General features: G+C 51.7%; 75 protein-coding genes, 1 tRNA gene and 1 pseudogene. 31 read left to right on the top strand and 46 right to left on the bottom strand.

Annotated features, from left to right (window positions below):
- Positions 1-184 precede the first annotated feature (184 nt).
- From AC52PS_RS09180 to AC52PS_RS09150, 7 genes are all read left to right on the top strand, one after another.
- A complete protein-coding gene (locus AC52PS_RS09180) occupies positions 185-625 on the top strand; it encodes a putative signal transducing protein (protein ID WP_495562761.1) in 441 nt (146 codons plus the stop codon).
- 139 nt (positions 626-764) lie between these two features.
- Positions 765-1,199 carry a DUF2059 domain-containing protein gene (locus AC52PS_RS09175; RefSeq protein ID WP_495562760.1) on the top strand — a complete coding sequence of 145 codons (435 nt, stop codon included), beginning with the start codon at positions 765-767 and terminating at the stop codon, positions 1,197-1,199.
- A 3-nt stretch (positions 1,200-1,202) separates the two neighbouring features.
- The gene (locus AC52PS_RS09170) at positions 1,203-1,745 is read left to right on the top strand and encodes an NUDIX hydrolase (protein ID WP_495562759.1); all 543 of its coding nucleotides are present in this window, start codon (positions 1,203-1,205) and stop codon (positions 1,743-1,745) included.
- A 39-nt stretch (positions 1,746-1,784) separates the two neighbouring features.
- Positions 1,785-2,192, top strand: coding sequence for a hypothetical protein (locus AC52PS_RS09165; protein WP_495562758.1), 408 nt, complete (start codon positions 1,785-1,787; stop codon positions 2,190-2,192).
- 1 nt (position 2,193) lies between these two features.
- Complete coding sequence (locus AC52PS_RS09160) at positions 2,194-2,844, top strand: DUF1697 domain-containing protein (RefSeq protein WP_495562757.1); 651 nt, start codon at positions 2,194-2,196, stop codon at positions 2,842-2,844.
- Between the two features lie 114 nt (positions 2,845-2,958).
- Entirely contained in the window at positions 2,959-3,594 is a 636-nt protein-coding gene (locus tag AC52PS_RS09155) for an NAD(P)-dependent oxidoreductase (protein ID WP_495562756.1), read from the top strand.
- 25 nt (positions 3,595-3,619) lie between these two features.
- Positions 3,620-4,081, top strand: coding sequence for a MarR family winged helix-turn-helix transcriptional regulator (locus tag AC52PS_RS09150; RefSeq protein WP_495562755.1), 462 nt, complete (start codon positions 3,620-3,622; stop codon positions 4,079-4,081).
- A gap of 325 nt (positions 4,082-4,406) precedes the next feature.
- On the opposite strand, the gene groL is transcribed toward AC52PS_RS09150, so the two are convergent.
- The gene (gene groL / locus AC52PS_RS09145) at positions 4,407-6,053 is read right to left on the bottom strand and encodes a chaperonin GroEL (RefSeq protein WP_495562754.1); all 1,647 of its coding nucleotides are present in this window, start codon (positions 6,051-6,053) and stop codon (positions 4,407-4,409) included.
- A gap of 194 nt (positions 6,054-6,247) precedes the next feature.
- Between groL and AC52PS_RS09140 the strand changes: the two genes are divergently transcribed.
- Positions 6,248-7,993 (top strand): hypothetical protein, encoded by a 1,746-nt coding sequence (locus AC52PS_RS09140; protein ID WP_495562753.1) that lies wholly within the window; start codon positions 6,248-6,250, stop codon positions 7,991-7,993.
- A gap of 35 nt (positions 7,994-8,028) precedes the next feature.
- Here AC52PS_RS09140 and AC52PS_RS09135 read toward each other — a convergent pair whose 3' ends face one another.
- Positions 8,029-9,471 carry a flagellar assembly protein A gene (locus tag AC52PS_RS09135; RefSeq protein WP_495562752.1) on the bottom strand — a complete coding sequence of 481 codons (1,443 nt, stop codon included), beginning with the start codon at positions 9,469-9,471 and terminating at the stop codon, positions 8,029-8,031.
- A 213-nt stretch (positions 9,472-9,684) separates the two neighbouring features.
- On the opposite strand from AC52PS_RS09135, the gene argR reads away from it, so the two are divergent.
- The 6 genes from argR (at position 9,685) to AC52PS_RS09105 (ending at position 15,025) form a co-directional block, all read left to right on the top strand.
- Positions 9,685-10,155: an arginine repressor gene (argR, locus tag AC52PS_RS09130; protein ID WP_495562751.1), complete on the top strand. Its 471-nt coding sequence runs from the start codon at positions 9,685-9,687 to the stop codon at positions 10,153-10,155.
- A 1-nt stretch (position 10,156) separates the two neighbouring features.
- On the top strand, positions 10,157-11,203 hold the full coding sequence (gene argC, locus AC52PS_RS09125) for an N-acetyl-gamma-glutamyl-phosphate reductase (RefSeq protein WP_495562750.1): 1,047 nt from the start codon (positions 10,157-10,159) through the stop codon (positions 11,201-11,203).
- 6 nt (positions 11,204-11,209) lie between these two features.
- Positions 11,210-11,980, top strand: a complete 771-nt coding sequence (gene argB, locus AC52PS_RS09120; protein ID WP_495562749.1) for an acetylglutamate kinase — start codon at positions 11,210-11,212, stop codon at positions 11,978-11,980.
- Positions 11,977-13,245, top strand: a complete 1,269-nt coding sequence (locus AC52PS_RS09115) for an aspartate aminotransferase family protein (protein ID WP_495562748.1) — start codon at positions 11,977-11,979, stop codon at positions 13,243-13,245. Before argB ends, AC52PS_RS09115 begins: the two co-directional genes overlap by 4 nt.
- Positions 13,242-14,516 carry an argininosuccinate synthase gene (locus AC52PS_RS09110; protein ID WP_495562747.1) on the top strand — a complete coding sequence of 425 codons (1,275 nt, stop codon included), beginning with the start codon at positions 13,242-13,244 and terminating at the stop codon, positions 14,514-14,516. Before AC52PS_RS09115 ends, AC52PS_RS09110 begins: the two co-directional genes overlap by 4 nt.
- A 435-nt stretch (positions 14,517-14,951) precedes the next feature.
- A tRNA-Arg gene (locus AC52PS_RS09105) sits at positions 14,952-15,025 on the top strand.
- 44 nt (positions 15,026-15,069) lie between these two features.
- Here the strand turns inward: AC52PS_RS09105 and AC52PS_RS09100 are convergent.
- Complete coding sequence (locus AC52PS_RS09100; protein ID WP_495562746.1) at positions 15,070-15,360, bottom strand: hypothetical protein; 291 nt, start codon at positions 15,358-15,360, stop codon at positions 15,070-15,072.
- 130 nt (positions 15,361-15,490) lie between these two features.
- Complete coding sequence (locus AC52PS_RS09095) at positions 15,491-17,263, bottom strand: AMP-binding protein (protein WP_495562745.1); 1,773 nt, start codon at positions 17,261-17,263, stop codon at positions 15,491-15,493.
- A gap of 176 nt (positions 17,264-17,439) precedes the next feature.
- On the opposite strand from AC52PS_RS09095, the gene AC52PS_RS09090 reads away from it, so the two are divergent.
- Positions 17,440-18,843, top strand: a complete 1,404-nt coding sequence (locus tag AC52PS_RS09090; protein ID WP_495562744.1) for an aldehyde dehydrogenase family protein — start codon at positions 17,440-17,442, stop codon at positions 18,841-18,843.
- A 24-nt stretch (positions 18,844-18,867) separates the two neighbouring features.
- On the opposite strand, the gene AC52PS_RS09085 is transcribed toward AC52PS_RS09090, so the two are convergent.
- The 8 genes from AC52PS_RS09085 to AC52PS_RS09050 all read right to left on the bottom strand — a co-directional run bounded on the left by AC52PS_RS09085 (position 18,868) and on the right by AC52PS_RS09050 (position 26,754).
- Complete coding sequence (locus tag AC52PS_RS09085; protein WP_495562743.1) at positions 18,868-19,476, bottom strand: class I SAM-dependent methyltransferase; 609 nt, start codon at positions 19,474-19,476, stop codon at positions 18,868-18,870.
- Entirely contained in the window at positions 19,473-19,835 is a 363-nt protein-coding gene (locus AC52PS_RS09080; protein ID WP_495562742.1) for a DUF2834 domain-containing protein, read from the bottom strand. The genes AC52PS_RS09085 and AC52PS_RS09080 overlap by 4 nt, the downstream gene beginning before the upstream one ends.
- A 117-nt stretch (positions 19,836-19,952) precedes the next feature.
- Positions 19,953-20,570, bottom strand: coding sequence for a LiaF domain-containing protein (locus tag AC52PS_RS09075; RefSeq protein WP_495562741.1), 618 nt, complete (start codon positions 20,568-20,570; stop codon positions 19,953-19,955).
- 124 nt (positions 20,571-20,694) lie between these two features.
- Positions 20,695-22,128 carry a VWA domain-containing protein gene (locus AC52PS_RS09070; protein ID WP_495562740.1) on the bottom strand — a complete coding sequence of 478 codons (1,434 nt, stop codon included), beginning with the start codon at positions 22,126-22,128 and terminating at the stop codon, positions 20,695-20,697.
- A gap of 193 nt (positions 22,129-22,321) precedes the next feature.
- Positions 22,322-23,251, bottom strand: a complete 930-nt coding sequence (locus AC52PS_RS09065) for an FHA domain-containing protein (RefSeq protein WP_495562739.1) — start codon at positions 23,249-23,251, stop codon at positions 22,322-22,324.
- A gap of 67 nt (positions 23,252-23,318) precedes the next feature.
- Positions 23,319-25,181 carry a serine/threonine-protein kinase gene (locus AC52PS_RS09060; RefSeq protein WP_495562738.1) on the bottom strand — a complete coding sequence of 621 codons (1,863 nt, stop codon included), beginning with the start codon at positions 25,179-25,181 and terminating at the stop codon, positions 23,319-23,321.
- A gap of 5 nt (positions 25,182-25,186) precedes the next feature.
- Complete coding sequence (locus AC52PS_RS09055) at positions 25,187-26,212, bottom strand: metallophosphoesterase (protein ID WP_495562737.1); 1,026 nt, start codon at positions 26,210-26,212, stop codon at positions 25,187-25,189.
- 14 nt (positions 26,213-26,226) lie between these two features.
- A complete protein-coding gene (locus tag AC52PS_RS09050; RefSeq protein ID WP_495562736.1) occupies positions 26,227-26,754 on the bottom strand; it encodes a hypothetical protein in 528 nt (175 codons plus the stop codon).
- Between the two features lie 145 nt (positions 26,755-26,899).
- Here AC52PS_RS09050 and AC52PS_RS09045 point away from each other — a divergent pair, with 145 nt between their 5' ends.
- The gene (locus AC52PS_RS09045; protein WP_495562735.1) at positions 26,900-27,847 is read left to right on the top strand and encodes an HU family DNA-binding protein; all 948 of its coding nucleotides are present in this window, start codon (positions 26,900-26,902) and stop codon (positions 27,845-27,847) included.
- Positions 27,848-27,911: 64 nt separating this feature from the next.
- Here AC52PS_RS09045 and AC52PS_RS09040 read toward each other — a convergent pair whose 3' ends face one another.
- From AC52PS_RS09040 to AC52PS_RS09015, 6 genes are all read right to left on the bottom strand, one after another.
- On the bottom strand, positions 27,912-28,238 hold the full coding sequence (locus AC52PS_RS09040; protein ID WP_495562734.1) for a SpoIIAA family protein: 327 nt from the start codon (positions 28,236-28,238) through the stop codon (positions 27,912-27,914).
- 58 nt (positions 28,239-28,296) lie between these two features.
- The gene (locus AC52PS_RS09035) at positions 28,297-28,947 is read right to left on the bottom strand and encodes a hypothetical protein (protein ID WP_495562733.1); all 651 of its coding nucleotides are present in this window, start codon (positions 28,945-28,947) and stop codon (positions 28,297-28,299) included.
- A 28-nt stretch (positions 28,948-28,975) separates the two neighbouring features.
- Positions 28,976-30,298, bottom strand: a complete 1,323-nt coding sequence (locus AC52PS_RS09030; RefSeq protein WP_495562732.1) for a BaiN/RdsA family NAD(P)/FAD-dependent oxidoreductase — start codon at positions 30,296-30,298, stop codon at positions 28,976-28,978.
- A 5-nt stretch (positions 30,299-30,303) separates the two neighbouring features.
- Positions 30,304-30,762 carry a sterol desaturase family protein gene (locus AC52PS_RS09025; protein ID WP_495562731.1) on the bottom strand — a complete coding sequence of 153 codons (459 nt, stop codon included), beginning with the start codon at positions 30,760-30,762 and terminating at the stop codon, positions 30,304-30,306.
- Between the two features lie 81 nt (positions 30,763-30,843).
- Positions 30,844-32,001 carry a sulfotransferase family protein gene (locus AC52PS_RS09020; RefSeq protein WP_495562730.1) on the bottom strand — a complete coding sequence of 386 codons (1,158 nt, stop codon included), beginning with the start codon at positions 31,999-32,001 and terminating at the stop codon, positions 30,844-30,846.
- A 57-nt stretch (positions 32,002-32,058) separates the two neighbouring features.
- Positions 32,059-32,418, bottom strand: coding sequence for a response regulator (locus AC52PS_RS09015; protein WP_495562729.1), 360 nt, complete (start codon positions 32,416-32,418; stop codon positions 32,059-32,061).
- Between the two features lie 220 nt (positions 32,419-32,638).
- Here AC52PS_RS09015 and AC52PS_RS09010 point away from each other — a divergent pair, with 220 nt between their 5' ends.
- Positions 32,639-33,730: a hybrid sensor histidine kinase/response regulator gene (locus AC52PS_RS09010; protein WP_495562728.1), complete on the top strand. Its 1,092-nt coding sequence runs from the start codon at positions 32,639-32,641 to the stop codon at positions 33,728-33,730.
- Here AC52PS_RS09010 and AC52PS_RS09005 read toward each other — a convergent pair.
- The 7 genes from AC52PS_RS09005 to AC52PS_RS08975 all read right to left on the bottom strand — a co-directional run bounded on the left by AC52PS_RS09005 (position 33,705) and on the right by AC52PS_RS08975 (position 42,546).
- On the bottom strand, positions 33,705-34,262 hold the full coding sequence (locus AC52PS_RS09005; RefSeq protein ID WP_495562727.1) for a hypothetical protein: 558 nt from the start codon (positions 34,260-34,262) through the stop codon (positions 33,705-33,707). The two genes, AC52PS_RS09010 and AC52PS_RS09005, sit on opposite strands and share 26 nt — an antisense overlap.
- Before the next feature lie 99 nt (positions 34,263-34,361).
- Positions 34,362-35,519, bottom strand: a complete 1,158-nt coding sequence (locus tag AC52PS_RS09000) for an ABC transporter ATP-binding protein (protein WP_495562726.1) — start codon at positions 35,517-35,519, stop codon at positions 34,362-34,364.
- The gene (locus tag AC52PS_RS08995) at positions 35,516-36,628 is read right to left on the bottom strand and encodes an ABC transporter ATP-binding protein (protein ID WP_495562725.1); all 1,113 of its coding nucleotides are present in this window, start codon (positions 36,626-36,628) and stop codon (positions 35,516-35,518) included. The genes AC52PS_RS09000 and AC52PS_RS08995 overlap by 4 nt, the downstream gene beginning before the upstream one ends.
- A 12-nt stretch (positions 36,629-36,640) precedes the next feature.
- Positions 36,641-38,149, bottom strand: coding sequence for an ABC transporter permease (locus AC52PS_RS08990; protein ID WP_495562724.1), 1,509 nt, complete (start codon positions 38,147-38,149; stop codon positions 36,641-36,643).
- Positions 38,149-39,288, bottom strand: a complete 1,140-nt coding sequence (locus tag AC52PS_RS08985; protein ID WP_495562723.1) for an ABC transporter permease — start codon at positions 39,286-39,288, stop codon at positions 38,149-38,151. Before AC52PS_RS08985 ends, AC52PS_RS08990 begins: the two co-directional genes overlap by 1 nt.
- Before the next feature lie 107 nt (positions 39,289-39,395).
- Positions 39,396-41,210, bottom strand: coding sequence for an ABC transporter substrate-binding protein (locus AC52PS_RS08980; RefSeq protein WP_495562722.1), 1,815 nt, complete (start codon positions 41,208-41,210; stop codon positions 39,396-39,398).
- A 286-nt stretch (positions 41,211-41,496) separates the two neighbouring features.
- Entirely contained in the window at positions 41,497-42,546 is a 1,050-nt protein-coding gene (locus tag AC52PS_RS08975; RefSeq protein WP_495562721.1) for a hypothetical protein, read from the bottom strand.
- 203 nt (positions 42,547-42,749) lie between these two features.
- Here AC52PS_RS08975 and AC52PS_RS08970 point away from each other — a divergent pair, with 203 nt between their 5' ends.
- Positions 42,750-43,655 carry a prenyltransferase gene (locus tag AC52PS_RS08970; protein ID WP_495562720.1) on the top strand — a complete coding sequence of 302 codons (906 nt, stop codon included), beginning with the start codon at positions 42,750-42,752 and terminating at the stop codon, positions 43,653-43,655.
- Here the strand turns inward: AC52PS_RS08970 and AC52PS_RS08965 are convergent.
- Positions 43,608-44,501, bottom strand: coding sequence for an Hsp33 family molecular chaperone HslO (locus AC52PS_RS08965; protein ID WP_495562719.1), 894 nt, complete (start codon positions 44,499-44,501; stop codon positions 43,608-43,610). The genes AC52PS_RS08970 and AC52PS_RS08965 overlap by 48 nt on opposite strands.
- A gap of 131 nt (positions 44,502-44,632) precedes the next feature.
- Here AC52PS_RS08965 and AC52PS_RS08960 point away from each other — a divergent pair, with 131 nt between their 5' ends.
- A complete protein-coding gene (locus AC52PS_RS08960; protein ID WP_495562718.1) occupies positions 44,633-45,043 on the top strand; it encodes a hypothetical protein in 411 nt (136 codons plus the stop codon).
- Here AC52PS_RS08960 and AC52PS_RS08955 read toward each other — a convergent pair.
- Positions 45,021-46,487 (bottom strand): ATP-binding protein, encoded by a 1,467-nt coding sequence (locus AC52PS_RS08955; RefSeq protein WP_495562717.1) that lies wholly within the window; start codon positions 46,485-46,487, stop codon positions 45,021-45,023. The genes AC52PS_RS08960 and AC52PS_RS08955 overlap by 23 nt on opposite strands.
- A gap of 86 nt (positions 46,488-46,573) precedes the next feature.
- Between AC52PS_RS08955 and AC52PS_RS08950 the strand changes: the two genes are divergently transcribed.
- Both AC52PS_RS08950 and AC52PS_RS08945 read left to right on the top strand, forming a co-directional pair.
- Complete coding sequence (locus tag AC52PS_RS08950; RefSeq protein WP_495562716.1) at positions 46,574-48,667, top strand: adenylate/guanylate cyclase domain-containing protein; 2,094 nt, start codon at positions 46,574-46,576, stop codon at positions 48,665-48,667.
- A 117-nt stretch (positions 48,668-48,784) separates the two neighbouring features.
- The gene (locus AC52PS_RS08945) at positions 48,785-50,953 is read left to right on the top strand and encodes a methyl-accepting chemotaxis protein (protein ID WP_495562715.1); all 2,169 of its coding nucleotides are present in this window, start codon (positions 48,785-48,787) and stop codon (positions 50,951-50,953) included.
- Between the two features lie 78 nt (positions 50,954-51,031).
- Here the strand turns inward: AC52PS_RS08945 and AC52PS_RS08940 are convergent, their stop codons facing one another.
- Entirely contained in the window at positions 51,032-52,282 is a 1,251-nt protein-coding gene (locus AC52PS_RS08940; RefSeq protein WP_495562714.1) for an aminopeptidase, read from the bottom strand.
- 126 nt (positions 52,283-52,408) lie between these two features.
- Between AC52PS_RS08940 and AC52PS_RS08935 the strand changes: the two genes are divergently transcribed.
- A complete protein-coding gene (locus AC52PS_RS08935) occupies positions 52,409-53,206 on the top strand; it encodes a TSUP family transporter (protein WP_495562713.1) in 798 nt (265 codons plus the stop codon).
- A gap of 85 nt (positions 53,207-53,291) precedes the next feature.
- Here the strand turns inward: AC52PS_RS08935 and AC52PS_RS08930 are convergent, their stop codons facing one another.
- The 6 genes from AC52PS_RS08930 to AC52PS_RS08905 all read right to left on the bottom strand — a co-directional run bounded on the left by AC52PS_RS08930 (position 53,292) and on the right by AC52PS_RS08905 (position 59,379).
- Positions 53,292-53,999, bottom strand: coding sequence for an ABC transporter ATP-binding protein (locus tag AC52PS_RS08930; protein WP_495562712.1), 708 nt, complete (start codon positions 53,997-53,999; stop codon positions 53,292-53,294).
- On the bottom strand, positions 53,992-54,825 hold the full coding sequence (locus tag AC52PS_RS08925; RefSeq protein ID WP_495562711.1) for an ABC transporter ATP-binding protein: 834 nt from the start codon (positions 54,823-54,825) through the stop codon (positions 53,992-53,994). Before AC52PS_RS08925 ends, AC52PS_RS08930 begins: the two co-directional genes overlap by 8 nt.
- Positions 54,818-56,128 carry an ABC transporter permease subunit gene (locus tag AC52PS_RS08920; protein WP_495562710.1) on the bottom strand — a complete coding sequence of 437 codons (1,311 nt, stop codon included), beginning with the start codon at positions 56,126-56,128 and terminating at the stop codon, positions 54,818-54,820. Before AC52PS_RS08920 ends, AC52PS_RS08925 begins: the two co-directional genes overlap by 8 nt.
- Before the next feature lie 2 nt (positions 56,129-56,130).
- A complete protein-coding gene (locus AC52PS_RS08915) occupies positions 56,131-57,039 on the bottom strand; it encodes a branched-chain amino acid ABC transporter permease (protein ID WP_495562709.1) in 909 nt (302 codons plus the stop codon).
- A gap of 70 nt (positions 57,040-57,109) precedes the next feature.
- The gene (locus AC52PS_RS08910; RefSeq protein WP_495562708.1) at positions 57,110-58,225 is read right to left on the bottom strand and encodes a branched-chain amino acid ABC transporter substrate-binding protein; all 1,116 of its coding nucleotides are present in this window, start codon (positions 58,223-58,225) and stop codon (positions 57,110-57,112) included.
- A gap of 194 nt (positions 58,226-58,419) precedes the next feature.
- Positions 58,420-59,379, bottom strand: coding sequence for a CPBP family intramembrane glutamic endopeptidase (locus AC52PS_RS08905; RefSeq protein ID WP_495562707.1), 960 nt, complete (start codon positions 59,377-59,379; stop codon positions 58,420-58,422).
- Between the two features lie 118 nt (positions 59,380-59,497).
- Between AC52PS_RS08905 and AC52PS_RS08900 the strand changes: the two genes are divergently transcribed.
- From AC52PS_RS08900 to AC52PS_RS08890, 3 genes are read left to right on the top strand one after another with little or no spacing between them, the layout of a single operon-like run.
- Positions 59,498-60,613 carry an NAD-dependent epimerase/dehydratase family protein gene (locus AC52PS_RS08900; RefSeq protein ID WP_495562706.1) on the top strand — a complete coding sequence of 372 codons (1,116 nt, stop codon included), beginning with the start codon at positions 59,498-59,500 and terminating at the stop codon, positions 60,611-60,613.
- Positions 60,610-60,813, top strand: coding sequence for a hypothetical protein (locus tag AC52PS_RS08895; protein ID WP_495562705.1), 204 nt, complete (start codon positions 60,610-60,612; stop codon positions 60,811-60,813). The genes AC52PS_RS08900 and AC52PS_RS08895 overlap by 4 nt, the downstream gene beginning before the upstream one ends.
- On the top strand, positions 60,810-62,171 hold the full coding sequence (locus AC52PS_RS08890) for a coproporphyrinogen-III oxidase family protein (protein ID WP_495562704.1): 1,362 nt from the start codon (positions 60,810-60,812) through the stop codon (positions 62,169-62,171). The genes AC52PS_RS08895 and AC52PS_RS08890 overlap by 4 nt, the downstream gene beginning before the upstream one ends.
- A 135-nt stretch (positions 62,172-62,306) precedes the next feature.
- Here AC52PS_RS08890 and AC52PS_RS08885 read toward each other — a convergent pair whose 3' ends face one another.
- Both AC52PS_RS08885 and abc-f read right to left on the bottom strand, forming a co-directional pair.
- Positions 62,307-62,630 carry a hypothetical protein gene (locus tag AC52PS_RS08885; RefSeq protein WP_495562703.1) on the bottom strand — a complete coding sequence of 108 codons (324 nt, stop codon included), beginning with the start codon at positions 62,628-62,630 and terminating at the stop codon, positions 62,307-62,309.
- Between the two features lie 390 nt (positions 62,631-63,020).
- Complete coding sequence (gene abc-f, locus AC52PS_RS08880) at positions 63,021-64,931, bottom strand: ribosomal protection-like ABC-F family protein (protein WP_495562702.1); 1,911 nt, start codon at positions 64,929-64,931, stop codon at positions 63,021-63,023.
- A gap of 492 nt (positions 64,932-65,423) precedes the next feature.
- On the opposite strand from abc-f, the gene AC52PS_RS08875 reads away from it, so the two are divergent.
- A complete protein-coding gene (locus tag AC52PS_RS08875) occupies positions 65,424-65,921 on the top strand; it encodes a hypothetical protein (protein ID WP_495562701.1) in 498 nt (165 codons plus the stop codon).
- 95 nt (positions 65,922-66,016) lie between these two features.
- Here the strand turns inward: AC52PS_RS08875 and AC52PS_RS08870 are convergent, their stop codons facing one another.
- The 4 genes from AC52PS_RS08870 to AC52PS_RS08855 form a co-directional block, all read right to left on the bottom strand.
- The gene (locus tag AC52PS_RS08870) at positions 66,017-67,135 is read right to left on the bottom strand and encodes a carbohydrate ABC transporter permease (RefSeq protein ID WP_495562700.1); all 1,119 of its coding nucleotides are present in this window, start codon (positions 67,133-67,135) and stop codon (positions 66,017-66,019) included.
- Complete coding sequence (locus tag AC52PS_RS08865) at positions 67,136-68,050, bottom strand: carbohydrate ABC transporter permease (protein ID WP_495562699.1); 915 nt, start codon at positions 68,048-68,050, stop codon at positions 67,136-67,138.
- A gap of 74 nt (positions 68,051-68,124) precedes the next feature.
- Positions 68,125-69,408, bottom strand: a complete 1,284-nt coding sequence (locus tag AC52PS_RS08860; protein ID WP_495562698.1) for an ABC transporter substrate-binding protein — start codon at positions 69,406-69,408, stop codon at positions 68,125-68,127.
- A 92-nt stretch (positions 69,409-69,500) separates the two neighbouring features.
- On the bottom strand, positions 69,501-70,682 hold the full coding sequence (locus tag AC52PS_RS08855) for an ROK family transcriptional regulator (protein WP_495562697.1): 1,182 nt from the start codon (positions 70,680-70,682) through the stop codon (positions 69,501-69,503).
- 214 nt (positions 70,683-70,896) lie between these two features.
- On the opposite strand from AC52PS_RS08855, the gene AC52PS_RS08850 reads away from it, so the two are divergent.
- Positions 70,897-73,635, top strand: a complete 2,739-nt coding sequence (locus tag AC52PS_RS08850) for a glycoside hydrolase family 2 protein (protein ID WP_495562696.1) — start codon at positions 70,897-70,899, stop codon at positions 73,633-73,635.
- Between the two features lie 362 nt (positions 73,636-73,997).
- Here AC52PS_RS08850 and AC52PS_RS08845 read toward each other — a convergent pair whose 3' ends face one another.
- The 3 genes from AC52PS_RS08845 to AC52PS_RS08835 all read right to left on the bottom strand — a co-directional run bounded on the left by AC52PS_RS08845 (position 73,998) and on the right by AC52PS_RS08835 (position 79,460).
- Positions 73,998-76,538 carry a glycoside hydrolase family 94 protein gene (locus AC52PS_RS08845; RefSeq protein ID WP_495562695.1) on the bottom strand — a complete coding sequence of 847 codons (2,541 nt, stop codon included), beginning with the start codon at positions 76,536-76,538 and terminating at the stop codon, positions 73,998-74,000.
- 88 nt (positions 76,539-76,626) lie between these two features.
- A complete protein-coding gene (locus AC52PS_RS08840; protein ID WP_495562694.1) occupies positions 76,627-77,895 on the bottom strand; it encodes an ROK family transcriptional regulator in 1,269 nt (422 codons plus the stop codon).
- A 182-nt stretch (positions 77,896-78,077) separates the two neighbouring features.
- The gene (locus tag AC52PS_RS08835; protein WP_495562693.1) at positions 78,078-79,460 is read right to left on the bottom strand and encodes a GH1 family beta-glucosidase; all 1,383 of its coding nucleotides are present in this window, start codon (positions 79,458-79,460) and stop codon (positions 78,078-78,080) included.
- A 210-nt stretch (positions 79,461-79,670) separates the two neighbouring features.
- Between AC52PS_RS08835 and AC52PS_RS08830 the strand changes: the two genes are divergently transcribed.
- Entirely contained in the window at positions 79,671-79,925 is a 255-nt protein-coding gene (locus AC52PS_RS08830; protein ID WP_495562692.1) for a hypothetical protein, read from the top strand.
- Here AC52PS_RS08830 and AC52PS_RS08825 read toward each other — a convergent pair.
- Both AC52PS_RS08825 and AC52PS_RS08820 read right to left on the bottom strand, forming a co-directional pair.
- Positions 79,891-80,535, bottom strand: coding sequence for a deoxynucleoside kinase (locus AC52PS_RS08825; protein ID WP_495562691.1), 645 nt, complete (start codon positions 80,533-80,535; stop codon positions 79,891-79,893). The two genes, AC52PS_RS08830 and AC52PS_RS08825, sit on opposite strands and share 35 nt — an antisense overlap.
- 30 nt (positions 80,536-80,565) lie before the next feature.
- Entirely contained in the window at positions 80,566-81,549 is a 984-nt protein-coding gene (locus AC52PS_RS08820; RefSeq protein ID WP_495562690.1) for a cobalamin-dependent protein, read from the bottom strand.
- A gap of 187 nt (positions 81,550-81,736) precedes the next feature.
- Here AC52PS_RS08820 and AC52PS_RS08815 point away from each other — a divergent pair, with 187 nt between their 5' ends.
- Positions 81,737-83,566 carry a methyl-accepting chemotaxis protein gene (locus tag AC52PS_RS08815; protein ID WP_495562689.1) on the top strand — a complete coding sequence of 610 codons (1,830 nt, stop codon included), beginning with the start codon at positions 81,737-81,739 and terminating at the stop codon, positions 83,564-83,566.
- A 33-nt stretch (positions 83,567-83,599) separates the two neighbouring features.
- Here AC52PS_RS08815 and AC52PS_RS08810 read toward each other — a convergent pair whose 3' ends face one another.
- Positions 83,600-85,192, bottom strand: a complete 1,593-nt coding sequence (locus AC52PS_RS08810; protein WP_495562688.1) for a tetratricopeptide repeat-containing diguanylate cyclase — start codon at positions 85,190-85,192, stop codon at positions 83,600-83,602.
- 122 nt (positions 85,193-85,314) lie between these two features.
- On the opposite strand from AC52PS_RS08810, the pseudogene AC52PS_RS08805 reads away from it, so the two are divergent.
- Positions 85,315-86,124 (top strand): annotated as a pseudogene (locus AC52PS_RS08805) (DUF6531 domain-containing protein); the annotation flags it as partial.
- 2,133 nt (positions 86,125-88,257) lie between these two features.
- Positions 88,258-89,739: hypothetical protein (locus tag AC52PS_RS08800; RefSeq protein ID WP_495562762.1), on the top strand; the 1,482-nt coding region annotated here is incomplete at its 3' end.

The following is an 89,739-nucleotide window of genomic DNA, read 5'->3' as shown; positions in this document are numbered from 1 at the left end:
GGCTGAATTCTGCCAGCAGTTTAGTGATGTATGGTTGTAGTGTGTTCATAAATCATATACCGGAAAAGAATTACTGCTGCTTGAACTTGCGAATTTTTTTACAAGCTTTGGTGCACTCTAAATTCATCACTTGACGATCATTTTTTTGAAAGACGATACTTAAAGCAGGGGGGCTGAACATATCATGAAAACTGTTTGTGCTTTTGAAACACGGGATCATTTCACCGCACTCAGCGCAAAGGAGCTCCTTGAATCCAACGGCATTCAGTGTTTAATTCCAAATATGTTTCACGGTGGCCTGCAGCCCCATCTTAGTCTGTCGGCAGTCAGTTACCGGGTTCTGGTGGATCCCGAAGATCTGGAAGTTGCCAGGGACCTGATTCAGGGATTTTCCGTGAAGATGCAGGATGAGCACCCCGAATGGTCGGAATCCGAACAGCTGCATCGGCTATTCTACCACTGTCCCGAATGTAAAAGCACAGATATCGCTGAATCTCCGGCAATCCGGGGGTTTTCAGACCTGCTGAATATCATAATTCATATGTCCCCGGAGGCCAGCAAATATCTCAAGCTGCGCTGCCGCAGCTGTTCATTCAGCTGGGAAATTAAAAAATCCACAAAATAGCCTTTGATACACAGTTATTTCACATCATCAGATTAAAACACCGATGATTAGTGAGGATTTTCCTCATCATATGTAAATCTAAAAACCCTATTTTGTAACAAGTCTTGACCCGTACCTCCCCTACGGCAATAATATCAGAATGAAACGATACCTGATCCTTCTTTTTTTATTAATATTAGCGGCATCTGCCTCAGCTCAAAGCAAGGCGGATGATATTGCACGGTTACTGGAGCTCACCAATTCTGCAGACCTGAGCACCCAGGTGATTGAAATGCTCATTCCCCAGTACCAGGCTATGGTACCGGACGTTCCCATGGAATACTGGCAGGGTTTAATGGAAGAGTTCGATGGAGACGACTTGGTTGAACTCATAACTCCTATATATGACCGCCATTTTACCCAGCCGGAAATCCGAGACCTTATCCGCTTTTATGAAAGTGACACAGGCCGCCGCTTTGTGGAACTTCAACCCCAAATAATGCAGGAATCCATGGAAGCGGGACAGAAATGGGGCACGGAACTGGCTCAGCGGATTCAGCAGCGATTGGTTGACGACGGATATTTGAGCCTGTAAAACATGACTTTTTCCCACGTATTCATCCGCTGCCTGGGAACTGACTCCTGGGCACAGCCGGAGAACAGAACTGCAGTGCGCGGGATTATCCGCCACCCGGACGACGCCACCCTTCTCATGATTCACTCCGGATCTAACGGAGATTATAAGTTCCCCGGCGGCGGGGTGAAGCCTGGTGAATCCCCGGACGCTGCGCTGAATAGAGAGTGTCTGGAGGAAACCGGATTCGAACTCAGCTCTACTGGGGTACTGCTGGCAGGCATCCTGGAGAAAAGAGAATCAGCCCTGCCAGGAAGGGACAGTTTTCTCATGCGCTCCCTTTATTATGATGGCAGCGTGGATCCGCAAGCCCGGGGCAATCAAAACCTGGATAAGTATGAACAAAAGCTTACCTTTACGGCCTGTTGGGTCAGCCCTCAACAAGCTTTGGAGGCAAATATCAACGTCCTCGAATCCGCCCCGAGCTCACCGCCACCCTGGACACTTCGTGAAAATTGTATACTTTCTGCTATAATTGAAGGGAAGATCCCTTTCACTGGTAACTGAAAAATCCGCGGGAGTAAAATAACATCACAGGGAGGCGGCATGACCATCAACAATCCCAGAACTCTCAGGGCAGCCGGCGCAACTCTCGGCCCCTTCATTATCGCCCTGGGCTTGATGTTACGGGACGGAAGAGAGATCTGGTACGGCCTGATTCTGCTTATCATATCTCTTTTTGTGTTTCTCATTTTCCAGCGAAACCAACCCAAATACCTTTTCCGCTCCATAGAGGAAGGGATCATCGTCACCGGAGGAAAAACCGGCCTCTATGATCCTGATTTTGTTCCGTATTCTGATATTAACGACGTGGAATATAACTCAGGATTAATTATTGTGAAGCGCAAGACGGACTCACCCATCGAACTCCGCCTGCCCGGGAAGTACCGGGAAAAAGTGGTTCAGGATATCCGTTCCGGTATACGCAGCAAATCAACGAAAGGTGCAGAATAATATGCAGTGGGTCGCCCTCCTTCGGGGAATAAATGTTGGGGGAAAGAACAAGGTTCCCATGAAAGAATTGCGGCAGGCGCTTTCCGCCGCAGGCTTCCACAATGTGCACAGTTATATAGCCTCGGGCAATCTGGTTTTTGCTTCCGGCCGCTCTACCGGCTCAGATGAATCCAGCCCGACTGCATCTATCCCTTCCCAGGATGCCGGCGTCGATAGCGCCGTCGAAGAAAAACCCAATACGGCCCCCTCCGAAGACTACCGACCCCCCGGCAGCGCAGCGTCCATCGCCCGCAGCGTAGAAGACGTTCTCGAAGAAACATTCAGTATTGAAACCCGGGTGCTCGTCCTATCCCGGGAGAGCTTTCTGGAAATTGCAGCCGCAGTCCCAAGGGACTGGACCAACGATAAGGTACAGAAAAGCGATGTTCTATTTCTATTTCCCGAAGATGACTCCCCTGCCATCCTTAATGCTATCCCGCCCAGAGAGGGTGTAGACGATGCCCGCTACATCCCCGGTGCAGTGCTGTGGAACGTTTCCCGGGAAGCCCAGGGAAAGACAGGGCTGAAAAAGATTTTGGGCACCCCCCTGTATCAACATGTGACAATCAGGAACGTGAACAGCGTAAGAAAAATTGCAGAGATGCTCGGCTGATCCCCTCTACACCTCCCACCGCAATGACTGCTGCCAAGTAAAATCCTTGCCTAATTTGCATGACGGCAGTAGATTCATACATATAGTTGCGTACGCATCTTTTGAGGAGGATATATGACAGTTGCAGTTTTCGGATCTACGGGAAAAACCGGACAGATCCTGGTTAAAAAAGCCCTGGATGCAGGCCATGTGGTAAAAGCATTCGCCCGAAACCCGGATAAAATCTCGTTTCGCGATGGAAATCTTTTTATCATTCAGGGAGATGCACTGGATTACCAATCGGTGCATACTGCCGTAAAAGGCTGCGATGGGGTGATCAGCCTTCTGGGAGTGAATCCCAAGAGCGGGGAGTACAGCTTCTTCAACAGCATGAAACATGTGTTCGCCGCAATGAAAGAGGAGAACATCTCACGGATTGTGCTCTCAGCGGGAGCAGGCGTAGGTGACCCGGCGGACAAGCCGGATTTTATGGGCCGGATGATGGGCGGGATCATCAGACTGATAGCCCGGAACGCATACGAAGACGGTATTAAAACGGCGCAGTTCATCCGCAACTCACAGGATATCCAATGGAGCATGATACGGATCCCTATGCTCAGCGACAAGCCTCCAAAGCAGAAAGGAATCAGAGAAGGCTATCTTGGAGTGGGCACAGGCCACAGCCTGTACAGAGGAGACCTGGCGGCGATTATGCTGGATGAACTTGAGAATCCCAAGCGTGTCCACAGTGCGCCGGTGTTTTCCAATTAGAGGATAACTGTGCTAATCTTTCACTATGAACAGTAAAAACCCTGACAGCCGCCCCGGCCCCGCCCTGCCTGAGAACAGCAGAGGGAGCTTCGGATTATGGATCTCTATAATCAACAGAAGCGCACAAAGTTATTTTTATCATCAACTTGAACCCTACGGCCTGGGGACAGGCCAGCAGGCATATTTGCTTGCGCTCCTGCCCGGCGAGGAAATAGCCCAGGAAGCACTGGCCAAACGCCTTCAGGTAGACAGGGCAAATGTGACCCGGGCAGTCCATCAGCTGGTCGAATCAGGATATATAGTGCGAAAGCAATCGGAAAAAGACCGGCGCTCCCGGCTTATCTCCCTCAGCCGGGAAGGCGTCCGGGTACGCACTGAAGTGGAGCATATAGCCGCGAAGTGGATCGAAAAGCTTCGAAGCAGCGTTTCCCCGGAGGAATGGGAGCAGACAGAAAATACCCTCCGAAAAATCGCCCGCAGTCTTTAGTGAGCCGCAATTTCAATTGAGCCGCAGCCTTTATTAAGCCGCAGCATTTCATAAACCGCAGCCTTTATTGAGCCGTACCGGTTCATGAACAATACTCAGTTCCCACTAACATAACAGAGCACTGGACCAGCGCGACACCGGCTTCGTTCAGCCGGTCGGGTATGCCCCCGCTTCGCTGGGCATACAAAAAAACCCGGTCAACCAAATGGAAGACCGGGTTTCTTGCATGTATCTGTTTATGCAATGTGATATGGCGGCGTGATATACAATGTGAAACTATTATCCGGATGAGGCCGCCGTTTAAAGCGCTGCTCCGGAAAACAGCTTACATCATGGGCATTCCGCCCATTCCACCCATGCCGCCGCCGCCAGCAGGTGCGGGCTCTTCCTTCTCGGGAAGATCGGTGATTGCACATTCTGTTGTGAGAAGCAGGCTTGCAATGGAAGCAGCATTCTGCAGGGCAGAACGTGTTACCTTTGCAGGATCGATTATTCCGCTCTTCAGCATATCTACCCATTCCATGTTGTATGCATCGAAACCGACGCCCTTCTTCTCTGCCTTAGCCTGGTTGGCCACTACCGCACCGTCAAGACCTGCGTTAATGGCAATCTGACGGATCGGTTCTTCAAGAGAACGGGTAACGATCTTGAATCCGATTCTTTCATCTTCGGGAAGCTTGGAGATATCAATCTTTTCCATGGCAGGGACTACCTGAATCAGGCTTGCTCCACCGCCGGGGATAATCCCCTCTTCAATTGCGGCGCGAGTTGCGGAAAGAGCATCTTCAACACGGTGCTTTTTCTCTTTCAGTTCAACTTCGGTAGCCGCACCTACATTGATCACAGCTACACCGCCGGCCAGCTTGGCAAGTCGTTCCTGCAGCTTTTCCTGATCATAGTCCGAGGTGGTTTCGGCAATCTGTGCCTTTATCTGGGCAATCCGGTCTTTAATGTCAGCGGCCTTTCCTTCGCCGTTGATAACGGTGGTGTTTTCCTTATCAACCTTGATGCTCTTGGCTTGACCCAGCATGCTGATATCCGCATTTTCCAGCTTCATACCCAGCTCTTCGCTGATAACCGTACCACCGGTAAGGATGGCAATATCTTCCAGCATGGCTTTTCGGCGGTCGCCGAAACCGGGCGCTTTAACAGCACATACGTTGATGGTTCCCCGAATGCTGTTTACAACAAGGGTGGAAAGAGCTTCGCCGTCAACATCTTCTGCAATAATCAGAAGAGCTTTGCCCGACTGTGCAATTTTTTCAAGAATGGGAAGAAGATCTTTCATGCTGCTGATTTTCTTGTCATGGATAAGAATGTAGGGATTTTCCATAACGGTGGTCATGGTGTCCCGGTTGGTTGCAAAATATGCAGAGAGATATCCGCGGTCGAACTGCATACCTTCCACGAAATCAACAGTGGTATCGATGGTTTTACTTTCTTCAACGGTGATTACACCGTCTTTTCCAACCTTCTCCATTGCATTTGCAATTTCTTCACCGATAACGTGGTCGTTATTGGCGGAAATGGCTGCAACCTGTGCAATCTCTTCCTTGTCCTTGATGTCTTTCTTGAGCTTGCGGATTTCAGCAACTGCGCTTTCAACCGCAGAATCAATTCCCCGTTTCAGACCCATGGGATTAATTCCTGCAGCCACAGATTTCAGACCCTCGCGGATAATACTGTAGGCAAGTACTGTCGCCGTTGTTGTACCGTCACCGGCCACATCATTTGTTTTTGTAGCAACTTCTTTGAGAAGCTGAGCTCCCATGTTTTCATAGGGATCTTCCAGCTCAATTTCTTTTGCCACAGATACACCGTCTTTCGTTACGGTAGGTGCACCAAACTTTTTGTCCAACAGTACATTCCGACCCTTAGGACCCAGGGTTACCTTAACCGCATTGGAGAGTTTCTCCACACCACGAAGCAGACTTCTCCGTGCTTCTTCATTGAACTGTAGTTGTTTAGCCATACAATCCTTTCCTCACTTAGAGAGTGTTTTATAGAGACAATAATGAAAATGTCTTAGATTGATTGTAAAATACAGAAATTTAGCGGAAACATCAACAAAAAAAATCCTGACCATTCGTGATTTTTATGATACAAAGTGAGGAGTTCCGGTGTATATGAATGCAGCCGGCTATAATTTCTTCAAAAGGCCCTGGTATGACTGCTGAGATTCTACCTCTTATCTCAATCTACGGAGAAAGCGAACCACAGATCCATAAGCTTATTGACTTTCTCCATCAGGAAGGTAACGCCATACGTGTGGCCGTCCGCTGTCCCCTGAGAGGTTTGGAAACCCTCAATGAAGATACCTGGGATCAATTAAAGCCCTTTCTCAACTCGGGCAGCATCCATTTTTTCCCCGACAGCTTTTCAGGAAGCTATCACGGGCTTATGAACAAGCGACAGCTGAAAACCGAGTTGAAAGAGTCCCACAAACGTTCCTCGGCGCTTTTTCCCGGTAAGAAACTTGTGTTTATGCCAAAGTGGCATGATATTTTCCGTACAGAAGCCCGTGAGATGTACCACGATATTCTGGGTACGGTGCTTATTCCCCATCGCTATTACGGAAATTTCCATTGGTATTCCCTGCTGGGATCCGAGCAGCATCTGATCCCCGCCATCAATCCGGGAATCCAGGAGTATCAGGGCAAACTGGGGCTCTTCTTTTTACAGCATAGAGTGCATCATATTGAAAAACGGATTCAGGAGATGATTCAACACCGGGAACTGCAGCATAGCGGAACTTACCAGATTATCCTGGAGATCGGGGCGTCCGGTCATGCCTTCCCCGCCGAGATGCTTGAGCAAATCCTGGAACTCCGGGAGAAGGGGGTTCAGTTCACCTCCGGATCAGAAAACCTTACCTTTCTTTCCTATTCAGGAAGTCCCGATTCCCATAGCCGGAGCCTGCAGCCGGGAACCATTCTTCCCGCCCTTTTCGACCCGCCGATGCACACGCCGGGCTTCACCGCTCAGCTTTTCCCAGCCTCAAGGCTGCAGCAGGAAGAGAAGCATCGCCCGGTATACAGCAGCCTCTCCACCATTCCCCATCCTGAGCAGAGGGTTGAACCCCGGAGACCGGAGCGGGAGATCACCTCCAGCATGATAGGCCAGGCCAGGTTAAAGGAGCAGGAACTGGAAGCGGTTTTCCTCAACGGAAATATTCGATCAATAGTAAGCCGGGGAAAGGAGTTCTCCTTCAGCAAAGGAATATCTTCCCGGGTCGAGTTCCATGGACAGAACAGGAATTCCGCGGCATATTTCGAACTGGAAAGTGCCTTTGCAGTGGAGGATGAACACAGCAGGGGCCTGCGACAAACCCTGCACCTTAAGGACGATTCGGTACAGATAGCCGGAAGAATCATTAATGATTTCCTGCTGATCGGCGATAACCGCCAACTCTACATGGACAGCTACATCCAGCACCCCTGGCTGAAGGACGGTTCAGAGTTCGGAGAGTATGTTCCCCAAATGATCACCCTCTGGGATGCACTTGAAAGAGACCGAAGAATCGTTCTCCGTTCCATGAACTCGGATGCCAGCGAGAGAAGCATCAATATCGACCTCAACCTCATAGAGGGCCGGGAGCTCATACTTCTTCCAGGCAGCAGCTGGATTTTCAGCAGTGGAGATCAGCATCTGGGAATCGACCTGATCTACGGCAGCAAGAGCCGAATAAACCTGCCTGGGGCTTGCATTATCGAAGCGGGGAAGAAGGGCGTGTCCAGGATTTCATTCGCACCCGCAGGGATCTATATTCAACCCGATTCGGCACTGGTCAACGGCCTATTGGAACACTACAGCCTTAGGCTGATTCCGAATATCAGCAAGTTTGAAGACTTCGGAACCATTGAACGGAAAGTATACCGAAAAATTCACGATCCTTTTGTAATCTATTACTGATATTTCCAGGCCTTTCCCAATACCCCAAACGGGCCCTATATATCTTCGCTGATAATCCGGTCACCCTCTTCACTGAGTCTAAAACGCCTTTTCTGTACTTCCTCACGGATGCTCAATTCCACGTTTCCGAAACGGATAATAACCCCGGGATGAACCCTCCCCTGAACCTCAATAGCCGAGTCGGGCATCGTTGCACTGAGTTCAAGGGCCTGAGATATCTCTTCCTGGAGGGCGGCCTTCTCCTCAGCCAAACGCCGGATCAGTCCGGGTATGCGTTCATTGGGGATATTCCCGGAAACCTTCCCCTTCTTTTCATGAGCAGCTCGATCGCGAAGTTTCTGTTCCTTGAGTTCCAGTTCCTGGAAGCGGTTCCGGTTATACTCCAGCTTCCGTAATGCTACAAAATCCACACCCCCATGAACAACAGTACGCAATTCCGCATCGTTACCCAGCTCCTCAATCCGAAGAAGTCCGGAAAGGGTGGTGGACCCGCCGACAATTTTGCCTTTTTCACAGCTGATATTCCCAAGGCAGTTCACCCTGGACTGCACGATTGCCCTGGCGATGGTGATATCGCTAAACACATCCACCGTACAGTGTTCAATGAACTTAGCGCTCAGCATGCCTTTGACCCGGACAACCGCTTTCCCCCTGCCGATAATCCCTTCGGCACAGCTTATATTTCCCTTACAGAAGATTTCGAATGCATCGATGGTGGATTTGGAATCTAAATTCCCCCCCACCCATATTCGGAATCCATCCTGTACCTGCCCCTTCAAAATAATATTGCCGGGAAAGCGGATATTCCCTGTGGCGTAGCCCACATCTCCTGAGATTTCAATGTTGGTATCCACACCAAAGCGTTCCTTATCCCATACAAGGCGCCCTGAAACCGCTGCAAACACATTTCCCCCGTCATCAACCCGGGTATTCAGCCCCGGCTCCAGGGATTTCAACGCCACCTCTCCAAAAGGCAGGACTTCGCCTTTTACATTATGCCCCTCCTGACCGGGACGCACGGGAACGGGTTTTGCCAGGAGCTGATTTTCATGGATCACTTCAATGCTTTTCGTCTCCCGGTGATCCACCCGGCCCTGGACACTGTGACTGTCCTTATCATAAATTTCTTCATCATCACCTGGAGGATGATACAATCCCGCACCGTCCACCTGGCGGAATATTCTGCTCTGGCTTCGGAGCACGGGGCTGAAAAGGAGGGTGGGAGGTATCTGATCCTGTGGCGGAGCACCCCTGGCAATCACCACTCCGGTAATGCGTACATGCTCATGGTTGCATCGGTACAGGCTGCTGCGGATCTGCTCCCAGTCCAGGCCGTACGCAATTCCGCCGGCCTGGAGTTCATTTTCAATATCTTCTATATTTAAAGCACGCCCGCCCTTCGCCGGTGGTGTAAAATTTCCAAGGGCGGTGAGACCATCCTGCGAAACTGAGAAACTGAATTGTCCGTCCACAACCATGTCTGAGCTCCTGTTTTGGAAGTTTCTCAATCACAGTATCGACAAATTTACCGGAAAAATGGAGAGTAGAGGTCCATTATTCCAAATCAGCCTGCATTTTCTACAAATTTGTCGCTTTTTTTGTTCATTTTATTGAACAGAGCTGTTGCACAAAACACTCGATCCGCCATATATTTATGCATAAGAACGGTATATTTATTTACAGAGGTTGTAGTGAAAGAACGAACACAACGACTCAAAGCAATTAAGCGGATTATCCGCAGTCATCGGATTAACAGCCAGGAAACACTATTAAACCACCTGGTACGCGACGGTTTCAACGTCACCCAGGCTACCCTTTCCCGGGATTTGAAACTTCTGAAAGTGGGAAAAATTTCCGAAGGTGCCGACGGCTATTACTACAGCCTTCCCAGCGAAGAAGAGCGCAAGGAATCGGAACACAGTTATGTCCTGGATTTTCAACGGGGATTCGTTTCCATCGATTTCTCCCATAACATGGGGGTAATCAGGACGCTTCCCGGTCATGCAGGCTCAGTTGCCCTTGCTCTGGACAGCATAGCCTTTGAAGATGTGCTTGGGACCATTGCAGGGGATGACACCGTGGTCATAATCATCCGGGAAGGTGTCAGCAATGCTCAAATGATGGAAATTCTCAGGAGTAAATTCCCGGATCTGGACGAATGATATGAAAGCTGCCGTAATCGGGAGCACCGGCTACACGGGCCAGGTACTCCTGAGACTTCTCTCTCACCATCCCAATATCCACAGTATATATCCCGTTTCCCGGGGCAGGGCGGATACCTCTGTCTTCGACCAGGACCCCGGTCTTGATCCAGCCTGTGCACATAAATTCGCAGATGTTTCAGGGAAATACGTGGCCATGGAATCCTTTCACACAGTATCACATCAGGCAGATGTAATTTTTGCCGCACTGCCCCACCTGAAATCCGCTGAAACCCTTGAGGGGCTTTTCAGCGCTTCGGTAGTTATTGATCTCTCTGCGGATTTCCGGATTCCCGATCATGAAATTTTTCAATCCGCATACGGGGTGCAGCCGCCCCGGCCGGATCTGCTCAAGACAGCGGTGTACGGGCTCAGTGAAATTAACCGGGAGAAAATTGCCGCAGCGGATCTGATCGCCAATCCCGGGTGCTATCCCACCGCAAGCATGCTTCCCCTTTTGCCCCTTGCCCGGGAAGGACTGATCGGATCGGATGTGATCATTAACGCAATGAGTGGAATTTCCGGAGCCGGAAAAAAGGAACGGGAGAACCTCCTCTATACCAGCAGAACGGAAAACGCCGCAGCCTACGCTCCAGGGCGGAGCCACCGTCATTGGCAGGAAATTCAGTTTCATCTGAACCGCCTTTCAGGAACCACCGGGTATCAATGCTATTTTACTCCTCACATGGTTCCCATGCATCACGGAATGGCGGTTACCACCAGCTTCACCATCCCTTCCGGGCTGAAATCCTCAACGATTTCTGAAATTTTCCGGCAAAGTTACGGCGACTCAAGCTTTGTGCGGCTCCGCAGCGATATTCCTGAAACTAAGGATGTGCGGAGCACCAACCGCTGCGACATCCACTGGCATATGGAGGGGAACAGAATCTTTTTGATTTCTGTGATTGACAACCTCTATAAGGGTGCTTCAGGACAGGCCGTTCAGAACATGAATATCCGCTTCGGACTGGATGAACAGGCAGGCCTGAAGCTTCACGGTGAAGTGTAGGTATCCATGAAAAACCCGGGAATTATCAAGATAGGCGGAAGATGTGCCTCCCGAATGGATCTCATAGAAGACCTTCTTCGGGATATTCAGCAAAGGGAACGTGAACAGTCGTGGATAATTGTCCATGGCGGAGGCGATGTTGTGAGCTCAATTTCCCGTAGATACGGGTTTGAGCCCAGGTTCATCGATGGAATCCGGCAAACCAGTCCGGATGAAATGGAACTGATTGATATGGGTCTGGCGGGGATAGTAAACACATCAATTCTCAGAAGGGCGACTGCATTGGGAATTCCAGCTGTGGGGATCAGCGGTGTTGACGGAGGCCTCATTTCCGCAGAACCCCTCAGCCATGACAACCGTACCGGCAGGGTGAGAGCATGCAGACCGAACATCATTTTCGATCTGCTGAATGGGGGATACCTTCCGGTAATAAGCCCGGTGAGCAGCAGCAGCGACGGAAAAGGACTGAATATTAACGCAGACGATGCCGCCCTTGCCATAGCCGAAGCTATCCGGCCCCCACAGCTTGTCTTTATTTCAGATATCCCCGGAGTAATGAATGACGGTGAACGTATTCCTGTATTGGATAGCGTGGAGGCAAACCGGCTGATTCATGAAGGAATCATTCACGGCGGAATGATCCCCAAGGTAAGGAACGCACTCAATGCGGTTGAAACAGGATGCGCTGAAGCCATAATCGGCGATTTGAAATACGGACTCTCCGGATTACTCGAAAACCGCAGAGGAACCCGTTTCCCCGGAAGGAGTAGATTATGAAGCATACAGATCAAATTACCAACATGAAGGGTTACACCAGTTCACACAGAATGCCCAGGCAGTATGCAGACAGTCTGCTGATCATGGCAGAAGGGTCAGAGGTTCGTCTTACAGATGCCGGTGGCCGGGAGTACCTGGATTTCGCCTCGGGCATTGCAGTGAATGCATTAGGATACGGACGCAAAGAGCTTGCGGATATTATGGCCGCACAAGCTGAGAAGCTCATTCATATCAGCAATTTATTTACCACCGCCCCAGCACTTGAACTGGCGGAAAAGCTCTGCAGCTCGTCCCCGCGGCCTGAGGATCAGCCATGGAAAGCGGGAATGAATCCTGGGTACTTTAACGCCGTCCACTTCGGAAACAGCGGTACGGAGGCCAACGAAGCCGCCCTGAAGTATGCCCGGGCGTATCAGATACGAAGCGGGCGGAAACGGAGAAACAAATTTCTGGCATTCACCAACAGTTTTCACGGAAGAACCATGGGTGCTCTTTCGGTAACATCCACTGAGAAATACCGAAAACCTTTTTCTCCCCTGGTACCCGGAGCAATGTTTGCTGAGTACAATAATGTGAAAGACCTTGCACGGAAACTGAAATCTTCGGTTGGGGGAGTTATTGTGGAGGTAATCCAGGGCGAAGGGGGAATTATCTCCATGAACCGGGAATTTGCCGCAGAACTGAATCGTCTCTGCAGGAAAAAAGATATCATTCTCATTGCAGATGAGGTTCAGACCGGCCTGGGGCGAACCGGAACCCTTTTTGCCAGCGAGGCAGTGGGACTTGAACCGGATATCATCACCCTTTCCAAACCTCTTGCGGGAGGATTACCCCTTTCCGCCACCCTTATTACCGAACATGTGAACACCCGCCTCCACCCGGGAGATCATGCAAGCACCTTTGGAGGCGGTCCGGTGACAACCGCTGTGGGATCATTTATCTGGGATGAGATCAACCGCCCCGGATTCCTGTCATCGGTGCGCACCATGTCACAGTTTCTCCAGCAGCGCCTTGAAGCAGTGAGCCACGCATTTCCCGGGATTTTCCGGGAAGGGGAAGTGAGGGGCCGGGGAATGCTCCGGGGCCTGGTGGTCCGGGATCCTGAAATTCTTCCCCGAATCCTCGCCTCTGCAATGGATCAGGGTCTTCTCCTGCTGAGGGCGGGCACCGATGTTCTGCGCTTCGCCCCACCCCTGATTATCAAGAAAGATGACATAAACGAAATGGAAAACAAATTACGGACAGTATTAGGGAGTATTAAATGAGTGAGAAGCAGGATACAAAGAAAATTGTCCTTGCATATTCGGGAGGTCTGGATACCTCGATTATCATCCCCTGGCTGAAGGAGAACTACGATAATCCGGAAATTATCGGCGTTTGTGTGAATGTGGGACAGGAGGAAGACTGGGATGCAATGGAAGATAAGGCCAAGGCATCCGGGGCGAGCAAGCTGTACATTATAGATGCCCGTGAGGAATTCGCTCGGGATTATCTCTGGCCCATGCTCCGGGCCGGAGCCATTTACGAGGGGAAATACCTGCTGGGTACATCCATCGCCCGACCTCTGCAGGCCAAACACCAGGTTCAGGTGGCCCTTAAAGAAGGTGCCTGGGCATTGGCACACGGCTGTACCGGGAAGGGTAACGATCAGGTGCGTTTTGAGCTTACCTACAAGGCTCTTGCCCCTGAACTGGAAATCATTGCCCCATGGCGGCTTTGGGCCATCAGGAGCCGGGAACAGGCCATAGAGTACGCCCAGAAACACCGAATCCCCATCGGCAACATCAGTAAAAAAAATATCTACAGCAGGGACTGGAATATCTGGCACATGAGCCACGAAGGCGGCGACCTGGAAAATACATGGAACCGGGCTCAGAAAGAGATGTTTCAGCTTTCGGTGGATCCCAAAGATGCTCCGGATGAAGAAACCGAACTGATTATCGAGTTCGAGAAAGGCTTCCCGGTAGGAGTGAACGGCAAACATCAATCGCCTCTGGAAATCCTGGAACTTCTCAACCGTATCGGGGGAGCAAACGGAGTCGGCAGGGCCGACCTGGTGGAAACCCGGCTGGTGGGGATGAAAAGCCGGGGAGTATATGAAACCCCCGCAGGAACCATTCTCCACACAGCGCTCCGGGAACTTGAGATGATCACCCTGGACTTCGACACCCTCTCCATGAAAAATGTTCTGGCGCTCAAATATGCGGATATGGTATATGCCGGGAAATGGTTCGGCCACTTCCGGGAAAGCATGGATGCATACACGGAAGAATCCATGAAATACTGCAGCGGTGAGGTGCGTCTGGTTCTCTACAAAGGGAATATCAGCATTGTGGGCCGGAAAAGCCCCTACAGTCTCTATCTTGAGGATCTGGCGAGCTTCGGGGAAAGCAGCTATGACCACCGGGATGCCACAGGTTTTATTAACCTGTACGGTCTGTCCACCGGTGTACAGGCAATTGTACATGAGAAGCGAGGTGCCCTCAGCGGACCCGCTGCGGATATGCGGGCCATGGCAGGCTTCAGCGAAAAATAGCGCTGAAACAGTGCCGTCGAGGCAAAAAAAACTCCTGATGATGAAATCATCATCAGGAGTCTAATCCCATGGCGCCTAACAGGCGCTCAAAAACGGTAGCAGACGACCTTCGTCTTGTACCAAAGCGGGTTCTCCGGGAATCCTATTTGAATCCAGAGGGAATGGAGGAAAAGAAAACTTCCCGCAAAGTTTTCTATAATTCCTTCAATATCTTGCTAACCACCACAAGACCGGAAAACCCTAAAAGATTTTGTATCCCCCAATCCTGATGAAATTGTAACATGACCCCAAAGGCTTGCAAAGAAAAACTTGCATTTTTGTTGAACCAATTTCATCCCGTACTTTTTGAAAGATGTTGCGTTTCGTTGCAATTATTTACCGGGTCTGATATTGTTTCCAGCGCCGGGATTCACCGGCTTTCATCAATGAATTCCCGCTCCGGTAGCTCAGCTGGATAGAGCAGCTGCCTCCTAAGCAGCAGGTCGGACGTTCGAATCGTCTCCGGGGCATTTCGTTTCTTATAGCGTTCGCAAATACAAACGCCGAAGACAAATCAACTTTTTCGCCCCCGTGCAAGACCGAACAGTAACGCTCCTCCCACTGCACCCACAAGACCTGATATGAGTATATTCCGACGAATGGTTTCAATATCCAAAATAACGTTCTGAATGGATTTCCCCAGAGAGCGAATAGCCTCAGAGAGGTTTTCCGGGTCCTGGTCCGCATTGAATGCAATAATTGTTTTCACCGGAATATATTCATCTCCAATCTGTGCGAAGATCAAATAGCCCACCACAAGTCCTGCAGTTAATCCTATAACAATGAGTAGTAGTAATCTGGACATGACTCCTCCTTAATAATCAAAAATAAGCAGAGCAACAGGGCACACTCAAGCATCCGGAGAAATTCCAAAATCGCCGATTTTTGAAAATGCCTCTCCGGACAGAATATGCCGGGGACAGAATAAGCCGACATTACCGCCTTTTCTGATTATTTTGCCCCTTTTCTTTATTTTCGGCGTCCGTTTCCGCCCCTTGCGATCGCTCTTTCGAGTGCTTGTCCGGTTGGTCTTCTGCTTGGTCTTGTGGGTGGTCTTCTGGTTGGTCCCCGGTGTATAAAAACCGCCGTATCTTTTTGGTCGGCGTTTTTTCGAATTCGTCCTTCTGCTCAATAACCTTGTGCAGCCGTGAGAAATTGCTGAGCTGACGATTTACCTGCTCCTGTATATGTTTGAGGTACTCTCCGATATCTCTGGGTATATGGGAAGCATTCTCCGCAAGATTATCCACGTTCTCTGTCAGTTCCTGGTAGTTCAGATGAATCCGGGCAACCAGTGACTGCTCTTCCTGGTACACCAGGGATTCCTCAACAAAGTCCATGTTGTTCACCAAAGATTCTATTGCTTCTGGATAGATGTTCTCTCCGCTGGGGCCCAATATTACGTTTTTTTGCCGGCCTTTAATGTACAAATACCCTTTCTTGCCAAATGTTCCCAAATCTCCGGTATAGAACCATCCCTCTTCATCCAGGACCTCACGGGTCTTTTCCTCATCCCGATAGTAGCCCTGCATAATGCTGGGCCCCCGTACCACAATCTGCCCTACCCCATTCTCATTGGGCTCAACAAGCCGCACTTCAAGGCCCGGTACAACAGGACCGGTGGACCGGTAACGGGACTTCTTGGCATTTGCGCCGGCAATAAGCGGAGATGTTTCGGTAAGACCATAACCGATTGCATAGGGAAATTTTGCCTCCCGAAGGAACTGCTCCACCTCCGGATCCAGTGCAGCTCCGCCGATTCCGAAGAAAAACAGCCGATTTCCGAACATTCTTTTCAGCTTCTTTCCCGCTAAGCGGTTAAGAATCTTTCGAAACAGCTTTCGCCGATAAAGCTTCCCAACCATATTGTCCTTGGAAAATCGGGGGAGTACCGACTGTCGGTAAATCTTTTCAATAAGAAGAGGAACGGAGAGCATGAGATGGGGGCGTACATGAGCGAGAGCCGGCAGAAGTACCGTAGTGGAGGGAGGCCGTTCCAGGTAAAACACATGAGCTCCAGATATTAGGGGGAGAATCATTCCCAGGGTGCACTCATAGGTGTGGGAAAGGGGAAGAATGGAAAGCATACGGTGATGCCTGCGCATTGGCGGGATCTCTTTGGATGCCACCGCATTCCACACAAGATTCTTGTTGCTGAGCATTACGCCCTTGGATTGGCCGGTTGTTCCCGACGTGTAGATAATACAGGCGGTATCATCTTCCGCTACATCCGGGTATGCTCCGGAACTCTCTTCCTGTGCGGTCGAATCGCTGACGGAATCATCTCCCTGGTCCAAGTCTCCGAACCTTTCAATATCATAGACGCTGCAAAATGAAGCAATCTGGGCCGTTTTCCCTTTCAGACGCTTACTGACGATAATTGCCCGGCTTTCGCTGTGATCAATAATATTGATTACATCGGCCGCAGAAAAATCCGGCAGGATGGGTACAATTACCGCCCCGATATTGTTAATGGCGAAGTAGGTCATCGCCCATTCCGGGCGGTTCTCCGAAAGAATGGCCACCCTGTCTCCCGGTTTGACCCCTTTATCTATGAGAAAGCGGGAGATAGATTGAATCGATTCTCCCAATTCCCGATAACTGTACTGCTTTCCATCTACAAACCCCAGAGCGGGAAGTTGTGAAAATTCTCCGGTAAAGCTTTTCCAGGCGTGCTGGAGTGTATATGTTGTATACCTATGGTTCATTGCATTCTCCCATGTAAGTCCAAACATGGTAGCATGACTTACACAGAATTGCCCGGATACCCACAGAAAAATCCCAGATTTTTCCCTGGATTCCAAGGCACCGGATGCAATTTCCTCCATTTTCACCGGCCCCTCACCAGTCCCCCGGTACAACAACCTATTACAAGGAGACGTAGATGCCCCAGACTCTGAAAACCAAATCATCCAATAAAATTCAGGAAGTACGACGCAGCCAAAGGGAATTTTTTCGCAGCGGAAAAACCCGTGAAATTGCATTCAGGAAACAGCAGCTCATACGGCTGAGGGAGGGCATTAAAAGGCATGAAGAAGAACTCCTCTACGCACTGGAAAAGGACCTGGGTAAATCCGAATTTGAAGCCTTCAGCAATGAGATCGGCCTGGTATACGCGGAAATCAAGCATGCGCTGCGTAAGCTGAAACGCTGGAGCAAAGCCAGAAGGGTGGGGGTTGAGCTCTATTTGCGCCCCGGCTCAGGGCGGATTATCCCCGAGCCCTACGGTTCGGTACTAATCATCGGACCCTGGAATTACCCCATACAGCTGCTGTTCCTGCCCGCGGTGGGTGCAATTGCAGCGGGAAACACCATCGTTCTGAAGCCTTCGGAGCTGGCTGCCCACAGTGCGGCAGTAAGCAGAAAAATAATTGAATCCGTCTTCCCCCCCGATTACGCTGCGATTGTTGAGGGAGGCCCCGAAGTAAGCCGGGAGTTAATCGATCAGCGCTTTGACTACCTGTTCTTTACCGGAAGTGTTGGAGTTGGTAAAAAAGTGATGCAGGCGGCATCGGCCTACCTCACCCCCCTCACCCTTGAGCTGGGCGGGAAAAGCCCGGCCTTTGTTCACCGATCCGCTGACATTCCTCTTGCCGCAAGAAAAATAGCGTTCGCAAAATTTAACAATGCGGGTCAGACCTGCGTAGCTCCGGATTATGTTTTGGTGGACGCAACTGTTGAAGAGCAATTCCTGGATGCCCTTCGAACGACCATTCTCGAATTCTACGGAGCTGAACCCAGCAGCGCATCGATGTACGGCCGGATTATTAACGGGAAAAATTATCAACGACTGGAAAAGCTCATGGAGGAAACAACGTCTCAGCTATACATGGGAGGTGAGCGGGATGGTGAACAACTATATATTGAGCCCAGCATCTACCGAAACGTTTCCCGTGAAGACATTCTCATGGAGGATGAGCTCTTCGGCCCCCTTCTGCCGGTAATCAGCTATACATCTCTCGATGACGCCATACGGGATGCAGCCGATGGTCCAAAGCCCTTGGCGGCATATATCTTTGCCAAGGACGGGACGGCGGTAAAGCGAATTTCAACGGGATTTTCCTTCGGCGGGGGCGGGGTCAATACCGCCCTGCTTCACGTAGCCAGTCATAAGCTTCCCTTTGGCGGGGTGGGAAGCAGCGGCATGGGCAACTACCACGGAAAAGCCAGCTTTGACACCTTCAGTCACTATAAAAGCATGCTTCATCAGCCCGCTTCCTTCGATGCCAAACTTGCATATCCCAACAAGAAGCTTCCCATGAAATTGGTACGCAAGCTCTTCTCCTAGGCATATACAGCCCCGGAGTGGTGACTACGGGGTGTTTTTCACAGCCAGCATTTGAATTACCGCGCTTAATCCCTGATGATACGGTCCCTCGTCCACCTTGCGGTTTACATCCCGCAGAATGCTGAACTCCATGCCGGCAAGCTCTTCCCGCAGCATCCCCATGGTATACAGCATCTCAGGACGATGGGCCGGCCCGCCGGTTCCAGGCATATCCCGCTGCCGGGTACTGTAACCCTCCATAAGATAAATGCCACCCGGTTTCAAAGCTCCTGCTATTTGCCCGTGGATGTTTTTCCTGATCTCCGGCGGAAAATGGGCTGCCACGGCGATAATTGCCCCCCACTTTTGTTCACCCAGAGAATAATGGGCAAGATTAGCGGGAATGAATTGCACTTCTACACCCCGGGCTTCGGCAAGCTCCCGGGCACGGTTCAGCCCCACCTCCGACTGATCCAATGCGTGCACTTCAAGCTCTTTTCCCGCCAGAAAAACGGCATTCCTTCCCTGCCCTTCTGCAAGACAGAGCACCGGTCCCCGGGGAATATGTTTCCAACTCTCCGCAATCCAGGCATTCACCTCCGTCCCATAGGCGAAATCGGCCTCCGTGTAACGGTTATCCCAAAATCCCTTCATGTTGCTCCGCCTCTGTCAGATTGGGACGACGGGCTTTCCGCCGCCCGGGATCTGAGAAAAAGAAAGAAGGGCAGACCAAAAGATATGCCCACCATAAACGTACCTAGTAATGCTATCCACCAGTACGGAATCTTTCTCTTCCGGATTTCGATAATGAGAAACGCCAGGAATGCAATACCCGTAACAGCCAGATCCCATCCGAAAAATGCGGTTTCCGGAGACGCATATACGGCGGAAAAATGCTCAATCAGGGAGTACTCCCCGTCCGCAAGCATGGCGGGCATTTGACTGTAGGGTGCGATTATTCCAAGAACTGCGATGATTAGAAAAACACCTTGAACCGGGGAAAACTTTTTCACCAGTAACCTCCTGAATTTCAGCTGAGATTGATACTCATGCAGGAGGAAATATAGTAACGCTGGAGTTGAAGGGCAATGGAAAGGGTAAACGAAAGAGGGGAAACAACAGGGAATTGTTCAGCGTTTAGTAATAATATACACCGAACCCAGGATGGCTTGCCCGGACACCTGAACTCTGGCCGCCGGATGTGAGTGGGGGTTCACTGTCTCGATTTCATTACCTTCCCCCAGAAAACTTGAAATAAACCCCTTTACCTGCTGGAAGAACTTCTGATCCTCATTTTGCCGCTTTACTTCACCCAGAACCGGAGTAACATCCACGGTGACTTTCACGCCCTTGGGGACAATTATTTTCACATCTCCGAGAACCGCACTGAGTTCGATGGTGGTGAGGGGGCCAAGCACAGGTCTTCGTAGATCCAGGGTGGTGGAGCCGAACACAGAGCGAACCTGCACATGGTCGTGGATCAGCCAGTCTCCGTCCATCTGTTGACTGGAAAAAATACTGCGCACAGTCTGAATGCCCGGATCGGGGTAGCGCTGAACCGCGGTACTGCCGCCCCCAAGGGCTTGAACATCCGAAACCAGCTGGTTCAGCTCCTCCACACTGTTGCGGCGGTTCGCTTCTTCAACCCGGAGTTCATACTGTTCAGTACCGATAACATCCCTGGAAAACGCATCGGTAAGAATATCGATTACTTCTTCCCGACGCCGTTCCACAAAAGAATCTGACATTCCCAAGCCCCCTCTATGATGAGAGTATAGCACAGGCGCGAACCCAGATGCGAATATATGGGCACAGATTCACGAAAAACCGCAGCTCTTCTTACTCCGTTGCAGTAAGATTCCCATGCCGGTTCTATTCATCTTTCACAGTACTTCCTTTGGCCCCATCCCCATTGGCTGTATCAGACGGTGGAGCAGCCATTCTGGTCATATCCTCATCGAACACCAGAGTGGTACCCTCCATTCGGATTACATCTCCGGCCTGCAGCTTCCTCTTGCTGGTTTTCCGGTTGTTCACCCATACAGGCTGCTCTGAAACAAGAGTGAAGCCATCATCTCCCCGCTCAATTGTTGCGTGCTCTCCTTGTATTCCCGGTTCTCCGGCGATGGTAAGGTCGGCTTTTCGGGACGATCCGATTACCGTGGCATTCTGCTGGAGCTGGACGGTGAAATTCCCTCCCATCCGTCCGCCCCCAAGATTCTGCAGCTGGGGAGAAGATGCCGCATGCTCAAAAGAGAGAAGAAAAAGAATCAGCATAATAATAATAGCTACAGCCAGCAGAATCAGAGGAAATAGAACGGAAATTCCGGAAGCCGCTCCGAAGATCAGAGGGATTCTGTATTCCCTGCTGGTCTCCAGACCGGCATAGCGGACAGTCAATTCTCCGCTAAGATTGCGAATGCCCGGCGCAGCTATGCGCAGCCTGTGTTCCGACAGGGTACGCTGACGGATATCTTCATACACATCTTCCAGCTCAGTTGCACTTCGGGGTTCATATACTGCACCACCGGTCTCCGCTGTCAGACGCCGAAGCGCAGGATCGGGACTTTCGGAAAAGCTGGCGGCATACAGACTCACACCCGCCTCACTGAAGGCGGAAGATACCCTGTCGGCTCCCGGTGCATTTTCACCCCACTCGGGATGCGCAACTCCGCTGTTCCGAAAGACGCTGTAATTCTCTCCGTCGGATAATAGTATGACCACCTTCCTGCCCGGTCCTGTGGGAAGGGAGTCCAGACTCCGGATGAGGCTGCTATACAGCTCAGTATAACCCTCACCGGGAGCAGGCGGCTCAATGAGGGACACCCCCCTGATCAGACGCCCGGTGTCTTCTTCGGGATATACAAGAACCTGATAATTCGTATTGAATACCGCCAATGCGAACCGATCCTTATTTCCCGGCACCGAGCCCAGAAATCCTTCTAATGCCCGGGATGCATTGGCATAACGGCTCCTGCCCTCCAAAAGCTCATCGTGCATCGAGCCTGAATTATCCATGAGAAAGAGAAAGGTGATAGCTTCATCCCGAAGAGGAAACTCTTCAAGGGAGGCCACCGGAATTGGATTTCCGCCCTGATCCAGCACCTCCAGCCCGTCCCGGTTCATGGCAGGATATGCCAAAGTTCCACCGCTGCTTCTGCTGTAAGAAAGGTATATTTCAAGCTGTCCGTCAAGAAGCGCCTTTGAGCTGTCGATCTGAGTGATATTCAGCTCCTGGGCGGACAATGATGCCCCCAAAGAGATGATCAGTATAAGGATGCTGTACAATCCCGTTTTCCGTTTCATGCTTTCCCCCGTTCTGTCCTCTGCTTCATCAGTCTCATTCCGTATCAACCCCGGCATTTTCAGATCCCCGCACACGGATCTATTGCCCGCGCGCACGGATCTATGGCCCCTGCACGGATCTATCGCCCCTGCACGGATCTATCGCCCCTGCGCGGATCTATCGCCCCTGCGCAGATCTATGGCCCGCGCAGATCTATGGCTGGAGAAGGAGCAGCTTCACCGGCCCCAACTGAATCACATCCTGGTACTTCAGGATTCCGGAACCCTCGGGCCGTGCGTCATTGACCCGTACATCCCCGGCATCGGATTTGAGAACCATATCTTCCCCTGATTGAACTACCAGGGCGTGGCGGGGGAGAATGTTCTCATAATCGCCCAGGTATACCCCGGCATTCATGTGGGATCCGATTGCAGTTTCCCTGCCGCTGAGCAGATATTCACGGTTTTTGTTCACTCCGGTAAGCACTCTCAGCCGGGCGAAACTCAGCCGCCGCTCGAATTCTCCCAGGGCGAAACCTAAAACCGCCCCCAGGATGAGGAATCCGATGAGACGGGCAGTCATGGATGATATGCCCCCTTGAGCGCTCCGGAGAAGGAGCTCAAGAACCACCCCTCCAATCAGACCGCCCAGAGCTCCACCGAGAACCCCTGCCCACAATCTCCGGGATGAACCGCGTCTGAACCCCGACACAGCCCCGGAAGCCATCCCGATGAGCGTCCATCCGATGGATCGGCTTACCAGACTGAGAAATTCCGGGGATTGAACCGCAGCGTCGCCCATAGGAGCGGCAGCGAAGCTGTCAAAGCGGACGGCATCGGCGGCACCGGCCAGAAAAAGGTAAAGCTGAGCTGCCAGAATCATAACCCCGGCGGAAATAATCCCGGTAAGCAGCCCCGATAAACTCCCCCGGATAATTCCAAGCTTCAAGCGGGAATAGGCCATGTCATCCACCACACCAAGGCTTACTCCCAGTGCAGTCCCCACGGCAGCCCCCTGAAGAAGGGTAAAAAGAAAGTACCCCGGTATACTCAAGAAAAAAAGGAGCTCAATTCCCGAAAATGCCAAAACACCGCCAAGAATTCCCGAGACAATATACAATAATCGCTTCTTGCCACCACTCATAGTCAGACCTCACATATTTCTGGATGCTCTGTATCAGAGCGTTCTTTCAGTAGCCTGGCGGCTTCCCTCAGCGCAGGATCCGCAGCCGACCGTCTTCTGTTTCAACCCGTATCCGCGAATCGGTTCCCGCTTGTAATTCCAGGGAAACGCTGTCTTCCCAGCTGTTTCCGTCTCCATCGCTACCCGAAGCCTCCACCACATACCTGCCGGGTAACACCGGATACACTTCTCTATTGCCCGGTTCAATATCCACTTTCACTATGGCACCATCTTCAACCGCATTGATTCTGGAACTGCCATTGATGCGGATCCGGTAATCTTCCGCTCCGCTGAGTTCAATGGACAGCCTGGATGGAACCGGAATAAGATCCGCAGCCAAAGTCAACCGGTCCTGGGATACATCAAGCCTGAGGATAAAATCCTGACTGAGGTAGCCGGGAGCCTCAACGCGAAAATGCCGTACATCGCCGCTGAACACCGCTGCGTCGGACAACGGCACCCTGCTGCTCCCCTGCAGAAAACTGTAGCGGGCCAGGCCGTCCAGATTCCTTCCCGTGAGGGCATCCCGGGATATGGTCTCCACCCGAACCTGACGGGGAGCAGGGGCCAACGGAGAGGTGAAGATTCTCAGCTCCTGGCCCCGGCTATTCCACGATGGAAGAAAAAAGCTTTTCCAGATAACCTGACCGTTCACTTCGGTCTTGAGCCGGTAGCGGCCTTGGGGAAGCACCAGTGGAAGACTGGAAAAATTGTTTGCTCCGTTGCTGCGGGTTTCTCGGTAAATAATCCGATGGGGCAGCATGGGAATCTGATTATCATCATCCCGGTAAATGCTGCTGTCCGGAGTGTCCCCGGCGCTGTTTCCTCCAGCAAGGATATCGGCGTTTTCCAACACAAACCGCACTTGTCCGTAATTCGAGGGAAACAGCAGCCGGTTATGCATATTCGTCAGAACATCAAGACTGGCAAGCCCCCCAAGAAGGAGAATCCCGGCTGCAAATCCGGCGGCTCGTATGATCCCCGGCTGCTGCTTTTTCACGGTAAGGGGAGGAAGCTCGGTTCCCTGAACATAGGCGGCTAGGCGTTTTTTAATCTGATCCGGGTAGTACTGTTTCAAAAATCTTTGGAGATGCTTTTCAAGCTGCTGGGCGTCTTTCACCCGGCGGCGCTCATTCGGCCGGATCAGCTTCCGGATAATCCGCTCAAGGGGACGGGAGATGGCAGGATTCAGTTTCCTGGGCCGGGGATACTTTCCTTTTTGGATTTGCTGGATCAGTTCCGGCGAAAAACCTCCCCCGTATGGCTTCCTTCCGGTAAGCATTTCATAGAGCATTACCCCGAGGGAATACAGGTCCGCCCGATAATCCACTTCCCGGGAATTACGAAACTGTTCCGGCGCCATATAGGAGGGAGTTCCCAGAGTCATGCCCTCGCTTGTAAGCGTCTCATCGCTTGATTCCCTGCTGGAGGCAATCCCGAAGTCTGCCAGCTTAATATCACCCTCACGGGAAATCAGAATGTTCCCCGGTTTAATATCCCGGTGTATCACTGACTTCTTGTGGGCATATGACAATGCCCTGGCAGTGTAGAGAGCGATGTATGCCGCACTGGCATTATCTATATACCGCTGTGTTTCCAGAAGATCCTTAACCGAAACCCCGTCAACGAATTCCATTACAATATAGTTGCTGCGGCCCTTCACGAAGTGGTCGTGAACGTCCACAATATGGTCGTTTCGAAAATCCATGAGAATTCGCGCTTCTCTGCGGAAGCGCTCGGTGAGAGTCGCGGTGCTCCCCAGACTCAGCTTTTTAATAATCACGGAACGTTTCAGTGTGGGGTGCTCCGCTTTGTACACCTGCCCCATGCCCCCGCTGGCGATAAGAGATTCAACCCGGTATTTATCTATTGATTCAGGTATCCTGGCCATGTTCGTCAATCCTGTATTTCGTAAATATTCTGTTCAGGCAGAAAATTTTTCATGCTCTCCACATATGCGATCACATGCCGGTTAGGGGTGTTAATCTGGACATAGCGACCCTGCTGGCGCAGATCATAGCGCCCGGACACCGGTCTATGCCCTCCAAAAATTCTGCCTCCATCCCGTGCCCCCAGCAAGTTGCTCAAGGTTCCCTCAGCACTGTACTCTTCCGCCTGGCCGTTATCTACCCATGTAAGGCTGTGAATAATCCCAGGTCTCAGATAGGCATTAATCACATCATCCTCACTGAGCACCCTGGCAGGTTCGGCATGGGTGACAAGAAAATCTTCGGCTCGGGTCATGAGGGGGAGCGCTTTCTCCCATTCGTATATCATACGGAAAACCTCTTCACCCATAAACTGTTTCACCCAGCGCTTCACCATATCTCCCTCATAGACGAATTTTCTGAACGGATGATTCCCTTCTCCCTCTTCATTTGCAATATTTTCATGGTTGCCCTTGAGAAAGAAGAAGCCTTCCGGGGCGGCATCCTGGAGCATACAGACCATTGCCAGCAGCCCGAGATTTTCCCGCATCTCCTGGTCCATGGCGCTATGCCGTTTGAATCCGTCAATGAACTCTTCCATTGCCTGCTGCCAGCGCTGCCTGCCCCGGGACTCTGAATGAAAGGCATCTCCAACGCAAATGATCTGCGCCCTTCCAGCCAGTACATCCGACAGAACCGGCCCGCCCTGCGGATGATCCCCCGGAGGCCGATGCCTGAGCACCCTGAGCAGGAAGTCCATTCTCCCGTGCAGATCGGGGACAATTATGCGATATTCCGCCGGAGGAAGCTCAACCAGTCCTCCGGGCACTCCCCGCTCATCCGGAGGCCGGATTTCCGGGGATGGCGAACTAATACCGTACAAACCTGCGTTGAGAGCCTGGATCAAGTCCCCTGGGGGAATAATTTCCGGGTCTTTGAGAATTCTCCGGAGGCGGTTGTACAATTCCCGCCCCCGGGAGTCCGAGTGGGCCATAGAGTATTTCCCGTCTATTCGTCAATGAGTGTTTTGTTGATATCAACAAAGTCCTGTGTAAGCATCATTGTAACATCTCCAAGGACTTCCAGCCCCTCATCTTCGCTCAAATCTTCCTTCAGCACTGCAATTGCGTACACAGGGCTGGACTTGCTGATGGGCCCCTTGGTGAATTCAGCTGCTGAACCAAGATTCAGTGAACCGCTGAGATCGGAATGCTGTGCAGAGGCGCTTTCGGGAACATCCTGACGCAGTCCGATACTCACATACTCAACTTCCCGTCCGTCATCACCCAGGGGGCCGAGACTGATCAGAGACCCCGAATAGGTGAGGAGTAAGGCCCCGCGGGCGTCCTCTTGCTCAAGATCGTCAACCTCTTCCATCTCCCGTTGCTTCGTCTGCTCAAAAAAGGCACGCTGTTTTTCCAGCCAGGCCCCTGCGAGCTGTTCCAGAGGATCATCCCCTGCTATCTCGGCGGTCTTTACAAGTTTGCCCAGGTGCTCCTGGATTTCTTTTTCAACACTATCGAATTGTTCACCCATATTTCGCTCCTTGATACTATTTCAATAATCGCAGCTGCTCTGAACAAACTACAACATTTTTCCATGTATTTCCAATATTTCCGTCTTTTTTTGAAATCTATTCATCTCAGTTGAAAAATATTCGGCCTCGGGCTATTCTCTTATTATGGCGAGCACAGAAAATGGCAGCGATAGGCACAGTGACAGCATTCCCGAACCAATCCGCAGACATCTCCTCTCTCTGGCAGAAGCAGAGGGAAAACATGAAAACACTGAATACCTGGAGGAACTGCGAAGGGTATGGCAGAAAAAGGCCGTAGTTTTCCATCAGGCCTGCGAGGATGCGGGACTCCAGCTTCTGGACAGCCTTGAGCACCAGGATGACCGGGGTTTCCTGGTGCTTACCTACTCCGGATCTCTGCTCAGCATGGGACCCCGGGTCTACAACACCCAGGGCAAGGGAGGCCGCTGGAGCGAATACTCCTCCATAAAGCTGCGCACCGATGTTCCGGATATCATTATGGAAAAGGATGCAGACACCGCATCCGACGTACGTCTTGAGTACGGCGTAAAGCTTAACGCCCAGCGACTAAAATCCACCAGTCCGGTGTACATTCTCGCAGTATGCCCGCCGGGTATCAACAGCGAGGAACAGGACAAGCGAATCCGGGAAAGCAGCATTTATATCACCACCGCTTTCATGAAATACAACAGGACACTCCAGCTCGACAGGGATAACGTACCCGACCAGTTTACCATGAAATCCATGACCAGATACATCGCCAAAAAGCACAACCTGACCGGGAATGAGGCACGCCTGCTTATTGATGATTTCCTCACCTTGGTGGAAACCGGAATGCTTTTGGGGGAATCGGTTCCCTTAGGAAAAATTGGACGCTTCTCGGTAAAAATTCGGGGTGCCCAAAACGCCCGCAAAGTGAAACACCCCGGTACCGGAGAAGAAATGATTATTGAACCAAAACCATCCATGGGTGTTCCCAAAATATCCTTCAGCTCGTATTTAAAAGAACGGGCTGCCGGTCTGAGTGACAGGGACGTGGAAGCTGGAACTGATTACCGGTCTGAAAGCGATGAAGATAGCGCAGAGGATTGAAAACCCTGAAGTGCCTTCCCCGGTAATTGCCGCTTTACCTATCTCGGTTCGCTGATGAAAACCCTTAGTCCTGAGAAAGCCATTTCATTGCGTCTTCTTCACTTTCAAAGGCCTGAATTTTCCGGCCTGTAACCATCTTAACTCCTGCAAGGGCAACCTTAATCATCCCGCTGGCCCCCACCACTGCGGACTTGTGCACAAACGGTCCCGCATGTTTCGAGAACTGGCGTTGAATACTGTTCTTTACATGATTGGTTTTGCCGCCATTCTCGATCACGGTAAGCATGTTCACCTCACCCTCATTCTTGATTTCCTCAAGCCGGGAATCAAGCAGGGTCTGCATTTCATTGTCGCCGATTTCAGCCGGATAGAATATTCTGATAATTTTCATAAACATTATTGTAGCCGAAAATTCCCATATTGTAGAGGAATTTTTCCAGGATACGGACTTAGCGGAAGCGGATCTCAACCGGGAGCATTTCCGTACTTGTCATCCACAGCATCAGCGGCATTTCCACAATCAGGACATCCTCCATAGGAATGATGTTTGCCACACCGGCCTCTCCTCCCACGAGCACCTCTTCCACGTTTTCCCTGCCCGCTTCCCGGGAAATCAAAAGCTGATATTTGGCACTTCCGAAAAACATCATGGTCATCTCATCCATTTCCTGACTGTCCTCGTTGGGAGGAAGAAGAATCGTCAACGTCTTGCCCTGAATACGGGGAAAGAATACTCTGTCCATGGGATCAGCCTGGGCCAGGTCCCGGGAATCGTATTCAGCGGAAATCTCCACTCCGTAGTCATATTCGCTGTCAATCCCGGCAGTCTCAACCGTTACACCTTGAATATTGATGTTTACCAGGCCTTCATCCCCGGTAAAATCCGGAAGATCCTCGTAATCCGCTTGCTCCCCCGACATGGATGCAGCCCCCTCGATAAGGGCTTTGCTGAATGTCATGCGAATACGGGTTCTGGTTGCCGCTTCATCTCCCTCAACTGTCTGTACAACATTCAGACAGGAAGATACAAGAACTACCACTATCAGAATTGCCGACATCATTCCTATTCTCCGGCGCCGGGACGGATATGTATGTTCCATATTGATGCCTCCTGAAAATAAGTATGATTCAGCCGGGATTTTTCTGCCACCGAAGGGCGTCCACCACAGCCTCACCAGCCGTCCAGCCTGTGGCCCAGCAGAGCTGTAAGGAATAGCCTCCGCTGGGACGGTTGATATCGAGCATATCACCAATAATATACACTCCCGGCGTCTTCTTGCTCTCCATCCGGCGGAAATCAACTTCATTCACCGGTATGCCGCCTCTGGCAACCACCGCCTGGTCGGGGGAAAGCCTCCTGAAATAGTGAAAACTCAGCCGTTTCATGTGATGCACCAACTGCCGGCGCTTTTGGCGGGAGATTTCAGCGCTTCTTGACTGGAGGGCCGTCTGCAGAGGTGAGGGGAGAAAATCCTGGTAGCGTTTGGAATAGAGGGGATCCAGACTGTTGGATGCACGTTTCTTCGCTGCGTCGTTAAACAGCTGAACCACAGCGCTGTCCAGGTCTTTTTCATCCCTTCCGGTAAACATATCCAGCTCCAGCCGGATTGAATAGCCGCTTGTCAGCAAGTGCCGATGTTCCTTTTCCAGTTCGCCCAGACGGGCACTGAGGTTCAAAATTCCCGGCCCTGAGAGACCGAAATGGGTGAACAACAGCTTTCCCCGCCGTTTCTCCATGAGCTTCCCCGAATCCCCGGAAGGCGGTTCCAGAAACAGACTGATCCCGCAGTCCTGGATACTCACCCCCATCAGCCTCTGAACAGAACGCTCCTTCACCTCAATGGGCACAAGGATCGGGTCAGGGGAACGGACACTGTGCCCCAGGGCTTGAAGCATGGGGAAAACCGAACCGTCTGAGCCGGTATCCTGACGGGCGAACCCGCCAGATGCGGCAACAATCCGGGAACAAGACAATGTTTCCCCATCGGTTTTAACCCTGAACTCCCCTCGATCCCGAAAAATCTCCTTCACCCTGCTCTCCAGCTTCAGCTCAACTCTGCCCTGCTGGATGTAGCTGACCAAGGCCTGAAGAATGCTTCGTGAATCGTCGCTTCGAGGAAACGCCCGGTTCTCGGCTTCAACCTTCACCGGGACATGATGCTCTTCGAAGAAGTTGATACAGTCATGGGGAGAAAAACGGCGGAACGGAGAAATGAGTGCTTTGCCTTCACGGCCGTAACAATTGGCAAGTCCGATTATATCGCTCTGTACATTGGTAAAATTGCAGCGCCCGCCCCCGGAAATAACCAGCTTTCTTCCCGGTTCGCAGTTGGATTCAAGAATACAGATCTTTACAGGAGGCAGATGACTGCTTTCGGCATATTCAGCTGCTCTTCCCGCAGCCATCAATCCTGACGGGCCACCTCCGATTACAACAATATCATAGTGCAAAGGGACTACTTCTTCACTTCATACTTCTTTGGAGCCCATAGAAATCCGAATGCCTCGGTGGGATTCTTCTTGGTTGTTTTATGATGGGATCTATGGGCATTAATAATCCTCTGAAAGTAGGGTGTCTTGTGAGGTATTTTCAGCCATTTAATCCGTTTATGAAACATAACGTCGTGAAATAACGTGTAGCCAATACCGTAAAGCGTAATACCGACACCCGCAGAAATCAGCGGCCAGATCATATAACGAATTCCGAAAACCAGTGCCAGAACCGCAGGTGCGGCAAACCAGACAACAAAGAGATCATTCAATTCAAACTTGCCCTTGTGGGGAATATGGTGGTCCTTGTGGAGGACCCACAGGAACCCGTGCATAATATACTTGTGGGTAAACCATGCAACAAACTCCATAAAGGCAAAAGCGGCAATTACAATGCCGATATTCAGGAAAATTTCTAAAACCATAATGCTCCTCCATCAAACATTTAGCTCAAAATATACTCATCAATCGAGAGATTGAAAAACGGTATTTTCCTGGTAAGTACATTAATCCAGGGAGAATGAAAACCTGTCAAACACCGGTTTGAACCTCTCGTAGATCTCCGAGGTACTGAATCCGTCCACCTCAAGGCTGTGATTCTTGGGGCGCCAATGTTTTTTCGCCCGTGCTTTCTCATGGGACAAAACCTCACGGTATTCAGCGGGCATCTCAATATCCAGCCAGGCGTAGATAGATTCAACCGTATGAAAGGGATCCGCTACCAGATCATCATAGCGGACGATCTTTACCTGCTCAGATGGAAATTTTTCCAACTCTTTCAACGTATCCACATACCAGTGATGGACAAAGTCCACCACAAAATCTCTGTAAGGAAATCGAATCCCCGGCTTCTCAATTGAATTCCACACCTCAGTAAACCAGCGCATCAGGGATGGCAAAACGTCCAGGGGATTCCGCGCCAGATACACAAAACGGGCATCGGGGTATTCACTCAGCAGGCTGGACGCCCGTGAGCTGAACGTGGGACTCTTGGACAGATAGTAGCGGGATTCGGGGTGGGCAAACATGTGGCGCTGGATGACTGCCCGGTAATATCTCATGGAACGACGTTTTTGCCGGGTATTTTCCCGTCTGTCATACTCGTAAAATTTTATCGACTCATCGAGAAAAGGATTCACAAAGAAGATAAACGGACTTGCATACGTGTGAATAAAGAATGCCTCATCTTCCTCATGATGTTTCAGTCCCATGGCATGTGATGTTTCAGTATGGAACACCTTTTCCTCCGCCCAGGACAATATCCGGCGCAGAGGTTTTCCAAACCATCTATCCACAATGAAAATACCCCGAACCAGCTTCCGACCGCTCACACTGGGGGCAAACATCATCTCCCATGTGGTTCCCGAGGAAAACGTTTCAATATCCTTCCCCATCATCCGCTGGAGAAACGTAGAGCCGCTGCGAAAACTTCCGATAATAAACACCGGTTTTTCCACCGACTTCTTTTTGATGGCAGGACGAGTCAGACGGTCCAGAGCGTACATCATCCAGATTACTAACTGATATGCAGGAAACACAAAAATCATACTCAGGGTCCAGACAGTATGGGCGGTATGAGTCCTGTACCGGGTATCCGGTCCGTAAAAGAGATTCCGCATCAGCTGACGGAAATAGGCGGCAAAATCGAATGCGAGAATATTCATTCTTCTACAATACAGAATCCGGCCGTGAGGAACAAGGAGATTTCGCCGGTCTGACGACTAATCTGAAGGGCAGACCCGTTGAATTTCCTCCAAGAAAAAATGTTCCTGAATCGGCTTGGGGATAAGTCCGTGCATGCCTGCGTCCCGGATTCTTTTCCGGTCTTCGGGATAATCGTAACCGGTCACTGCCAGGATTTTCACATCCATTCCCCGGGAGCGGACAGCCTGGGCAATTTCATATCCGTCCTTTTTGGGCAAGCCCAAATCCAACAGGATCAGATCAAAGTGTTCCCCGTCCAGGTACTCAATAGCCTTCTCTCCGTCCGCCGCTTCGCTCACCGACCACCCTTTTTTCCTAATCAGATTCCGGATATAGAGCCTGTTTATGGCTTCATCCTCAGCGAGCAAAATATGCACATGTACCTCCCATACCGGATTGGTGAAGCGGTCTTGATCTCAATTATACGGATATTCCCGGAAATTTCCATTCAGTTCGCCGAAGCATATAAGAAATCTCACCGGAATGTATGCTCAGCAATTCCGATTTGCATAAGGGAATTGATAATTATATACTGAAAGTACGTGGATTTAGCTTGAGGAAAGCAGGAGGCTCAGAATTTCGAGAAAACAATTCCAGGTGCTGATTATCGATGACGTGCCGGAAATTATTGAGCTGGTTCGCCTCATTTTGGAAGATCAGGGCATAGTATGTATCAGCAGCAATAACTCAAGCGAAGGTATGGATATTGCGAGAAATGGATCGGTTGACCTTATTTTGCTGGATATTCTCATGCCCGGTGAAGACGGTTTTGAGCTGTGTAGAAAGCTAAAGACCGACGAATCTACCAAAGAGATTCCGGTGATCTTCATTACCGGAAAAGGAGATGACGAATCCATTGTTCGGGGTTTTGAACTGGGGGCCGTGGACTATATTCCCAAACCCTTCAACCGCTATGAGCTTCTCAGCAGGGTGCAGACCCATCTTAAACTCATTGCCCGGACCGGAGAACTCAACTCCATAATCAGCGTAAAAGATAGAGTGCTTTCCATTATTGCCCATGAACTTCGGAATCAGTTTGCTTCCCTTATGAATGTTTACGAACTGTTCAGCATGGATCTTCAGGGAATGGATAACCCTCAACTGCAGCGGCATCTCCAGACATTGAGCTACGGCTTATCGGAAACTCACGACCTTTTCGACAATCTTATTACCTGGTCGCGTAACCAGAGGGGAAAATTCCGGATCAGCTATGCTAAATTGCATCTATACAGCATTGTACAGGAAATCGAAAACGGAATTCTCAATGGGCTTGAATACAAAGAGCTGAAATTTGACAATCGGGTCGATCCGTCACACTTTGCATTCAGCGATGAAACTTTGGTCAGGCTGATAATTAGAAACTTTGTGACCAACGCCATTAAGTTCAGCTACCGGGGGGGTACAATAACGGTCAGTTCAATGAAAAAGCACGGTTGCGCGTGCATTTCCGTGTCCGATGAAGGAATGGGAATAGATCCGGATGTAAGAAAGGATCTCTTTCATATTGAGAAAAACCCCACCACCGTCGGAACGGAGAAAGAGAAGGGTACGGGTATTGGCCTGATTATCTGCCGGGATTTTGCGGAAAAAATCGGCGCTTCCATAGAAATCGACTCGGAACCCGGAGAAGGTGCAACCTTTACCCTGCACATCCCGGTGTATCCTAATCCCGGCGAAGATCAGAATTAAAATCCACCCCTAAAAAGCCGGCCAGTGCGCGGCCGCTGGCATCCAGCTCTTCCGCAGCGGTTGAATCTTCTATGGTAATCCGAGCATCCACCTCGTCACGATTCTCCCCCAGTTTTTCCGTATCCATAACCAGCTGGAGTTTATATATCCCAGGATTCTGACGGCGGCTGGATTTAAGATCAAACTCAACTCCGTTCAGGGCAATGGTATGTATTGCTGCGATTGGCAGGGTGATCTTTTTTAAAGGAAGGGCAAGAAAACTGTGAATAAGGGTTAGCGTTCCATTTTGCCGGGAAAAACGGTACAGTTTATTCTCACCGGTGTTGAAGAGGGTGACCCCAAAAACCAGGGTGAAAATGATCACCCCTCCGGTATTAAACACCGTGGATTCACTTACCAGGGCGGTAATGGCCGCACCACCGAGAATCACCAGAAGAACTGCATTAAACATACGGGTAATCCGCCTGCGCTGCACCACGAAATCACCGTTCTTGTCGTATCCTTCCTGGATTCTGCTTCGTATTTTGATCATGGGGTATCTTAGCAAATTGCTGGGAGCTTCACAATCGCCGGGCAGGGCACATAGCCACCGCCCGGCAAGATATTTACACTCCTGAGAATCTCCCTGAAATCAGCCGTTGGGAGGGTTGTGACAGGCGATTTTGTGCCCGTTTTCATCTTTTTCAAGAATCGGGGTCACCTTGGTACAGATATCAGTCTTATATCTGCAGCGGTTGTGAAAGCTGCAGCCTGAAGGGGGATTCACCGGAGATGGAACATCCCCTTCCAGAATAATCTCCTCCTTGTTTACCTTGGGATCCGCCACGGGAACCGCCGAAAGAAGACTCTGGGTGTAGGGATGCCGGGGACGTCCGTACAGCTGCTTGGAATTGGCTGTTTCCACCATCTTGCCGAGGTACATTACCGCGATCCGGTCTGAAATGTACTCAACAACACTCAGGTCATGGGCAATAAAGACATAGGTGAGATCAAAATCCTGCTGGAGACCGATGAGGAGATTTAAAACCTGGGCTTGAATCGACACATCCAGGGCGGAAACAGGTTCATCGCAGACCACCACCGATGGGGTTAACGCAAGGGCCCGGGCAATACAGATACGCTGGCGCTGACCGCCGGAGAACTCATGGGGATACCGGTTGGCCGCTGCATTGGGCAGCCCCACACGGTCAAGAAGCTCCATGACCCAGGCATCCAGGCTGCTTCCCCGGTGAAGGCCGAATTCCTTGGGACCCTCTCCGATCAGATCTTTCACCATCATATGGGGATTGAGGCTGGCCCAGGGATCCTGAAAAATCATTTGAATCTGACGGCGGGCCTGTTTCAGACTTTCGCCGTTCATGCTGAGAATGTCGGTGTCCCGGGCGGTCTCATCTGCTTTTTGCTTAAGCTGGCGCATTTTCGTTTTCAGAGATTTGAGAGCGCCTTCACTCTCACCCTTTAGTTTTCGTTCCTCGTATTCGGTCTGAATGGCAAGCCGCTCCAGGTCCAGCTCATCCACGCTTTCCACCACCGATTGCTGCGGATGTAGGTACACCCGGCCCTCATTGGGTTCATAGAGGCGGAGCACCGAGCGTCCCACGGTGGTTTTTCCACAGCCGGACTCACCCACAAGCCCCATGGTCTCACCCTTTTTTACGTCAAAGTTCACTCCGTCCACGGCCTTCAGATTCAGACTGGTGGACGAGAAGTATGAGGCCTTGACCGGAAAATATTTCTCAAGGCGCTGGACTTTGAGAACGGTATCATCATATGTGTTTTGAGAACTCACTTCCTGGCCTCCGCTTTTTTACTTTTTTTATTGTGATGCCGGTCGTATTCTTTCCGCCAGGCTTTTCCCCCGAGTTCGCTGAGCTTGTCCAGATCTATAATGGACCCCGACTCTCGTACATCATCGTTATAGAGAAAACAGCGCACCTTTCTGCCCTTTTCTGTTTCCACCAACGCAGGCTCCGATTCCCAGCATTTTTTCATTGCCTTGGGGCAACGGGATGCGAACTTACAGCCCCGGGTAACATTTTTCGGGTCGGGCAGACTGCCGGGAATTGCATTCAGCAGTCTACGTTTACCCATGTCATCCCGGGCACCCTGGCCGAGTACGGGAATGGAGCCCAGAAGCCCCTGAGTGTAAGGATGCATGGGTTTTCCGAAGATTTCCATAACCGGAGAGTCTTCCACAATCACCCCTGCGTACATCACAATTACCCGCTTGGTAAAACTTGCAATCACCGCAAGGTCGTGGGTAATAAACATGGTGGCCATGTTCTGCTCTTCGGTAAGGTTCTTCATGAGCCGGAGAATCTGCGCCTGAATGGTAACATCCAGGGCAGTAGTGGGCTCATCGGCGATCATCAGCCTGGGCTGACATGCCATGGCGATGGCAATCATTACCCGCTGCCGGAGACCACCGGAAAGCTGAAACGGATATTCCTTGAGACGCTCCCGGGGGTCGGACATGCCAACCAGTTTGAGCAGCCTCTCTGCTTCTTCCATGGCGGCTTCTTCGCTCATCTGACGGTGCAGCATGAGTGCTTCGGTAATCTGGTATCCCACGGTGAAGACCGGGTTCAAGCTGGTCATGGGTTCCTGGAAAATCATGGAAATATCATTTCCACGGATCTTCCGGTAATCATCCTCAGGGAGTTTGGTAAGGTCTTTCCCCCGGAATTTGATTGATCCGTCAACGATTTTTCCCGGAGGAGAGGGTACCAGACCCATCACAGACATGGAGGTCTGACTCTTTCCGCAGCCTGACTCTCCCACTATTCCCACGGTTTCACCTTCATGAACAGTGAAGGAGATGCCGTCAACAGCCCGGACAACATATCCGGGCATGAAAAAATATGTTCGGAGATTTTCAATCTCTATTAATGGTTTCATACAGTAACCTCTTTAATGCTTACTCTTGGGATCAAGGGCATCCCGTACACCGTCGCCGAAGAAATTCCAGGCAAGAATGGAAAGGAAGATCATAAATCCGGGAATAAGTATCCAGGGGAAATCCCTGACAACCCGGAAGTTCCGTCCTACTGCCAACATGAGCCCCCAACTGGATTGGGGTTCGGTAATTCCCAACCCCAGCAGACTCAAGGCGCTTTCCCCTAAAATATACCCGGGGATGGAAAGTGTCAGCTGAATAATTACATAGCTCATGGTGTTGGGAAGCACATGCCGAAAGAGAATTTTCGGCTTGCTCAATCCCATGGTTCGTGCACTTAAGACAAAGTCCTCGGTTTTAATGGAAAGCACTTGTCCCCGGATAACTCGGGCCACCGTGGCCCAGCCGGTGAGGGAGAGGATTAATACGATAATCAAATACACCTGCGTACTGTTCAAATTCGACGGCAGCGCAGCACGAAGAGCAAAGAGCAGATACAGGCTGGGAATGGAGATAACCACCTCGGAGAGCCGCATAAGAACATTGTCCACCCAGCCGCCGAAATATCCTGCCGTGCCGCCGATTGCCAGTCCAAGAACGAGAGTAATCAGCGAACCTAGAATACCCACCGAAAGAGAAATTCGCGAACCGTGCAGCAGGCGGCTTAACAGATCCCTACCGGTTTTATCGGTTCCGAAGGGGAAGTAGCCCCCGGTACGGGATCCGAAAAGGTGCACGTTGGTTTCGAACATGCCCAAAAATTCATAGGGAACGCCCTGATTAAAGAAACTCAGGAAGTTTTTATTGCCCTTGGCCAGGATAAAATGTACGTCCACCTTCACGTTATTCAACTCAACAGTTCCCAGGTCCACATCGACCCGGGCATTGGGATCAGGATTTCGTTCCGCCGCGGCAATTGCATCCCGTATGTCATCCGCAAGCGGACTGTTGGGCGAAATCCTGTAGTGCCGCAGCACCCCTGCGAGAACTTCATTCTGACGCCTGGAAGCGGATTCAGATAATCCGTACACCCGCATCTCGTTCACCCCGAGTCTGCTTTCTATACCCACCGCTCTGAGACTGTGCTCGGGAATGGGTTCGTATGTCCGTAATGCCTGATTGGTAATTACCTCTTCAAACACATGAGGTTTGAATCGGGTTCCCTCACCATCCACATCTTCCGCCATAAATCTGATACCACTTGGAGCATGGTAGGGCTTGGTTTTATCTACCCAGGTCATGGTGTATGGAGATATCATATCGGCAAAGATGGCAAGGAAATACAGAAAGCCGAGAATTCCAAGACCTACTTTTCCCAGATTATGCTTTCTGAACCGTCTGATATAATTGGCCCACATGGATTCGGGCTTCTCATTCATGCCCTCCCGGGTTGTTTTGCTCGCTTCCGGGTCTGCTGCGGGAACGGGATCGGGATTGGGAGTCTGAGCCAGAGATTCTCCGGCTGAACCGCCCTCCGTATCCGGGGCCAGGCATATATGCATGTAGTTTTCGTATTCTCTCATTATCCTACCCTCACCCGCGGGTCGGTAACCGCCAATAGAATGTCGGCTATCAGGTTACCTATAACCAGCAATATTGAACTGTACAGCAGAATACCGATCACCAGGAACATATCCTGGGAAAGGATGGCCTGGAGTACCAGCTGTCCCAGACCGGGCCAGCTGAGCACCGCCTCCGTAAGGGCCGAACCACTGAGAATATTCGCAATCTGGAACCCCAGAATGGTGATCATGGGATTGATGGCGTTTCTCAGAGCGTGGCGGAACACCACAATCCGTTCCGACTGGCCTTTGGCACGGGCGGTAACAATATACTGCTGATGCAGAATCTCCAGCATGTTTGCCCGCATAATACGGGTGAGTCCCGCCATGGCTGAAGTACCCAGTACAAAGAGGGGGAGGATCAGATGCCAGAGCACATCAAGAACCTGATTCACCGGCCCCATTGAGGTAAAGTTAACCGAGGTCATGCCCCCAATGGGAAGCCAGGTCCCCGGGATGCCCTGGGAAGTTGCGGTTACAAAATACAATAGGAGAAAGGCCAGGAAAAAGTTGGGTATTGCCAGTCCGATGAAGGCAAAGACTGAAATTACCTGGTCGGGCCATTTATACTGTTTGGTGGCGGCGATAATTCCCATGGGAATACTTAATCCCCAGCTGAAAATCAGCGCAGTGCCGCTCAACAGCAGTGTAGGACCCATTCTCTGCTGAACCATTTCAAAAACACCGATTTTATATTCTGCGGAAAAGCCGAAATCACCCTGGAGAACGTTCCAAATATAACGGAAGAACTGGACGGTCCAGTGTTTATCCAGAGCAAATTCTGCCCGAAACCGGTCGATTGTTTCCTGATTAATGTCCTGCTGAAGATACAGTCTGGTAAAACTGTCCCCGGGGGCCAACTGAAGAAGTGCAAAGCCCAGGGCGATAACCATCAGCAGAATGGGTATCATATGAAGAAGCCGGCGTAAAATATAACGGAGCATGGATTGGTTAATCCAATACAGTCTCACCAGCCACATGAATATTTGTGAAATAAAGAGGGCGCCGAAAATTCCCCGTCCGGTCAATACCAGACCAATCACGATGACGATATCCAGAATAAACGTCAGGCGCCAGTCGAATTTTGTTTTAACTTTCATACATGCCTCAAAGGTAAAAAAGCGCGCCGGCATACTTTGCACCTGCGCGTTTTCCTATATTCGGAAAATTGACAGCCGGACACCCTGAGATGCCCGGCAGTCAGCATTTATTTCCGGTACAGGTATTCGGAGATACCAATTGCACCATAGCCGTTGATGGGCTGGGGAAATACGTTACCCAGGTCCGCATCGTAGGCAGACATCAGCAAGGGATTGTAGGTAAATACCCAGGGAAGGTTGTCAAGCCATTCACGCTGGATTTTTTCCCAACCTGATTTCCGCTGTGCTTCATCGGTGGTCTCGTTCGCCTCTTTCCATGCTTCGTCAACTCGGGCCTCCCAGTCACGACGGGGGCTTTCCTGGTTGGGTTCGATCATGTGGAGGTTACCGTATGAGGGATACACGTTCGCGCCGCTGATGGGGTCAACAGAACCGGTAAGACCGATGAGGATCATGTCCCAGTCGTAGGTCGATACCAGCTGGGTAACCAGCTCATTGAAGTCCACGGGACGGGGAGTAATCTGTATACCCACGTTTGCAGCTTCCTGTGCGAAAGCGGTGATGATATCTTCCCGTACGCGGTTACCTGAGTTGGTAGCCAGGTCAAGTGCAATGGGATTACCTTCGGGGTCTTCCCTCACGCCGTCACCGTCACGGTCGATATAATCGATGCTGTCCAGAAGTTCCGCAGCTGCAATGGGATCATACTTCAGTGCAACTTCATCGGATCCTTCCCAGTAATAGGGGCTGAACCGGGGAACAAAGCTGTACTGGGGATAGCCAAAACCGAATGCAATGTTGTTGATGTAGGTCTGGCGGTCAACAAGGTGAGCCATCGCTTCCCGGAAACTCTGATTGCTCAGCCAGGTCAGCTTGGGCTCGGCGAGTCCCGCATCGCCGTCGTTCTCAGGACCGTCTTCATCGGGGTTCTGGTTGAAGGTAATGAAGTTGGTACTGGTTGAAGCACCCACTTCATACATTTCGAAACCGAGATTTTCCTTTTCTTCCACAAGCACGGAGTAGTCTTCACCCCGAACTGCGTATACATCCACGGTGCCCGCAAGGAACTGCTGGAGCATGGTGTCGGTGTCGGGTGTAAACAGGAAGGTAACCTGGTCAAGATAGGGCAGCTGCGTACCTTCGGCATCGGTCTTGTAGTAGTAAGGGTTTGGCTCGAAGGATATCCGCTGGTTGGCGATATACTCGGAGATTACCCAGGGACCGGAAGAGGGAATGGTGGTGGGATCAGTATCAACACCCCAGAGGTTGTTGAATGCTTCAATTCCGTTTTCTTCGATCAGGGGCTCTACAATGTGCTTGGGAACCGCGGAACTGTTTGCGATGTTCAGCAGACCTGCATACACTTCAGCTGCGGAGATCTGCAGGGTCTTTTCGTCCAGGGCCACCCATTCGGTGAGTTCGCCGCCCACGGTATACGAATCCTTTGCAGAAGTCTGTATGCCGTCATCGTAAATGATGTTGTTGATAGTGTACTCGAAGTCCTCTGCAGTAATGGGTTCACCGTCGGACCAGAAAATATCGTCCCGAAGGTACAGGGTCAGAACTTTCTCGTCGTCAGAGATTTCCCAGCTTTCTGCAAGAGCGGGTGCCCAATCCAGAGTATGCTGATCACGCTGCACCAGAGCGTCAGAAATCATATAATCGGTAATATCGGTGGAACTGGTTTCCTCGGCAAGAACGGGGTTGAAGGACTTGGGTCCTGATCCCAGCTGACCGAGTACAAGTTCGCCGCCCTTCTGGCCGACTTCCCAACCGGAATTCCGGTTAATTACGGTAAGACCGGGGGCAACCGCTTCTGCAGTTTCCTCGACCTGTGCTTCTTCCGCTTCTCCGCCGCAGCTAACCAGTACCAGACTGAATGCTGCTGCAAGAATCAGAAGTAAGGCAAGAAGCTTATTCATGAATTTCCTCCTTAGAATAGAAAAGATAGCCTCATAGCTAAATTAGCATAGGTCTTGAAAGTGAGCAATAATTATAGACGAAATAATTTCAAAAATGTTGGAATAACGTTTTGGGGCTACAAATATGTAGGTTCCATACTCACAAATTCCCCCCTGGGAATTCTCCCATGCGCGTTATGAGGGAACAGCTGTAGCACGACCCACACAATGTGGTGTGTGTCCCTTCCCGTGAGGCGGCAGAGAGGAATATCTGCCTGCCGGTTCGGGAATCAAACCTTCCAGGGGCTTAGGTTTGGGTATTTGGAAACAGCCGCTCTCCCGCTGCGCCTATCAGCCAAAGCCCCAAAGCTCCTCCGTAAAGGGCGACGGGAATAAAACTGATCTCAAACACATGCTCCCAGCCCCGGGGCACAGAGTACACCCAGATCAGCACAGCCAGACTCGCTGCGCCAATAAGCCATTTTATCACAGGACGGAGCATCCAGGTATGCATATATGTTATAAGAAACATGAAAAGAAATCCGAAAAAGAACAGCGGCCAGGCATCCAGGTTCTTGTACAGACTGATCAGTGTACCGTGCACCACCACGAAGGCCTCAAGAACCACCACCCAGCTACGCCGTTTGTGTGCACGGCTTCCGAAGATATTCATCTGAATAAACAGCAGAAACATGTACACGAACCCGCTCAATAACCCCCAGTTTCCCTCCATGGGATGAAACCAGAATGTGTACACCAGAGCCCAGGCAATAAACGGGCCATGCCAGTTTCTCAACACCCGGTGGAGCCCGGCAGGCACCTGACGCCATCGGCCGAAGAACAATCCACGACGGGGCATCTCCATGACCAGAATCAGAACCAGCATCACAATCACCGATCCCTGACTGGTCCAGATGGGTACATCCTGGGCCAGCCCGTCATACCAAAGATGGGTCTGCAGCAAATGGAGGGCAACAAAGAACAGATTCACCACCATCATCCACAGATGATACTTCCCGGCCGTTTCCCCGCCCTCATTGCTGAAGGGGGCGTCCACCACGGGCTTCCGTTCCCCCCTGGCAATCGCCCGTTTCTTTTCCTTCCGGGCTGCAAAAAATATCCCCCAAACCGCAATCTGGTGAACCAGATATCCGCCCCACACGGCAATCCGGCCCGGAGCCCCTAACTCATCCAGCTGCCAGTAATACCAGCTGGAACCCTCATCCTCCGGAAGCGGATAGAACTCGGCGGCCAGGCGGGGTGACAACAGCACGGTGAGCAGGGAAATAATCAGAAATCCTGCAGCCGAAAATAAAATAATTCTCCTGATGGAAAATCCCTCACTTCTTACCGACATATTATCCCCCTTCTTACCGACACATCATCCCACTGGCGCCGGACAGCCGACTAAGTTTGTCTTATCTGTATAACTTACACTCTACTATGCTCACATCCGGACACACAAGCCGGACACGCAAAAGAAAAATGAGGAAAATATGTGCGCCGTAAAACAGCCTCTGGGGAATTGACAAAACAGCTGAAGAAGGTGAATAACGGAGTATGACGTTTAGGCAATTTCTCTCTCTGGTGGAGATTCGTACCAAGATCGTATCTCTGAGTACGTTTTTCATTGCAGCTTTGTATATTTTCCTGGGTGATACTCCGGTGGATCCTATCCGGCTGCTTCTGCTCTTCACTGCCGTTTTAATGGTAGATATGGGAACAACAGCTTTCAACAGTTTCTTCGACTTCTATAAAGGGGTGGACAGCAGAGAGCTCAAACGGGAGCAGGAAAAAGTTCTGGTATACCAGGGAGTAGCCCCGGGAGCCGCCTTTCTCACAGCTGCGGCTCTCTTCGCAGCTGCGGGAGCAATCGGAGTGTATCTGGTGTACCTGACAGGCTGGCCCCTGCTGATTCTGGGAGTTCTGAGCCTTTTCACCGGTATTCTGTACAGCGGCGGCCCCAGACCCATCAGTCATACCCCTCTGGGGGAAATCTTCGCCGGCGGCTTTCTGGGGATGGTGCTCTTCGTAATCGTTCGGATGGTTCTGGAGGATCCGGTGATCACTGCATCTGAGATGCTGCCGGGACTGCCCTCCACCATGCTTATCGCCGCCATCCTTACGGTTAACAACAGCTGCGATCTTGAAGCGGACAGAGAGGCGGGAAGAAAAACTCTGAGCATTCTTATCGGCAGGAGGGCCTCAGCAGTTCTCATTCTGCTGCTGGTGCTGGGAGCCTACAGCCTGCAGACCTGGTTCGCCTTTGCCAGGGTGGGGGGAATGCAGCCGGCAGCAGCAATTCCTGTGCTGGCGGCAGCAGTCGTATCCATGATTATCTACATCCGCATGCTTCGCTTGGGGTTGGTACAGAGCCGGAAGGGTCCTTCAATGCAGGGAATCAGCAGGATTTTTCTTCTATTCACCCTCTCCGTTCTCATCGGCGGCGGGATCTCCATGATCTGAGCTCAGGTTCTTCAGAAATGTCTCAATATCATCCCGTTGGAACGCGTATTGGGAACCGCAGTTATGGCAGTTCACCCTAACCGGCCAGGGGCCTTCGTCATACATTGAGTGCAGCTCTTTCGGATCCAGACCCTGTAAATAAACAGATATTTTTTCCCGGGTGCAGGGGCAGTAAATATCCTTTGCCTCCCCTCCCAGAAATTTCAGGCCCAGCTCATGTTCACGATTCAGCTGTTCGGCGAGTTTTTGCGGATCATCCAGATCCCCGTTCTTCAGAGTATTGCCGATCTGGTCCAGCATCTGCTTCAAATTGATATCCCGGGAAACATTCTCACCGGGCATGGCTTCTATCATGGCCGAAAAATCACCCTGAAAAAGAAAATGACTTTCCCGCTGCTCCGAACTTTGAAAATACCCCTCAAGGGCCGAGCGGAGATTAAAGCCGAAAATAGCCGCATACCCCGTATATCCGGGATGGGAACCGATAAGCCGGATAACCGACATGCTGCCGGCCATGGCCGGGTCGGCATCCAAACGGGCTTCCAGTTCATCCCCTCCCCGCATGTATCCTCTTACGTGGCCGTCCCAATGTCCCTCCAGGGAAAATCCCGCATCCTCCCATTTTGCCTGGAGCACCATACGCACAGTCTGTTTCAAATCTGCGGATAGCAGGGCCGTGGCATGAACGGCATGCATGAACAATTCCCGCACCCTGCCCCGGAGGCCGTGAGCGTCTGCCAGTGACATTCCAAGAGCCGACCCGGGAATAATTCTTACACGGAAATTGTGCTCTGTATCGATAAAACGGAGCAGCGTGGATTTTGACTCGGGAAATTCTTTTTTCATACTCCAATCCTTAGTATCCCCGGTAATCATGGACCGTTCCCCGGGGTGCTTCATCTCTTTTTTTGAATCTGTTCTTGTGATACCCTTCTCGGAATCGTACAATGCCTAATACATATCCAACAGGAGGAATCATGTCCAGCAAAGATCGAAGATTCAGTCTTACCCTTCTTACTCTGGCTATTGCCGTTTTTATGATTGTAAGCGGTATTCTTGCACTTGCGAATTACGACTCACCGGTAAATGAAATGACCCGGGCCCTGAACTCAATGTTCGGCGGCAGCAGCCAGACAATGCTGCTCATAATCGCCATAGCTCAACTCATTTTCGGTGTGCTGCTGTTGCTTGATCTATTCAGCGTAATCAAGGCCGGCACCATGAGCCTTATCAAGTTTATTATTTTCCTGGGATGGGCGGTGGTATTGGTAATAAATCATTTCCTCAACGGCTTTCCTCCCGGAGACTGGCTGGTATGGCTGAGACCCTTCAGCCTTGACCTGGTAATTCTCGCCGCTCTATGGGCTATCCGCGAATACGAGAGCTGAACCCCATACTCACAATAAACTCCTGCGACAGGGGCCGTGAAGGTTCCTGGGGCAGGAGAATTTCCACCCTGGCTCCCCGGGGTTTCACCGGACTGATCCGCATTGCTCCGTTCATTGCGGTTACCGATTCAATGACACTCACCAGACCCAGACCGCTGCCGTATTCCTTGGTGGTTTTTCCGATTTCAAACTCCATACAGTCCATACAGTTCCCGGCTTCACAATCTTCACACATGGAAAACCCCGGGCCATTATCCTCAACACAGAGAATGACCGCTGATTCAATGGGGCGGGCTTCTATCCGGACTCTTCCAAGACGGTCCTGATTCTGCATCATCTCTTCAATACTCTCAGGAATCTCCGTGCGCCCATCCTCTAATTCAAACAACTGTCGCCGTTCCTGCTCATCCACAATGGCCTCACAGGAATTCCGGATCAGGTTTTCCAAAATCTGTACCAGCCGATACCGGGAAGCGTGGACCACCGGCTCAGCGTGGACCAACTCATCAAAAATGATCAGGTTCTTCAGATCGGCAGTAAGCCGAAACGGATAGAGGGTGGCGTGTATAAGTTTTTTCAGGGGGATATCTTCACTGTCACGGTGGCTGGATGCGCTGACAACATATTTAATGGTTTCCACCCGGCTGTTAATCCTCCCGATATGCTTTTCCAGCTCTTCAATATCGTCCAGGGTGACCGTCCTATCCTTCCGGATCTTCATTTTCAGAAGCTGGCCGGTGGCGCCCAGGGTCCCCAAATCGTTCTTGAAGTCATGTATCAAACCGCTGGTATTCTTTCCAAACACCACGAACGGGCGGTTCACCTCGTTAATTTTCTCAGCTTTTTCCTTGAGAAGTTCCAATTCAACCTTCTGTCTCTTCACCAGGCTGTAGGAATCGTAGAGACTCTCCGCCAGACTCTCCAGAGAATGGCGATAATAATACATTGCCACCGTATAGCCCAGAATAATGGTTGTAAAGAACACCAGGTCGCTCATCATTCTGGCACTCTCATAATAGAGCGAAGTGCCGATAAAAAAGAGCAAATTCACCCCGCCGATACCCAGGGCCATATATTTACTCACCGTAAATGCTGCGAGGGAGGCAAACAAAAGGCTTATAAATGTGGTAATGGCAATCTGCAGGTCAACGTTTCCTCCCAGATTATTATTCACCACCGCCGAAAGCTGAAACAGAAATATGCTGAGAAAAAGCAGAGCCGCCATTGCCGTGTTGCGATTAATCACCCCTGCAAACACAAGAATAAGAAGGAGCACCTGAATAATGATCACCACCAGATCAGCTATGCCCAGGGGGATCATTACATTCTGCATATCCCTGACGGTATACTGAACCAGACCGATAAAAATAAAGAGGTTGGTGAGATAAAAGAGGATTTCACTTACCTGAAAGAAGCTTGAGACGTTCACTCTGTCATGCTGCATATCTTCCACCTCTTGATGATCCAATATAAACATTATGGTATAATCGGCGGGTATTGCTCAACATCAATTGAAGGCAGGGACAATCCATGAAACGCCCCCCATATCGAATCATTGCCATTACGCTGTTTTTTCTTCTGTATTCTAATACAAGTTTCCTTTTTTCGGCAGGAATTCTTGAAGATCCTGAACTTAACAGAGCTCAATCGGGAAACATCCGGGCCGATCGGGGTGTTCTTGACCTCCGCAACTACGATTTTTCAGACAGTGGGCTCATATCTCTGCGGGGAGAGTGGGAATTTCACGAGAACCACTTTCTCCAGCCAGGCTCTCAGCGTACTCCCGACCGCTATATATCAAGCGGCGCATCTTGGGAGAACGGAGAGGGCTTTCCTCCCCGGAATTTCGGAAGCTACCGCCTCACAATTTTCCTCCCGGAGGGTACACCCGGTGAGAGCCTTCATCTCGAACACCGGGAAGTGGGATCTGCGGCACGAATCTACTGGAACGGGGAAGAACTGTTATCCATCGGACGGCCCGCTTCCACCGCCGAATTCGCCAGGGGGGCATGGAACAGCGGCGTTAGCTCCGCCTTGGAAACGGCCGATCGGGTGGAAGTTATCATTCACATGTCCAATTACGATACGGTGAACGGCGGGCTCATTGACAATCTCATTATCGGGCCCCGTTCACGGGTATTCGCCCATTATCATTCCACCCTTGCGATGAATTACTTCCTGCTGGGTATTCTGAGCATAATGGCGGTGTATCATCTTTTTCTCTTTTTCTACCGACGGAGGGAGCCTGCCCCCCTCTGGTTTGCCGTCCTGTCCCTTTTTCTTGGACTCAGGGCTCTGGTGGTAGACACCTTTCCCCTCACCCTGCTGATCCCCCACATCGGCATTGCCCCGGTAATGCGGCTGAATTTTCTCACATTCAGTGTTTCCATTATGGCGGTTACCCTCTTTGTTCATTTCACCTATCCGGGGAAATTCTCCCGGATACTTGCATGGACTGCCGCCGCCGGCTCCCTTGTCTACAGTGCGCTGGTTATTTTTGCCCCCACATTCACGTTTACCTCCTACTTATTCCCCTTCCAGCTGTTTTCTCTCCTGATCGCCCTCGGTTTGAGCGCCGTGGTGTTGCATGCCCTTTTTACCCGGAAGCCTTTTTCTGGCACCTTCGCCCTGGGTTTCCTGGTTCTTCTGTTTACTGCGGTGTTCGACATTATCAAAACCATTCTTCTGCTCCCTATTCCCAGCCTTTCAAGCCTGGGAATGGTTCTGTTTATTCTCATACTCTCGCTGAATCTCAGCAGACGGACCACCCGGGCACTCCAGAACTCGGAAACCCTTTCCGCCCGGCTGCAGCAAATAAACGATGCCATGGAACGTTTTGTCCCCAGGGAATTCCTTAAATTCCTGAAAAAGAATGAGATAACCGACATCCATTTGGGCGATCACTCCGAAGAGTTTTTAACCGTACTTTTTGCCGACCTGAAAGGGTTCACTAAAATTGCCGAAGAAAGCGGTCCCGAACACGTGTTTGATCTGATCAACACCTTTCTTGCCGGAATGGGGCCCGCCATTCGGAAAAACAAGGGTTTTGTAGATAAATATCTCGGGGACGGAATTATGGCGCTCTTTTCGGGAAATTCCAGCAATGCCATTCAGGCGGCAATTGAGATGCATCAGGCATTGGATCACTTAAATGCCAACCGTAAAGACCGGGGGCTGCCCGCCCTGGAAATGGGAATCGGAATTCACACAGGATCCTGCATGCTGGGAACCATCGGCGAAGATATTCGAATGGACGGAACGGTAATTTCCGATGCGGTTAACCTCAGTTTCCGGCTGCAGAGCCTGACCCGGACATTTGCAATCCGGATTCTTATATCAGGAGAGGCGGTGGACCACGCCATGGGAAATGAAGGATTTTACCTGCGGAACATCGGCAGCTTCGCCGTGAAGGGCAGGGAGAATAGCGTGGATGTGGTTGAAGTGATCAACGCTGATCCTCCCGAAATATGGAAGCAAAAGCGGAAAACCCGCAAGATGTTCGAAAAAGCAGTGTTTCTCCACCGCCAAGGAAAGCAAATAGAAGCACTGGAACTGTTCAGAGGCTGCAGAACCGAAGCCCCCCATGACGGTGCGGTTCGCTATTATCTGGAAAATCTGAGCTGATTCCTATTGGACCGAGAGCATTGCTGATAATTTCTATAATGTATTATCCGCTTTATATATTTGATTTCTCTACATGAACGCATCAAAATAACACCATCACCGTATACAGGAGATGGTATGAAACTGCTTCCAAAACTTTTAGCAGGCTTCTCAGCCTTGGCCGTTCTCATTGCAGCAGCGGGAATTATCGGAATCGTGGTATCCGCATCAATTTCCGGAAGTACCGATGTGATTATTCATGAGAAAAGTCCCATTAAGGACGTGGCTATGGAAGCGGTAATTTCTCTCCTTGAAAGCAGGGATGCCGGTGCCGAATATCTGCTGACCGATAGCCGGGATGATTCACTGAAGTCGGATATTGAAGAGTATAATGCCACGTTCGCCATGTATTTGGATATGTTGGTTCACGGCACCGGAAGCCGGACATTTCTGGACAGTGAAAGCGGCCGGAAATACAATTCTGCGGACAGCCAAATATCCACAGTTGCAATTGACGGTCCCGGTCTTGAGACGGTCCGCAGCGCCCAATCCCTGCATTCAACGTATGTGGAAAGCCTCAATGCCCTAACGCACTCCCATGATGAGCGGCTGAAGTATAATTTTGCGTATGCAGGGAAAAACTGGGATATTGTCCACTTCCTCACTCTGGTGGAATTGCAGCATAAAAAGTGGGTGGAGCAGCTGAACCGGCAGATTTTAGCCGGCGAAACGTTCACCGGTGAGACAGATCCCCGGAAATGTTTCTTCGGTGAGTGGTACTATGCATACGAAATAGACGATCCCAAACTCAATTCTATTCTCTCAGAACTTGAACCCCATCATAATGCACTCCATGAGTCGGCCGTCCAGATCAATGTTTCAGAAAATTCGCAGCAAAAATCCGACTTGTATGAGAATGTGACCCTTTCCAGAGCAAATCTCATTGAGGGTCTATTTGCTGAGATGAACGAATATGTGGAACCGGTGCTTACATCTCTAATGGAGCAGGAAACCACTATAATGAAAACCATGGATGACCAATCCCTGAGAATCGAGGAACAGCTAGCACGTCTGGAAGAATTGGTAAACCAAGATCTGGAAGATTCATATACTGAATCCGCATCGCTGCAGAAGGGTGGAAGAAGGTTGTTGCTTATTACCATTATTTTGGGAGTCATTCTGGCACTGGTAATCGGAAGCGTTATAGCCCTTCAAATCTCCCGTCCCCTTGCCAGGGTTACTTCAATGGCCGGTGAAATTGCACGGGGAAATTTGAATTTTCAGATTGATGAACCTAAAGGCTCATCCCGAAGCGAGATTGCTCAATTGAATGATTCATTCAAACGAATGCTGAACTCCCTTAGGCACAAGGCTGATACTATCCGTCTGTTCTCCGGGGGAGATTTTAGCCCGGAAGTTCCCATGGAATCGGAGAATGATGACCTTGGGAACTCCCTCTCTAACATGTCCGAATCCCTGAACACTTTGCTTAATGAGGTGAAAATCACGGCACGACAGGTTGCCACCGGTGTGGACCAGGTATCCGAATCCAGTCAATCCCTCTCCCAGGGTGCCACAGAGCAGGCATCTTCACTGGAAGAAGTCACCGCCTCCATCAATAATATCAACAGCCAGTCGAAACAGAATGCGGGCAATTCCCGGGAAGCCTCCACTCTGGCTAAAAGCGCAGCTGATGGAGCCCGAACCGGCAACCAGCAAATGAAGGAAGTACTGGAAATCATGGAGAAGATAAATACTTCCTCTGACGAGATTAAGACCGTTGTAAAGCTCATTGATGATATAGCTTTTCAGATCAATCTGTTGGCGTTGAATGCCAATGTGGAAGCCGCCCGGGCAGGTAAATACGGGAAGGGTTTCGCGGTTGTTGCCGACGAGGTACGGAATTTAGCTACCAGGAGCGCTGATGCGGTTCGGCGTACAACAGAAATGGTTGAAGGATCCATTACCAACATCAAAGAGGGCAATTCGGCAGTGAAGAACACAGCCGGGCAGCTGGATTCCATAGTGAGCGCAGCGGAAAAGGTTGCGGCGTTCCTGGAAGAGATATCCGCCGCCAGTGAGGAACAGGCACTGGCAATAGATGAAATCACATCTGGTCTCGATCAGATCGACCAGGTGACCCAGGCCAATACGGCCAGCGCCGAGGAAAGTGCGGCAGCATCTGAACAGCTTGCAGGTCAGGGGCAGATGATGATGAAAATGATCAGTGAGTTCACCCTCAAGAAAGACAACGGCAGCGATCAGCGTCGGCTGCCACCGCCGGAAGAGGAAAAATACACCCCCTGAAAACAATTTCGCGAAGCCCGTATTAAAAATACTTCCCTGCACTCCGGCTTTACGGGAATGCAGGGAATAATTACGGGATTAGATTACAAATTTACCGCTTCGGATAATCGGCAGCTCGGTTCCATCGGCCGTATAGCCGGTTACGTCGGTGGTATCGTCACTGATCATGAAATCGGTGTGAAGCACGCTCACGTTGCACCCCGCATCCTTCAGCTGCTCGTTACTCTGAAGGTCATCCGCATTGGTTAAACAGGAGGGATATCCCGCTCCCAGAGCAATGTGGCAGGAAGCGTTTTCATCGAAGAGAATGCTTCCGAAGATCAGACCGCTGCGGTTAATGGGCGAATCTACGTCCACCAGAGCGACCTCTCCCAGATACGAAGCACCCTCATCCATGGAGAGGAATCGTTCAAGAATTTCTTTCCCGGAATCGGCGCCGAAATCCACAACCTTGCCCTTTTCGAATTTGAACCAGGCGTTTTCCACCAGATTTTCCATTACTTTCACCGGCTTTACAACATGTACAATCCCCTCAGTGCGGCGGAAGTCAGGGGTTGTGAACACCTCTTCGGTGGGAAGGTTGGGTTCATACCAGCGTCCGTCAGGAAGCTGACTGGGACCTCCGAGCCATGTATGGGTGGGGGCAAGAGCGACGCTCAGATCGGTTTTGCCCGATGTGAATCGCACCCGGTCCAGATCCATTCCATTGAGCTTGCGCCCCCGCTCGCCAAGGGTTCGGCCAAGTTCTTTCCAGGTTGCCACGGGATCTTCTTTGTCCAGGCGCAGAATGGAGATAAACACCTCTTCAAGCTTCCGGTATGCTTCGTCAATTTCGCTCTGGCTTGCATTATCCCCCAGTCCGAAAATCCGCTTCGCCCATTTGGGACCCGGGGCGGCAAGCACCAGCCAGGGATGCTTATGGCGCATGAGCTGTTCGCTCAAAAATTTCATGGCCGTACGGCTGCTTTTCGTCATTTCGCTCAGGGCTTCGGAATCCACGCCTTTGAGCACATCCAGTTCTTCGGTGCTGTCTATTCTGATTCGGGCCCAGCTCTCATCCAGCTGCATCTTTCCGCCCTCTATGACATCCCGGGGAATGTAGCTCAGGTTTTCTTTTTTGGTGTTTTCAGCCCGGCTTTTGGTCAATTCATTGTCCGCAACCACAATGCGGACATACTTTGCCCCCATTTCGTAGGCCTTTTTCCCAATGGCCCGGGCATACTCATAGGTTCCCACCCCGGTTCCAATCTGAAGACACTGATCTTTCTGAAAATCCAAGCCCACTTTCAGGGCCAGCTCTGCGTACTTTTGTAATGTTTCTGTATTCATAGCATAAGAAAATACCCTGATTCATTCCATCTGTCCAGTTTTCCTGTGCCACCGCATCCTTGAGCATCCGCCGCCACCGGTCTATACTTGGCGCTGATTTCCACCAACGGAGTGTATGCCAGCCTAATGATAGAAAACGGACTGATTGAACAGGGACTTATTCACAGCATGCCGGTGCTTGCAGGAGCCTTTCTGGTTGTAGCGGGTTTTCTCGCAGGCTTTATCGACTCAATGGCTGGCGGCGGGGGGATGATTACCATTCCGGTATTCCTTCTCACCGGATTCTCCCCCCACCAGGCCATCGCCACCAACAAACTCCAGGCAAGTTTCGGCAGCCTCACCGCCACCCTGCGTTACCGCAACGGAGGGCTGGTGCGGATCCGGGAAATTCTTCCGGGAATCGCCTTTACCCTCATGGGGGCGGCATCGGGATCGGCGGCGGTTCAGCTTTTGTCCGCAGATTTCCTTGACCTGATCATTCCTGTGGCCCTTTCTGCCTTGTTCTTTTTTATGCTTTTCCGGAAGGATCTGGGAAAGGTGGAATCAAAGGAACGGCTGGGGCGGGGATTGTTTTATCTCATATTCGGTCTGATCATCGGGTTCTACGACGGATTTTTCGGCCCCGGAACCGGCAGCTTCTGGACAATAGCTTTTGTCACCCTGGCAGGGATGAATCTCAAACGGGCCACCGGCCATACCAAGGTAGTAAACTTCACCAGCAACATCGTTTCCCTTGGGGTGTTTCTCACCGGAGGAAATATACTCATTATTCCCGGAATTCTCATGGGACTGGCCCAGATCGGCGGAGCCTGGACCGGTAGTCACCTTGTTATGAAAAAGGACAGTTCTTTCGTCCGGGTGATTTTTCTCGGCGTGCTGGCCGTCAGCATTCTGTACCTGGGCTACCAGGCGTATTTCCAGTAGAGCCCAAAAAAGGCGGTCCCCCGGGGGAACCGCCGTTATAGGTACAATATGGGCATGACAGCCCTAATATCGCCTTCCTGAATAATCAAAGTCCCAGGTAGGCTTTCTTCACATCCTCATCCGCAGCAAGATTTGCAGCAGTGTCGCTGAGGGTTACATTCCCAGTTTCCAAGACGTAACCCCGGTGGGCAACCTTCAGGGCCATGTGGGCGTTCTGTTCAACCAGAAAAATGCTCACCCCGCCCTCTTTGTTGATCCGTGTAATTATCTCGAAAATCTGCTGCACAAGAAGGGGGGCAAGTCCCAGCGAAGGCTCATCCAGGAGAAGCAGCTTGGGACGGGCCATCAACGCCCGGGAAATAGCAAGCATCTGCTGCTCGCCCCCTGACAGGGTTCCCCCCGCCTGGTTACGCCGATCCTCCAGCCGGGGAAACAGCTCGTATACATACGCCAGATCCTTGGCAATCTCAACCTTGTCCCGGCGGAGGAAGGCCCCCATATCCAGGTTCTCCCGCACCGTCAGCTGGGGGAATATCCGCCGCCCCTCGGGAACCTGTACCAGTCCCCGGGTTACCACATGGTCAGGGTCAAGTCCGGAAATTTCTTCCCCCTGAAAGGTAATGCTTCCGCTTCGCACAGGTACAATCCCGCTCACCGACATGAGCGTCGTGGATTTCCCCGCACCGTTGGCTCCAATGAGGGTGATGATCTCCCCCTCATTAATTTCCAGCGAAACATCCTGCAGGGCGTGAATATTGCCGTAAAAGGTGTTGATATTATCGATCTTAAGCATCCACTTCCTCCCCCAGATACGCCTTAATCACCGCAGGATTCTGTCTGATCTCCTCCGGAGTTCCGGAAGCAATCAGCTGTCCGTAATCCATTACGTAAATCCGCTCGGACAGGGACATTACCAGGTTCATATCATGTTCTATCAGAAGAATAGTCATTCCCTCTTCCGTCTGAAGCCGTTTAATATCCTCGTTGAGAGCCGCCGTTTCCCGGGGATTCATCCCCGCCGCCGGTTCATCCAGAAGCAGAAGGAAGGGTTCGGTAGCCAGCGCCCGGGCAATTTCCAGCCTGCGCTGATCGCCGTATGAAAGATTCTTGGCCAAATCATTCATATGGGCTTCCAGCCCCATCACCTTGAGATACTTCAACGCCTCAAAAACCGACTGTTCTTCCTCTTTTAGGAAGCTGGGCGTCTGGAGAATTGAGGCGAGAATTCCCTGCTTCAACCGGAGATGATGCCCAATGAGGACATTCTCCAAAACCGACATATTCTGGAAAAGCCGGATATTCTGAAAGGTACGGGCGAGCCCGATATTGGTAATATGGTTGGGTTTCATACCGTTCAGCCGAAGACGCTGACCACCCCGTCCCTCTTTGCTGTCTTCGGGAACATTCACATACACGTGGCCGCCGCTGGGTCTATACACCCCGGTCACACAATTGAAGAAGGTGGTTTTCCCCGCACCGTTGGGACCGATCAGCGCAACGATTTCTCCCGAATAGATGGATACATTCACCTGATCCACCGCTCTCAAGCCCCCGAAATCCATGGTCAGCTCGTCCAGCTCCAGCAGGGGGTTGGTGCCGTTAACAGTCTGATCACTCATGTTCATCCTCCCCTGCGGTGATATCCACCGCCTCTTCATCGATGTGGCTGGGTGCTGCGCGGAGGGCTGCATCCGGGTTTTCCAGGGTAAAGGTTTTCCGGATCTTGCTGATAATTCCGCTGGGCTTGAACACCATCATAAGCACCAGAACCAATCCGAAAATCAGCATCCGGTATTCGCTGAACGCCCGGAAATACTCGGGGAGCAGTTTCAGCATGAGTGCCCCCACAATAACTCCCGGAATGGAACCCATTCCCCCCAGCACCACAATGCTGAGAATCATTACCGACTCCATAAGCCCGAAACTGTCGGGGGTAACCTTGGTAGTTTTCCCCGCCATGATCACCCCGGCAATACCGGCAAAGAAGCTGCCCATGGCGAAGGTGGTAAGCTTGGCATGGGTAATATCCACACCCATGGCTTCAGCTGCCGTTTCATCCTCTTTCATGGCCTCCCAGGCACGCCCCCAGCGGCTGTTTTCCACCCGCCGCATAATGAGCACTGTTAGCACCACCGCCCCAAGGGCAATAAAATACGTGAGGGTAATTGAGCCCTGAAGATTAAGGTCGATACCGAACAGGCCAGGCCGGGGAATCCGGCTAATTCCGTCGGGGCCGCCGGAGAAATCCCCCATATTATTCAAGACGATACGCACCATCTCTGCGAATGCCAGGGTAACAATTGCCAGATAATCACCTCTGAGCCGCAGTACCGGAATACCGACCAAAATACCGATCAAAGCCGAAACAGTTCCTCCAAGAGGCAGCGCCACCCAGAAGCCTATACCGAAATACTTATAGAGCAGGGCATAGGTGTAGGCCCCGGCCAGAAAAAACGCCGCATAGCCCAGATTTAAAAGACCGCCCCAACCGATAATAATATTCAATCCCAGCCCCAGAACGATGTAGATGAGGGCTGTAGCCATGATACTGGTGTTGTACAGAGAAACCAGGAACGGATAGGCTGCCAGGAGAACCCCCAGCACGGCAAAGGAAGCAAGTCGCACCTGCCGGTCCGCTGCGTATCCGCTGACTCGTTTTCTCAGCCGTTCAAGGACCGTGTTCTTGCTGACACCTCCCTGCTTTCTGTCCATAGCCCAATACCAGAGGTATGAAAGGATAAAGCCGAACACTCCCACACCGGCCAGTCTTCCCCATCTCCAGAGAATCTCGTCGTTTACCGTATCATCCCGCATGATCATCAGCGGAAAGGTGATCACCATCAGCCAGATCATAGTGTAGAACGCCTGGCGGATGCGCTGGAGCAGCGCCTCACGGCTGTGTAAATTCTGTGCATCTTTCATACTTACACCTTCTGCTTTTCACTTGCGCCGAGAATGCCCGAAGGACGTAGTGTCAGCACAATAATGAGAATAATAAACGCGAACACATCCTCATAGTCAGAGGAGATGTACCCGGTTCCGAAACTTTCCGAGAGCCCGAGAATGAAGCTTCCAAGAACCGCTCCCGGTACGCTTCCAATCCCCCCGAGAACTGCCGCAACAAATGCCTTAATGCCCGCAATGAACCCGATCTGATAATTAATCTGACCCGAGTACGCGGCAATCAGTACACCACCCATGGCGGCAGTTGAAGAGCCCAGCACAAAGGTGAAGGAAATCACCTTGTTCACACTGATACCCAGAAGCTTCGCCATGGTCTGGTCCTGGGATGTGGCTCTCATAGCCTTTCCAATACGGGTGAACTTAATAAGAACCGACAGTCCGATCATCACCGCTGCGGTAACCACAAAAATCACCAGCTGTCGGGAAGATATAATGCTGTCCATGGACTGGAGAAAGGCAAAGTCCGGTATTATGTTCGGGAAGGGGAGAAATTTTTCTGTTTGAATGAGCAGAACGTAGTTCTGCAAAAATATGGACATACCGATGGCACTGATCAGCGCCGAAAGCCGGGGTGCACCTCTGAGAGGTTTGTATGCAACCTTTTCCATGGTAACCCCGTACCCTGATGCAAAAAGGATCGCCAATACGGAGGCCAGAAAGAATATGGCCCACCCGGGCACGCCCATGTAATTAAAAAAGGATGCAAAGATCAGCGCGGTGAAAGCCCCGATCATGTAAATTTCACCATGGGCAAAGTTAATGAGCTTAATAATACCGTATACCATGGTGTACCCCAGGGCAATGAGTGCATAAATACTGCCCTTGGTAAGACCGCTCATCAGCAGATTAAAAAAGAATTCGTTGTTCATAACATATCCTCAAAACAAAACAGGCGGAACATCTGGTTCCGCCCGTCTTGCCTTTAATGCTGTTCGCTCATTATTCCACGGCCACGTATCGGCCGTTCTGAACCTGGAACATGGTAAAACCAACACCGATGGCATCTCCCCTTTCGTCGAAAGAGATGCTTCCCAGAGTGGTATCAACATATTGAGAACGAAGAGCTTCGGTCACCGCTTCATATTCGGTGCTTTCAGCTGTCTGGATTGCTTCAAGAAGAGCCTGGGTTGCAGCATAGGCATTGTAGAAGAATGCACCAGGGTCTTCACCGTAATCCGCTACATGGTCCTCTTTGGCTTTTATCGCCACGGGATCATTGGTGGTGTCATTGGGGCCTGAGGCATATACGCCTTCAGCGTTTTCCCCGGCAATTTCAATGAACGTCTCGTCTTTCACACCGTCATCCGAAATGAATACCTGATTCATGCCTTTTTCATTCATCTGGGTTACGAGCTTTGAGGCTTCAGGATGATATCCGCCGTAAATGATGGCTTCGGCACCGGAATTTTCAACCTTGTTCAGCACGGCTGAATAATCCACCGCACCGGCCTGGATACCTTCGAACAGAACCACTTCCATGATGCCGTCTTCCTCAATAAAGCTGCGGGCAAACTCCGCAAGGCCTTTTCCGTAGGACTGCTTGTCATGCAGTACTGCGACCCGGTTTACTCCCAGACTGTTGGCGAAATCAACTTCCAGACGGGCCTGTGCGTCATCGGGAGCAATTGTTCGGAAGAAATTGGTATATGTTCCGCTCTGTGTAAGAGGAGGATTGGTAGCTGAGGGAGAAATGACAGGGATTTCCGACTCAAGGTAAATGCCCAATGCAGCCTCTGTGGCACCTGAACAGATATGTCCGATCACACCGGCAACATCCTCGCCGATCATTTTGGTTGCAACGTCCGGAGCAATTTTCGGGTCACAGACATCGTCCTCAATTATCAGCTCGATCTGTTTGCCCATAATGCCGCCGTTTTCGTTCCATTCCTTCACCACCAGCTCTGCAGCCTTAATGGTTGGAATTCCATATGATGCCAAATCTCCGGTATGAGGTCCGGCAACTCCGATCTTGATGGTATCCGTATCTCCGCCGCAGGAGATGAGGGTACCAAGAACAAGTACTGCGCTCAGCAGTACAGCAAGTCTCATTTTCATAACCACTCCTTATTATTCTGCACAGTCGGTCAGGCTGCGCTTTTTCAAGCCGTATTGCCTGTCATTATAAAAAGGGGTGAAAAGTTTGTATACATTTACATGTAAAAAAATACAGTATTGACGTGTTTTTCTATAATTATTCAACATATTGAACGGAGCTGGCGTGTATTTATCCACCTCGCCTCAGGGATCCCTTACAGGAAAGCCTGCTTCAGCACAATCATCAGATCCAGGCTGATACCTGCGGCCCAATGGAGGAGAATAACCGGATACACTGAACGGGTGCGAATAACCACCACCGCAGCAATAAAACCGAAGATAATTGTGGCGAAGGTCTCCGACACCGGATGGGGAAGATGAACAAGCACCGTAGGAAGGATCTGCAGCATTGCCAGGGCCAGAATAACCGGATCTTTCAATTCCCGCAGCGGGGACCCATCGCGGGTACGGTTCACCAGGCGGATGCCGCCCAGCCCTCTGTTTCGCGCCCCCTTGTTAGCCCGGTCATTATCCAAATCCCGCTGCTCCAGGTAATTCAGCAGAGGGATCACCATCAGCCCCCGGAAGAGAATCTCCCATGGAAGGTAATAGAGGAAAAGATACAGGAAGCCATGGGAAACAAAATAGAGAGGCGAAACCTGAATACTCAGATCCACAAGGGCTGCAGACCATGGATAAAACCCGGACATCTCTTCATTAAACGCCGATGCGGCGGTGACCAGAATAAAGAGGGGGAAGAGGAACCAATAAGCCTTCCATCGGAACATGCCGGGAGTCCAGGAAAGCCCGGCATCCTGAAGCTTGAACCCCAATGCAAAGGCGGCAAGAAGGGGTATGCCCCCCATGAACAAAAATGAAAGGAGAAACCGGGAGGCATAAAATGCAAGATCCAGGCTCATGTCATATGTACTGCCCTCAAGAGAGCTTTCCTGAGCTGCACCCGGCTCTTCCGGAGCAATGTAGGTGCCCCCCGGCTCCGCCGGCAGGAAGTCAGAAAAGAGCCGGGGACTCAACAGCGGCGTTTCGGACAGCGGAGGATTCAGATACATGTATGCAATGAGGCAGACACTGAAAACCACGATCATCAGTGGCGCACGGTAGTTTCGGATACGGGAAATTGCCTTCATGGCGGATATCCTACTCTTGTCCGCCATTCTTTGTCTATCCACCTCACAGACCACCTCACAGACCACCTCACAGAAACCACTTCATAGAAAACACTTCATAGAAAACACTTCACAGAGGCAGGGATCCTGGCCTATGCTGTAGTGTATGAAGATTCTCGTTTCCGGTATATCCGGTTTTATCGGCTCCCATCTTGCTGCAGCTCTTTCCGTTCTCGGTCATGAGGTTAGCGGAACCTACCGGAGCAATCCACCCCGGGATATCCGCCGCTATGCCTCAGGATTTCCCTCCGGCGACCGACTGTCCGGAACGTCATCGGGCACAGGTACGGGAAGCATTTCCAGCATACAGGCCGATCTGAGTGATCCTGATGCGGTGGAAGAATTGGTCCGAGGCAAAGATGCGGTCATTCACGTGGCCGGCTTGGTGGGAGACTGGGGAAAAAAAGAACGGTTTCACCGGGCCAATATTCTGCCCGTGGAATACATTATTCGAAGTATCAGAAACATCCAGGAATCGGATCCGGCAGATGCGCCCAAGTATTTCATCCATACATCCAGCATATCGGTCCACGGCTTTGGAAATCTGGTAAATGCCGCAGAAGAAGGACCCTATTTCCGTTTGATAACCCACTACCAGCGCAGCAAACTCCAAAGCGAAGCCATCGTTCAGGAATTCTCCCGAAATAATTCAACAGTCTGCGGCATAATCCGTCCGGGTAACGTCTACGGTCCTGAGGACACCACCACCATGTACCCCATGCTGGATGCCATCAAAGACGGTAAAATGGGCTTTGTAGACGGAGGCAAGCGACTTACCTGCCCGGTGTTTATCGACGATATTGTCGCCGCATACATCAGCCTTCTGGAAAAAATGGAACAGGACCCCGAAGCGGTAAACGGCGAACTGTTCAATATTACCGGTGGAGAACAGATCAGCTGGAAGGAACAGATCGGGCTTTGTGCTGAAAAAGCCGGACTGCCCCAGCCCAAACTGAATGCCCCGGGCTGGCTGGTTTTGCCGGTCTCAGGGATTCTTGCCGCAGTGTATGCCCTGGCTGGCTCCAAAAACCCGCCGGATCTTACCCCCTACCGTATTCAGCAGGTGCGGAATAACTACCACTTTTCCATGGAAAAAGCCCGGCATCTGTTGGGCTGGGAACCCCGGACCCCCTTTGCCCAGGGCATAGTGCCCACCGTCCGGGCTTGGAAAGAAACCGCAGCAGCGGGGCAGGGAAAGTGGGCCGGGGAGAAGAATTCATGATTCGGAACAAACCCTTCGGGCTCTTCGCTGTACTGGCACTGCTGGCATTGTTGGTTATTTGGATTCCGGTAATTCAGCAGCTCATGCCCGGGAGCAGCTCAGCCTTCAGCATGGAAACCTGGCTCCTGTTGAGCATTCTGGCAAGTGTGGGCATCCTGTTGCTCTTCTTCATCCTCTATATTCTCAGCAGAAACAAATGATTTCCCCCGCCCTTTACATTCACATTCCCTTCTGCAGCAGCCGCTGTCATTACTGCAATTTTTATTTTGAAACCGGATGGAATGAACGAATTCTCCGCCGCACCCTGGAACAAAGCCTGGAAGAATTCACCCGGTACTACAGCGTGCTGGGACATCCTGGAATATCAACCATCTATTTCGGAGGAGGTACTCCAAGCATTATTCCTCCAGAGATAATGGGAGAATACCTGAACCGCCTGTTCGGAATAATCCGCCGGAATCATACTGTTCCAAGGGTCATGGAACTTGATATTGAAGCCAACCCCGAATCCCTGAGCCGTGAATTTCTGGATCAGATTGCAGCTACATGTACGGAACACTGCAGTACATTGAGACTGAGTCTGGGAATACAGAGTTTTCAGCCGGGAGTTCTCCGTTCGCTGGGACGGCTCAGCAGCCCCGACGATATTCACCGATCCCTGGATACCGCGTCCGGCTTCCGGGACCTCGCTCCCCTTCCCTTCGCCCTGAACTGCGACCTGATCTATGGAGCAGGGGAACAGTATCCGGACAATTTCCAAAAGGATATGAACCGCCTGCTCGCTCACGAGCCCGACGGAATCAGCCTGTACGAGCTAACCGTGGAAGATCGAACCCCCCTGGCTCAGGCAATCGCCGCCGGGAGGAAAACCGTGGCCGGACCCGCCCGGCTGGATCTACTCTGGGAACAGGCCCTCAAGACTCTGAGCGAACACGGGTACCGCAATTACGAGATCAGCAATTTCGCCAAACCGGGAAAGGAGAGTAAACACAACTTCGCCTATTGGAGGCTGCGGCCCTATATAGGCATCGGTCCCGGAGCAGTAAGCACCATTCCCCTCAACTCCCGTCCCCTGCGCATAGAAAATCCTCATCTCTTCGAATACGGGCGAATGGATTTCAACGAAGACCTTTTGCAGCGCCTCCAGCCCCAGGCTAAAGATCACCCACAACCGCCGCGACCACCAGAGAGAACAGCGCCGCCGCGGCCGTCAGAAACAACAGAGAGCCGGATTACTTCCGGGCAAAATACGGCAGCCGGAGACCGGAGCGGAATGCGCTGCCATGAGCTGACGGGGAATGAGCTGTTTCTGGAAATGTTTATTACCGGTCTTCGCAGCATTGCCGGGGTGAGCAAAACGGATCTTGAACGCATATTCGGAAAGAGGGGTACAGCCGCAGCGGCTGATCTTATCGCCCTCTGGAAAGACCTGCTGCGCCCCCACCCCCGAAGGATTATTCTCAGAGATGGGGCGAGGTTCACCATGGATCGTATGCTCCGGCAGATCACCGATTATCTGGAGCAGCATCCCCCCCTGTCGATCAAACAGTGGCCCTGATTCCGGAAGGCCCAGTATAGGAAGACCCAGTCCAGTCCTGTGAGTCTGTCATTCCGGGCAGGCCAGTCCGGGCACTCCAGTCCGGGAAGGCCAGTCCGGGAAGGCCAGTCCGGAAAGGCCAGTCCGGGAAGGCCGTCAGTCATCCCGGAGATCATCCATGTATTCATCATCCGGGCATATGCCCAGATCCTTGCAGATATCCGGCAGGTAGGGATCTTCCAGCATGGGCATGTAGCGGATAAGCTTCCTGCTGGAATGCACATCCCCACGCCCCACGGCAGCTATATACCAACGGCATATCAACCTTCCCATATACCCCAGATTTTCACGCAGATAACGAATCTTTCCCCCTTCTTCCGGCGGAAGATGGATGTCACCGTTGCGGATTGCCCAGTGGAGTTCTTCGCTTATCTCCTCTCTTCGCTGATTCCGGAACTGAGTTCGGGTGTGTTCATTCATACCTGACCCCGGGCTCAGTTAAGAACTATGCGGTCGGGAACCCGGATGAGCAGCAGCAAAATATTTCGCGCCAGGAGCCGATCGCCGGTCCGAAGAGTTTTCAGATACAACTGAATAACGGCCCGGTGGCAAATACATTCACCGGGGGTGCATTGGGCATGCACAGCTTCTATAACATTTCCGGCATATCTTCCAGAATTCGCTGAATGAGTCCGCTGTGTTTTCATAACTCCCCCTTGAATGTATTTTTATAAACTATACTTTGATATTTAACCGCTGCTTTCCAGTCCTCCGATTGCTCTAAAAGCCAAATTTTATGCTATTTTTTCTCTGATGATGAGCAAATTGGCCCAAAATACTCAACACACATCTAATTTGACATCCGTTTTTCTAAAGAGCCAGATACTCCTCATACATCTGCTGAATCCGCTTTTCCAGCTTCTCCAGTTTTCCCCCCAGCGAACGGGCACGGGCGTGATCTCCCCGTAAGAGAGCCTCCTCCATCAGCCGTTCGATTCCACCTTTTCTGGCCTCTTCCTCTTCCAGACGGGTTTCCAGCTGCATAGCCAGTGGGGACCCGGATTGGTCCGGAGCATCCGGTGCCTGTGAGTTTGTGGCGCTGTTACGTTCGCCATGCCGCCGCTTCAACTTTCCTGCTGATGAAAACCTGATATTACCCCTGTGATGAAAGTATTCAGAAAAGCTTCCCTCAAAAAGGGTGATACCTTCCTCAGATATTTCTCCGATTCCCTGTACCAGTTTGTCCAGAAAATAGCGGTCATGGCTTACCACCAGAAGCGTGCCCCGGAAATCGCTCAAAGCATCTTCAAGGGCCTCCCGGGCGGGAATATCCAAATGATTAGTGGGTTCATCCATGATGATAATATCCGGCTTCTGGTACATAATCCGGGCAATCTGAAGCCGGTTCTTCTCCCCCCCGGATAAACTGACAAGCTCCTTATCAAAATCGGAAAATGAGAACCCCATGGGCAGGATCAGATTGACCGCCTGGTTTTTGCTCACCGCCCCCCAGCTTTGCACTTCATCCCCCAGTGTGCGTGTCCCGGAATGGAACCGGGGTTCCTGCATGACATATCCCGGCTTCAGGCTATTTACCATCCGCAGATGGGGGTGATCCCAGTGGCCGTATTCAATAAGATCGTTCAGCAGAGTGGTTTTTCCGCTGCCGTTCTCTCCAACCAGAGCAACTCGACTTCCACGGGGGATCTCAAGATTTACCCGATTAAATAGTTTAGTTCCCGGAAAAGAGCGGCTGTAATCCACGATCCGGATCGCCGCATCGCCCTTATCTTCCCCCGACGCGAACTGAACATGGATCTTCCGGCTGTTCATAGGCTCGGATGTACGGGCACGGGACTGTTCCTGCTTCAACCGGCTCCTGGCCGCCCTCAGGCGTTTACCCCAGGAAGGATCGGGACGGGATGCTGCAATTTGGGCGAAACGCTGCACCATTTCGGTGATCTGCTGAACCTTCTTCGCGTCCGCACGGGCTGCAGCCTCATCGGCGGCGGCTTTGCGCAGGCGCTGAATTCTGTAGGATGAGTAATTTCCCCGATACTGAAATATCTCCCCGTCCCGAAGCTCAAGGATATTCCCGGCGCAGCGGTCCAGAAGATAACGGTTGTGGCTCACCATCAGCACCGATCCCCGGAAGCTCCGTATAAACTCTTCCAGCCACGCCAGTGCGCGGTAATCCAGATGATTGCCCGGTTCGTCCAGAATAAGAAGGTTGGGAACGGTCATCAGCTGGCTGATCAAACTGAGAATGCTTTGTTCCCCGCCGGAAAGATTTCCAGCGGGTACATCCAGTCTGTCATCCAGCCCCGCCTGATAAAGCAGTTCATGAGCCCTGGCGGAAGCATTGTCTCCATCCATTGCTTCAAATTGTTCCCTGGCCCGTGCGTACTCCGTCAATCTTCGGTTGAGAAGCGCCTCCTCCGGTTCCACGGTTTCCGTGGTTTCCGAGAGGGCGGCCTCGGCTTCTCTCAGGGCGGTTTCATAGGGATGCAGCTTCTCCATCATTACATTCAGGACAGAAAGCTCAGGGGAAAAGAGCGGAGTCTGGGGCACCAGTGCCATTCGGGTTTCAGCAGCGGTTATAAGATTTCCTCCGTCGGGATCCTCTGCTCTGGTGATAATTCGCAGAATGGTGGTCTTACCCGAACCATTAGGACCAATGAGGCCATAGCGTTCGTTCCCATTAATGGCAAAATTAACGGATTTCAGCACCTGCTGTCCGGCATAATTTTTTGAGATATTGTGTAATTCCAGAAATTTCATTTCGGCAACTCCTCGTTTGCTGTACCCCGGGTCTGGCCGGGGGCCCGTTAGCCGTACGGCGTTTCGGGACTGATAGTAACGAGGGACTCCGAATGTTCTTCCCGAGGTACAACCCGGGTCAGGCGCAGCTCTGCGCCCTGTGGTTTGAACCGGTGCTCAGGAAGTCTATGGCGGAGTCCCCCTGAGCTGCCATCCGGTGCTGCGTATAAGTTGTTGAGTATGCATAAGGGGCTCCTTTTTTGATCTGTCTGATTCGGACCGGTTCATGGATAAACGGTAAGCGGAACCGGGTAATCGGTAAACAGATTAGCGTGAATACTTCGAGAAATCCATGGCGGAATTCACGAAATTCAGATTTTTCATCTAAGATGACCGAATATACCCTGCCGTTGGTTGTACCTTTTGCATGGGAGAGCCGCTTCACGGGAACCGTACCAGCGTCAGTCCCGGGGGACGGTTTATTCAACCCGAAATTTCTTTCAGGAGACAGAGATGAAAATCATTGAAATCGTGTATGCCACGAAAACAGGTACAAGCAGAGATGTGGCTGAGCGGATCGCCGGAAACCTCAACACGGCCTTGAAGTCCGATGAGATACAGGCAGAGGCGGTAGAGCTGGGAAACACGAACGGCGGCGCTTCCCCCTGGGTTACCATAGCCGGCGGCCCCATTAATGGTATGCGCATGCGACCCGACATAGCCGAATTTATTGATGGTGAATCGCTTTTTGCCGTTTTTTCGGTCAGCTACCTGGTGAAACATGCAGGAAACATGTGGAAAAAATCCATAACCAACAATGTTGCCCGTCACGCCGCAAATGCATCCGCGGAATCGTACCGGGTGTTTGGTGGGCGGGGAGAGACTGCGATGCCGGGCTTCGCACGATTTCTATTCGGACTTCCGAAAGACATGCCCATGGAAACCCTGGATATGAGCGAAGTGGATGAATGGAGCGGTGAAATGGTAGAGCTTTTGAAAGCGAAGATCTGAAAAAACCGAACCCTGAGACCGCTATAAAAAACCGAACCGACATACCGGGTAAATACCCGGGGTGCCGGTTCGGCGGGGGTATGGGGGTTGAAGGATTAACCCTTCACTGCGCCAGCCACGACTCCTTTGGTTAACTGCTTGTTAAAGAGGAGATATACGATTACAACAGGAGCCGTAGCGATAACCAGTGCCGCCAACTGCCAGCCGAGCTGGCTGCTGGTAAGACTGGAAAATGAATAGACGCCGACCGGAAGCGATTTCGTTGCTTCCGAACTGGCCAATACGAGTACGAGGAGAAATTCGTTCCAAATTGCCAGACCGGAAATTACCGAGACGGTAATTATTACCGGGATGGTCATGGGGAGAATTATCGAGATGAAGGTGCGGAAATATGTTGCACCGTCCATGGTTGCCGATTCTATGAGACTTGTGGGCAGCCCGCGCATAAACTGACTTCCAAGGAGCACCGTAAGCGGAAGCCCAAAGGCAGTGTACACCATGATGATACCCAAATGGGTGTCGGTGAGGCCGATCCTGGTGAGCATGAGAAACAAGGGAATAATTACCGAGTTGATACTCAGCAGATATCCCATGCCGATCAGGCCGGTTACCAGGGCTGATAGTTTTTTGAACGGCAGCTTACTTACCGCAAAACTGGTCATCATCCCAAGAAGGATCATCAGAAAAGTGGAAAAGCCCGAATAGATGATACTGTTGATGAATTTCCGGCCCATTCCCGCCCGTTCCCAGGCTGATTGATAATTGAACCATCTGGTCTTTCGTTTAATTTTCCGCTGCCAATCCGCCGGAAGGTCGTTCACCACCAGGGTATCGCCCACTTCAAGCTGTCTGATTTCCGGAGGCATCTCCTCCTCCACCAACCAATAGACCATGAGTCCCCGTCCCGGAGCGATGGTAGTGGATTCGATTACTATGCGCTCTCTGGTATCTTCCTTGGGATCGAAGTCGGGAATCATATTGAGATTCGGGCGTACGACCCGGTATTCATCCTGATCGTTATCGAACAGATCATGGGGAAACGCAAATATGTCCCGGGTCAGCTCCTCGTTGGACTTGAGGGAAGAATAGCTCATCCAGAAGAGAGGAAGGACGGTCATTAACACCCAGCTCACCAGAATGAGATATGCAATAGTTTTTCCGGCAATTTCCAGACCCGGATTGGAGCGTTCACCTACTACAGTTACTGGATTCATTTAGTTTTCCTCCGGCGGGCTGAAACGCTTGCTGACCCAGTTGGAGATAATGATCAGCACCACACTGATTACTACGATTGCATTGGATATTGCGGCTCCATAGGCGAATCGTACCGGGTTCGAATAATCCTGAAATGCCGTTTGGTACATAAAAATCGGCAGCACCATGGCATTATTTCGCTGGAGACCCTGGGTGGTCATGGAGAAAATCAGTTCAAACCCTTTCAGCGAGCCTGCAATGGCCAGAATTGTAGATACCAGAATGGTACCTGAAAGAATGGGCACAATAACCTTCATGAAAACCTGAGGTTCGCTGGCACCGTCAATTTTCGCCGCTTCTATCATATTCGTATCAATTTTCTGTAAATTTGCCAGGAAGATCACCATATAAAATCCGGTGTAAATCCAGATCAGCGCAAAGGCTATGGGGATCATTACCGTGCTCCGCTCAAGCATTAACGTAAATTGAGCGTCCGGATCCTGCTGAACAAACTGCAATAATTGTGCTATTGGTCCGTTTGCGGCAAACATCCGTTTCCACAACAGACCGATGACAATGGTCGATAAAAACTGGGGAAGAAATACCATTGCCTGAAAAAACCCCGGTGCTTTTACCATTTTTCGGTAAAGGATAAAAGCAAGCATAAAACCAATAGGGATTTGACCGAAGGCGGAAACCGCCACTACTATCAAGTTGTTTTTGAGTGCATGCCAAAAGAGAGGGTCCTGCAACATTACCCCGTACTGCCTCAATCCGACAAAATTCCAGTCGCCGCCCCTGTTCGGATTAAAATCCGTAAAGCTGAGCCACATAGAGTAGATCATCGGATATGCCACAATAAACAGGTACAGTAAAAGGCCTGGACCGACAAATCCAAAGAACACCCATAAAAGTTTCCGATCGCTGGTTCTCACTGAATACTCCTAGGTAAGGAAGGGGAGAAGGCTGTGGGCCTTCTCCCCTGGCCGTTTCTTACATATACCCGGTGTTATTTCCGAGCCAGTTCTTCAACATCTGAAGCAACTTCAGCAGGTGACTTCGTACCGTTTACGATTTCCTGCATACCCGCATTCAGGGTGTCATTGGGTGCACCGGAAAGGTGAGCATCAATAACTTCTGTGTTCAGGGCAGTCTGAGCCAGTTCAACTTTCTGCACCAGTTCGTTGGGAAGATCGTTGGGTGCTTCGTACCCTTTCAGAATAGGAGCAACAATGGCACCGTCACGGAGACGCTGGGTCGCTTCTTCTTCACGGTTTACATAGTCGAGGAATCTGACCGCAGCAGCCTGGAGAGCGGGGTCTTCGGTTGCTGCTTCGGTGAGTCCATAGCCGACCTGCCATGCAGCGGCAACTGAGCCTGCGGTTGCAGGATCCTGGCCAGGCAGTTCGGGCCATGCCATTAACTTCATGTTCTCACGTACTTCGGTGTTTTCCACACTACCTGCAGCCCACTGACCCTGTACCATGAAAAGAGCCTGTTCGTTGCTGAAGTTTGAGATGTTGGTTCCGTAGTCAACAAGGACTGAGCTTTCGGCAATTACACCGTCTTCAACCATCTGCTGGATCCAGCCAAGGGCCTGAACCATCGCGGGGTCATCAAAATTATTTTCCCCGGCAACGGCTTTGGATACCCAACTGGTGTCGCCGGACGCACGTCCGATGAACGCTGAAAGCACACAGCTTCCCCACGCCCATCCGTCTGCACCGTCGATGGAGACAACTTCAATTCCGGCTTCTTCTGCTGCGGGAACCATGGCAACCAAATCTTCATAGGTTTCAGGAAGTTCGAAACCCAGTTCGTTGATCAAAGGTTCGTTGGCAAACAGCACGGTGGTAATGTTTGATGTTCCCAGGGGGACATAGTATACTTCACCATTAGGGCCCATTTCAGGAATGAGGCTCATGTCATACATGTCGGTGTCCAGAAAGGGACGATGGTCAATTTGTTGACCTGCTTCCTGCCACGGAGCTCCCCAACGGGCATCGGCACCCATATATGCTACATGCGGAACATCACCGGCTGCCAGACGTGCGGTCACCTTCTGATGATATGCTTCATCGTAGAGCAGCTCGCTGACAATTTCGATATCCGGGTTTTCCTCCATGAAGGTTGTTACCAGTCGATTCCAGGCAATACCTTCAGCGTTTGAGTTATCTCCATAACCCATTACATTCAGAACCACTTTCTCTGAACTTGCTTCTCCCTGCCCTTCGGCGAATACCATTCCGCCCAGCAGAGCAAGCACTACAAATAATACGAGCGCTTTCTTCATTGAAAAGCCTCCTTTTGGATGTATACAGACGCAACGCGTCATTTTCCCAATGAGGTCGACGACCTCAAGATTCACATAATTCAAACGGAGCATTACGCTCCTGATTTCAATAAACTGTCCAGAGCATCCGCCTCCATCCATGCTCCTTCGACGGTCAAATCCATAATTTCAGGATCCACAAAGAGGCGCTCCAGAACAAAGCCTGCCGCCCCGTATGCCACCGATTTATCTCCCAGGGATGAAAACCGGATCTCGCACTCCACATGCTCGTCATATGACCAGTTGTTATCGATTTCCTGAATAAGTACCGGCATGAGCTGATCCTGGTATCGTTCTATATCCCCGCCGAGAAAAATTTGGCCCAAATTGAAAGTATTTACAAACAGGGCAATATGCTTTGAAAGCTCGACGATAAATTCATGAAATCCTTCCGGGTCATCTTGAATCCGCCCTTGGTTCTCCGCCAGTCTGGCAGATGCACGGAACTGACCTTTCTCCTCGGGACCGCAAAAAACCGAGCGGAACTCACCAGCAGACTGCCGTGTACCGGCGTATACCCTTCCGTTAAACACAATTCCCAGACCCACGGAAATATTGTCATAAAACTGCTTCCGGGAGTTCCGGTGAAACTCGATCAGGGTGAACATGAAATTCCTCAGTTGTTTGGCCCGATGGAAGGCAAGCTCACCCCAGGCACAACTGTTTGCGTCGTTGTCGATAAATACCGGAAAGGGGAAATCGGGTTCCAGCAGATCCACTATGGGAAGAGAGCTTTCGATACCCAGAGGAATCGATTCGAGAATCACTCCACGGTTTGAATCGATAATACCGGATATACCCAGACCGGCACCCAGCAGCGGAAGACCGATCCAGCTGAGTTCCCGGGGAATGGTTCGTAAAAGATTTCGGGCCTCATCCACCAAATTTGCCCCGGAATGAACGGCATTTTCAGTTCGGGAAAAGAGGATGTCACCGGTTAGATCTACCGCAACCACCGTGTAGGACTCGGGGCGGAGCTCCAAACCCAGCACATATCCGTAATGCCGGTTAAGCTCCAGATGGACTGGCTTCCGACCGCCCTGGGGCCCGGAAATACCTTCCGAAACCTCTTTCACAACCCCTCTCTCGATCAGTTCACCTACAATCTGGGAAATTGTGGATTTATTGAGATTCAAATTTCTTGCAAGTTCCACCCTGCTGATGGTATGGGATACCCACAACTCCCTGAGAATACGGGATGTATTGATGTTTCGATGTCTTCTGTTGCCAGCCATACTCTCCCTCTGGTTAGTTGATTTATAAACCAACTAAAAGGATAATCTCATGAGATGGTTGATGCGTCAACAAAAAGCTGGTTTTTTCCTGTTGAAAATGTTTAAAACATGATAGGTTGGTACATAGAGCAATTAACTATCCTTTTAGGCTATGTCATAATCAGCCCCCGACCCTGATCAGGGTCCCGGGAATTACCATCATTAAGGACGGCATATGAAAGAGAAAACACGCATAAAAAAGAATACAAACCCGGTGCCAAACGAGCTGTCATCTGAATTCATCATCAATCTTTGCGGTACCTGGGATGCCCGTATTCCTTCGAAGGATTTGAATCTTTCTATCGAAATACCCGGCGATCTGGCTACTGCGCTGGTGCAGTCTCACAAGCTTCCCCACCCCTACCCCGGGAAAAATGAACTGGACTTTCAGTGGATCGGTCACAGCGACTGGAGTATGCGCACAAGCTTTTCCCTCCCGGAGGGAAACCACGGGCCGCAGGCACATCTCATACTTGAACAACTGGATACATTCGCAACCGTGTATATTAATGGCAATGCTGCAGGAACATCAGAAAATATGTTTGTCCCCCTGGAATTGGATATCGGGGCACTCCTGCATGAGGGGGAAAATGAGATTCGCATAGACTTCCAGGGAGCGGAAAAACGCGGGGCTGAGGAAGCTCGGAAACTGCCGTACCCCATCCCCTCATCCAAACATTTTTCCTGGGCTTCAGATTACCGAAATCTCGTCAGAAAGGTTCAGTGCCACGGCGGATGGGATTGGGGCCCGGCAATAATGACCTCTGGGATCTACGGTGGGACCTACATCCGTCTGGGCGGGGCACCCAGAGTAAGCTCTTTCAGCCCCCAGCCCCGGCCGAGCGAACACTTTTCCTCCGGAAACTGGACTGTTGATATTGAGCTAACGCTTCACAGCCGGGAACATACCCAGGCGAACGCCGATATTACGCTGCTGGCCCCCGACGGAACAATCCTTGAACAAAACTCCCTTTCCCTGGAGCTCAAGCGGGGAGAAAACCCCATTACCCACACTATGCAAATCTCGTCTCCTCAGCTTTGGTGGCCCGCAGGTGAGGGCGGACAGCCCCTCTACGGTGTGGAACTCTCCATTGGGGGGGAAATACACAGAAGGAAGATCGGCTTCCGGCACATCGAAGTAATTCACCAGGACGATGACATCGGCCGCAGCATGAAATTCCGCGTTAATGGCCGGGAGATTTTTGCAAAAGGCGCCAACTGGATTCCCACGGACGCACTCCCCTCATATCAGGATGAAGAGAAATACCGGAATCTCCTGGAAGACGCACGGGAAGGAAATATGAACATGATCCGTGTATGGGGAGGCGGCCAGTATGAGAGCGAACTTTTTTACGATCTCTGCGATGAACTGGGGCTTCTGGTATGGCAGGACATGATGTTTGCCTGCGCCATGTATCCTGCCACATCAGATTTTCTGAAAACCGTAGAGCCTGAGATCCGGTATCAGGTACAGAGGCTGAAGCATCGAACATGCCTGGCAATCTGGTGCGGCAACAACGAAGATTTAGGAGCTCTCAGCTGGTATGAAGAATCCCGAGCCAATCCCGCACGGTATCTGGTGGATTACGACAGGCTGAATGAAGGCGTAGTGGGCCGGATAGTCAGGGAGTTGGATCCGTCACGAACCTGGTGGCCAAGCTCCCCATCCGCCGGTATTGGCGACTACTCGGATAACTGGCACGATGACAGCAAGGGCGATATGCACTATTGGAGTGTCTGGCATGAGGGCAAGTCCTTCGAAGCATATTATGAAGTTACTCCCCGTTTCTGCAGCGAATTCGGGTTCCAATCCTTCCCCTCTCTTGAGACGGTAAAAAGCTTCGCATCGGAGGATGAGTGGAACATCAGCTCCCCGGTAATGCGGCATCATCAACGGAATGACATGGGAAACAGCATTATCTTATCGACCATGTCCTCGTACTTCCGCATCCCGGAGAAATTTGAAGATCAGCTATACGTCAGTCAGGTTCAGCAGGCCATGGCCATCCGTACCGCGGTGGATTACTGGAGAAGCCGCCGTCCGGTGAGCATGGGTGCCTTGTACTGGCAGCTCAACGACAACTGGCCGGTGGCTTCCTGGTCCAGCATTGAATACGGCGGACGCTGGAAGGTTCTTCATTACGATGCAAAACGATTCTTCGCCCCGTTCACTCCGGCCTTGTATGCAAAGGATGGGCGCATCCATTGTTATTTACTCAACGATAGCCAGGAAACCCTGTCAGGTACAATGCTGATACGGCGGATATCCTTTTCCGGGGAAATACTGGAGTCAACCGAAGTGGATGCCGAAGTGAACGGCCTAACCGCCATGCAGGTTTGGGAGCACCCGGAATATCAGGAAGGAGAAGCATCCAACAGCTTCCTCCATGCAAAATGGACAGCCAGGGGTCACAGCGTCGAAGGAGCTGCCGATATCAAAGCAGCTACAGACATCAAAGCATCTGCCGGCGACAGAACAGAATCATCAACCGAAATTTCAACCTCTATGTTTCTCTCCAAGCCCAGGGACTGTTATCTGAAGCCTGCGGAAATCCGGATACGCCAAGGCAGCGGACCGGAGCACATCGTTCTGGAAAGCAATGTTCCTGCCTTCTATGTCCTTGCCGAACTGCCTGGAGAGACTGGGCTTTCGCCTGAGCCAGAGGTTTCCGAAGAGTCGGGGCTCTCCGAATCGTCGGGGCTTTCCGGATCGTCGGGGCTTTCCGAAGAGTCGGGGCTCTTCAAAAAGACAAGGCTTAACGGCCACTTCAGCGATGGAGGATTTACCTTGCTGCCCGGCGAACCCAAAGAACTGAAATACACCCAGCCATGGTCGCTTGAGAAGGGAGACCGACCTGAGGTGAAGATCACCCCCGATATGGTACGGATCCGCCATCTGAGACAAACCTACTAAGCAGCACCGGCGGCGATTGGTGGCGAGTATCCGAACTCTTGGAATCGCAACCGGTTCGCAGCGGATGTAAAACATACCCCCCCGCGTAATGTGACCAGGTGGTCACATTACGCGGGTGACTCTTTTCTGTACCCGGCAGGATCTATATTGCTGCCACATTTCTTCTCACCCGGTAGGATGTATTTTTCTGCCACACCCCTTCTCACCCGGCAGGATGTATTTTTCTGCCACATCTCTTCTCACCCGGCAGGATCTATATTGCTGCCACATCTCTTTTTCCGCCCCGGGGAGCAGGCCGCTCTATTTACGGTATAGCTCCAGGCAGGCTACCTTCTGGCCGGCTGCCTCCAGGCAAGCTGCCATCAGCCTACCAGAGCCCGCACCTCTATACGTTCGCCCTGTATCAGTTCCATGGGAAGCCGTTCGGAAGATAGCCGTTCGGTCACCTCGCCGCCTTTCCCCAGCACTTCCAGCACCACCCGGGGAAGCGCCTCTTCTGTATTGGAAGATTCTCCAGCCTGCGAACCGTCAGCTCCCCCGGAAACATCGCGTGCCCCGGAGGTACCGGTGTTCCCCGGCCCCCGGGTATTGACCACATCAATATCAATTTCAGTGCCCCGGAATATTCTTCGAAGCTTGAAACCCTTCCAATGGTTGGGAATTACCGGTTGAATTATGAGCCCGTCATAGTCGGGTCTGATGCCCAGAATCCACTGGGTTATAGCGAAATAGTTCCATGCCGCCGTGCCGGTAAGCCAGGAGTTTTTCCCCTCTCCGGGGATCCATGCATCCTTCCCGGCTATCATCTGACAGTATGCATAAGGCTCGACCCGGTGGAGGTCGCTGATTTCCTCAAGATATGCGGGTGCAATTTTCGCGTAATACTCGAACGCCCGGTCTCCCCGGCCGATCCTGGTTTCCCCGATCATGATCCAGGGATTGTTATGACAGAAAATTCCCCCGTTTTCCTTGTATCCGGCAGGATAGGTGGATATTTCTCCGTATTCTATGTAGTAGCGGCTGAATGCCGGATTGAGTATCACCATTCCATAGGGGGTGTCCAGCCGCTGTTTCACAGAGTCCAGGGCTTTGCGGGGGTAGCCCATATCTTTTCCGATCTCCGCCATGGTACAGAAACCCTGAGATTCAATGAAAATCTTTCCTTCCTCATTGCTGTCGCTTCCCACCGGTTTTCCGAAATGGTCGTAGGCTCTCAGGAACCAGTCCCCGTCCCAACCGTGCTGGATAACCGATGCTTCCATGGCATCCACGTGGACTTGAGCCTCATCTGCCAGCCCGGTTTTTCCCAGCTTCCTTGCCAGCCGGATGTATTCACGGCCGTACAGAACAAAAAGTCCGGCAATCATCAGCGATTCGGCTACGCCCCCGGCCTGATTCTCGGTGGTCTGAAACGATTCATTGGGATCGGTGGAAAAACAATTCAGGTTCAGACAATCATTCCAGTCCGCTCTGCCGATTAGGGGAAGCCCGTGGGGACCCAGATTGTTCACCACATGGGAGAAGGAAGTCGAAAGGTGGTCGAATAGCGGCCGGGCGTTCCTTTCATCGTTATCGAAGGGCACCTGTTCATCCAGGATGCTGAAGTCGCCGGTTTCCTTGATATATGTCACCGTCGAAAGAATTAACCAGACCGGGTCATCATTGAAATTGCCTCCGATTGCGTCGTTCCCCCGTTTGGTAAGAGGCTGATACTGATGATACGCCGAACCGTCCTCAAGCTGGGTGGCTGCAATGTCGAGAATCCGCTCTTTGGAGCGCTCAGGCGCCATGTGAACAAAGCCGATCAGGTCCTGATTGGAGTCCCTGAACCCCATTCCCCGGCCGATTCCCGTCTCAAATCCTGAAGCCGAACGGGACATATTGAAGGTCACCATGTTTTGATACTGGTTCCAGATATTCACCATCCGGTCCAGTTTTTCATCTCCCGAATCGAGAACAAAACGGGATAGCAGGTCATCCCAGTACTTGTTCAGCTCAAGGAAGGCACGGTCCACGTCTTCCCCGTCCCCATATCGCCGTATAAGTTCCCTGGCAGGTTCCTTGTTGATAACTCCTTTGGATTCCCACTTCTCATCCTCAGGCAACTCCACGTAACCCAGAACAAAGACCAGTTCCCTGCTTTCACCTGCTGCAAGCTCCAGTTCAAGATAATGACTGGCAATGGGAGACCAGCCATGGGCTAGGCTGTTCCCCGGGCTGCCTTCACGCACCCGTCGGGGGGAATCAAAACCGTTATACATTCCAAGAAACTGCTCCCGGTCGGTATCGAAGCCCTGAATCCCTGTATTCACAGAGTAGAATGCATAATGGTTCCGCCGCTCTTTGAACTCCGTTTTGTGGTAGAGCACCGAGCCTTCCACTTCCACCTCTCCCGTGGAAAGGTTGCGCTGGAGATTGTTCATATCGTCTTCGGCATTCCACAAACACCACTCGGCCAGGCTGAATATCTTTACCGATTTTCTCTCGTGGCTATCATTTGTCAGGGTGAGCTTCTGAATCTCCGCCTTCTCCCCCAGGGGCACCATGAAAAGGAGCTGTGCCCGAAGCCCGTTTTTTACAGAATTAAAGCGGGTGTACCCCATGCCATGTCGGCACTCATAGCTGTCCAGTTCACTTTTCACCGGCTTCCAGCCCGGATTCCATATATCCTCACCATCAGAGAGATAAAAATAACGGCCTCCGTCATCCATGGGAACATTATTGTAGCGGTATCGGGTGAGCCTGCGGAATTTTGCATCCCGGTAAAAGCTGTACCCGCCGGCGGTATTTGATATCAATGAAAAAAAGTCTGTATTTCCCAAATAGTTGATCCAGGGATATGGGGTTCTGGGGTTGCTGATCACATATTCCCGCCGTGCATCATCGAAGTGTCCGTATTTCATGTTTCCGTCCTTATTATTTTATGTACTGCATCTACTTGTATTATTGATTTTCCAGTAATTCCCTTTGGGGTGGGATGGATAGAGAGGGCTACAAATTCCTTCTGCCGGCACTCTGAAAGGCTTCAAGACCTGTCTGTAAACCTCGCCGGGCAAACTCATCGTAACTCTCCACCGCGTAGAGTCTATTGGCATGAAGACACGCGGCCCCGTACGCGGCTGCAAATTCTCCCTGTCCGGCCTCCCGGATCCGAAGAAAGGGTATGCCTGAGTAGGACCAGTTTTCCGCCACTGCCTTATTCAAGCTTTCCGCCAGCTCATCCTGAAACCCCTGAATATCTCCCCCGACGATCACCGTGTGAATATTCAGACTGTTAATGAGCAAAGCAATGTTTTTTCCCATCTCCCGGAACAACAGGGAGCGGGTGTTCCGGTTTTCAGATAGATCAAGTAATTGGGAGGAGGAGAGGGAAAACTGGGTGTCCGACCCCTTCTGCCAATACACGCTGCGGAATTCCCCGGAAGTGTGGTCCACCCCCTGATGCACCCGGGAATCCAGTGCCAGCCCGAGCCCCAGGGAAAGCCTGGGCCGGGTCACAGGGGCATTGCGGAACAGTTCAGATTCTATCAGCATGAACAGGGAATCTCCCACATCCCGATAGCCTGCGGCGAACAGTTCCCCGCCGATTGCCGCATTGGCATCGTTTTCCAGCATTACCGGCGTACCCAACTGCTCCCGGAGCAGCTTCTCCAGGGCAACATCCGCATCGGCCCCCAAAAGGCGCGAACGTTTCAGCAGCCCCCGCTGCTGGTCCACAATACCCGACATGGCTACGCCCACGCCTAAAAGGGGCGGATAAGAGCCCTTTCCCCCGGCTTCAGCCCCAGCATCAGCGCCCGCTGGATCCCCGTGCCGGGTTTCGAATACCTGGGCGTACTCCTTGAGCAAAAAGCGGGCTGCCTCAGCGGCCAGAGAATCGGCACTGAACCCGGACCTGATACCCCGGGACGAATCTCGGTACTCTTGCGCTGCATGGGCGTGGGCTGCCAACACTCCGCCCCGGGCATCGCTGATCACCACTCTGAGCATATCCGGAAGGAGCTCCACTCCCATACTGCATGCACGTTCTTTCCTGATATTGAGCACCAGAGGACGTCTCCCGCTGCCGCCGGAATGCTGATCATCGGGGTACTCTTCAATAATCCCCGCCTCCATGAGGCGGTTCACAATGATGGTTACCGTGGACTTATCCAGCCCGAGATTCTTCGCCAGGAGCTTGCGACTCATCCGGCTCCCGGACCAAACGGACCGGAGAATTCTATTGGTGTTCAATTGTGCACTTTTTTGATGTGCCGGCATTTTTCCTCCTGGCTGATCCGCTGCCTGGCCCGCTGGGCTGACCGCCGTATTCTCGGCCGCCTGGCCGCCGGCCGCCACAGCAGGGATGACGACGTATTTTTTGTTGAATAGTTCAACTAATACATCTTTATAAAACCCTTTTCGCCCGCCGTCAAGGGAGACGGGCGATTTTTTACAAGAAATTACAATTCCTTTCCGTTGGTCCGGATAATTTTGGAATACCAGGAAAAAGAATCCTTGGGCGTCCGTTTTAAACTGGAAAAATCCACATGGACCAGGCCGAATCGGTGGCGGTAGCCTTCCGCCCACTCAAAATTGTCCATGAGAGACCAGTGGAAGTATCCCCGGACATCCACTCCATCGGCGGCTGCTTCTTTCAGAGCACCCAAGTATCGTTGAGTGAAATCGATTCTGTAGGCGTCGTGCACCTTGCCGTCGCTTTGTACCCAATCATGACCGCTCATGCCGTTTTCGGTGATCACCACGGGAATATTATAGCGCTCATGGAAAAAGCGGGGCACCCAGTACAGTGCCCGGGGCGTAACCGGCCATTGAAAATGAGTTCGGGGATATCCGGCGCCAAGGTCGTCGGTCTGTCGTATTTTCGGGTTGCCCTGGGAATCGTAATCGGTTCTGGCCCAGCTGTGGTAGACGTTCAAGCCGCAGAACTCCAGGGGTGCGCTGATATGCTTCATATCATCCTCCCATCCTGCGGGCAGATTCTTTCCATGGGTTTCCAGGTAGGCCTGGGGATATTCTCCCAAAAACACGGGATCATTCCAAAGGGCGGTACCGAAACCGAAATGGGGTTCATCGTTAAAGGCGAACTGGGCGTTTCTGGCGGCTTGCACCAGCGTTTCATCTGCTTCATCCCCCGGCTCGACCCCTCCCACCGCGGGCGCCCAGCCGATATTCAGAGAATCTCTGCCGTTCGCTGCGTTGGATCTGAGCTGTTCTACGGCAACCCCATGGGCGCTGAGCACATGATGGATAATCCTGACCAAATCTTCGCCGGGAAGTTTCAGACCAGGCGCGTGTACCCCCATATCATGTCCAAGGGTGGTAAACATCTGAGGTTCGTTCAGGGTAATCCAATTGTCCACCCTGTCGGAAAAACGCCTGGACAGTAAGCCGGCATATTCACCGAACCATTTCGGGCTGTCAGGATTCAGCCACCCCCCTCTATAATAGAGTTCCAGGGGATAATCCCAGTGAAACATGGTAATAAACGGTGTGATATCCGCTTCAAGAAGCATATCGATAAGCCTGTCGTAAAAAGCCATACCCCGCTCTTCCACTTGGCCGATTCCTCCAGGCAGCACCCGGGGCCAGCTCAGGGAAAAGCGGTACCCGTTGATTCCCAGCTGCTTCATTAATCTGATATCTTCCTCCAGATGATGATAATGGTCGCAGGCGGTATTGCCCGTATCGCCGCCGGCTATTTTCTGCTCCCAATTAACCATGCGGTCCCATACCGAAGGCCCCTTTCCGTCCTCGTTCCATGCTCCTTCAATCTGATATGAGGCGGTGGATGCCCCCCAGTAAAAATCTTTCCGAAAACCCATATTCGCTCCTTCCCCGCCGGGCAGGTCCCGTCGAGTTCTATTTCTTTACATAAACTAACAATTATAATCCATCTTAACATCAGTTGCTGGAGGAGGAAAGACTTCGGTCAGAATTTGATGAAATTTCCTGTTTTCACTGGCAGCGAACAGTCAATCTTCGTATCATACTCATAAGAATCCGGAGTCCCGCAGCTCCGGGAGGAGATATATATGCTTGAACTCAATCTTCCTGCCCATGCAGGCTATGAAGATATAATAACACGGGCCGATACCGCGGGCTTAAATATCAGCGTGATCCGGGATGCAACCCTGGAAGGTCCGGTGCTTCGGGATGAAGGAGTATTCATACGGGGACGCTCAGAGATCTACCGTCAATTGGACCGTTTGTCCAATATTGATACCGGCACCCCGGAGGATTCATCCCGGGAAGTCAGGGGTGAAACAACTCTTCTTGACCGGAACTGAGAGCACGGCTAACCCGTTCACTCACAGCATCAATATCCGAAGGGTTTGACCGCACATCAATACTGTTCATATCCAGACTCAGTACCGGGCAGAGATTCCATTCCCGAATCCACTCAGCGTACAGCTCATTAAGCTGCTCAAGGTATGAGACGGGAATCTCTTTTTCAAACTCACGCCCCCTAAGAGCAATCCGCTTTTTCAGGGTGGGCACCGATGCGTTAAGATACACAATGAGATCCGGAGCCCCCAGCAGCTCCACGATAAGTTCATAAAATTTCCAGTATGTGGCGAAATCCCTGGAGTCGATATACCCCTGGCGGGCAAGATTCCTGGCAAAAATATTGGCGTCTTCATACACCGAGCGGTCCTGAACCACCGAACCGCTGTAATGCTGGAGTTGTCGGTGCATTTCCAATCTGTCCGCAAGAAAAAACATTTGCGAATGGTATGCCCATGCAGACATATCGGAATAAAAATCTTTCAGATAGGGGTTATCCCCCACCGGCTCATAATATGCCTTCCAATTCAGCTTCCGGGAAAGCAGGTCCACCAGGGTGCTTTTCCCTGCGCCGATATTTCCCGCCACTACAATGTACTGTTTTTGTTCCATAATTTTCCGGGTTCCTGGAATACGTCGGATCTAAAGCAGTTTATCCAGCATGGAGACCGCTTCAACCCCTCTCTGGGCGAAGGCATCGGCATTAATTTTTTGCCACAATCCCTGTTCGTGGGCAAAAGCCTGCCCGCCCACCAGTATAAGGGGTTTTTTTGTCTCGCCGGAACTCTTCAGGGCTGAAATGAGCATCTCGGCGGAATGAAGATTATAGGGCATGGTCACAGAGAGGCCCACCACATCGGGTGTGAAACTTTTAATTGCCTCAGCAGCCTCAGGACCGGGGAGATAGGTGCCCAGATACATTACATCCCAGCCTTCCATGTATAAATAATCGCACACCATCATGAGACCGATGCCGTGCATCTCTCCGTTCACCACAACCCCGAGAAAGCGCTTATTCCGGTTGGATTTACGTTTCATGTACCCCCGGAGGAGTCCCATGCAGGACATGATGCTTTGTGAGATACTGTGTTCCTGATGGATGGCCAGTTTCCCTCCGGCCCACATTTCTCCCGAACGGTACAGAACAGGTTCAAGAATATCCCGATAGATGGCACTCACCGGAAGGCCCAGGTATGCGATTTCATTAATACGGTTGATGGCCACCACGGGTTTGCCGTTGGCGGCAAGGTCGATGTATTGCTGAATTTCATAGGAAGGATCCACATGCTTAGGAGTTGCATACATCTCCAAAGGGGGGTTGGGTCCCCTGATATCCGGATCCGTTTCAAGGTAGCGCCCCCCGGCGTCGTCGGCATTTCCAAAACTGCTGATGGTCCGGTTATCCGCATGTACCCGGTTGCCCACGCCGTCATCCCGGCCAAGAAGCTCGTCTACGCTCACTTCCAGCACCTCGGCGATTCTCAGGAGGGACTCGGTGTCGGGACTGCGGTTTCCCTGTTCGTAGTTGGCAATTGCGGTCTGCCCGATATCCAGAGCTTCACCCAATTGCCGCTGGGTCATGCCCCGGCGTTTCCGTAATGTTTTCAAGTTCTCAGCGAGTCCCATAGAAACAGTATAGATAAAACATCACAAAGTGTGAATATAAATCGACATTATAAATACAATTCCCCCTGCCTCTTCCCTGAGGAAGAAAACACATATATACTTTACAGGGGATTTTGTATTTGAAATTGCCTCAATAATGAAAAATGGCTGAAGCAAAAACAACCGAAACAAACCGAAGGAATATTCCATGAGCATTCGCATCCGCTTATATCTGCAATCATTTTTAGCCGTATTGGGCATGCTGGCAGTGGTAGCCATCTTTCTCTTTATGCAAAGCTCTGTGGGGCGTATTCAAAACCTCATCAGCAGCGGAACTTCTGCGGTGAACAGCTGGAACGCCTTCTCCCATGCCACCAAGGATGTTTTATATCGGCCCGGTGTTATTGCCAAACAGTCTGCGGTGTGGATTACCGAACGGGAAAACGGCATTGAGGCCATGACAAATTTTCTGTCCAACCCCATCTTCTCCCGCACCAGCGAGCAAACCCGCCGGGACTCGGCCCAGCTGGTGGAGATGCTTGAGGGCATTTCAACCCAGTCAGAAGATATTATTGACCTTCTTGATGCATATGAACAGGCGATTAACGAGGACAGGGATATCGGCGGCGGTTTGAGCTACAAACTTGGGTACTACCAGGCGTCGGGGGATCTGAACCGGGTGTTTCAGACCGGGCGGATGCTGGAGCGGTCCATGCTCAACCTTATTCCCATGATGCAGAACCTGGAGGGGGGACTGAGCACCCTCTTTTCCACCCTGGAGAAGGAAGTGCTCTCCACCGGACGGCAGCTGCAGGCCACTGCAATGGTAATGGTGGCAGGATTCGCCGCTCTGGTTATTATCGTATCCATTCTCATAGTTCGAAGCATTCTTAAATTGATACGGCTGCTTGAGTCGGGTGTTCGCCAGGCGGGTGAGTTGGATCTCACCGTATCTTTTCCCGAAAGCGGTGACGAACTGGGACAGCTGGGCAGACAGCTCAATGTTCTGTTCACCAAACTCCACGGCATAGTCCAGGAGCTGAAACGCTTTTCTGTCAACAGCCGGGAAAGTGACGGCACCCTGAACCAATCGGTACAATCCATGACCGGGCTTCTCAACACCAACCGGGAGCATATGCATAATCTGGAGTTTTCCGCCGCCAATCTGGGCGAACAGGTCCAGCAGGTTCAACAGCAGTCAGAGACCATCGAGCACAGCGTGGAATCCATTAACAGATTCATGGAGGAGCAGAGCGCATCGGCGGACGAAAGCTCTGCGGCCATCGAGGAGATGGAAGCCAGCCTCCGACGGATCGCAGAAATCATCAGCTCCCGCCACGGCGAACTCCTGGAACTGGTGGAAAGCACAAGAAGCAGCCAGGAGCAGGGAAAACTGAGCACCGAAACCATCAGTTCTGTGGCGGAAGATATTGACGGTCTCAATGAAATACTCACCGTCATTACCGGAGTGGCCAGCCAGACATCCCTGTTATCTATGAACGCAGCCATTGAGAGCGCCCATGCCGGAGATGCGGGACGGGGCTTCGCCGTTGTTGCCGAAGAAATCCGGAAACTTGCGGAGACCACCACCCAACGTTCCAAGGAAATACGGCAGAACCTGAAAAATATTATCGGAAAAATACAAGTTGCAGAGGAAGCAAGCCAGAAAAACTTCCAGTATCTTGAACGCTCAGCCGAACGCCTGGTGCATTTCGCCCGGTCCATGGAAGAGATCCAGCAGTCCACGTCGGAAGTGTCCACCGGAAGCAGGCAGGTTCTCACCGCAGCCAATGAGCTGAGCAACTCGGTGAACAGCAGCCGTGAAAGCAGCCAGGATATTCAGAAATCTATCGGTGAAATCGGCAGAAATATCTCTACGGTCCAGGAATTCAGCTCCCGGCTCAACGGAAGAGTGGGAGATATGCTCGATCATTCGGGAAAAATCCTTGAGACGGTGAATCAGGTGGAAAACATACAGCAGCAAAACAGCAAACAGATCCGTTCCCTGGGATCCATGGTGGACGACTTTACCACCTGATGGCTCCTTTCCTCTCGGGGGGGCTTTCTCGAGCTATTCCCCGCTGGTTCGCTTGGCGTCGTACATCCGTTCATCGGCAATCTGAAGAATCTGCTGCAGATCCAGGTCACCGTTGGCAGTTACCCCTCCCAAACTCAATTGGACGAGCAAACCGGGTGATATTTCGTCCCATGCTTCGCTCTCAACAGCCGTATATATCTTCGAGATCACCGTACTCAGATTTTTCTCATCGGCACCGGGCAGAAGCAGAATAAATTCATCTCCTCCGTAGCGGATAATCAGGTCCCCTTTGCGCAGGCATTCGGTCAACAGAGATGCAATCCGCGTAAGGACCTCATCTCCCACCTGATGGGAATGGCTGTCGTTTATCATCTTGAATTTATCCACATCGGCAAAAACCACTCCAAGATCCTCGCCGCTGCGGGTAATCCGGGCAAGCTCACCGGGCATGTGTGCCATGAGATAGCGGCGGTTCAAGAGGCCTGTAAGGGGATCATGAATCAGCTGCTCTTCCAGTTTTCGGTTGCTCTCCTCCAGCCGTAATTTCAAATCATGCAGCTCGGTATTTTGGATACGATACAGTTCCCGTTCAAGCTTCACCCGTTCCAGATCCAGCAATGCCAAGGCTTTGCTCAGATTATTGTCTCCGATGCGCAGTCCCAGTTCCTTCTGCTGCTCCAGGGCCTTGCGCTCATACTCAAGGGCCTTTGCAAGATTTTGCCGGTGCTCATAAAACCTGGATAATAATTCGTAACAGCGGATATGGATCTGAATGGGCTGGCGTTCCTCAAGCCGTTCAGCAGCCTGAAAGAGCAAATCCTCCGCTTCATCGTGGCGCTCAGCGTCCATGAGAAGGGTTGCAAAATTCAGTAAAATATCTTCCAGCCAACTCTTCACCGGAGCCGAGGAGATCACATCCAGCGCCTGCCGGTAGGAAGTTTCCGCCTTGGCAGTTTCTCCCTCTGCATGGAGCACTTCGGCGGTTTTCGCGATGCTGTGAGCCTCGTAAGATGGATTGTTACAGGAATGAAAAATTCTCCTGGATTCTTCCAGGAATGCATAGCCCTCTTCAGTGGAGCCGTTCATTCCAAGAAGTCTGCCCAGGTTGGACAGAATAATTCCAAGATTCATCCGGTCTTCATCGTCCAGAGCTTGGGAAAATGAATCTTCCTGAAAGTTCATGGCTTTGCGGGCTGAGTCGTAGTACTCAATCGCTTTGGCGATCTGCCCGATCTCTTCATAGATAATGGCGGTGTTATTCAAAGCGGATGCCGCCCGCAGCGGCCAGTCATCGCCGAACAGCTGGTAGGCCTTGCTGCAGTGCTCGATTGCAAGCTGATATACAGACAATTGCCCGTACAGTACGCCCTGGGTCAGGTGGGACTCTGCCTCTTCCCGGGTATTGCCCTGAACCACGGCGGCATGTTCCCCCTTCCGGGCGAATTCCAGGCCGGTTGCATGGTCCTGGGTCAGGAATGCGCATTTTGCGCACATCCGGTAGGCTTCCGCTCTTCCGCCGGGAAGCTCACCGCAGTCTGTTTTCTCAGCACCCTGCTGAAACAGCTTCATCGCCTCATGTAGTTCACCCTTTTCATAAGCCAACAGGGCATCATTTATAACAGACATGGCCTAAGTATATATATATTTCCAAAAATCACAAAACGTGAACGGCATTTTTCTGCAATTTAAATCATCAGCTGAATTTTTCCGGTGAACAGGGTGGAACACAACAGGAAAGGAGCCCCCGTATGCACCGAAACATATTCCCCGCCGCCTCAAAAATTGCCATGCCTTTACCGCGTATATTCACAGCAATACTGCTCATCCTGCTCAGCGCAAATCCCGTTCAGGGAGATACAAAAACTTCAAATGTAAACAAGCAGTACATTAAGAAAGACCAGTTCAGGATTATCACCCCCTCGGCCCCGAAAACATTTCAGATCTATCATACATTCACCTATGATAAAATAACCCGGGAATACACCTACACCACCTGGTCATACGACCCATACGAAGGGGATTATAACGTTCACGACACCCACAGCACCAGGGCTGCAGCCAAAAGCGCAAAACCCAGCGGGGGGAAAATCACCGTTTCCAGCTCCGTTGTGGACAAAAAAACCGGGCTCAGGGGGACCGAGGTCGCCAGCAGCTGCAGTATCCAAAAAGCATCCATTTCTCCCGAGAAGATCGCCGAATATGCAAAACAGCAGCTTAAAGACTCCGAGGACGCCATGGAAGAGAGCGAGGTTAAGGAAATAGTGGATGCGGACAACGCCGCTGAAAGCGAAGAGACCTGCGACCCGGAGCCTGTAGAAGAGGGCCACGACAGAACCGCGGCAGAGGCCGAAGAGGAAGCCGAAGAAGAGGAAAAGAGCTTTTTCGCCCGGGCATTCGGCGATCCGGTGCAGCTCTCCAGCGGCTCCCTTTTACTCACCGAAGAGGATCTGCGCATTCCCCTTCCCGGGGACGCACCGGATTTTCGCCTCAGCAGAACCTACCGCAGCGCGGACGTTCACTCCGGCCCACGGGGGCGTCACTGGTTCGGGTCCCTGGAATCCCGACTCATTCGCTGTAACTCCCTGCCCTTCTGGACATCCCCTGAACTGTGCAGGCAGGAAATCCTCCGCCTCCAAACCGTGCTCACAGAACTTGAAGAAGCCGCAAAACAGGAAAAGCATGAATTGGAAACCTCGCTTCCCGGGCTTCTGGAGAGTGCGCAAGAGCTGGAACGCGCTTCAGCAGAATATCTGTCCAAATCCCGGAAAGCCAACTCTGCGGGCAAAACCGGGTATAAAAAACTCTCCCGCCGCTGCGCAACCAGGGCAGAACAGTTCCGCACACAAATATCCCTCATCCAGAATCGCATAGACCGCCTGTTTGGAGAAATTCTGCCGGCGGAACGGCAAAAAATCAGGGATCAAATATTCTTGTTGGAAGAACGGGAGGAGCAATCGGAAAAACTCAGCTTGCGGCGGGCTGCAATGACCCGGCTTACGGAAGAAATGTACATCTCCGCCGGGCCTGTTCCCTCTGGATCCAGAGAACGCCGAATCCAGAATATCGGAAGGAGCGCCGGTTTAGCCACCATTCTTTGGATCACCCCTTCGGGTGGCCTTCGAAGCTTTACCCTCACGTCCCCCGAACAAACAGAAGAACAAACAGCAGAACAGACCTCTGACCTGCACATCCGCAACGGCGGCCTTCCGGATGACGGACTGCTTCCCGGCTCCGCCCTCATCTATCGCTGTAGGACGCTCCCCCTCCACCGCCTTGAACTAGGGCCGAATGGAAGCATGCGCATGTACCTGCCAGGCAATTTCCGCTGCGATTACGATACCCGGGGCCGTTTCCTGAAAAAATACCGGCTTTTACCCCCCCATAATCCCATGCTTCTCTATGAATACCGCTACGAAGCCAAGGACGGAAAGCCCGGCTATGTTCCGGACCGCATCATTCTTCAGGGGGAGCGCCGGCTCAACCTGGAGTGGAAGAAACAGGGGGGCTATTCTCTGCTCCAGGCTGTTCGCTTCAGCTTTCCCGAAATGGAAGAGCGGCAGATCCGCTTCGCCTACTCTCCTGAAGGATATCTTCAGAACGTGAACTACCCCGACGGAAGCATGAAAGAGTACTGCTGGGACGGCAGGCTCAGTTCAACAACCCAGAAACATGGCGAAGGCTCCCCGGACATTCACAAAACCTACAGCTACGACCAGGACGGGCGGGTAACAGCCGTCCGGGACAACCGGGGCTTTTCAGAAGAGTTCAGCTATTTTCTTCGTACCGGAACCGATGACTACAGCGTAGCCAGAGCCCGCTACGGCTATGACCCGGGAAATACACCCGGAAGTACAGCAGAAAATTCCGGACCCTACGGGCTTCCCGGAACCCTTGAGTATGAATTCGACCCTCACGGCCGCATCTCCCTCTCCAGAAAATTCGACAGCCGGGGAACACTGAATGAAATCCGGAAAAAAGAATATGTTCCCGGTGCCCCCGGATTGCTTTACAGGGAGCTGATTACCACCTTTCATCCCAACACCAACGGACCGGGTCTCCTTCCCGCAAAAACGAAGGAAGAGGCGGTCTTTGCGTATTATCAGAAGGCTCCGCATACCGGACTTCTGAAAAGCATCACCCGAAGCTCCGACGATCCTCGTCGACCATCGGGTACATTCAGCTTTGCATATAATGATCAGGGCTATCTTACAGAAAGCCGGGACCCCGACGGTGTGACGCTGCGCTACAGCTACAATCCGGCGGGACTGCTTCAGGAAATACTGAGAAGCGACGGAGGCCGTCGGCGTTACCACTACGACAGCCGGGGGCTGTGTACGAGCTTTACCGATGAGGAAGGCAACAGCTGGCAGTACGGCCGGGATCAGTTCGGTAACCGCAGCCGGATTACCGATCCCCTGGGCAACAGTTACGTATTTCAATTCGATGCTCTGGGGCGCTGTCTGGCCGGGGAAGATCCCCTGGGCGGCGACCTGACAGCAGTAGATTTCTACAGGGAAATCATCCCCCCGCCGGACCCCCGCAGCCTCATTCCAGATGACCGATCCGCCCACGGAGCGAACAGAATCGGCAGGTACACCCCGGCCGGGAGAAGTGCCGAGTATCTGCCCTCCCTCGCCCGCACGGACGAACCGGTTTTAATCAGCCGGGATGAATGCGGACGGGTAGAGCGAATCGATTACCCCGGAAGTGCAGACACACTCATCCGCTACGACCGATGCGGCAGAATAACCAGCATTACCGACCGCAATGGAGGATCCACCAGCTTTGCGTATGATCCCTGCGGCAGAATTATCTCCATTACCGGCCCCCTGGGCTCCCGCAGCGAATACCTCAGGGATGCCCGGGGGCGGGTAACCCGCATTACCGAAAACATCTGCCGGGAGTGGCCCGAAGGACTAATACAGCGTGAACTGCAGTATGACACAAAGGGAATGCTCACCGGGATCGTCTATCCCGACGGCAGCAGCGAACAGTTCATCCACGACAACCAGGGCCGAATTACCAGCCGCAGGGACCGCTGGGGCCGCATACACCGCATCACCCGCATTGAAGCCCCGGGAAGCCAGGCCATAGCGATCGAAGGCGAAACCGCCGGAGGTCGGGCCATAAAAGGTGAGGGCGGGGCCCAGAGCATAGAAGCCCGGGGCGAAACCTGCATCAATTATGAATCACCGGGAACCTACCGCCGGGAAGTGTATGATTCCCGTCTGAGACTGAAGGCCGTGTACGCAGGCCCGGATTCCAGCCGGCTTCATCTGCTTAGCGACCTTCGCTATTCGCCTGACGGTTTGAGCCGGGTAAGCCGTGCCGGAGGACTCAATTCCTGGCAGACCTACGCAGAGCCTGAAACCGGCCTTAAGAGAATCGTGGATCCCGACGGGAGGGAACAGCTCAGCCGCTTTGATGATGCAGGGAAAATTATCAGCCTGCAGCGGGGAGAGATGCTCCGCAGCTATCAGAGAGACCCGGACGGCCGGATCACTCAGGACAAGGGAGAATACCCCCTCCGCAGCGAAGGATCTGCCCCCATCACCATTAGGCGGGAAATTCAGTACCGGCTGGATTATTTAGGAAGAATTGTCCGGGAAGAGCACTCCATGGGCGGGGTGAGCAGCTACAGCTACCGGGGCGGCAAACTAATCCGCTCCACTCACAGCGACGGACGGGACCTGCAATACCGCTGGAACCCAGCCGGCCAGCTTCTTCAGGTGGAAGATGCCGGGGGTACAGCCCTCAAAACCATTGAATACGACCCGGCAGGAAGAATTGTTAAGGCCGGGGTTCCCGGTGAATCCCTTGAATTTCTGTGGGACAGGGAAGACAGGCTTCTGGAAGCCACATCTGGGGGAATCGGACTGGATAGTCGTCTCCAATGGACGCGTGGCAGCCTGCCCGCTTCCATCAGTCTTACTCATGGGGATACTAACCCTCAGGCTTCACTTCTGCCCTCGTGTGAGTATGAGTATGATGAAGCCGACCGGATCATCGGCATCAGCCTCAAATCTAATACCGGCGGTACAGCTAACATGAAGCTCCAAATCCGCAGGGACGGCCTGGGCCGAATTACATCCATATGGAAACGCACGGGGAATTCCCCGGAACTCCTGCAGCAAATCAGCTATACCCGGGACGGCTGCATGGAATCCGATCTG

This window comes from Salinispira sp., assembly GCF_059431795.1.
The sequence above is the reverse complement of the archived record's forward strand: the minus strand, read 5'-3'. Positions and strand labels throughout refer to the sequence as shown.

Bases quoted from the DNA above. Each gene is read 5' to 3' on its own strand.
- AC52PS_RS09070 (WP_495562740.1), bottom strand. From the start codon at position 22,128: ATGAAACGGAAAACGGGATTGTACAGCATCCTTATACTGATCATCTCT.
- AC52PS_RS09025 (WP_495562731.1), bottom strand. From the start codon at position 30,762: ATGGTTTTAGAAATTTTCCTGAATATCGGCATTGTAATTGCCGCTTTT.
- AC52PS_RS08855 (WP_495562697.1), bottom strand. From the start codon at position 70,682: ATGGCTGGCAACAGAAGACATCGAAACATCAATACATCCCGTATTCTC.
- AC52PS_RS08975 (WP_495562721.1), bottom strand. From the start codon at position 42,546: ATGTCGGTAAGAAGTGAGGGATTTTCCATCAGGAGAATTATTTTATTT.
- AC52PS_RS09085 (WP_495562743.1), bottom strand. From the start codon at position 19,476: ATGAAGGGATTTTGGGATAACCGTTACACGGAGGCCGATTTCGCCTAT.
- AC52PS_RS08990 (WP_495562724.1), bottom strand. From the start codon at position 38,149: ATGAGAGAATACGAAAACTACATGCATATATGCCTGGCCCCGGATACG.
- AC52PS_RS08845 (WP_495562695.1), bottom strand. From the start codon at position 76,538: ATGAAATACGGACACTTCGATGATGCACGGCGGGAATATGTGATCAGC.
- AC52PS_RS08940 (WP_495562714.1), bottom strand. From the start codon at position 52,282: ATGAATACAGAAACATTACAAAAGTACGCAGAGCTGGCCCTGAAAGTG.
- argC (WP_495562750.1), top strand. From the start codon at position 10,157: ATGAAAGCTGCCGTAATCGGGAGCACCGGCTACACGGGCCAGGTACTC.
- AC52PS_RS08835 (WP_495562693.1), bottom strand. From the start codon at position 79,460: ATGGGTTTTCGGAAAGATTTTTACTGGGGGGCATCCACCGCCTCATAT.
- AC52PS_RS08910 (WP_495562708.1), bottom strand. From the start codon at position 58,225: ATGAAAATGAGACTTGCTGTACTGCTGAGCGCAGTACTTGTTCTTGGT.
- AC52PS_RS08900 (WP_495562706.1), top strand. From the start codon at position 59,498: ATGAAGATTCTCGTTTCCGGTATATCCGGTTTTATCGGCTCCCATCTT.
- AC52PS_RS09165 (WP_495562758.1), top strand. From the start codon at position 1,785: ATGACCATCAACAATCCCAGAACTCTCAGGGCAGCCGGCGCAACTCTC.
- AC52PS_RS08955 (WP_495562717.1), bottom strand. From the start codon at position 46,487: ATGCAGCATGACAGAGTGAACGTCTCAAGCTTCTTTCAGGTAAGTGAA.
- AC52PS_RS09140 (WP_495562753.1), top strand. From the start codon at position 6,248: ATGACTGCTGAGATTCTACCTCTTATCTCAATCTACGGAGAAAGCGAA.
- AC52PS_RS08840 (WP_495562694.1), bottom strand. From the start codon at position 77,895: ATGCCGGCACATCAAAAAAGTGCACAATTGAACACCAATAGAATTCTC.
- AC52PS_RS08890 (WP_495562704.1), top strand. From the start codon at position 60,810: ATGATTTCCCCCGCCCTTTACATTCACATTCCCTTCTGCAGCAGCCGC.
- AC52PS_RS08825 (WP_495562691.1), bottom strand. From the start codon at position 80,535: ATGGAACAAAAACAGTACATTGTAGTGGCGGGAAATATCGGCGCAGGG.
- AC52PS_RS08995 (WP_495562725.1), bottom strand. From the start codon at position 36,628: ATGAAACCATTAATAGAGATTGAAAATCTCCGAACATATTTTTTCATG.
- AC52PS_RS08830 (WP_495562692.1), top strand. From the start codon at position 79,671: ATGCTTGAACTCAATCTTCCTGCCCATGCAGGCTATGAAGATATAATA.
- AC52PS_RS09150 (WP_495562755.1), top strand. From the start codon at position 3,620: ATGAACAGTAAAAACCCTGACAGCCGCCCCGGCCCCGCCCTGCCTGAG.
- AC52PS_RS09005 (WP_495562727.1), bottom strand. From the start codon at position 34,262: ATGATCAAAATACGAAGCAGAATCCAGGAAGGATACGACAAGAACGGT.
- AC52PS_RS08985 (WP_495562723.1), bottom strand. From the start codon at position 39,288: ATGAAAGTTAAAACAAAATTCGACTGGCGCCTGACGTTTATTCTGGAT.
- AC52PS_RS08810 (WP_495562688.1), bottom strand. From the start codon at position 85,192: ATGTCTGTTATAAATGATGCCCTGTTGGCTTATGAAAAGGGTGAACTA.
- AC52PS_RS09045 (WP_495562735.1), top strand. From the start codon at position 26,900: ATGGCGAGCACAGAAAATGGCAGCGATAGGCACAGTGACAGCATTCCC.
- AC52PS_RS08875 (WP_495562701.1), top strand. From the start codon at position 65,424: ATGAAAATCATTGAAATCGTGTATGCCACGAAAACAGGTACAAGCAGA.
- AC52PS_RS08820 (WP_495562690.1), bottom strand. From the start codon at position 81,549: ATGGGACTCGCTGAGAACTTGAAAACATTACGGAAACGCCGGGGCATG.
- AC52PS_RS09050 (WP_495562736.1), bottom strand. From the start codon at position 26,754: ATGGGTGAACAATTCGATAGTGTTGAAAAAGAAATCCAGGAGCACCTG.
- AC52PS_RS08885 (WP_495562703.1), bottom strand. From the start codon at position 62,630: ATGAATGAACACACCCGAACTCAGTTCCGGAATCAGCGAAGAGAGGAG.
- AC52PS_RS09035 (WP_495562733.1), bottom strand. From the start codon at position 28,947: ATGGAACATACATATCCGTCCCGGCGCCGGAGAATAGGAATGATGTCG.
- AC52PS_RS08945 (WP_495562715.1), top strand. From the start codon at position 48,785: ATGAAACTGCTTCCAAAACTTTTAGCAGGCTTCTCAGCCTTGGCCGTT.
- AC52PS_RS08860 (WP_495562698.1), bottom strand. From the start codon at position 69,408: ATGAAGAAAGCGCTCGTATTATTTGTAGTGCTTGCTCTGCTGGGCGGA.
- AC52PS_RS08895 (WP_495562705.1), top strand. From the start codon at position 60,610: ATGATTCGGAACAAACCCTTCGGGCTCTTCGCTGTACTGGCACTGCTG.
- argB (WP_495562749.1), top strand. From the start codon at position 11,210: ATGAAAAACCCGGGAATTATCAAGATAGGCGGAAGATGTGCCTCCCGA.
- AC52PS_RS09095 (WP_495562745.1), bottom strand. From the start codon at position 17,263: ATGAACCATAGGTATACAACATATACACTCCAGCACGCCTGGAAAAGC.
- AC52PS_RS09090 (WP_495562744.1), top strand. From the start codon at position 17,440: ATGCCCCAGACTCTGAAAACCAAATCATCCAATAAAATTCAGGAAGTA.
- AC52PS_RS08930 (WP_495562712.1), bottom strand. From the start codon at position 53,999: ATGCTTAAGATCGATAATATCAACACCTTTTACGGCAATATTCACGCC.
- AC52PS_RS09065 (WP_495562739.1), bottom strand. From the start codon at position 23,251: ATGAGTGGTGGCAAGAAGCGATTATTGTATATTGTCTCGGGAATTCTT.
- AC52PS_RS08925 (WP_495562711.1), bottom strand. From the start codon at position 54,825: ATGAGTGATCAGACTGTTAACGGCACCAACCCCCTGCTGGAGCTGGAC.
- AC52PS_RS08960 (WP_495562718.1), top strand. From the start codon at position 44,633: ATGTCCAGCAAAGATCGAAGATTCAGTCTTACCCTTCTTACTCTGGCT.
- AC52PS_RS08920 (WP_495562710.1), bottom strand. From the start codon at position 56,128: ATGAAAGATGCACAGAATTTACACAGCCGTGAGGCGCTGCTCCAGCGC.
- AC52PS_RS08915 (WP_495562709.1), bottom strand. From the start codon at position 57,039: ATGAACAACGAATTCTTTTTTAATCTGCTGATGAGCGGTCTTACCAAG.
- AC52PS_RS09075 (WP_495562741.1), bottom strand. From the start codon at position 20,570: ATGTCAGATTCTTTTGTGGAACGGCGTCGGGAAGAAGTAATCGATATT.
- AC52PS_RS09040 (WP_495562734.1), bottom strand. From the start codon at position 28,238: ATGAAAATTATCAGAATATTCTATCCGGCTGAAATCGGCGACAATGAA.
- AC52PS_RS08905 (WP_495562707.1), bottom strand. From the start codon at position 59,379: ATGGCGGACAAGAGTAGGATATCCGCCATGAAGGCAATTTCCCGTATC.
- AC52PS_RS09055 (WP_495562737.1), bottom strand. From the start codon at position 26,212: ATGGCCCACTCGGACTCCCGGGGGCGGGAATTGTACAACCGCCTCCGG.
- AC52PS_RS09135 (WP_495562752.1), bottom strand. From the start codon at position 9,471: ATGGTTGTGGACGGACAATTCAGTTTCTCAGTTTCGCAGGATGGTCTC.
- AC52PS_RS09110 (WP_495562747.1), top strand. From the start codon at position 13,242: ATGAGTGAGAAGCAGGATACAAAGAAAATTGTCCTTGCATATTCGGGA.
- AC52PS_RS08935 (WP_495562713.1), top strand. From the start codon at position 52,409: ATGATAGAAAACGGACTGATTGAACAGGGACTTATTCACAGCATGCCG.
- AC52PS_RS08870 (WP_495562700.1), bottom strand. From the start codon at position 67,135: ATGAATCCAGTAACTGTAGTAGGTGAACGCTCCAATCCGGGTCTGGAA.
- AC52PS_RS09175 (WP_495562760.1), top strand. From the start codon at position 765: ATGAAACGATACCTGATCCTTCTTTTTTTATTAATATTAGCGGCATCT.
- AC52PS_RS08970 (WP_495562720.1), top strand. From the start codon at position 42,750: ATGACGTTTAGGCAATTTCTCTCTCTGGTGGAGATTCGTACCAAGATC.
- AC52PS_RS08815 (WP_495562689.1), top strand. From the start codon at position 81,737: ATGAGCATTCGCATCCGCTTATATCTGCAATCATTTTTAGCCGTATTG.
- AC52PS_RS09060 (WP_495562738.1), bottom strand. From the start codon at position 25,181: ATGGCCAGGATACCTGAATCAATAGATAAATACCGGGTTGAATCTCTT.
- AC52PS_RS09160 (WP_495562757.1), top strand. From the start codon at position 2,194: ATGCAGTGGGTCGCCCTCCTTCGGGGAATAAATGTTGGGGGAAAGAAC.
- AC52PS_RS08965 (WP_495562719.1), bottom strand. From the start codon at position 44,501: ATGAAAAAAGAATTTCCCGAGTCAAAATCCACGCTGCTCCGTTTTATC.
- AC52PS_RS09020 (WP_495562730.1), bottom strand. From the start codon at position 32,001: ATGAATATTCTCGCATTCGATTTTGCCGCCTATTTCCGTCAGCTGATG.
- AC52PS_RS08950 (WP_495562716.1), top strand. From the start codon at position 46,574: ATGAAACGCCCCCCATATCGAATCATTGCCATTACGCTGTTTTTTCTT.
- groL (WP_495562754.1), bottom strand. From the start codon at position 6,053: ATGGCTAAACAACTACAGTTCAATGAAGAAGCACGGAGAAGTCTGCTT.
- AC52PS_RS08980 (WP_495562722.1), bottom strand. From the start codon at position 41,210: ATGAATAAGCTTCTTGCCTTACTTCTGATTCTTGCAGCAGCATTCAGT.
- AC52PS_RS08850 (WP_495562696.1), top strand. From the start codon at position 70,897: ATGAAAGAGAAAACACGCATAAAAAAGAATACAAACCCGGTGCCAAAC.
- abc-f (WP_495562702.1), bottom strand. From the start codon at position 64,931: ATGAAATTTCTGGAATTACACAATATCTCAAAAAATTATGCCGGACAG.
- AC52PS_RS09170 (WP_495562759.1), top strand. From the start codon at position 1,203: ATGACTTTTTCCCACGTATTCATCCGCTGCCTGGGAACTGACTCCTGG.
- AC52PS_RS09100 (WP_495562746.1), bottom strand. From the start codon at position 15,360: ATGTCCAGATTACTACTACTCATTGTTATAGGATTAACTGCAGGACTT.
- AC52PS_RS09180 (WP_495562761.1), top strand. From the start codon at position 185: ATGAAAACTGTTTGTGCTTTTGAAACACGGGATCATTTCACCGCACTC.
- AC52PS_RS09155 (WP_495562756.1), top strand. From the start codon at position 2,959: ATGACAGTTGCAGTTTTCGGATCTACGGGAAAAACCGGACAGATCCTG.
- AC52PS_RS09115 (WP_495562748.1), top strand. From the start codon at position 11,977: ATGAAGCATACAGATCAAATTACCAACATGAAGGGTTACACCAGTTCA.